Origin of the sequence: Agrococcus sp. TF02-05 (assembly GCF_017565345.1) — a bacterium.
Taxonomy (GTDB): Bacteria; Actinomycetota; Actinomycetes; order Actinomycetales; family Microbacteriaceae; genus Agrococcus; species Agrococcus pavilionensis.
The window spans coordinates 1-113,846 of sequence record NZ_JAGEKO010000005.1; the positions used below are offsets into that span (position 1 = coordinate 1).

The window sequence follows — 113,846 nt, forward strand, 5'->3', positions numbered from 1 at the left end:
CCGCGCCCCGGCGGCGGTCGCGCCGGCGGTCCGGGTCGTCCCGGCGGCTTCCAGCGCCCCGGCGCTCCCGCTCCCGGTGCTCCGGGCCGCGGCGGCCCCGCGTTCGCGGGCCGTCCCGGCGGCGGTGGCCGCGGTCGCGGCGGCACGGCCGGCGCGTTCGGCAAGGGCGGCGCCAAGGGCAAGTCGCGCAAGTCGAAGCGCACGAAGCGGCTCGAGTTCGAGATGCGCGAGGCGCCGTCGATCGGCGGCGTCAAGGTCCGGCGCGGCGAGGGCGAGACGGTGCGCATGCGCCGCGGCGCATCCATCGCCGACTTCGCCGAGAAGATCGACGCGATGCCCGGCGACCTCGTCACCGTGCTGTTCCACCTCGGCGAGATGGCGACGGCGACGGAGTCGCTCGACGAGACGACCTTCGAGCTGCTGGGCGCCGAGCTGGGCTACAAGATCCAGATCGTCAGCCCCGAGGACGAGGACAAGGAGCTCCTCGAGTCGTTCGACATCGACATCGAGCAGGAGCTCGAGGACGAGACCGATGAGGACCTCGAGTACCGCTCGCCCGTCGTGACCGTCATGGGCCACGTCGACCACGGCAAGACGCGACTGCTCGACGCGATCCGCGGCGCCAACGTCATCGACGGCGAGGCCGGCGGCATCACGCAGCACATCGGCGCCTACCAGGTCTGGCAGGAGCACGAGGGCGAGGACCGCGCGCTCACCTTCATCGACACCCCGGGCCACGAGGCGTTCACCGCCATGCGCGCCCGCGGTGCGCAGGTGACCGACATCGCGATCCTCGTGGTCGCGGCGGACGACGGCATCATGCCGCAGACGATCGAGGCGCTGAACCACGCCCAGGCGGCGAACGTGCCGATCGTGGTCGCGGTCAACAAGGTCGACAAGCCCGAGGCGAACCCGGCGAAGGTGCGCCAGCAGCTCACCGAGTACGGCCTCGTCACCGAGGAGTACGGCGGCGACACGATGTTCGTCGACGTCTCGGCGCTCGCGCGCACCGGCATCGAGGACCTCCTCGAGGCCGTGCTGCTCACGGCGGATGCGGGCCTCGACCTGCGCGCGAACCCCAACAAGGAGGCGCGCGGCGTCGCCATCGAGGCGAAGCTCGACAAGGGCCGCGGCTCGGTCGCGACCGTGCTCATCCAGTCGGGGACGCTCCGCGTCGGCGACGCGATCGTCGCGGGCACCGCCTACGGCCGCGTGCGTGCCATGGTCGACGACCGCGGCGAGCTCGTGCAGGAGGCCGGTCCCTCGATGCCCGTGCAGGTGCAGGGCCTCTCGAGCGTCCCGCGCGCCGGCGACACCTTCATCGTCACCGAGGAGGACCGCACGGCTCGGCAGATCGCCGAGAAGCGCGAGGCCGTCGAGCGCAACGCGCAGCTGGCGAAGGCCCGCAAGCGCCTCTCGCTCGAGGACTTCAAGCTCGCGATGGAGCAGGGCAAGGTCGAGACGCTCAACCTCATCATCAAGGGCGACGTGTCGGGTGCCGTGGAGGCGCTCGAGGAGTCGCTCATGAAGATCGAGATCGACGACACGGTCGACCTGCGCATCATCCACCGCGGTGTCGGCGCGATCACCGAGTCGGACGTCAACCTCGCGACCGTCGACTCGGCCGTCATCATCGGCTTCAACGTCCGCCCGGACACGAAGGCCCGCGAGCGCGCCGCCCGAGAGGGTGTCGACGTGCGGTTCTACAACGTGATCTACGCGGCGATCGAGGACGTCGAGAACTCGCTCAAGGGCATGCTCAAGCCCGAGTTCGAGGAGGTCCAGTCGGGTGTCGCCGAGATCCGCGAGGTGTTCCGCTCCTCGAAGTTCGGCAACATCGCGGGCTGCATCGTCCGCTCCGGCACGATCACCCGCAACGCCAAGGCCCGCGTCATCCGCGACGGCGTCGTGCTCGCCGATGGCCTCGCCATCGAGTCGCTGCGCCGCTTCAAGGACGACGTGACCGAGGTCCGCACCGACTTCGAGTGCGGCATCGGGCTCGGCCGGTTCAACGACATCCAGATCGGCGACGAGATCGAGACGATCGAGATGGTCGAGAAGCCGCGCGTCTGACGCGCAGTACGGTGTGGGGCGGCGGCTGGCCGCCCCACACTCGTCTCAACAGGAGGAACCCATGGCAGAGAACCCCCGGGCGAGGAAGATCGCCGACCGCATCCGCGAGATCACCGTGCGCGCCCTCGAGCGCGAGGTGCGCGACCCGCGGCTCGGCTTCGTCACGATCACGGATGTGCGGGTGACGGGCGACCTGCAGCACGCGTCGATCTTCTACACGGTGTACGGCACCGACGAGGAGCGCGACGAGACGGCCAAGGCGCTCTCGAGCGCGAAGGGCGTCGTGCGGCGCGAGATCGGCAAGGGCCTCTCGCTGCGCCTCACGCCGTCGATCGAGTTCCACCTCGACGCGCTGCCCGAGAGCGCGGCGTCGATCGAGCATCTGCTCGACGAGGCGCGCCAGCGCGACCTCGCCGCGCACCGGGCGGCGGAGGCGGCGCAGTACGCCGGCGACGCCGACCCGTACCGCAAGCCGAAGGACGCGGACGACGACGAGACGGCCGCGAGCTGAGCTCCGCCGCCGGTTGAGCCACGACAGGCTCAGCCGGCGGAGGCCTCGGCGAAGCGCAGGCTGCGCGTCGCGAGGTCTGCCTCCGTCAGGCGCGCGCGGATGCGCTCGCCGGGCGACGCATCCGTCTCGCACATCGCCTCGGTGGGCGGATCGATGAGCTGGATCGTCGCGCCCTCCTTGCGCGCCTGGACGACCACGGCGTCGAACTCCTCGCCGATGCGGTGTCTGAGCACCGCGATCTCGACCGCGTCGACCGACGCCCGCTCGAGCGCTCCCGCGATCCGGCTCGACTCCTGCATGATCTCGGGGAGCCCCTCGAGGCCCCGGGTCGCCCACGCGGGCACTTCGCGCCCGTTCGCGATCGCCTCGCAGTGCGCGAGCACGAACCGATCGACGAGCCGCCGCAGCGGCGCCGTCGCGTGCGCGTACGGGGCGCCGATCGCCGCCTGCACCCACTCCGACGCATCCGACGCATCCGCCGCCTCGTCGACGACGCGGTACGACGCGCCGCGGAACAGCCGCCGCGCGGCCTGCAGGATCGCGAGCGTCGACGGCTCCGAGCGGTCGAGCCGCCGCAGGAAGTCGCCGTAGTGCTCGTCCTCGCGCCATGGCTCGCCGATCGCGGCGACCTCCGCCCGGAAGGCGCGCACGTCCGCCTCGGGCGGGCGCGGCATCGTGCGGAGGATCCCCGCGCCCGCGCCGAGCATGAGGCGCGCGGCCTCCATGCCGGTCATGAGCGAGAGCTGCGCGTTCCAGCGCTCGACGGGCAGCAGCTCGCGGCGCACGAGGCGGTAGTCGTCGCCGTCGCGCTCGATCTCCTCCTCGGGCATGTCGAGGCTCGCGCCGCCCCGCTCGGCCTCGAGCGCGATCCGCAGCTCGCCGACCTCGCGCAGCAGCGCGAGCATCGCGTCGCCCTCCTCGAGCAGCCGCTGCGCCTCGGCGTAGCTGCGCTGCGCGCGCGAGCGCACCCGCGCGCGCTCGAGACCGACGCGCACGGCGCGACCCGCCGCATCCAGCCCGAACGACCACACGTACGCGCCGCGCACCTCGCCCGCGAGCAGGCTCGCGGCACCCTCGCTCACGACCGCGGGGTGCAGCGGCACGCGGCCGTCGGGCGCGTACATCGTCTGGCCGCGGCGGCGCGCCTCGGCGTCGATCGCGCCGCCCGGCTCGGCGAACGCGGCGACGTCGGCGATCGCGTAGTGCACGCGGTAGCCGTCGCCGTCGCGCTCGAGGTGCAGCGCCTGGTCGAGATCGGTCGAGCCCTCGGGGTCGATCGTGATGAAGGGGATGCCGGTGCGGTCGGCGTCCGGCAGCCGCGGAGCGGCCGCGAATGCCTCGGCCTCGGCGATCGCGGCGGGCGGGAAGGCCGCGTCGAGCCCGAGCTCGACGCGGATCGCCTCGAGGGCGGCGGCGAGGTCGTCGCTCGGAGCGGTGACGCGCTGGTGTCGAGCCGGCATGCCGCTCAACCTACCGAGCGCACCCGAGCGTCAGTCGGGCAGCCGCACGGCATCGGCCTCGCGCACGATGAGGCCGTCGGCGGCGAGCGAGGCGAGCGCGCGCTCGAGCTGCTCGGCGTCGTGCCAGCGCTCGTGCAGCTCGGCGGGGGAGAGCGGCACGTCGACCGCCCGCAGCGCGCGCAGCACCGTGCCGCGCGCCTGCCGGTCGCTGCCCTCGAACCGCGCTTGCCGCGGCGCGCGCTTGCCCTCGAACGGCGGGTAGTCCGCGGCCCGCCACGCGCACGCGTCGGCGATCGGGCACTCGTCGCAGCGCGGGGCGCGGGCGGTGCAGACGAGGGCGCCGAGCTCCATGAGCGCGATGGAGACGACGGATGCGTCGGCGCGGCCCTCGGGCAGCAGCGCTTCGACGTCGGCGAGGTCGCGCTTCGCGGCCGGTCCCGCCTCGCCCCGGCCGTGCACGGCGCGCGCGACGACGCGGCGCACGTTCGTGTCGACCACGGGATGCCGGTCGCCGAAGTGGAAGACGGCGACCGCGCGCGCCGTGTAGTCGCCGACGCCCGGCAGGGCCAGGAGCGACGGGACGTCGCGCGGCACCTCGCCGCCGTGCCGCTCGACGATCGCGCGCGCGGTGTCCTGCAGCCGCAGCGCGCGGCGCGGGTAGCCGAGCGTGCCCCACTGCCGGAGCACCTCGTGGGTCGGCGCGTCGGCGAGGTCGGCGGGCGTCGGCCAGCGCGCGAGCCAGCGGTCGATCTCGACCGCGACGCGCGCCGCTTGCGTCTGCTGCAGCATGACCTCGCTCACGAGCGTGCCCCACGCGTCGAAGTCGGGGCGCCGCCACGGCAGGTCGCGCGCGCTCGAGCGGTACCAGTCCGCGAGCGCGGTCGTGGAGCGGTCGCCGAGCATCCCGCCAGCGTAGACGCGCGAGCGGACCCCGGCCCGGCAGACCGCCTCGATAGCGTCGAGGCATGACCCACGCCGAGCAGATGCCGCCCGCCCGACCGCCGCTGCCGCATCCGTCGCACCCGGCTCCCGCCGGCGGGCCGATCCCCACGGCCGCCTGGCCCGCGCCGCCGACGTGGCACGAGCCTGCCGTCGACGTCGCGGCCGCCGCGACGGCCGCCCGGGGCCGCAGCCTCGCGCCCGACCTCGCGCGCGGGCTCATGCTGCTGCTCATCGGCCTCGCGAACGTGCCGTGGCTGCTGCACGGCCGCGAGCAGGGGCTCTCGAGCGCGCACCAGCTCGGCCACGACGGTGCCGACCTCGGCTACCAGCTCCTCTCGCTCGTCGTGATCGACGGGCGTGCCTACCCGCTGTTCGCGTTCCTGTTCGGCTACGGCATCTGGCAGCTCTACAGCCGACAGTCGGCGGCCGGCACGCCGTGGCGCGAGGCGCGGCGCATCCTGCAGCGGCGGCACGCGTGGATGGTCGCGATCGGCGCGGTGCACGCGCTGCTGCTGTGGTTCGGCGACATCGTCGGCGCCTACGGGCTCACGGGGCTCGTCGTCGTCGCGCTGCTGCTGCGCCGCTCCGACCGCGTGCTGCGCATCGTCGCGTGGGTGCTCGCGGGCCTGCTCGCGCTCTTCGCGGCGATGAGCTTCGCGGGCGGGCTGCTGCTCGGCACGGGCATCGCCGGCGACCTCTCCTCCCTGGCGGGCGGCGGTCTCGCGACGCCCGCGGGCGAGCCGAGCTACCCGTGGTTCGCGCTCCAGAGCCTGGGGCTGTGGCTCCTCGCGACGCCCGGGCAGCTGCTCGCGCTCACCGTGCCGCTCGCGGTCGTGCTCGGGATGCTCGCCGCTCGCCGCGGCCTGCTCGACCGACCGCGCGACCACCGGCGGACGCTCGTGGGCATCGCGGTGGTCGGCATCGCGATCGGCTGGGCCGGCGGCGCGCTCGCCGCGGCGCAGTTCGCCGGACTCGTGCTCGACCCCGCGCTCTCGTGGGGCACGATGGGCGTCTCGAGCCTCGCGGGCGTCGCGGGCGGCATCGGCTACGCGGCGCTCTTCGCGCTCGCCGCGGCGGCGATCGGCGAGCGGCGCGGCATCGTCGTGCGCGCGCTCGCGGCGGTCGGCAAGCGCTCGCTCTCGAGCTACCTGCTGCAGTCGGTGCTGCTCGTGCCGACGCTCGCGGCGTGGGGATTCGGGCTCGGCTCGACGCTCACGCCGCTCGCCGCGGCCGGCGTCGCGGTGGCCGCGTGGCTCGTGAGCGTCGCCGTCGCGCTCGTGCTCGACGCGCGCGGCACGCGCGGACCGGCCGAGGCGCTGCTGCGGCGCCTCGCCTACGGCTCGCGGCCCGTCGCCCCGCCGACGCCCGTCGCGTGAGCGCCTAGGCTGACGCCATGATCGACCGCTCGCTGCTCATGCAGGCCGCCTCCTGGACGCCCGAGCAGAAGGCGCTCTACACCGACCTCGTCGACCAGCTGCTGCGCCGCAACCCCCGCGGTCGCAGGCTCTTCGCCGTCGAGGGGCGCGACGGGGTCGGCAAGACGCGCTTCGCGGATGCGCTCCAGGTCGCGTTCGCACGCGCGGGCGTCGAGGCGTTCCGCGCGAGCGCCGACGACTTCCACCGGCCGCAGGCGTTCCGCTACCGGCAGGGGCGCGACTCGCCGAAGGGCTACTACGAGGACGCGTTCGACGTCGAGCTGCTCGACCGCGTGCTGCTGCACCCGTTCCGGATGGGCGGGTCGACGGGCTTCGTGACGCGCGCCTTCGACCTCCACGCCGACCGCAGCGTCGAGATGGAGTGGGAGACCGCCGGGCCCGACGTCGTGCTCGTCGTCGACGGCGTCTTCCTGCAGCGGCCGGCGCTCGCGGGCAAGTGGCACGCGGTCGTCTACCTCGACGCCGACGAGCGCACGAGGGGAGAGCGGATGCGCGCTCGGGACGGCGTGCACCCCGACCTGCGCCACGAGTCGCACCGCCGCTACCGCGAGGCCCACGACCTCTACGAGCGGGCCGTGGACCCGCGCCGGAAGGCGGCGTTCATCGTCGAGAACAGCGACTGGCGCCGCCCCGTGCAGGTGTTCGCCGACTCCTGCTGACTAGGCGAGCTGCCGCACGACCGACGCCGGCAGGAAGCGGCCGGAGCGCTCGACCTCGTGCACGAGCTCGACGAGCGCCGCGTTGACCGGCGCCTCGCGACCGGCGCGCGCCGCCGCTTCGACGACCGCGCCGTTGATCATGTCGACCTCGGTCGGCTGCCCGCGCCGGATCGACTGCTGCGTCGAGCCGAGGTTCGGCACCTCGCCCATCCGTGCCCGGATGCGCAGCGGCACCTGCTGCGCGACGCGGTGCGGTGCCCATGCGAGCAGCCGCACGAGCAGGGGCGAGAGCCCCTGCATCGGCTGGAAGCGCACGCCGCTCGCGAGGCCGACGCGCGCGCACTCGCGCATCGAGGCGACCATCACGCGCCGCAGCCCCGGGTCGCCGATCACGTCCTGCACCGGGTGTCCGACGATCGCGGGGATCGCGTTGACCATGTTGATGAGCAGCTTCGTCCACTGCGAGCCCTCGAGGTCGGCCGTCCGCTCGATCGGCATCACTTCGCCGAGCAGCGCCGCGAAGCGCTCGCCCTCGGCACCGCCGACGATCGTCGGGTTCGCGGCCGTGATCGTCACGACGCCCGGCTCGAGCGAGTTCGCGGCGATGAGCGAGAGCGCGCCGGCGACGCGCTCGTGCCCGAGCAGCCGCCCGGCCGCGCGCTCGCCGTAGAGGCCGTTCTGCGCCACGAGCAGCGGCACGCCGGCCAGCTGCCCGCGGTTCGCCTCGAGCGCGTCCGCGGTGCCGGTCGCCTTGACGGCGAGGATCGCGACGTCGGGCACCTCCTCGAGCCGCTCGAGCGCCGTCACGGCGGCGGTGTGCGTGCCGAAGCCGCCGCGGAGCCGCAGCCCGTGCTCGCGCATCGCCTCGAGGTTCGCGCCCCGCGCCGTGACGGTGACGTCGTGCCCCGCGGCCTGCAGCAGCGCCGCCATGGTGCCGCCGATCGCGCCGGCGCCGATGACGGCGACGCGCTGCCGGGGCGCCCGCTCCGCTTCGCTCGCCATGCTGGGAGGCTACCGGCCGATCCGGCCGCGACCGGCGGCCAGGAGCTGACCGGGACGAGCGTCTACACTCGCCTGGTGCCCTCCGACACCGACGCCCCCGACGGCATCCTGCTCGTCGACAAGCCGCAGGGCATCACGAGCCACACCGCCGTGAGCCGCGCGCGGCGGGCCCTCGGCACCCGCAAGGTCGGCCACGCGGGCACGCTCGACCCGATGGCGACGGGCCTGCTCATCCTCGGCGTCGGCCCCTCGACACGGCTGCTGACGCACATCGTCGGGCTCGACAAGACCTACACCGCCACGATCGCGCTCGGCGCGACGACGACGACCGACGACGCCGAGGGCGACGAGACGACGACGGCGGATGCGTCCCACCTGACGCGCGACGACCTCACGGCACCGATGGCGGCCCTCACGGGCGAGATCGAGCAGGTGCCCTCCTCGGTGAGCGCGATCAAGGTCGACGGCGAGCGCGCCTACGCGCGCGTCCGCGCGGGGGAGGAGGTCGAGCTCGCCGCCCGGCCCGTGACGGTCTCACGCTTCGAGGTGCTCGGATTCCGGCCCGGCGTGCGCGCCGAGGTCGACGTGGTCGTCGACTGCTCGAGCGGCACCTACATCCGCGCGCTCGCGCGCGACCTCGGCGCGGCGCTCGGCGTCGGCGGGCACCTCACCGCGCTCCGCCGCTCGCGCATCGGCCCGTTCGAGGTCGAGGGCGCGCCGCTCGCCGACGCGCTGCCCGAGGGCGCTCGCGCGCTGCTCGAGCCGCCCGCCCGCGCCGCCTCCCGCATCCTGCCCGTCGCCCTGCTCGACGACGAGCGCGCGGCGAACCTCGCCCACGGCCGCCGCACGATCGCCCTCGAGGGGGAGCGCGGCCTCGTCGCGGCCGTGCACGGCGACCGGCTCGTCGGCATCGCCCGCGCCGAGGGGCGGCGGCTGCTGCCCGTGACGAACTTCCCGACCGGGGGCGCCTCGTGATCAGCTGGCTCATGCTCGCGCAGGCGATCGCCTTCGGCGTCATCGGCGCGATCGTCGCGGTCGTGGGGCTCATGAAGCGCCCGTTCAACGACTTCGTGCTCGGCGCCGCGGCGTTCACGCTGCTCGCGCTCGTCGTGCAGGCGATCGCGTCGATCATCGCGCCGTTCACGGGCGCGGGCCCGACGGGCGACCTGCTCGAGTACTGGACGTACCTGCTCACCGCGCTCGTCATCCCGCCCGGCGCGGTGCTGTGGGCGCTCGTCGACAAGAAGGGGCAGTGGTCGACGCTCATCGTGGGCATCGGCATCCTCGCGTGCGCGGTGATGGTCTACCGCATGCACCAGATCTGGTTCGTGCAGATCGCCTGACCGCCGCCGCGGCGGGGCGGCCACCGCGGGATCGCTAGACTCGACCGAGTGAATGAGCGCAAGCACGCCGGCATCGGCCGAGTCCTGATCGCGGTGTACGCGGTGCTCGCGATGGCCGCGACGGGCCGCTCCTTCGTGCAGATCGTGCAGCGCTTCGACGAGGCCCCGCTCGCGTACTCGCTGAGCGCCGTCGCCGCCGTCGTCTACATCGTCGCGACCGTCGCGCTCGCGAGCCCGAGGGATGCGTGGCGTCGCGTCGCGCTCGCGGCCGTCTGCTTCGAGCTCGTCGGCGTGCTCGTCGTCGGCACGCTCTCGCTCGTCGCGCCGGAGCTCTTCGCGCACGACTCCGTCTGGAGCTACTTCGGCATGGGCTACCTCTTCATCCCCGCCGTGCTGCCGTTCCTCGGCCTGTGGTGGCTGCGCGCGAGCAGCGAGCGGGTGGCCGCGTGAGCGACCTCGCCGAGCGCGGGCTCGGTTGGGTCGAGCAGCTCGAGGCGGCGCCGAGCGCCATCACGATCGGCAAGTTCGACGGCGTGCACATCGGCCACCGGCGCATCCTGCAGCAGCTGCGCGCGATCGCCGACGCCGAGGGCCTCGTGACGACCGTCGTCACCTTCGACCGCAACCCGCTCGAGGTCGTGCGGCCCGACCGCGCGCCCTTGCCGCTCGTCTCGCTACGGCACAAGGTCGAGCTGCTGCGCGACGCCGGCGCCGACCGCGTGGTCGTCATCCCGTTCACGGCCGAGACCGCCGCGCAGCCGGCGGAGGAGTTCTCGCAGCGCGTGCTCTTCGAGGGGCTCGGCGCCCGCGTGCTGCTCGTCGGCGACGACTTCCGCTTCGGGCACCGGGGCGCGGGCGACGCGGCGATGCTGCGCGCGCACGCCGAGCCGCGCGGCGCGCGCGTCGAGTCGATCGACGACATCTGCTTCGCCGACGGCCGCCGCGTCTCGTCGACCTGGATCCGCGAGGCGCTCGGCCTCGGCCGCATCCAGGAGGCGAACGCGATGCTCGGCCGCCGGCACCTGCTGCGCGGCGACGTCGTGCGCGGCTTCCAGCGCGGCCGCGCGCTCGGCTACCCGACGGCCAACCTCGGCTCGCCCGTCGAGGGCTTCGTGCCCGCCGACGGCGTCTACGCGGCGATCGCGCGCGTCGACGCGGGCGCCTTCCCCGCGGCGGTCTCGATCGGCGACAACCCGACGTTCGACGGCGTCGCCGCGAAGACCGTCGAGGCGTACCTCCTCGACGTCGACCTCGACCTCTACGACCGGCCGATCGAGCTCGAGCTCATCGACTTCGTGCGCCCGATGCACCGCTTCGAGAGCCTCGACGAGCTCGTCGCGCAGATGGGCCGCGACGTCGAGCGCACGCGCGAGCTCGTCGCGGCCGCGTCCGCCTGACCGACGGGTCCGCCGCGCCGCACCGAGGCGGGGCACCGGTCGGTAGACTGCCGTGACCCATCCGCCGCCCCGATCCGCGGGAGCGGCCCGGCCAGGGCAAGAAGGAACAGCGTGACATCGACCAGCGCAGCGCTCGCGCCCGCAGAGCGCGCCGTCCAGCTGCTCGGCAGCGACCTCTCCGAGGTCGCCCTCCGGCGGCACCTCGAGGGGCTGCCCGCGGTCGACGCGGTCGGCCTCGAGGCCCGCGCGGCGCGCTTCGGCACCCGCTCGATCAAGACGTCGTCGAAGGCCCAGGCCCTCGACCTCGCGATCCGCATGATCGACCTCACGACCCTGCAGGGCGCCGACACGCGCGGCAAGGTCCGCTCGCTCGTCGCGAAGGCGCTCGTGCCCGACGCGAACGACCCCTCGACGCCCCGGCCCGCCGCCGTCTGCGTCTACGGCGACATGGTCGGCCACGCCGTCGAGGCGCTCGGCTCGGCGTGGAGCGCCGGCAAGGACGACGGCATCAACGTCGCCGCCGTCGCGACCGCGTTCCCCGCGGGCCGCGCGAGCATCGAGGTCAAGCTGCAGGACACCCGCGACGCCGTCGCCGCGGGCGCCGACGAGATCGACATGGTCATCGACCGGGGCGCGTTCCTCGAGGGCAACTACGGCAAGGTCTTCGACGAGATCGTGCTGACGAAGGAGGCGTGCCGCCGCGCGGACGGCTCGTACGCGCACCTCAAGGTCATCCTCGAGACCGGCGAGCTCCACACCTACGACAACGTGCGCCGCGCCTCGTGGCTCTCGATCCTCGCGGGCGGCGACTTCATCAAGACCTCGACCGGCAAGGTGCAGCCCGCGGCGACGCTGCCCGTCACGCTCCTCATGCTGCAGGTCGTGCGCGACTGGGAGCGGCTCACGGGGGAGCGCATCGGCGTGAAGCCCGCGGGCGGCATCTCGACCGCGAAGGATGCGATCAAGCACCTCGTCGCGGTCGCCGAGACGTGCGGCGAGGCGTGGCTCGACCCGAAGCTCTACCGCTTCGGCGCCTCGAGCCTGCTCAACGACGTGCTGCTGCAGCGCCAGAAGCTCACCACCGGCCGCTACTCCGGCCCCGACTACGTCACGATCGACTGAAGGCACCATGGCATTCCTCGACTACGCGCCGGCTCCCGAGTCGACGTCCATCCTCTCGCTGCGGGAGGACTACCGCCTCTGGATCGGCGGCGAGTGGGTGACGGGCGGCGGCGAGCCGTTCGCCTCCGTCTCCCCGAGCACCGAGCAGCAGATCGCGACCTTCGCGTACGCCGACGAGGGCGATGTGGATGCGGCGGTGCGCGCCGCGCGCGCGGCCTTCCGCGACGTGTGGGGCCCGATGTCGGGCCGCGACCGCGGCAAGTTCCTCTTCCGCATCGCGCGCATCCTGCAGGAGCGCGCCCGCGAGCTCGCGGTCGCCGAGTCGCTCGACAACGGCAAGCCGATCCGCGAGACGCGCGACGCCGACATCCCGCTCGTGGCCCAGTGGTTCTTCCACTGCGCCGGCTGGGCCGACAAGCTCGACCACCTCGGGCTCGGCGCCGCGCCGCGGCCGCACGGCGTCGCCGCGCAGGTCATCCCGTGGAACTTCCCGCTGCTCATGCTCGCGTGGAAGGTCGCGCCGGCGCTCGCGGCGGGCAACACCGTCGTGCTGAAGCCCGCCGAGACGACCCCGCTCACGGCGATGCTCTTCGCCGAGGTCTGCGAGCAGGCCGGGCTCCCGGCGGGCGTCGTCAACCTCGTGACGGGCGACGGCGCGACCGGCGCGGCGCTCGTGCGCCACCCCGACGTCGACAAGGTCGCCTTCACGGGCTCGACCGCGGTGGGCCGCGAGATCGCGAAGGCGCTCGCGGGCACCGACAAGAAGCTCACGCTCGAGCTCGGCGGCAAGGGCGCGAACATCGTCTTCGACGACGCCCCGCTCGACCAGGCGATCGAGGGCATCGTCGACGGCATCTTCTTCAACCAGGGGCAGGTGTGCTGCGCCGGCAGCCGGCTGCTCGTGCAGGAGAACGTGCACGACGCGGTGATGGACCGCCTCAAGGAGCGCATGGCGACGCTCCGGGTCGGCGACCCGCTCGACAAGAACACCGACGTCGGCGCGATCAACTCGAGCGAGCAGCTCGAGCGCATCACGCGGCTCGTCGACCGCGGCGTCGCCGAAGGCGGCGAGGCCTGGAGCCCCGCGTGCGAGCTGCCGCAGGAGGGCTACTGGTTCGCGCCCACCGTCATCACGGGCGTCGAGGCCTCGTCGACGATCGCGCGCGAGGAGATCTTCGGCCCGGTGCTCTCGGTGCTCACGTTCCGCACGCCCGACGAGGCGATCGCGAAGGCCAACAACACGCCCTACGGCCTCTCGGCCGGCATCTGGAGCGACAAGGGCTCGCGCGTGCTCGCGATCGCCGACAAGCTCCGCGCGGGCGTCGTGTGGACCAACACGTTCAACAAGTTCGACCCGGCGAGCCCCTTCGGAGGCTACAAGGAGTCGGGCTACGGCCGCGAGGGCGGCGTGCAGGGCATGCAGGCGTACCTGAAGGCAGGCGAGCGATGACCACGACCACGAAGACCACCACGCGCCTCGACGTCCCGAAGACCTACAAGCTCTTCATCGGCGGTGCCTTCCCGCGCAGCGAGTCCGGCCGCGTGACCGAGGTGCGCGACGGCGAGGGCCGCTTCGTCGCGAACGTCGCGAAGGCGTCCCGCAAGGATGCGCGCGAGGCCGTGCGCGCGGCCCGCAAGGCCCAGCCGGGCTGGGCGGGCGCGACCGCGTACAACCGCGGCCAGGTGCTCTACCGCGTCGCCGAGGTGCTCGAGGGCCGCAAGGCGCAGTTCGTCGACGAGCTGCAGCGCACCGAGGGCCTCTCGGCCGCGCGCGCTCGCGCGCAGGTCGAGGAGGCGATCGACCTGTGGGTGTGGCACGCCGGCTGGACCGACAAGATCGCCCAGGTCGCGGGCTCCGCGAACCCCGTCGCCGGCCCGTACTTCAACATCTCGGTGCCCGAGCCGACCGGCGTCGTCGCGATCGTCGCGCCGCAGTCGCAGGGGCTGCTCGGCCTCACGTCGGTCGTCGCGCCCGCGCTCGTGATGGGCAACGCGGTCGTCGTCATCCCCGCCGCGTCGTCGCCGCTCGTGGCGATCTCGCTCGCCGAGGTGCTCGCGACGAGCGACCTGCCGGGCGGCGTCGTCAACGTGCTCACGGGTGACCCGGCCGAGCTCGCGCCGTGGCTCGCGAGCCACGCCGACGTCAACGCGCTCGACCTCACGGGCGCGGGTGACCTCGACTGGGTCTCGCTCGAGGTCGCCGCGGCCGACACGCTCAAGCGCGTCATCCGCCCCGAGCCGGGCATCGCGCCCGAGACGCCGCAGCGCATCCTCGCCCTGACGGAGACGAAGACCGTCTGGCACACCAAGTCGCGCATGTAGCGGCGGGCATGTCGGGGTCCCACGGGCACAGCCCCGGTGTCGGCGGCAGTGCCGATGGCAGTGCCGCGGCCGGTTCGCGCCGGCTCGCGGTCGCGTTCGGCATCACGGCGGTGCTCTTCGCCGCGCAGGTCGTGGGCTCGATCGTCACGGGCTCGCTCGCGCTGCTCGTCGACACGGTGCACATGCTCACCGACGTCGCGGGGCTCGGCGTCGCGCTGGGCGCGCAGCGGCTCGTGCAAGCCGCCCCGAGCGGGCGCCGCACGTGGGGGCTCGTGCGCGTCGAGGTGCTCGCCGCGGCGGCGCAAGCGGCGGCGCTGCTCATCGTCGCGCTCGTCGTGGTCGTCGAGGGCGTGCGCCGCATCGCCGAGCCGACCGAGGTGCCGGGGCCGCTGCTGCTCGCCTTCGGCGCAATCGGCCTCGCGGGCAACCTCGTCGCGCTCGCGGTGCTCGCGGGCGGCCGCGGCTCGAGCCTCAACCTGCGAGCGGCGTTCCTCGAGGTCGTGAACGACGCGATCGGCTCGGTCGCGGTCATCGCGGCGGCGGTCGCGATCTGGCTGTGGGGCTTCCAGCAGGCCGACCTCATCGCGAGCGCGCTCGTCGCGGTGCTCATCGTGCCGCGCTCGCTCGCCCTCCTGCGCGACAGCGGCCGGATCCTGCTCGAGTCGACGCCGCAGGAGCTCGACCTCGACGACGTGCGCGCGCACCTCATGGAGGTCGAGCACGTCATCTCGGTGCACGACCTGCACGCGTCGACGCTTGGCACGGGACTGCACCAGCTCACGGCGCACGTCGTGGTCGAGGAGTCGTGCTTCGCCGACGGCCACGCGCCGCGAGTGCTCGATGCGCTGCAGGAGTGCGCGGCCGAGCACTTCCCGCTCTCGCTCGAGCACGCCACCTTCCAGCTCGAGCCGCCCGGCCACGCCGACCACGAGCCGCACCTCCACGCCTGAGCGCCGTCGCGGCTGGGTGGTACCGATGTGCCGCTCGGCGAGGGCGCGAGCGACCATCGAGTACCGCCGTCGCGGCTGGGTGGTACCGATGTGCCGCTCGGCGAGGCTGCGAGCGACCAATCGGTACTACCCTCGCACGTGGCGCAGCGGCGCGGAGAGCCTGCCGAGCGTCAGCGGATGGCGCTCGCGAAGTCGACCCACCGCATCCGCGGGGCGACGCCCTCGGCTGCCGCCGCGAGCCGCTCGTCGTCCGTGACGAGCGCGTCGGCCTGGAGCGAGGCGACCGCGAGCAGCTCGGCGGCACCGATCTCCGCCCAGTCGAGCCGCGCGGCGATGCGCCACGCGACCGAGCGCGAGACGCGGTCGGCGAGCAGCCGCACCTTGAGCGCCGCGACCGCCTCGAGCTGCGCACGCCCCTCAGCCTCGTCGAGCGTGCCCGCGCGCACCTCGTCGTAGAGCAGCTGCATCGCCTGCGAGCGCAGCGCCCCGGTGCTGACGAGGGAGTGCTCGCCGACGTCGACGCGCTCGCGCACGCTCCGCAGGGCCGTCGGCGCGTCGATCGCGAAGCGGGTCATCAGCAGCTCGACTCGATGAGATCGGCGTACCAGCGGCAGCCGGCGAGCCACGTGTCGACGCGGATGCGCTCGTCGCGCGCGTGCAGCGTCAGCCGCTCCTCGCGCGTCATCTCGAACGGCGCGAAGCGGTAGACGCGGTCGGTGATGCGGTGCGCGTGGCGGCCGTCGGTGCCGCCGAGCATGACGTACGGCACGGTCTGCACGTCGGGCCGCGCTCGCGCGATCGCCGCCTCGATCGCGTCCCAGCCGCGGCCGGCGGAGGGGCTCTCGGGGCTCGGCCCGTGCCCGTGCAGCACGTCGAGCTCGACTCGCGGGTCGGCGATCGCGCGCCGCACGTGCTCGAGCGTCTCGTCGACCGAGGAGCCGAGCGCGATGCGCGCGTTCACGACCGCGGTCGCCTCCTCCGCGAGCGCGTTCGGCGCCGCCGCGCCCTGCAGCTGCGTCACGACCGCCGTCGTCGCGAGCATCGCCCGCGTCTCGTCGCCGCGCGCGAGGATCCGCTCGACGAGCGGCCGAGCACGCCGCACGCGCCGCAGCACCGCGCCCTGCGCGCCCGGCGCATCCGCCCCGAGCAGCTCGAGCATGCGCAGCGCCGGCTCGGGCAGCGAGCGGGGGAAGGGGGAGCGGTCGAGCCGCCGGATCGCCCGCGCGAGCCGCGACGTCGCCGGCAGCCGCGGCGGCGTCGACGCGTGCCCGCCCACCTGGGCCACGCGCACCCGGATGTTCGCGAAGCCCTTCTCGGCCACCCCGACGACCGCGACGTCGCGCGAGAGCCCCGCGATCGGCGGCTCGATGATCGCGCCGCCCTCGTCGAGCGCCCACGCGGGCCGCACGCCGCGCGCGTCGAGCTCCGCGATCGCGGAGGCCGCGCCCGAGCCCATCGTCTCCTCGTCGTGCCCGAAGACGAGCCACACGTCGCGCTCGGGCGCGAAGCCGGCCGCGAGCAGCGCCTCGACGCCCACGCAGATGGCGACGAGCGAGCCCTTGTCGTCGAGGGTGCCGCGCCCCCACACGTGCGTGCCGTCGCGGTGGCCGGAGTAGGGCGGATGCGTCCAGCCGGCCTCGGGGGCGGGAACGACGTCCTGGTGGGCCATGAGGAGCGCCGGGCGGCCCTCGCCGCGGCCCGGCCAGCGCGCGAGGATCGTGTCGCCGACGAGCTCGACCTCGAGCGCGGCGAAGAGCCGCGGGAATCGCTCCTCGAGCGCGGCCCGGAACGCTGGCAGCTGCTCGGGCCGCTCGGTCGGCACGCGCACGAGCGCGATGAGGTGGTCGACGGCGTCCTCGGCGATCAGCACGTCGGCAGGCTATCGTCACGAGCGATGGAGCTGCGGGAGCCGGACGAGCTGCTGGCGGCGCTGCGCGACTCGGGGAGCGTCTTCCCCGAGCGCGAGCTCGCCGAGCTCCAGCGCGCCGCGAGGATCGACGACCCGTGGATGATCGAGATGATGGTCGAGCGCCGCACGCTCGGCGAGCCGATCGAGCACATCGTCGGCAGCGCGCGCTTCGCCGAGCTGCGCATCGCCGTGCACCAGGGGGTCTTCGTGCCGCGCCGGCGCACCGAGCTGCTCGCGACGCTCGCCGCCGACCTGCTGCGCGAGGCCGCCGAGCGCGAGCCGCGAGCGCCGCGGCTGCTCGACCTCGGCTGCGGCTCGGGCGCGATCGCGGCGCTCGCGATGCACCGGGTGCCGGGCGTCGAGGTCGTCGCGATCGACGCCGACGCGGGTGCGGTCGCGTGCGCTCGAGAGAACCTGCCGGGCGCGCTCGTCCTCCGTGCCGACTCGCTCGACGGCCTCGACGCATCCGCGCCCTTCGACGTCATCGCCGCGAACCTGCCCTACGTGCCCACCGCCCACCTCGTGCACCTGCCGCGCGAGGCGGCGGAGTTCGAGCCGCTGATCGCGCTCGACGGCGGCGTCGACGGCCTCGACCCGCTCGCCGAGCACGCGCCCGCGATGGTGCGGCTCCTCGCGCCCGGCGGCATCGCGCTCGTCGAGCTCGCGCCGCTCCAGGTCGAGGCGGCCGCCGACCTCGTCGCGGCGGCGGGCTTCCGCGACTCGGCCGTGCGCGCCGAAGACGAGCTCGGCGCGACCGTGCTCGTCGCGACCCGCTGACCGCGCCGCCTGGCACTACCGTGGAGGCCGAGCCGAAGGAGGCCTGCAGTGTCCGTCGAGCACAACACCCGCGAGATCGAGGACGGGGTCGTCACCGACCTGCGCGAGCGGATGACCTACGGCTCCTACCTGGGGCTCGACTCGCTGCTCGCGTCGCAGCACCCGCGAAGCCGCCCGGAGCACCACGACGAGATGCTCTTCATCATCCAGCACCAGACGACCGAGCTCTGGCTCAAGCTCGTCATCCACGAGCTCGACGACGCGAGGAGGCTGCTCGCCGCCGACGACCTCGGCGCGGCGCTCAAGCGCATCGCGCGCGTCAAGCACATCCAGGAGGTGCTGACGCAGCAGTGGTCGGTGCTCGCGACCCTCACGCCCACCGAGTACGCGCAGTTCCGCGGCGCGCTCGAGGGCGCATCCGGCTTCCAGAGCGCCCAGTACCGCATGGTCGAGTTCGCGCTCGGCAACAAGCACGAGCGCATGCTGCAGGTCTTCGAGTCGAGCCCCGACGAGCACGCGGCGCTCGCGGCCGAGCTGGAGCGCCCGAGCCTCTACGACGAGTTCCTGCGCTTCCTCGCCCGGCACGGCCACGACGTGCCCGCCGAGGTGCTCGAGCGCGACGTCACGAAGGCGCACGTCTACACCGAGTCGCTCGTGCCGGTCCTCCAGCGCATCTACGAGGGTGCGGCCGAGCCCGGCGCGGCCGACTGGCGCGCCTACGAGACGTGCGAGGAGCTCGTCGACCTCGAGGACAACTTCCAGTTCTGGCGCTTCCGGCACCTCCGCACCGTGACCCGAACGATCGGTCGCAAGACCGGCACGGGCGGCTCGAGCGGCGTCGACTTCCTCGCCCGCGCGCTCGACCTGACGTTCTTCCCCGAGCTCTACGCCGTCCGCACGCGGATCGGCACGTGACGGCACCGGTCGTCGCCCGAGTCGCGCACGCGCGCATCGGCGGTCGGTGGGTGACGGATGCGGTGGTCGGGCTGAGCGCGACGGGCATGCGGCTCATGCCGGAAGACAGGGCGCCGCGGCGCATCGCGCGCATCGAGGGTGCGCTGCTGCCGCCGCTCACCGACGCGCACGTGCACCTCGGGCTCTGCGACGCGGCGCGCGACCAGCCGACCGCGCTCGGCCGCGTGCTCGACCTCGGCTGGGCGCCGAGCGAGCTGCCGGGGCTCGTCGCCGCCGTCGAAGCCGCGCATCGCGGGGTCGAGGCGCGCTTCGCCGGGCCGTTCCACGCGGCCGTCGGCGGTTATCCGTCCGACCGCGCGTGGGCGCCGCCGGGATCCGTCGTCGAGCTCGCGACCCCGAGCGAGGCCGTGCGCGCGGTGCGCGCACAGCTGCAGGCTGGCGCAGCGGCGATCAAGATCACGCTCAGCGGCGACGACGGGCCCGTCCTCGACGACGAGGCGCTGGCCGTGATCGTCGCCGAGGCGCGCGCGGCGGGGCTGCCGGTCGTCGCCCACGCGCGCGGCGCGGGGCAGGTCGAGCGAGCGATCGCGGCCGGTGTCGACGTGCTCGCGCACGCGCCGTGGACCGAGCGGCTCGACGACGCCGTGATCCGCGAGGCCGCGGCCCGGCAGACGTGGATCTCGACGCTCGCGATGCACGAGCGCGACGGCGATGAGGGCGCGCTCGCCCGCGCGACCGACAACCTCGGCCGCTTCGCCGCCGCGGGCGGGGCGGTCGCGTACGGCACCGACCTCGGCAACGGGCTCGACCGCTTCGACCTCGACCCGGCCGAGGTCGCCGCGCTCCGCCGGGCCGGCATCGACGGCAGCGCGCTCGTCGACGCGCTGCTCGCGGAGCGGCTGCTCCCGCCCGGCCCGATGATCGGCATCGTCGCGGCCGACGTCGTCGACGACGAGTCGCTGCTGGCCAACCTGCACCGCGCACGATCGCTGCCCTACACCTGGTTCGACCTGGAGGCATCCGCATGACCGATCTCGCCCGACGCGCCGCCGAGCTCGACGCCGCCGACCCGCTCGCCGAGCACGCCGACCGCTTCGTCCGCGGCGGCGACGTCGTCGCGTACCTCGACGGCAACTCTCTCGGCCGGCCGCTCGCGTCGCTCCCCGAGCGCTTCGGCGACTTCATCGCCCGCGACTGGGGCGAGCGGCTCATCCGCTCGTGGGACGAGCAGTGGATGCGTCGGCCGTACGAGCTCGGGGACCGCATCGGCGCGCTCGTGGGCGCGGGCCCCGGGCAGGCGTTCGTCGGCGACTCGACGACCGTGCTGCTCTACAAGCTCGCGCGCGCGGCCGTCGACGCGCAAGCCGAGCACGGGCGCACCGAGATCGTCATCGACGACGACAACTTCCCGAGCGACCGCTTCATCGTCGAGGGGATCGCCGCCGAGCGCGGCTGCACGATCCGCTGGATCGAGGCGGACCCCGCCGCCGGCGTCTCGCTCGAGCAGGTCGAGGCGGCGGTGGGTGAGCGAACGGCGCTCGTGCTGCTGAGCCACGTCGCCTACCGCTCGGGCTTCGTCGCCGACGTCGCCGGCATCACGCGCGCCGCGCACGACGCGGGCGCGCTCGTGCTGTGGGACCTGTGCCACTCGGCAGGCGTCATCCCCGTCGGCCTCGACGAGCACGGCGTCGACCTCGCGGTCGGCTGCACCTACAAGTACCTGAACGGCGGGCCCGGTGCGCCCGCCTTCGGCTACGTGCGCGCCGACCTGCACGAGCGGCTCGAGCAGCCGATCCAGGGCTGGATGGGCGCCGCCGACGTGTTCGCGATGGGGCCCCGCTTCGAGCCCGCCGCCGGGCTCGGCCGCTTCCTGAGCGGCACGCCGCCGGTGCTCGCGACCGTCGCGCTCGAGGCGATGGTCGAGCTCGTCGAGGCGGTCGGCATCGACGCCGTCCGGGCGAAGTCCGTCGCGCTCACCGACTTCGCCGAGGCCGCGCTCGCCGAGCACGTGCTGCCGCTCGGCGCGCGGCTCGCGAGCCCGCCCGCCGGGCCGCACCGCGGCAGCCACCTGACGGTGACGCATCCGTCGTTCCGGGAGGTCAACGCGAGGCTGTGGGAGCGGGGCGTGATCGGCGACTTCCGCGCGCCCGACGGCATCCGCATCGGGCTCTCGCCGCTCTCGACGACGTTCGCGGAGGTCGAGGTCGGCGTCGCCGCCCTCGGGGAGGAGCTGCGCCGGGCGCTGCAGCGGTCGGGGGAGGGCCGCTAGCCGCGGATGACCTCGTGCACCGCGACGGCGGCGTCGACGGCCTGCTGGCCCGTGAACGCCGCGTCGCCGCCGTCCCAGCCGACCGAGACGGTCTCGAACTGGTCGAACAGGTTGACGGTGCCCGAGAACGGCTCGCTCAGCACGGGCGGCTCGCCGACGCCCATCACGAACAGGCCGCGCTCGTTCGCACCCGCGTCGGGCACCATGAGGCGCGAGCCCGAGAGCGCGACGAGCTCGTCGGGGGAGAAGGTGATGCCGCTCAGCGTGAGCCGGAGCGTGTCGTCGCCCGCCGTCCAGGCGCACTGCCGCTCGACCGCGACGTCCTCCTGATCCTGCGCGTCGCTCGCCGCCTGGTCGAACGAGAGGCCGCTCGTGAGCTCGGCGACCGCGGGTTCGATCTCGGCGCACTCGGGGAACTCGGTCGGCGGCGCGATGGGGTAGCCCTCGGGCGCGTCGGGATCGCCCTCGGCCGTGACCGGCGACTCGCTCGCTCCCGGGAGCGGCCCGAGCGCGGTCGGTGCCGGCGTGGGCTCGGCGCTCGGCTCCGGCGCGGTCGAGGAGCAGCCGACGAGCGCGAGCGCGGCGAGGGCGGCGATGGGGAGGGTCAGGCGATGCACCCCAGCACGATACCCGCGTCGCCCATGCGCGCGGGCTAGGCTCGGGGTCGGGAGAACCCCGCCCCCACGCACGCCACCGCGCCCGATCGGCGCGCCGCCACGGCAAAGGAGCCACCGTGACCGACACGCCCCTGTACAAGCTCGATCCCGCTCCGCAGGGCGAGCGCCACTACGCCGGCCCGACCCGCCTCGAGCGCGACTCGCTCGGCGAGCTGCCGGTGCCCGCCGAGGCGTACTGGGGCATCCACACCGAGCGCGCGCTCATCAACTTCCCGATCACGGGCCGCTCCATCTCGGTCTACTCCGACCTCGTGAACGCACTCGCGGTCGTCAAGCAGGCGTGCGCGCGCGCCAACCGCGAGATCGGCGTGCTCGACCCCGACAAGGCCGACCTCATCGACCGCGTCTGCATCCGCATCCGCGGCGGAGAGCTGCACGACCAGTTCAAGGTCGGTGTCATCCAGGGCGGCGCGGGCACCTCGACGAACATGAACACGAACGAGGTGATCGCGAACGCGTGCCTCGTCGAGCTCGGCCGCAAGAAGGGCGAGTACGAGCACTTCCACCCGATCGACGACGTCAACCGCTCGCAGTCGACGAACGACACCTACCCGACGTCGATCAAGGTCGCGATGGCGTTCACGCTCCGGCGCCTGCTCGACGAGCTCGCGAGGCTCGCGGATGCGTTCGACCGGAAGGCGGTCGAGTTCCGGGACGTGCTCAAGGTGGGCCGCACGCAGCTGCAGGACGCCGTGCCGATGACGCTCGGGCAGGAGTTCCGCGGCTTCGCGGTGACGCTGCGCGAGGACCACGACCGCCTCGAGGAGACGATCAAGTGGCTCGGCGAGGTCAACCTCGGCGCGACCGCGATCGGCACCGGCATCACCGCCGACCCGCGCTACGCCGAGGCGGCCTCCCGCCACCTCGCCGAGCTCACTGGGCTCCCGATCGTGCCCGCCGCCGACCTCATCGAGGCGACGAGCGACACGGGCGTGTTCATGCTCGTCTCCGGCACGCTCAAGCGCGCCGCGGTCAAGCTCTCGAAGATCTGCAACGACCTGCGCCTGCTCTCCTCGGGCCCGCAGGCCGGCTTCGGCGAGATCTTCCTGCCCGCCAAGCAGGCCGGCTCGTCGATCATGCCCGGCAAGGTCAACCCGGTCATCCCGGAGGTCGTCAACCAGGTGGCGTTCGCCGTCATCGGCTCCGACGCGACGGTGACGGCGGCATCCGAGGCGGGCCAGCTGCAGCTCAACGCGTTCGAGCCGGTCATCGCGCACTCGATCCTGCAGAGCCTGCACTGGATGACGCAGGCGTGCCTCACGCTGCGCGTCAACTGCGTCGACGGCATCGAGGCGAACCACGAGCGGCTCGACCTCATGGTCGGCAGCTCCGTCGGCGTCGTCACGGCGCTCACGCCCTACCTCGGCTACGCGGCGTCCGCGCAGCTCGCCAAGGAGGCGCTCACGGGCCACAAGTCGATCGCCGACCTCGTCGTCGAGGCGGGCCTCATGGAGCGCGAGCGCGTCGAGAAGCTGCTCGAGCCCGCGCGGCTGTCGGGACTGCACCCCGCGACCGCGTCGATCCCGGTGATCCTGCCCGACGACGAGGGCTGAGGGGCACCGCCGCTCGGTACGCTCGCGGGGTGAACGCCACCACGTCGTCGCTCTCGCCCCTGCGGCGCCAGCAGGGCCCGAGCGCCGGGCTCGTGCTCGGCCTCGTCGGCATCGGCGTGCTCGCGCTCGCCTCCTTCCTCGTCATCTGGTTCCTCGGCGGCGCGATCGGCAGCCCGCTGCTCGTCGCGGTCTCCGGCGTCATGGCGCTCGTGCCGCTCGGCTTCGTGCTCTGGGCGGTGCTCGCGATCGACCGCTGGGAGCCCGAGCCGCGCGTGGCGCTGTGGTTCGCGGCGCTGTGGGGCGGCATCGCGGCCGTGCTGCTGACGCTCGCGCTCAACGGCTTCGTGCTCGAGCCCCTCGTCGCGCCCTTCCTGCGGACGGCCGAGCAGTACGAGCTCTACGCGACGGTCATCCAGGCGCCGGTGACGGAGGAGCTGTGGAAGGGCGTGCCGGTCGCGATCATGTTCCTCTGCTTCCGGCGCAGCTTCGACGGCCCCGTCGACGGCGTCGTGATCGCGGCGCTGTCGGCGGCGGGCTTCGCCTTCACCGAGAACATCCTCTACTTCGGCACCTCGCTCGCCGAGAGCGGCGGCGGCTCGTTCATCTTCTTCCTGCGCGGCATCATGAGCCCGCTCACGCACGCGATCTTCACCGCGGTCGGCATCGGGCTCGCGCTCGGCTTCGCGGCGAGGCTGCGCTCGCGCTGGTGGATCCTGCTCGCCGGCCCCGTCGGCTGGTTCGTGTCGGCGGCGCTCCACGCGCTCTGGAACTCCGCGAGCTGGTGGGTCCCGGGCGGCACCGTCGGCTTCTTCGTCTACTACCTCGTCGTGCAGGTGCCGCTGTGCGTGCTCGCGGCGGTCGCGGTGTGGCTGCTGCTGCGCCAGGAGATCAAGCTCACGAGGCTTCGGCTCGACGAGTACGGTCGCGCCGGCTGGTTCTCGAGCGAGGAGGTCGACCGGCTCGCCTCGAGCGAGGGTCGCGCCGCGCTCATGGAGTGGGCGCGCTCGCGCGGCCTGCGCAGGTCGATGCGCGAGTACATCCTCACGGCGACGCGGCTCGCGAACCACCGCCAGCACGCGCTGCTCGGCCGGGAGCGCGCCCGCTCGCGGCTCGTCGCCGACGAGGCGACCCTGCTCGCCGACCTCATGCACCACCGGCGGACGATGGCGAGCGCCGCGATCGGCCAGCCCGTCCCGGTCACCGCGGGAGCCCAGGTGCCGGCGGGGCAGGGGCCCGTGCAGCGCTACGGCGCCATGCCGCCTCGACCTCCGCGCGCCTGACCTGGTAGCATCGTGAGGTTGCCGTTGACCGGCCGCGGATCCAGAGCGCTCATGCATCGGGCATGGGCACCGCGCTGCGAGGAGAGAGGGGTTCCGCATGGGCCTGAATGCAGAGATCAAGAAGTCCATCATCGAGGAGTTCGCCACCCACGAGGGTGACACCGGGAGCCCCGAGGTGCAGGTCGCGATGCTGTCGCGCCGCATCAAGGACCTCACCGAGCACCTGAAGACGCACAAGCACGACCACCACTCGCGTCGTGGCCTGCTGCTGCTCGTGGGTCAGCGCCGTCGCCTGCTCGGCTACCTCCAGGACGTCGACATCGAGCGCTACCGCTCGCTGATCGAGCGCCTGGGGCTCCGCCGCTAGACCGGCTCGAGCGCTTCACGACTGGGCCGTCCCCGCGAGGGGGCGGCCCTTCGTCATGCTTCCTGCCGATTCGGGGATGCGTGCGGTAGCCTTGCCGAGACCGCGAGTCGCGGTCGTCGTGCGCCCATTCGCACCCGCTCAGAGCTGGTCGTTGGTGGAGGGCGGCGAAGCATCCTTCGACGCTCTCCACTGATGACCACTCCGCGCAGGCGAAGCGCACGACTGACATGTCGTGCCCCCGCTGGGCACAGGAGAGGAGAGGCCCTTCATGGAAGGTCCTGAGATCACATTCGCCGAGGCCGTCATCGACAACGGCCGCTTCGGCACCCGCACCGTCCGCTTCGAGACCGGTCGCCTCGCGCAGCAGGCGCAGGGCTCGGCCGTCGCGTACATCGACGAGGAGACGATGCTGCTGAGCGCCACGAGCGTCTCGAAGCACCCCAAGGACTCGTTCGACTTCTTCCCCCTCACGGTGGACGTCGAGGAGCGCATGTACGCCGCGGGCCGCATCCCCGGCTCGTTCTTCCGCCGCGAGGGCCGTCCGTCGACCGACGCGATCCTCACGTGCCGCCTCATCGACCGGCCGCTGCGCCCCTCGTTCGTCGAGGGCCTCCGCAACGAGGTGCAGGTCGTCATCACCGTGCTCTCGATCGAGCCCGACGAGCTCTACGACGTGCTCGCCATCAACGCCGCGTCCATGTCGACGCAGCTCTCGGGCCTGCCGTTCGACGGCCCGATCGGCGGCGTGCGCGTCGCGCTCATCGACGGCCAGTGGGTCGCGTTCCCGAAGCACTCGCAGCTCGAGCAGGCCGTGTTCAACATGGTCGTCGCGGGCAGGGTCGTCACGGCTGCCGACGGCAGCCAGGACGTCGCGATCATGATGGTCGAGGCCGAGGCGACCGACGGCGCGTGGAACCTCATCGAAGGCGGCGCGCAGAAGCCGACCGAGGAGGTCGTGGCCGAGGGCCTCGAGGCCTCGAAGCCGTTCATCAAGCAGCTCGTCGCCGCGCAGGAGGAGGTCGCCAAGACCGCCGCGAAGGAGACGCAGCAGTACCCGCTCTTCCCGCCGTACTCCGAGGAGGCCTTCGCGGCCGTCCGCGAGCTCGCGGCCGAGCGCCTCGCCGAGGTGTACCGCATCGCCGACAAGCTCGAGCGCCAGTCGGCCGACGACCAGCTCAAGGAGCAGGTCAAGCAGCAGATCAACGAGCGCATCGAGCGCGGCGAGCTCGAGGCCGTCATCGCGACGCAGGTCTCGGGCGCCTACAAGGCGGTCACGAAGGAGGTCGTCCGCGGACGCATCCTCACCGAGGGCATCCGCATCGACGGGCGCGGCCCGGCCGACATCCGCCCGCTCGACGCCGAGGTCGCGGTCGTGCCGCGCGTGCACGGCTCCGCGATCTTCCAGCGCGGCGAGACGCAGATCATGGGCATCACGACGCTCAACATGCTCAAGCTCGAGCAGCAGATCGACTCGCTGAGCCCCGTGACGAGCAAGCGCTACATGCACAACTACAACTTCCCGCCGTACTCGACGGGCGAGACGGGCCGCGTCGGCAGCCCGAAGCGCCGCGAGATCGGCCACGGCGCGCTCGCCGAGCGGGCGATCGTGCCCGTGCTGCCGAGCCGCGAGGAGTTCCCGTACGCGATCCGCCAGGTCTCGGAGGCGCTCGGCTCGAACGGCTCGACGTCGATGGGCTCCGTGTGCGCCTCGACGCTCGCGCTGCTCAACGCCGGCGTGCCGCTCAAGGCGCCCGTCGCGGGCATCGCGATGGGCCTCGTGACCGACGAGGTCGACGGCGAGACCCGCTACGCGGCGCTCACCGACATCCTCGGCGCCGAGGACGCGCTCGGCGACATGGACTTCAAGGTCGCCGGCACGCCCGACTTCATCACGGCCATCCAGCTCGACACGAAGCTCTCGGGCATCCCCGCCTCGGTGCTCGCCGGTGCGCTCACGCAGGCGAAGGAGGCGCGCACGAAGATCCTCGAGGTCCTCAACGCCGCCATCGACGCCCCGGACGAGATGGCGCCCACGGCGCCGCGCGTCATCAGCGTGCAGATCCCGGTCGACAAGATCGGCGAGCTCATCGGCCCCAAGGGCAAGACGATCAACCAGATCCAGGACGACACGGGCGCCCAGATCTCGATCGAGGACACGGGCATCGTCTACATCGGCGCCGTCGACGGTCCCTCGGCGGAGGCCGCGCGCGCCGCGGTCAACGCGATCGCGAACCCGCTCAACCCCGAGCTCGGCGAGCGCTACCTCGGCACGGTCGTCAAGACCGCGTCGTTCGGTGCCTTCGTCTCGCTGCTGCCGGGCCGCGACGGCCTGCTGCACGTGACCGCCATGCGGGCGCTCAACGGCGGCAAGCGCATCGAGAACGTCGACGACGTGGTCTCGATCGGCCAGAAGATCCAGGTGGAGATCACCAAGATCGACGACCGCGGCAAGCTCTCGCTCGAGATCGTCGACGACTCGGAGCCCGTGGCGCCGGTCGCGGCGAAGGGCGACGACGCCGACTCGTCCGTCTCGTCGGTCTCCTCGGTCTCGGCCGAGTAGTCACCGCACCCGAGCAGCCCTCGCCCCCTCTTGGGGCGGGGGCTGCTCGCATGTCGCGGCCGTAGACTGGTCGGATGCCTGCTGTCCCCCTCCCGCTCGACGTCCCCGAGATCGCCGTCGCCGCGGCCGGCGGCGCGGTCGTGCGCCGCAGCGTGCTGCCGAGCGGCGTGCGCGTGCTCACCGAGCAGATGCCGGGCGCGCTGAGCGCGACCGTCGGCTACTGGGTGCCGGTGGGCTCGCGCGACGAGACGGGCGATGCGCGCGGCTCGACCCACTTCCTCGAGCACCTGCTCTTCAAGGGCACCCGCTCGCGCTCCGCCTTCGACATCGCGGTCGCGTTCGACGAGGTCGGCGGCGAGCACAACGCGCTCACCGCCAAGGAGCACACGTGCTACTACGCGAAGGTGCGCGACGTCGACCTGCCGATGGCGATCGACGTGCTCGCCGACATGCTCACGTCGTCGCTGCTCGACGCCGACGAGTTCGAGCACGAGCGCGAGGTCATCCTCGAGGAGCTCGCGATGGCCGACGACGACCCCGCGGACGTCGCGGGGGAGCGGCTGAGCGAGCTCGTCCACGGCGCCGAGACGCCGCTCGGCCGCCCGATCGGCGGCACGCCCGACTCGATCCGCGCCGTCTCGCGCGACCGGGTCGCCGAGCACTACGCCGAGCACTACGCCCCGCGCGACCTCGTCGTCACGATCGCCGGCGCCGTCGACCACGACACGGCCGTCGAGCAGCTGCAGGAGGCGCTCTCCCGCTACGGCTGGTCGCTCGACGCAGCCGCGCCGCGCGAGCGCCGCAGCCGCGAGCTCGCCGCGCCCGGCACCGGCGGGCTCACGGTCGTCGCCCGGCCGCTCGAGCAGGTCAACCTCATGATCGGCATGCCCGGGCTCACCGCATCCGACCCCCGCCGCAGCACGATGGCCGTGCTCAACGCGGTGCTCGGTGCGGGGATGTCGTCGCGACTGTTCCAGGAGATCCGCGAGAAGCGCGGCCTCGCCTACTCCGTCTACTCGTTCGCCTCGGGCTACGCCGACGCTGGGCTCGTCGGCCTCGCCGCGGCGTGCGCGCCCCGGAAGACGCTCGAGGTCGCCTCGCTCATGGTGGGCGAGCTCGAGCGGCTCGCCGACGGCGCGAGCGACGACGAGCTGCGCCGCGCGAAGGGCCAGCTCGCCGGCGGCTCGGCGCTCGCGCTCGAGGACACCGACACGCGGATGTCGCGGCTCGGCCGCGCGGAGCTCACGCTCGGCGAGTTCCTCGACATCGACGCGACGCTCGAGCGCATCGAGCGCGTGACCGACGCCGACGTGCGTGCGCTCGCCGCCGAGCTCGCCGGCGGACCGCGCTCGATCTCGGCGGTCGGACAGGCTCCGGAAGGGCTCGAGCGGCTCGTCGTGTCCCCCGATGGCGCTACGGTGGGAGTGGCGGACCCCACCGCCCGCTGATCACGAAGGGCGCTCCAGCGCGCCCGCGCACGACCTGGGCGCGACGCTGCGCCCGCGGAAGGACCCCATGGCGCACCTGCTCTACCTCGTCCGGCACGGAGAGCAGCTCGACGCGGAGCACGGCGTCGAGGACGGCCGGCTCTCGGGCCGGGGGGTGCGGCAGGCGCACGCGATCGCGCAGCGGCTGTCGGGCGTCGTCTTCGACCAGGCGTGGACGTCGCCGCTGCAACGCGCGACCGAGACGGCCGCGATCATGCAGGAGCGGCTGCCCGCCGTGGAGTTCCAGAAGTCGGCGTTGCTGCTCGACTGCATCCCCTCGGGGCTCGAGGAGGACACGCCCGTGGGCTTCCATGGGTTCCTGAAGGCCGTGCGGCCCGCGGAGGTCGAAGCGGGGTCGGCGCAGATGCAGGATGCGGTGGCGCAGTGGCTGCGCCCGTCGCGCGGCGACGTCAACGAGCTCATCGTCACCCACAACTTCGTCATCGGCTGGTTCGTGCGCGAGGTGATGCAGTCGCCGAACTGGCAGTGGATGGCGCTCAACCAGGCGAACTGCGGGCTCACGATCATCCGGCGCCGCACGGGCAAGCCGCCGCAGCTGCTCGTGCACAACGACCTCGGCCACCTGCCGCCCGAGGACCGCACGGGCCTCCCGCTGCCGCAGCCCTTCTAGGCCTGGCGCCGGGTCAGCCTGCGGAGTCGGCGGAGGAGACCGGCTTGCGGAACCAGGTCGTCGCGTTCGGGTTGTCGTTGTAGGCGGGGATCGACTCGTAGCCGCGCGTCGCGTAGAGGCGGTTCGCCGGCCCGAGGGCCGCGTTCGTGTCGAGCACGACCTCGGACGCGCCGAGCTCGACCGCGCGCGCCTCGAGCGCCTCGAGCAGCGCGGCCCCGGTGCCGCGGCCGCGGCCGGCCGGGGCGACGTAGAGGTGCTTGACCTCGAAGCGCGACGGGCTCAGTCGACGCAGCGCACCGCATCCGATCGCCTCGTCGCCGTCCCACGCGACGAGGAACGCGCCCTCGGGCGCGCGGAGCGTCGCGGGATCGGCGGGCTTGGGCGTGTAGGCGCCGCCGACGAACGTGATCGCGCGATCGGCGAAGTAGGCCTGCAGGAGCGACTGGGCGAGCTCGGACGCGGGGTCCTCGAGGCGGATGTCGGCGTGCACCGGTCCACTGTACGGGCGCGCGGCGAGCGCGCTGCGGCCATCGCCCGAGCCGTAGGCTGGAGGGCATGGCATCGACGAGGCGCATCGGGATCGCGGGCGCGACCGGCAGGCTCGGATCGCTCGCGCTGCGGCTCGTGCGCGACGCCGGCGACCTCGAGCCGGTCGAGCTCGACGTGCGCGAAGGGCTCGAGCTCGACGGGATCGACGTCGTCTTCGACGCGACCGTGCTGGGCGCGAGCCAGCAGCTCGTCGACGCCGCGCTCGACGCGAGCGTGCCCGTCGTCGTCGCGACGAGCGGCTGGACGGAGGAGCGCATCGAGGCCCTCCGCGCCCGAGGCGCCGAGCGCATCCGCATCGTCCCCAACTTCTCGCTCGGGAGCGTGCTCGAGACGCACCTCGCGACGATCGCCGCGCGCCACTTCACCGCCGTCGAGGTCGTCGAGGCGCACCACGACCGCAAGCGCGACGCGCCGAGCGGCACCGCGACGCGCACCGCAGAGGCGATCGGCGCCGTGCGCGGCTTCGCGCCCGCGACCCCCGACGAGCCGGGCCGCGGCACCGTGATCGCGGGCGTGCCGGTGCACGCGCTGCGGCTGCCCGGTGTCGTCGCGCGCCAGGAGGTCATCTTCGGCGGCACGGGGGAGACGCTGACGATCCGCCACGACACGACGTCGAGCGACTCGTACGCCGCCGGCATCCTGCTCGCGCTCCGCGCCGAGGCGCAGCCGGGCGTGACGGTCGGCATCGGCGACCTGCTGGGGCTCTCGTGACCGACCGGCCCGCGGCGCGCTCGAGCGCGCGGAAGGGCTTCGCCCTCGCGATGGCGGCCGTGCTCGCGCTCTACGTCGTGCTCGCCGGCAGCCGCGCCGTGCAGTTCATCGCGACCGGGCAGCCGCTCGCGATCGCCGTCGGCGTCGCGCTCATCGTCTTCTTCCTCATCGGCGCGTGGGCGCTCGCGCGCGAGGTCGTCTTCGGCGTCCAGCTCGACCGTGCCGTGCGCGAGCTCGCGGCCGCGGGCGGCATGCCGCAGCCCCTGCCCGGCACGCCCTCGGGCCGCGCCGACCGGGAGGCCGCCGAGGACGCGTTCCCGGTCGCGAAGGCCGACGTCGAGGCGCACCCCGAGTCGTGGCAGTCGTGGCTGCGGCTGTCGATGGCCTACGACGCGGCGCGCGACCGCCGGCGCGCGCGCATGGCGGCGCGCACGGCGCTCTCGCTCCGCAGGACGGCACCCCAGGAGGCACCATGAGTGGAGGCACCGTGACCGCGCACCCCTACGAGGAGCTGCTCGCCGACGTGATGGCGAACGGGCGGCACAAGGGCGATCGCACCGGCACCGGCACCCGGTCGGTGTTCGGCCGGCAGCTGCGCTTCGACCTCGCCGAGGGCTTCCCGCTCATCACCACGAAGCGCGTGCACTTCAAGTCGCTCGCGCTCGAGCTGCTGTGGTTCCTGCGCGGCGAGTCGAACGTGCGCTGGCTGCAGGAGCGCGGCGTCACGATCTGGGACGAGTGGGCGGACGCGGATGGGGAGCTCGGCCCGGTCTACGGGGTGCAGTGGCGCTCGTGGCCGGCGCGCGACGGCGGCACGATCGACCAGATCGCGCAGGTCGTCGAGTCGATCCGCTCGAACCCCGACTCGCGCCGGCACATCGTGTCGGCGTGGAACCCCGCCGACATCCCCGACATGGCGCTCGCCCCGTGCCACGCGCTCTTCCAGTTCGACGTCACCGGCGGCCGGCTCTCGTGCCAGCTGTACCAGCGCTCGGCCGACATGTTCCTCGGGGTGCCGTTCAACATCGCGAGCTACGCGCTCCTGACGCACATGATCGCGCAGCAGACGGGTCTCGAGGTGGGCGACTTCATCTGGACCGGCGGCGACTGCCACGTCTACGACAACCACGTCGAGCAGGTCGAGCGGCAGCTCTCCCGCGAGCCGTACCCGCTCCCGACGCTGCGCATCCGCCGACGGCCCGAGAGCATCCTCGACTACGAGCTCGACGACTTCGAGGTCGTCGACTACCGGCACCACCCGGGCATCAAGGCGCCGGTCGCGGTCTAGATGATCGGCATGATCTGGGCGCAGGCTCGCGGCGGCGTGATCGGCGACGCGGGCGACATGCCGTGGTCGCTCCCCGAGGACATGGCGCGCTTCAAGGCGATCACGATGGGCCACCCCGTCGTCATGGGTCGGCGCACCTGGGAGTCGTTCCCGCCGCGCTACCGGCCCCTGCCGGGGCGCGAGAACATCGTCATCACCTCCAGCGACGACTTCGTCGCACCCGGCGCCCGCGTCGTCTCGAGCCTCGACGAGGCGCTCGCCACGGCGCTCGCGATCGACGACGAGGTGTGGATCGTCGGCGGCGGTCGCGTCTACCGCGACGCGATGGCGCGCGCCGACCGGCTCGAGATCACCGACATCGAGCTCGACGCGACCGGCGACACGACGGCGCCCGTGCCGGATGCGTCGTGGCGCGTGGTGATGCGCGACCCGGCCGAGGGATGGCACGCGAGCCGCACCGGGCTGCGATTCGCGTATCGCACCCTCGAGCGACGGGCGGAGAGGCCGCGCGAGCGGCACGGTAGCCTGGTCGAGTGAACCCCAATCCCTTCGGCCAGGTGCTCGTCGCGCTCGTGACGCCGTTCTCGGCCGACGGCGAGGTCGCCTGGGACGACGTCGAGCGGCTCATCGACGACGTCGTGACCCACGGCGCCGACGGCATCGTCGTCTCCGGCACGACCGGCGAGACGTCGACGCTCACCGACCCCGAGAAGATCCGGCTCGTCGAGGTCGCGAAGGCGGTCGCGGGCGACCGCGCGAAGGTCATCCAGGGCGGCGGCTCGAACGAGACCGCGCACGCGATCGACCTCTACCGCCAGGCGGAGCGGGCCGGCGCCGACGGCGTCATGATCGTCACGCCGTACTACAACAAGCCGACGCAGGCTGGCGTGCTGACGCACTTCCGGCTCATCGCCGACGCGACCGACCTGCCGGTGATCCTCTACGACATCCCGGGCCGCTCGGGCATCCCGATCCGCTACGAGACGCTCCTGCGCGCCGCGAAGCACCCGAACATCCTCGCCGTGAAGGACGCCAAGGGCGACTTCGCCGAGGTGAGCCGCGTGCTCAACCAGACCGACCTGCTCTACTTCTCCGGCGACGACGCGAACGTGCTCCCGCACCTCGCGATCGGCGCCGCCGGCCTCATCGGCGTCACGGCGAACATCGCACCGAAGCCCTACCGGACGATGGTCGACGCGGTGAACGCGGGCGACCTGCGCACCGCGATGGCGCAGCACCAGGCGCTCGAGCCGCTCGTCCGCGCGACGATGACGCACGTGCCGGGCACCGTCTCGACGAAGTACATCCTGCACGGCCTCGGCCGCATCGGCAGCCCGCGCGTGCGCCTGCCGCTCGTGGGTCCCGAGGACGCCGAGGCGGCCCTCATCGAGGACGAGCTCGCGCTCGTCTCGGGCGTCGACGGGCTCGACCTGAGCCGCTTCCGCCCCGACCGCAACGCCGCCGCGGGCGGCGCCCTGCCGAAGGTGCACGGCACGACGCGCTGAGCGCGAGAGCCCGTGGTCGCATCCACCCCAGATCTTCCCGCGCGCGAGGAGCGCGCACCCCACATCCGCTCGCCCCGTGCGAGCCGCATATGAAGGAGGCCCATTGACGGCCATCACCCAGCCCCCCGCGCTCGCGGCGGGCACCCTCCGCTTCTTCCCGCTCGGCGGCCTCGGCGAGGTCGGCCGCAACATGACGGTGTACGAGCAGGACGGCAAGCTGCTCATCGTCGACTGCGGCGTGCTCTTCCCCGAGGAGCACCAGCCCGGCGTCGACCTCGTGCTGCCCGACTTCGGTCCGATCCGCGACCGCCTCGACGACGTCGTCGCCGTCGTGCTCACGCACGGCCACGAGGACCACATCGGCGCCGTGCCCTACCTCCTGCGGCTCAAGGCCGACATCCCCCTGCTCGGCTCGCAGCTCACGCTCGCGCTCGTCGAGGCGAAGCTCAAGGAGCACCGCATCCGCCCCTTCACCCACACGGTGAAGGAGGGCCAGGTCGAGCAGCTCGGCCCGTTCGAGACCGAGTTCGTCGCGGTCAACCACTCGATCCCCGACGCGCTCGCCGTCGCGATCCGCACGAGCGCGGGCCTCGTGCTCCACACGGGCGACTTCAAGATGGACCAGCTGCCGCTCGACGACCGCATCACCGACCTCCGCGCGTTCGCGCGGCTCGGCGAGGAGGGCGTGGATGCGTTCCTGGTCGACTCCACGAACGCCGACGTCCCCGGGTTCACGGCTCCCGAGCGCGAGATCGGCCCCGTCATCTCGCAGGTGATCGCGAAGACCTCCGGGCTCGTCGTCGTCGCCTCCTTCTCGAGCCACGTGCACCGCGTGCAGCAAGTGCTCGACGCGGCGCACGAGAACGGCCGCAAGGTCGCCTTCGTCGGCCGCTCGATGGTGCGCAACATGGGCATCGCGGCCGAGCTCGGCTACCTCAAGGTGCCCGACGGCGTCGTGGTGAGCCAGAAGGAGGCCGAGAACATGCCGCGCGAGCAGGTCGTCTTCATGTCGACCGGCTCGCAGGGCGAGCCGATGGCGGTGCTCAGCCGCATCGTCAACGGCGAGCACCGCATCGAGGTCGGCGAGGGCGACACCGTCATCCTCGCCTCGAGCCTCATCCCCGGCAACGAGAACGCCGTCTTCCGCGTCATCAACGGACTCATGCAGCTCGGCGCGAAGGTCGTGCACAAGGGCTCGGCGAAGGTGCACGTCTCGGGCCACGCCTCGGCGGGCGAGCTGCTCTACTGCTACAACATCCTCAAGCCGCGGAACGTCGTGCCGGTGCACGGCGAGTACCGCCACCTGCACGCCGCGGCCTCGCTCGCGATCGACACGGGCGTGCCGCGCGAGCGCGCGTTCGTCGGCGAGAACGGCACCGTGTGGGACCTCGCGGACGGCGAGGTGACCGTCGCGGGCCAGCTCGAGATCGGCTTCGTCTACGTCGACGGCTCGTCCGTCGGCCGCATCGACGAGGCCGACCTCAAGGACCGCCGCATCCTCGCCGAGGAGGGCTTCATCTCGATCTTCGTCGCGGTCGAGCCGCAGACCGGCAAGGTGATCGTCGGCCCCGAGATCCACGCGCGCGGCTTCGCCGAGGACGACAAGGTCTTCGACGACATCCGCCCGAAGATCGTGAAGGCGCTCGCCGAGGCGGGCGAGCAGGGCGTGCGCGACCAGCACCAGTACCAGCAGGTCGTCCGCCGCACGGTGGGTCGCTGGGTCGGCACGCGCATCCGCCGCCGCCCGATGATCGTGCCGGTCGTCATCGAGGCGTAGCCGACACGTCGAGATCATCCTCCGGGGGGAGGGCGAGCGCGCTCGCGTGCCCTAGCGTGACGAGCGAGGGCACGCAACGGATGCGCGCCGCCCCGCCCGAGAGGACGCCGCCGTGCCCCAGCAGGACCACACCGCCCCCGTCGAGCCGCCCGTCGTCGAGGGAGGGGGAGCGGCCGCCGTCCCGCCGCCGCTGCACGCCGAGCAGTCGGCGCACCGCCAGGCCTCGCCGCGCGAGGCTCGCGCGGCCGCGAAGCGGCAGGCGAAGCTCGAGCAGCTCGAGCGCTCGCGGCTGCGGAAGGCCGAGCGCGCCGCGCGCGGGCCCGGCGCGTGGCGCACGTGGGTGCTGCCGGTGCTCAAGCTCGCCGTGGGCGCGGCGATCGCGATCGCGCTCGTGAAGCTCGCGTTCTTCCCGGACGTCGAGGCGGTGAGCGCCGATGACGGCTTCGCGCCCGGCGCCGCGTTCGAGGAGCCGCTCGCGACCGTCGAGCGCGGCTCGGTCGAGAACGCCGTCTCGATCGAGGGCATGATCGTGCCGGTCGAGGCGGTGCCGGTGCGCTCGACCCACGCGGGCACCGTCGCACGCGTGAGCGCCGCCGACGGCGCGCAGGTCGCCGAGGGCGACGTGCTCTACACCGTGCGCGTCGAGACGCAGGGCGCGCCCGCGGCGGACGGCACCGTGCCGCCGCCCACCGCGCGCGTGCACAGCATCGTCGCGCCCGCCGCCGGCACCCTCACGGGCTTCGCCGTGCTCGTCGGCCAGAGCGTCGACGTCGCGGGCGAGACCGGCGCGGTGCAGCCGCCCGAGCACGTCGTGCGCGCGAGCCTCGGCGCTGCCGAGCAGTACCGGCTGACGACGCAGCCCGAGTCGGCGACCGTCACGATCGACGGCGGTCCGGCGCCCTTCGAGTGCGGTGCGGTCGCGATCGCCCAGCCGGTGGGCGAGCAGATCACGACGGGCGCGAGCGCGACCCTCACGTGCGCGGTGCCGGGCGACGTGCGCGTCTTCGTCGGCCTCGCCGCGAAGGTCGAGCTGAGCGCCGGCTCGGCGAGCGACGTGCTGCTGGTGCCGACGACCGCCGTGCTCGGCAGCGCCGAGACCGGCATCGCCTATCGGCCGGGGGCCGACGGCGCGCCGGAGGAGGTGCCGGTCGAGCTCGGGCTGAGCGACGGCCGCATGGTCGAGGTGCGCGCGGGGCTCTCGGAGGGGGATGCCGTGCTGCAGTTCGTGCCGGGCGCCGCCGACCCGTGCGCCGACCCGATGACGGCCGATCCCATGCTGTGCGGGTTCTGATGGTGCCGCTCCTGCGCCTGCGCGGCGTGACCCGCCAGTTCGCGACGATCGACGGCCCGGCCCTGCAGATCCTGCGCGGCATCGACCTCGACGTCGCGCCGGGGGACCGCGTCTCGATCGTCGGCCGCTCGGGCTCGGGGAAGTCGACGCTGCTCAACATCCTCGGACTGGTCGACCAGCCGACGACCGGGGCCGTCGAGCTCGACGGCGAGCCGGTCGCGCTCATGGGGGCCCGCGCGCGCGATCGGCTGCGGGGCGCGAGCGTCGGCTTCGTCTTCCAGCAGTTCAACCTCATCGAGGGGCTCACGGCGGCCGAGAACGTCGCCGTGCCGCTCCACTACGGCGCGGGCCGCCGCTACTGGCAGCGCGCCCACCTCGCGCGCGAGATGCTGCACCGCGTGGGGCTCGGGCACCGGCTCGACACGAGGGCGACGAACCTCTCGGGCGGCGAGCAGCAGCGCGTCGCGATCGCCAGGGCGCTCGTGCGCCGGCCGCGGCTCATCCTCGCCGACGAGCCGACGGGCGCGCTCGACATCGACACGGGCTCGCGCACGATGGACCTGCTGGACGAGGTCGCGACCGAGGCCGGCGCCGCGCTCGTCACCATCACGCACGACCTCGCCGTCGCGGCCCGCGCGCGGCGCGTGCTGCGGCTCGCCGACGGGCGGCTCCGCGCGCTCGAGCCGAGCGCGGCGGGAGCGCTCTCGTGACCGACGTCGTCGCCGCGATCCAGGACGCCTGGACCGAGCTGCGCATCCACCGCGGCCGCGTGCTCATGAGCCTCATCGGCGTGACGGTCGCGATCGCCGCGCTCACCGCATCCGTCGCCGTCGGCGACCTCGCCCGGTCGACGCTCGTCTCGTCGATGGAGGCCAACGGCGGCCGGACCGCGACGATCAGCCTGTGGGTCGAGACGTCGTCGGCCGACGGCACGCCGGGCGACCCGGTCGCCGCGCTCGACGCGATCGAGACGGCCGTCGACCGCTACCGCATCGACTACGCGAGCGCGCGCATGAGCACGGGTCTCACGCTCGGCGGCGCGGGCGCATCGGTGCAGATCGAGGCGGTCGACCCCGACTTCGCCGTCATGCGGCACCTCGGCGTCGCCGATGGGCGCTTCCTCAACGAGAGCGACCGCGCGCGGCTCGCGCCCGCAGTCGTCGTGAACCGCGGCACGCTCGAGCTGCTCGGCGGCGGAGGGCTCGACGCGCACCGCGCGATCGAGCTCGGCGGCACGACGGCCGTCGTCGTCGGCCTCGTCGACCGCGGCCTCGGCGATGAGTGGCCGCAGGCGTGGATGCTGCCGCGCGACGTGCTGCGCATCGCCGGGGACGATCCGTCCGCGATGCACTCCTCCCTCTCCCTCGAGGCGTGGGTGCCCGCGGAGGCGGCTGACGAGGGGCTGCGGATGCTGCGGCAGGACCTGCGCGGCGCGCTCCCGGGCGCGATGGTCGACGGGAACCGCAGCGACTGGCAGGCGTTCGAGGGCTACGACCCGCTGCTGCCGCTGCAGCTCACGCTCGTCGGCACGGCGGTGGTCATCCTGCTGCTCGGCGCCCTCGGCCTCGTGACCGTCGCGGTCGTCTCCATCCGGCAGCGCGTGCGCGAGCTCGGCATCCGCCGCGCGTTCGGCGCCTCGCGCACGCGCATCTTCGTCGCCGTCATGCTCGAGTCGGTCGTCGGCACGGTCGTCGCGGGCACGATCGGCATCGCGCTGTGCATCTTCGCCTACCGGCTCCCCGTCGTGCAGGACGCGCTCACGCAGGGCATCGGCGGCATGGTGCTGCCCGGGTTCCCGATGTCGGCCGCGGTGACCGGGCTCATCGTCGCGGCGGCCGTCGGCGCGCTCGCCGGCAGCGTGCCCGCGACGATCGCCGTCCGCTCGAAGGTGATCGAGGCCATCCGCTTCTGACTCCGCACCGCCGCGGAGCGCCTCCGGGCCGCGGTGGGCGCGGGCATCTAGGGTGTCGGCCATGGCCACGAGCACCAAGTCGACCAAGCCGACCCCGCGCGGGCGCTCGACCGGCACGTCGACCTCCGCGACCACGAAGGTGCAGCGGGCGGCCCGGTCGACGAAGGCGCAGCCCGTGTTCGAGGACGACGGCCCCGGCCTCGCGCAGCGCGCGTGGATGGGCCTCGCGCACGCGACGGGCGGGGCTGCGCGGGTCTTCGGCCGCGAGTCGCTCGCGAAGGAGGAGCGCCGCGACGGCGTGCCCTTCCTGCTCACGATCCTCGCGGTGCTCGGCGCGGTCGTCGAGTGGATCCTGCCGGCCAACCAGGTCGCGCAGGCCATCTCCGCCTACACGTGGGGCGGCCTCTTCGGGCAGGTCGCGATCGCGCTCCCGGTCGTCTTCGTGCTGCTCGCGCTGTGGATGTTCCGCCACCCGGCATCGGTGAGCGACAACGGCCGCGTCGGCGTCGGCATCGCGCTGCTGCTCATCTTCGTCGCGGGACTGTGCCACGTCGTGCTCGGCATGCCGGATGCGTCGCTCGGCATGCCCGCGCTCGCCGACGCGGGCGGGATCCTCGGCTGGGTCGCCGCCGCGCCGCTCGCGGCGCTCCTCACCCCGATCGGGGCGGGCATCGTCTGCGGCCTCGTCGCCGCGCTCGCGGTGCTCATCATCACCCGCACGCCGCCGACCCGCATCCCCGAGCGGCTCGCCGACCTCTACGGCTACCTCTTCGGCATTGAGACCGGCACGCCCCAGGAGCGCGAGGAGGCCCGCCGCGCCCGCCGCGAGGCGAAGGAGCTCGCGAAGGCCGAGGCCGCCGAGGCGGCCGAGGAGGAGCCGATCGAGGGCGACACCGGTTCGCTGCCGTTCTGGCGCCGCAACGCGACCGGCCGCGAGGTCGATCCCGCCTACGACACCCCCGTCATGATCGACCGCGAGCAGCCGACGACGCGCGTCGACGCCGCGGCGGTCGCCGTGCCCGCCACGACCCCCGAGCCGCTGCCCGAGGTCGGCGACGACGAGCACGAGGAGTACGCGACCGCGGTGCTCGAGTCGCTCGAGCAGGCCGAGGCGGCCATGCGGAAGCACACGGGCGAGGTCGCGCTCGACGCGCCGGACGAGCCCGCCCCCGCGGCTCCCGCCGTCGCGCAGCGCCCCTACCGGCTCCCGTCGATCGCCTCGCTCGCGCAGGGCGATCCGCCCAAGGCCCGCTCGGCCGCGAACGACGAGATCGTCGCCGCGATCACCCAGGTGCTCGGCTCGTTCAACGTCGACGCGAAGGTCACCGGCTTCTCGCGCGGCCCGACCGTCACGCGCTACGAGATCGAGGTCGCACCGGGCGTCAAGGTCGAGCGCGTGACGGCGCTGTCGAAGAACATCTCGTACGCCGTCGCCTCGAACGAGGTGCGCATCCTCTCGCCCATCCCCGGCAAGTCGGCGATCGGCATCGAGATTCCCAACCCCGACCGCGAGACGGTGAAGCTCGGCGACGTGCTGCGCTCGCGCGCGGCGGCCGACTCGAAGCACCCGATGACGATCGGCATCGGCAAGGACGTCGAGGGCGGCTACGTCGTCGCGAACCTCGCGAAGATGCCGCACCTGCTCGTCGCCGGCTCGACCGGCTCGGGCAAGTCGTCGTTCGTGAACTCGATGATCACGAGCCTGCTCATGCGCGCGACGCCCGCCGAGGTGCGCATGGTGCTCGTCGACCCGAAGCGCGTCGAGCTCACCGCCTACCAGGGCGTGCCGCACCTCATCACGCCCATCATCACGAACCCGAAGAAGGCAGCGGAGGCGCTGCAGTGGGTCGTGAAGGAGATGGACATGCGGTACGACGACCTCGCGTCGTTCGGCTACAAGCACATCGACGACTTCAACAAGGCCGTGCGCGCCGACGAGATCGTGCTGCCCGCCGGCAGCCAGCGCACGCTCAAGCCCTACCCGTACCTGCTCGTCGTCGTCGACGAGCTCGCCGACCTCATGATGGTCGCCCCGCGCGACGTCGAGGACTCGATCGTGCGCATCACCCAGCTCGCGCGCGCGGCGGGCATCCACCTCGTGCTCGCGACCCAGCGGCCCTCGGTCGACGTCGTCACGGGCCTCATCAAGGCCAACGTGCCGAGCCGCTTCGCGTTCGCCGTCTCGAGCGTCACCGACTCGCGCGTCATCCTCGACCAGCCGGGCGCCGACAAGCTCATCGGCCAGGGCGACGGCCTCTTCCTGCCCATGGGCGCGAACAAGGCGATGCGCGTGCAGGGCGCGTGGGTCGACGAGGCCGAGATCCAGCGCGTCGTGCAGCACGTCACGGGCCAGGCCCGCCCGGAGTACCGCGACGACGTCGAGGAGACCGCGCAGAAGCGCGAGATCGACGCCGACATCGGCGACGACCTCGAAGACCTGTGCGCCGCGGCCGAGCTCGTCATCTCGACGCAGTTCGGCTCGACCTCGATGCTGCAGCGCAAGCTCCGCGTCGGCTTCGCGAAGGCCGGCCGGCTCATGGACCTCATGGAGTCGCGCGAGATCGTCGGGCCCTCGGAGGGGTCGAAGGCGCGCGACGTGCTCGTGCCGCCGGAGGGCCTCGCGGCCGTGCTCGCGTCGCTGCGCGGCGAGGGCCCCGCGCCGTCGCCCGCCGGCGCCGCGGCGCCCGCGGCCGCGCCACCCGCTGGCGCCGAGCGGCCCGCGCCGAGCGCGCTCGACGCGCCCGACGCATCCGATGACGCCGACGACGACGAGGGCGCGTGGGTCGAGACCGACGACCGCTACAGCGACCCCTTCGACGAGGCGAACCGCGACGGGCTCGAGGTCGTCGAGGCCGAGGGCGGCGACGACGACGCGTGGTCGCTCACGGGCCGCGACTGAGCCGCGGGCCGGGGCGCGCCTCCAGGCGCGCCGGGTAGCCTCGCAGCATGCCGATCCTGAGCCCGTGGCGCGGGCGCGTCTGGCGCAGGGGCGATGAGCCCGCGAGCGTCGCGAGCGTGCCGAACCTCATCTCGGCCGTGCGCATCCTGCTGACCCCCGTCTTCGTCGTCGTCGCGCTCTCGCACCCCGAGCCGGGCCTCGTGCGCACGCTCGCGGCGGTGCTCTTCACGGTGCTCATCGCGACCGACTTCGTCGACGGGCGCATCGCTCGCGGCCGCGGGCTCGTGACCGACCTCGGCAAGCTCATCGACCCGATCGCCGACAAGGCGATCACCTCGAGCGCCTTCGTCGTGCTCTCGGTGCTCGGCGAGCTGCCGTGGTGGATCACGATCGTCGTGCTCGTGCGCGAGTGGGGCATCACGCTCTACCGGCTCGTCGTCTCGAGCCGCACCGTGATCGCCGCCGACTGGGCGGGCAAGGCCAAGACCATGGCGCAGGGGATCGCGCTGCCGCTCGCGCTGCTGCCGCTGCAGGCGTGGGTCGGCGACTGGGGCGTGTGGGCGTGCGTCGTCACGATGACGATCGCGGTCGCGCTCACCATCTACTCGGGACTGGAGTTCGTGTGGCAGACGTGGAGGAGCCGGTGATGGATGCGATGGAGCTGTCGGGCAGGATCGTCGCGCGAGCCGCGGCGAGGGGGATCTCGATCGCGGTCGCGGAGTCGCTCACCGGCGGCCTCGTCGCCGAGACGCTCGTGCGCACGCCCGGCGCGTCCGTCGTCCTGCGGCTCGGCGTCGTCGCGTACGCGACCGAGATGAAGGAGCAGGTGCTGCACGTGCCGAGCGACCTGCTCGAGGAGCGCGGACCGGTCGACCCCGACGTCGCGATCTGGATGGCGCGCGGCGTGCGCCACCTCGCCGCGCTCGATCGCAGCGCGTGCACGATCGGCGTCGCGACGACCGGCGTCGCCGGCCCCGGCGCGCAGGACGACCACGCGCCGGGGGAGTTCCACATCGGGATCGAGCTCGAGACGGTCGACGGGCTGCGCTCGCACGCCTCGTCGCACTTCGAGCCGGGCGACCGCGAGCAGGTGCGCGAGGCGGCGCTGCTCGCGGCGCTCCGCGAGCTCGACGCCGCGCTCGAGCGCACCGACCTCGTGATGCACAGCGAATCCAAGGGATGAGGAGTGCTGGCTCGGAATGCGCGGTGCGAGCCTTGCGTTGTCACAGGTCGTAGGGCATCGAGCGGTTCGCAGGCAAGCTGCGGCTAGCATGATGCATCCACGGTGAAGGGGGAGACCATGGTGCTGGTTCGACAGGAGATCGGCGACGTGCTGCGCGATGTGCGCCTGCGCCAGGGCCGCACCCTGCGCCAGGTCGCCTCCCGCGCCTCCGTCGCCCTCGGATACCTCAGCGAGGTCGAGCGGGGCCAGAAGGAGGCCTCGAGCGAGATCCTCGCGTCGGTCGCCGAAGCGCTCGACGTGCCGCTCTCGAGCGTGCTGCACGAGGTGGGCGACCGCCTCGCGGTGCTCGAGGGCCTCGGCTACCACGAGCTCGATCGCATCGGCGCGAGCGTGCCCGACACGCTGCCCGACGACCTCGTCGCGGAGTTCGACTCCGCGGTGCGCTGAGAGACCCCGGATGCGGGCGAGCGAGCTGCAGCTCGCGCTCGAGGAGGAGTTCGGCTCGCTCGGGGCCGTGCTGATGGAGGACACGACGCTCTCGAGCCTCGGCGGGCGCACCGGTGCGGCCGCGCTCGCCGACGGCGTGCCGCCGCGGCAGGTGTGGCAGGCGATCTGCGACGCGAAGGACGTGCCGGTCGCTCGGCGCCACGGCCGCGGCGTGCGCGAGGCGCGGCGCTGAGGCGTCGCGACACGCCGCCGCATTGTTCGAAGATGCGTTCGATCCGGCTCTAGGCTGGAGCTGCTCGACGGGACTGTCCACAGGCCGGGCCCGGGGCCGCACGCATGTCAGCGGCCCGACGTAGCGTGAGCGCCATCACCGAAACGGAAGGCAAGCACATGCCCACACCCGCAGACCGCGATAAGTCGCTCGAGGCGGCGCTCGCGCAGATCGACCGGCAGTTCGGCAAGGGATCCGTCATGCGCCTCGGCAGCGAGGAGCGCGCGCCTGTCGAGGTCATCCCGACCGGCTCGATCGCGCTCGACGCCGCGCTCGGCATCGGCGGGCTGCCCCGCGGCCGCATCATCGAGATCTACGGCCCCGAGTCGTCGGGCAAGACCACGCTCACGCTCCACGCGATCGCCAACGCCCAGCGCAACGGCGGCATCGCGGCGTTCATCGACGCCGAGCACGCGCTCGACCCCGAGTACGCCAAGAAGCTCGGCGTCGACATCGACTCGCTGCTCGTCTCGCAGCCCGACACGGGCGAGCAGGCGCTCGAGATCGCCGACATGCTCATCCGCTCCGGCTCGATCGACATCATCGTCATCGACTCCGTCGCGGCGCTCGTGCCGCGCGCCGAGATCGAGGGCGAGATGGGCGACAGCCACGTCGGCCTCCAGGCGCGCCTCATGTCGCAAGCGCTCCGCAAGCTCACCGGCGGTCTCAACCAGACCGGCACGACGATGATCTTCATCAACCAGCTGCGCGAGAAGATCGGTGTCTTCTTCGGCAGCCCCGAGACGACCGCGGGCGGCAAGGCGCTCAAGTTCTACGCCTCGGTGCGCCTCGACATCCGCCGCATCGAGACGCTCAAGGACGGCGCCGACGCGGTCGGCAACCGCACGCGCGTCAAGGTCGTGAAGAACAAGATGGCGCCGCCGTTCAAGCAGGCCGAGTTCGACATCCTCTACGGCGTCGGCATCTCCCGCGAGGGCAGCCTCATCGACTTCGGCGTCGAGCACGGCATCGTCCGCAAGTCCGGGGCCTGGTACACCTACGACGGCGACCAGCTCGGTCAGGGCAAGGAGAAGGCGCGCCAGTTCCTGCTCGACAACCCCGACATCGCGGGCTCGATCGAGCGCCAGATCCTCGGCAAGCTCGGCATCGGCGCCGCGGCTCCCGAAGCGGGCGTCGAGTCGCTCGACGCGCGCCGGCAGGAGCGCCAGGGCGCGTGAGCGATCCCGGCCGGCTCGCCGGGGTCACCGAGCTCTCGAGCTGGATCGCCGGGCGCGATGAGCGCGCCGACGACCAGCCCGAGGCCGAGGCGCCCGTGGAGCCCGGCGCTCCGCGGCGCGGCTCGCGAGGCCGCTCCGGCGCCGGCTCGCGAGGGCGTGCCGTCGAGCGCGACGACGACGGCGCGCCGCTCGAGCCCATCGACGAGGAGGCGGCGCGGTCGATCGCGCTGCGTGCGCTCGGCCGACGGGGCGCGAGCAGGCTCGAGCTCGACCGCGCGCTCGCGAAGCGAGACGTCGAGCCCGCCGTGCGCGCCGCGGTGCTCGACCGGCTCGTCGAGGAGCGCTACCTCGACGACGAGCAGCTCGCGCGCGACGAGGCTGAGCGGCTCCGCGAGCGCAAGCAGCTCGGCGAGCGCGGCATCGCCGCGGCCCTGCGCCAGCGCGGGCTCGACCCCGCCGTGCTCGACGAGCCCGATCGCGACGACGAGCTGCAGCGCGCGATCGATGCCGCTGCCGAGCGGCGCCGGCGCATGGGCTCGCTCGACGACGAGACCGCCGAGCGGCGGCTCGCCGGCTGGCTCCAGCGGCGCGGGTTCAGCGGCGGCGCGATCCGCATCGCCATCGAGCGGTCGCGCCCGCGGGGGCCGCGGTTCCGCTGACGCCCAGCACGGGAATCGCTCCGGGTCAAGGCTCAGGATCTGGCTCATGGCCAAGCGATAGATTGAGCGCATGAAGACCACCAAGCTCATCGCCGTCCCGGCGCTCGCCGCCGCCTCCCTCCTCGCCCTCACCGGCTGCATCCAGATGCCGCCCGCTGCGCCGGGCAACGACACCGACACCGACACCGGCAACGGCTCGGGCAGCTCGGCGGCGGAGAGCCTCGACGACACGTCGTGGACGGGTGCCATCGACGGCGTCGTCGCGCCGTTCGGCTTCACCCTCAACGCCGACGGCACCGTCGACATCACCACGTGGGGAGACTCGGACGAGACGTACGACTTCCCGCAGGACGTGTGGGAGGGCGACTCGTCCGACCTCACGGTCACGATCACGGGCCTCGAGGAGGGTGAGTTCGACCTCACCGTGACGGGCACCGCCGAGAACGGCCAGATGGACCTCTCGGGCGAGGGCACGAACGGCAGCAGCTACACGCTCACCGCAACCCAGGACTGACGCTCCGGGGCGGTCGCCGCTCGGTACGCTGGAGGGCATGCCCACGACCTCCGCGCTGCGCACCTACGAGGTGAAGACCTTCGGGTGCCAGATGAACGTGCACGACTCCGAGCGCCTCCGCGGCTCGCTCGAGGAGGCCGGCTACGCCGAGGCCGTCGACGGCCGCCCCGACGTCATCGTCATCAACACGTGCGCGGTGCGCGAGAACGCCGACCAGAAGCTCTACGGCCACCTCGGGCACCTCGCCAAGACGAAGCGCGAGCGGCCCGGGTTCCAGATCGCCGTCGGCGGCTGCCTCGCGCAGAAGGACCGCGCGTCGATCGTCGATCGCGCGCCGTGGGTCGACGTCGTCTTCGGCACCCACAACATCGGCTCGCTGCCGACCCTGCTCGAACGCAGCCGCCACAACGGCGAGGCCGAGGTCGAGATCCTCGAGGCGCTCGAGGTCTTCCCCTCGACGCTCCCGACCAAGCGCGAGTCGACCTACGCCGGCTGGGTGTCGATCTCGGTCGGCTGCAACAACACGTGCACCTTCTGCATCGTGCCGTCGCTGCGCGGCAAGGAGCGCGACCGGCGCCCGGGCGAGATCCTCGCCGAGGTGCAGGCGCTCGTCGACGACGGCGCCCTCGAGGTGACGCTGCTCGGCCAGAACGTCAACTCCTACGGCGTGGAGTTCGGCGACCGGCTTGCGTTCGGCAAGCTGCTGCGCGCGGCGGGCGAGATCGACGGGCTCGAGCGCATCCGCTTCACGAGCCCGCACCCGGCCGCGTTCACCGACGACGTCATCGAGGCGATGGCCGAGACCGAGGCCGTCATGCCGCAGCTGCACATGCCGCTGCAGTCCGGCTCCGACCGGGTGCTGCGCGCCATGCGGCGCTCCTACCGCTCCGCGCGCTTCCTCGGCATCCTCGACCGCGTACGCGAGCGCATCCCGCACGCCGCGATCACGACCGACATCATCGTCGGCTTCCCGGGCGAGACCGACGAGGACTTCGAGGAGACCATGCGCGTCGTCGAGGCGTCGCGGTTCGCCTCGGCGTTCACGTTCCAGTACTCCATCCGGCCGGGGACGCCCGCGGCGACGATGCCCGACCAGGTGCCGAAGGAGGTCGTGCAGGAGCGCTTCGAGCGGCTCGTCGCGCTGCAGGACCGCATCTCGTTCGAGGAGAACCGCGCGCAGGTCGGCCGCACGGTCGACGTGCTCGTCTCGGTCGGGGAGGGCAAGAAGGACGCGGAGACGCATCGCCTTTCGGGCCGCGCCGAGGACAACCGGCTCGTGCACTTCGCGCCGGGCGCCGAGTCGCCCCGCCCGGGCGACATCGCGACGGTGCGCGTGACGCACGCCGCGCCGTTCCACCTGCTCGCCGACGAGGGCCCCATCGCCGTGCGCCGCACGCGCGCGGGCGACGCGTGGGACCGCAGCCAGGCCGACTCGTGCGGCGTGCCCGCGCCCGTCGGCGGCGGCGCAGCCGCGGGAGCGGGTGCCGGGCGGCCCGTCTCGCTCGGGCTGCCGACGCTGCGCATCGGCACGTGACGCTCATCGCCGTCGTCGGCGCCACCGGCACCGGCAAGACGGCGAGGTCGCTCGCGATCGCCGATGCGGTGGTCGCGCTCGGCGCCCGCGCCGAGATCGTCAACTGCGACGCGATGCAGCTCTACCGCGGCATGGACGTCGGCACGGCGAAGGCGAGCGTCGAGGAGCGCCGCGGCCACGCGCACCACCTGCTCGACGTGCTCGAGCCGTGGCAGGACGCCGCGGTCGCCGCCTACCGCGACGAGGCGGCGCGCGTCGTCGCGGGCATCGAGGCGCGAGGCGCGGTGCCGATCCTCGTGGGCGGCAGCGGGCTCTACGCCTCGAGCGTGCTCTACGCCTTCGAGTTCCCCGCGACCGACGCCGAGCTCCGCGCCCGCCTCGAGGCGGAGCTCGACGCGACGGGCGCAGCCGCGATGCACGCGCGGCTGCGCGCGCTCGACCGGGCCGCCGCCGACGCGATCGGGCCGCACAACGGGCGCCGGCTCGTGCGCGCGCTCGAGGCGGTCACGCTCACCGGCGAGCCGTTCCGCGTCGGCCTGCCCGACGAGCGCTCGCTCGCGCGCCCCACGATCATCCAGCACGAGCGCGTCGACCGCGCCGAGCTCGTCGCTCGGCTCGACGAGCGCGTGCTCGGCATGTGGCGGCGCGGCATCGTCGACGAGGCGCGAGCGCTCCGCGAGGCGGGCATCGAGCGCGGCACGACGGCGCAGCAGGCGATCGGCTACCGCCAGGCGCTCGATCAGCTCGACGGCAGGATCACGGAGGCGGAGGCGATCGAGCGCACACAGGCCCTCACCCGGCGCTACGCGCGACGGCAGGTGTCGTGGTTCCAGCGCTACCCGGCCGAGCCGCCTGCCGACGCGGCCGAGCTCGCCCGGCGCGCGGTCGCTAGCCTGGGGGGATGACGATGCACGCCACCGGATTCGCCAAGGGCCACGGCACGGGGAACGACTTCGTGCTCGTCGCCGACCCGACCGGCGATCGGCCGCTGCTGCCGGGGGAGGTGCGCGCGCTCGCCGATCGGCGCTTCGGCGTCGGCGGCGACGGCGTGATCCGAGCTGTGCCCGCCGGTCGCGCGGGCGACGCGGCGCTCGACGACGCCCCCGCGGGCACGTGGGCGATGGACTACTGGAACGCCGACGGCAGCGCGAGCGAGATGTGCGGCAACGGGGTGCGCGTGTTCGTGCGGTTCCTGCTCGAGCAGGGGCTCGCCGAGCTCCCCGATGGCGGCTCGATCGACGTGGCCACGCGCGCCGGCGTCAAGCGCGTCGTGCGGCACGGCGACCTGCTCGCGGTCGACCTCGGGCCCTTCGCGCTCGGCGGCACCCGGCTCGTCGCCGCCGACGGCCTCGACGTCGCCCGGCCCGGCCTCGACGTGTCGACCGGCAACCCGCACGTCGTCGTCGCGCTCGCCGACGAGGCCGAGCTCGAGGCGCTCGACCTCCACCGGGCCCCCTCGCTCGACCCCGTCGCGGAGCACGGGGCGAACGTCGAGTTCGTCGTCCCGGGCGTGATCGCCGACGGCATCGGATCCATCCGGATGCGCGTGCACGAGCGGGGCGTCGGCGAGACGCTCTCGTGCGGCACGGGCGCGGTCGCCGCCGCGCTCGCGACCCGCCACTGGTCGGGCGAGGCGGCGGACCGCTGGATCGTCGACGTGCCTGGCGGCCGGCTCGAGGTCGACGTCGACGCCCGCGGCCACGCGTGGCTCACCGGGCCCGCCGAGATCGTCTTCCGCGGAGAGGCGCTCAGTCCGGCGCCGTGACGGCGATGATGCGATACGTCTTCCTGGAGGCCGCGCGCTCGACGTCGAAGCCGTCGAAGCGCTCCTGCAGCCAGCGCAGCAGCGAGTCGGCGCCGAGGTGCTTCTGCACCACGAGCCACGCGGTCGCGCCCGGCGCGAGCCGCGGCAGCCACGACTCGAGCAGCTCGTGCAGCTGCTGCTTGCCGATGCGGATCGGCGGGTTCGACCAGATGGCGTCGAAGCGGATGTCGGCCGGCACTCGCTCTGGCGCTGACGGGACGACGTTCGATAGGCTGAGCAGCTCGGCATTCCGCTCCACGAGCGAGAGCGCTCGGGCGTTGACGTCGACCGCCCACACGCGGGCATCGGGGGAGCGGAGCGCGAGCGACGCGGCGATCGGCCCCCAGCCGCAGCCGAGGTCGAGCAGCTCGCCCGTCGCGGGCGGCGCGGGGACGGCATCGAGCAGCACCGCGGTGCCGACGTCGAGGCGGTCGCCGGAGAACACCCCGGCGGCGGTCACCATCTCCCGCTCGCGGCCCGCGATCGGCACCCTGAGCGTCCGGACCGACTCGGGCGCGGCAGGATCGGGCGAGAAGTAGTGGTCCGACACGGATCCGACAGTACAGAAGGAAGCAACGCATGGCAGAAGCCCAGGACGGCACCGACAGCGGGCGCGCGATGGAGCGCATCCTCGCGTGGGCCGAGCCCGGCGAGGGCGAGCTGCTCGCCGCTCGCGCGCAGGCGCTGCAGGACGACGACGCGCCGAGCGACCTCGACGGCGACCAGCTCGACCGCGAGGAGCGCGCGGCGCTCCGGCGCGTCGACGGCCTCCGCACCGAGCTCGAGGACGTCACCGAGGTCGAGTACCGGCAGCTGCGGCTCGAGAACGTCGTGCTCGTCGGCGTTTACAGCGGCAGCGCGGAGGACGCCGAGAACTCGCTGCGCGAGCTCGCGGCGCTCGCCGAGACCGCGGGCGCGCGCGTGCTCGACGGCGTGCTCCAGCGCCGCCCGAACCCCGACCCGGCGACCTACGTCGGCCGCGGCAAGGCCGAGGAGCTCGCCGCGATGGTGAAGGAGCTCGGCGCCGACACGGTCGTCGCCGACAGCGAGCTCTCGCCGAGCCAGCGGCGCGCGCTCGAGGACCGCGTGAAGGTCAAGGTCATCGACCGCACGGCCGTCATCCTCGACATCTTCAGCCAGCACGCGAAGAGCCGCGAGGGCAAGGCGCAGGTCGAGCTCGCGCAGCTCGAGTACCTGCTGCCGCGCCTGCGCGGCTGGGGCGAGTCGATGTCGCGCCAGGCCGGTGGCCAGGTCGGCGGGCAGGGCGCGGGCATGGGCTCGCGCGGTCCCGGCGAGACGAAGATCGAGCTCGACCGGCGGCGCATCCACTCGCGCATGGCGCGGCTCCGCAAGCAGATCAAGGGCTTCGCGCCCGCGCGCCAGGCGAAGCGCGCCAATCGCGACCGCCACGAGGTGCCGGGCGTCGCGATCGCCGGCTACACGAACGCCGGCAAGTCGAGCCTGCTCAACCGGATCACCGGTGCGGGCGTGCTCGTCGAGAACGCCCTGTTCGCGACGCTCGACGCGACCGTGCGCCGAGCGCAGACCCCCGACGGGCGCGAGTTCACGATCGCCGACACGGTCGGCTTCGTGCGCGACCTGCCCCACCAGCTCGTCGAGGCGTTCCGCTCGACGCTCGAGGAGGTCGCGGAGTCGGACGTCATCGTGCACGTCGTCGACGCGAGCCACCCGGACCCGGCGTCGCAGATCGCGACCGTGCGCGACGTGCTGGGGGAGACGGGCGCGCGCTCGATCCCCGAGATCGTCGTGTTCAACAAGGCCGACCTCGTGAGCGACGACGAGCGGCTCGTGCTGCGCGGGCTGCAGCCCGACGCCGTCTTCGCCTCCGCCCGCACGGGCGAGGGCGTCGACGAGCTGCTCGAGCGCATCGCCGAGCTGCTGCCGCGGCCCGAGGTCGCGGTCTCGCTCCTCGTGCCGTTCGACCGCGGTGACATCATCGCGATGCTGCACGACCGCTTCGAGGTGCTCCGCGAGGACTACGAGGCCGACGGCACGCGTGTCGAGGCGAAGGTGACGGAGGCCGCGGCGGGGCAGCTCGCGGAGTTCGTGGTCGGCTAGACTGCGCGGAGCACCGCGACGACGCGGCCGAGCACCTCGGCCTCGTCGCCGAGGATGGGCTCGAACGCGGAGTTGCGCGGCAGCAGCCACGTGTGGCCGTCGCGCTGCTTGAAGACCTTGACCGTCGCCTCGCCGTCGAGCATGGCCGCGACGATGTCGCCGTTCACCGCGTCGCGCTGCTGGCGCACGACGACCCAGTCGCCGTCGCAGATCGCCGCATCCACCATGGAGTCGCCGACGACCTGGAGCATGAAGAGGTCGCCGGAGCCGACGAGCTGCTTCGGCAGCGGGAACACGTCGTCGACCTGCTCCTCGGCCGTGATCGGGATGCCCGCGGCGATGCGGCCGACGAGCGGCACGAACGCCGCCTGCTGGATCGAGCCGACCGACTCGTCGATCTCGTCGTCGACGAGGACCTCGATCGTGCGCGGCCGCGCGGGATCGCGCCGGATGCACCCAGCGAGCTCGAGCTGGCCGAGCTGGTGCGTGACACTCGAGAGCGACGAGAGTCCCACGGCGTCGCCGATCTCGCGGTAGCTCGGCGGATAGCCGCGCTGCTTCACCGCGCGCTGGATGACCTGCAGGATCGCCTGCTGCTTCTCGGTGAGCTGCCTCGTCATGCCGTGCCCCGATCCCCGCGTGTCAGTGGTGCCTGATGGACTCCTCGTGGTTCGAAAGCGTATCCGAGAGGGCGCCCGGATCAAACGCACGTTCGAGCGAGTCGTGGAGAAAGTCCCGCGACAGGGTTGACGCGTGCGGCAGTTCGAAAGTAGATTCGAAACAGAGATTCGCAGCCGGTGCTCCCGGCCGAGCACCGGCTGCGGATCCCAGTCCTCGGACTGGGACCGAGAGGAGGCACTCATGACCGCCATCGCCACCGCCACCGCCACCACCGTCGCCGGCGCCGCGCCGATGCCGCGCCTGCGCATGACCGCTCGCGGCCGCCGCGCCCTCGCGTTGCTCGTCGCCGCGCCCGTGCTCGCCGTCGGCGCGCTCACCGGCGCGGGCCTCGTCGGCGACGCCGTCGCCGGCGCCGTCGCCTCCTCGTCGACCGCGACCGCCGAGTTCGACCACATCACCGTCGTGCCGGGCCAGTCGCTGTGGCAGATCGCCCAGGCCGTCGCCCCCGAGGCCGACCCGCGCGACGTCATCGCCGAGATCGAGCTGCTCAACGGCATCGCGGGCGCGATCCAGCCCGGCGAGCGGCTCGCGATCCCCGCGCAGTACGCCGACTGAGCGGCGCGGCCGACCGCGCCGCGCGCGGTCGACGGCATCCGCCGAAGTCCTAGGCTGGATCGGTGACGAGCCTCGACGACCTCCCGATCCGCGACGACCTGCGCGGGCTGACGCCCTACGGCGCACCGCAGCTCGAGGTGCCCGTGCGGCTCAACGTCAACGAGAACGCCTACCGGGTGCCCGAGGAGGTCGCGCTCGACATCGTGCAGGAGGTCGCGCGCGCGCTGCCCGACGCCAACCGCTACCCCGACCGCGAGTTCGACGAGCTGCGCCGCTCCTTCGCGCACTACCTCGGCCACGGCGTGACGCCCGAGCAGATCTGGGCGGGCAACGGCTCGAACGAGGTGCTCCAGCACGTGCTGCAGGCCTTCGGCGGGCCCGGCCGCACGCTGCTGTCGTTCACGCCCACCTACTCGATGTACCCGCTGCTCGCGCAGGGCGTGGGGATGCGGTGGGTGCCGGTCCCGAGGGACGAGGGCTTCACCGTCGGCCCCGACACCGTCCGCGCAGCGATCGCCGAGCACGACCCCGACGTCGTCTTCCTGTGCTCGCCGAACAACCCGACCGGGACGGCGATCGACCTCGAGACGATCGAGGCGGCGGCCGACGCGGCGCGCGGCATCGTGCTCGTCGACGAGGCCTACGCCGAGTTCGCGCGCGACCGCGAGCAGACGGCCCTCACCCTGCTCGATCGGCACCCGCGGCTGCTCGTCTCGCGCACCATGAGCAAGGCGTTCGCGTTCGCCGGCATGCGCGTCGGCTACCTCGCCGCGCACCCGGCGGTCATCGACGCCCTCCGGCTCGTGCGGCTGCCGTACCACCTCTCGGCCATCACGCAAGCGGCGGCCGTCGCGGCGCTGCGCCACAGCGACGTCATGCTCTCGCGCGTCGACGACCTCCGCGCGCAGCGCGACCGCATGGTCGAGGAGCTCTCCCGGCTCGGCTACCGCCCGTACCCCTCGGACGCGAACTTCGTGCTCGTCGCAGGGGTCGACGACCCGCAGGCGACCTTCCGCGCGCTGCTCGATCGAGGCATCCTCGTGCGCGACGTCGGGCTGCCCGGCACGCTCCGCATCACCGCCGGCACGAGGGCCGAGACGAGCGCGCTGCTCGCCGCGATGGCCGAGCTGCGGCCCGAGTAGGATCGAGGGATGCCCCGCACCGCAACCATCGAGCGCACGACGAGCGAGTCGAGCATCCGCCTGAGCGTCGACCTCGACGGCACGGGCGCCTCCTCGATCTCGACGACGGTGCCCTTCTACGACCACATGCTGACGGCGTTCTCGAAGCACTCGCTCATCGACCTGACGGTCGAGGCGAGCGGCGACACCGAGATCGACGCGCACCACACGGTCGAGGACACCGCGATCGCGCTCGGCCTCGCGCTCGGCGAGGCGCTCGGCGACAAGCGGGGCGTGCGCCGCTACGGCGACGCGACCGTGCCGCTCGACGAGGCGCTCGCCCGCGCGGTCGTCGACCTCTCGGGCCGGCCGTTCCTCGTGCACTCCGGCGAGCCCGCGGGCTTCGAGCTGCACCGCATCGGCGGCCACTTCACGGGATCGCTCGTGCGCCACGCGTTCGAGGCCATCGCGCTCAACGCTCGCCTCACCGCGCACGTCGAGGTGCTCGCGGGCCGTGACCCGCACCACATCGCCGAGGCGGAGTTCAAGGCCTTCGCGCGCGCGATGCGCGTCGCGGTCGAGCCCGACCCGCGCGTGACCGGTGTGCCGTCGACGAAGGGTGCCCTGTGACCGCCCAGCGCAAGCGCGTCGCGCTGCTCGACTACGGGCTCGGCAACGTCCACTCGGCCGCGAAGGCGCTCGAGGCGGCCGGCGCCGACGTGTGCCTGACGGCCGACCGCACCGCGATCATGGAGGCCGACGGCCTCGTCGTGCCCGGCGTCGGCTCGATGGCCGCGTGCATGGAGGGCATCCAGGCGATCCACGGCGGCGAGCTCATCGGCCGGCGGCTCGCGGGCAGCCGGCCCGTGCTCGGCATCTGCGTCGGCATGCAGGTGCTCTTCTCCTCGGGCGAGGAGGGCGGCGGCGACACGCGCGGGCTCGACGAGTGGCCCGGCACGGTGCGCCGCCTGCAGGCGGACGTGCTGCCACACATGGGCTGGGCGCAGGTCGAGGCGCCGGAGCACTCGCAGCTCTTCGCGGGCCTCGCCGACGAGCGCTTCTACTTCGTCCACTCCTACGGCGTGACCGAGTGGGGCCTCGACCCCGACCCGCGCATGCGCCAGCCCGCCGTTACGTGGGCCGAGCACGGCGAGCGGTTCATCGCCGCCGTCGAGAACGGCCCGCTCGCGGCGACGCAGTTCCACCCCGAGAAGTCGGGCGAGGCGGGCGTGCGCCTGCTCGAGAACTGGGTCCGCGGGCTCTGACCCATCCCGGCCGCGCGCGCGACCGCGCCGTGGCCACCGTCCGGAAGGCAACGCATCCCATGACCGACTTCAACCAGTCGCCCAAGCTGCAGCTGCTGCCCGCGATCGATGTCGCCGGCGGCAAGGCGGTGCGGCTCACGCAGGGCAAGGCGGGCACCGAGACCTCGTTCGGGAGCCCCGTCGACGCCGCGGAGGACTGGATCCGGCAGGGTGCGGAGTGGCTGCACCTCGTCGACCTCGACGCGGCGTTCGGTCGCGGCGACAACCGCGCCGTGATCCGCAAGGTCATCAAGGCCGCGAAGGGCCGCGTCAACGTCGAGCTCTCGGGCGGCATCCGCGACGAAGCCTCGCTCGAGGCCGCTCTCGCGACCGGCGTCAAGCGCATCAACCTCGGCACCGCGGCGCTCGAGAACCCCGAGTGGACCGCATCCGTCATCGCCGAGTACGGCGACCAGATCGCCGTCGGGCTCGACGTGCGCGGCACGACGCTCGCCGCGCGCGGCTGGACCAAGGACGGCGGCGACCTGTGGCACGTGCTCGACCGGCTCGAGGCCGCCGGCTGCAGCCGCTACGTCGTGACCGACGTCACGAAGGACGGCACGCTCAAGGGGCCGAACCTCGAGCTGCTGCGGCAGGTCGGCGAGCGCACGCAGAAGCCGATCGTCGCCTCGGGCGGCGTCGCGAGCCTCGACGACATCGCGGCGCTGCGCGAGCTCGTGCCGCACGGCGTCGAGGGCGCGATCGTCGGCAAGGCGCTCTACGCCGGCGCGTTCACGCTCGCCGCAGCGCTCGACGTCGCGGGGCAGTAGGCGATGCCGGGCCCGACGCCCGGCCGCGACGCCGACTCGGCCGGCCGGCCCTGGGCGGGGCGCTCGTTCCACCACCACGACTCGACGTACGCGGGCGACGACGGCTCGGCTCCGGTCGGCTACCTTGAGGCGGTGCGCGCGCTCGCCGAGCGCGGCGCGGGCCGCGGCGCGGTCGTCGAGGCGCTGCGCGGCGAGCGGGTGCTCGTGCCGCTGCTCGCGGCGGCGGGGGAGACCGGCGTCGACGAGCGCGGTCGCACGATCGACAAGACGCAGGAGCTCTCGATCGTGACGGTGCAGGGCCCGGACGGCGCGCCGATCCTGCCGATGTTCTCGCACGTGCAGGCGATGCAGGCGTGGAACGCGGCCGCGCGGCCGGTGCCCTCGAGCGTGCAGCGCGCCGCGGCGGCCGCGCTCGACGGGCCGGCCCGCATCGTGCTCGACCCGGGCTCGGCGAGCGAGTTCGTGCTCGGCCGCACGATGCTCGAGGCGATGCTCGCGGATGCGCCGTGGTCGTGGGGCGCGGAGGACCCGCACGTGCACGAGGCCGTCCTCGACGCGCTCTTCGCGCAGCCTGCGGTGCAGGGCGTCGTGCTCGCGACCGGAGATCCGCTCTGCCGGCTCGCGGGCGCCGATCTCGAGGTGCACGCGCTCGTCGACGGCTCGCCGGATGCCGCCGAGCAGGTGGGTCGCGCGGCGCGCGCGCTCGGCGAGGCCGAGGTGCTGCGCGCGCGCGTCGAGAGCCTCGCGCTGCGCGTGCACCGCTGGGACGGCGGAGCCTCGCGGCTGCCGCTCTCGGCGCCGCCGCTCGCGGCCGTCACCCGAGCCGAGCGGCGCTGAGGCGAGTCGCTAGACGACCGAGCCGGTGTACTTCTCTCCGGGGCCCTTGCCGGGCGCGTCGGGGATCGCGCTCGCCTCGCGGAACGCGAGCTGCACCGAGCGCAGCCCGTCGCGCAGCGGCGCAGCGTGCACGCTCCCGACCTCCGGCGCGGCGGCCGTGACGAGGCCCGCGAGCGCGTTGATGAGCTTCCGCGCCTCGTCGAGGTCGATCTGCTGCTCGGGGTCGTCGGCGAGGCCGACCTTGACCGCCGCGGCGCTCAGCAGGTGGATGGCGACGGTGTTGATGAGCTCCACCGCCGGGACGTCGGCGATGTCGCGCACCTCGGCGAGGCTGTCGTCGTCGTGGTCGTGCTCGATCGCGTCGGTCATCGCGCTCTTCTCCTGAAGGCTGGTCTCTGGTAGAGTTCTGCAGGTTTCGGGCTCTCGCCCGGAGGTGAAAGAGGAGCAATCCCACCCGCAGCCGTTCAAGGCTAACGGGTCAGCGGCACGGCGGCGCGCGTCACTCGATGCGCAGCGGCTCGTGCTGAGCCACGCGGCACATCGCGCGTAGTCGGCTCCTCGTTCGCCGTGCACCAGCACACAGCAGCAACGAGAAGGAGCCCGCGATCAGCGATCCCCGCATCAACGAGCGCATCCGCGTCCCAGAAGTCCGACTGGTCGGCCCCGCCGGCGAGCAGGTCGGCGTCGTGAGGGTCGAGGATGCCCTTCGCCTCGCCCGCGAGGCAGAGCTCGACCTCGTCGAGGTCGCTCCCGCAGCGCGGCCGCCCGTGGTCAAGATCATGGACTACGGCAAGTTCAAGTACGAGCAGGCGCAGAAGGCGAAGGATGCTCGTCGCAACCAGGCGAACACGGTCCTCAAGGAGGTCCGGTTCCGCCTCAAGATCGACGAGCACGACTACGAGACGAAGCGCAAGCGCGCGCAGGGGTTCCTCGAGGGCGGCGACAAGGTCAAGGCCATGATCCTCTTCCGCGGTCGCGAGCAGTCGCGCCCGGAGATGGGCGCCAAGCTGCTGCAGCGCTTCGCCGAGGACATCCGCGAGTACGGCGTCGTCGAGTCGTCGCCGACGCTCGACGGCCGCAACATGACGATGGTCGTGGGCCCGCTGCGCTCGAAGGCCGACGCGAAGACCGAGCAGAACGCCGCGCGCTCCGAGCAGCGCAAGGCCGCGCAGGAGAAGCGTCGCCAGGAGTCGGAGCGCAAGGCCGCCCGCCAGGCCGAGCTCGAGGCCTCGCGCCCCGCGCCGCGCCCCGCGCCGGCGCGCACGCCCGCGCCGCCGAGCGGCGAGCCGATGCGCGTGCCGCGCACCGAGTCGGACCGCTCCTCGCGCCCCGACCGCTCCTCGCGCCCGTCGAGCGACCGGCCCTCGAACGACCGCCCGTCGCGCCCGTCGTCGGAGCGCAGCTCCGAGCGCTCGAGCGACTCGCGGCCCCGCCAGGCGCCCCGCACCATCGCGCCCACGCCGGCGAACGCGCCGCGCCCGGCGTCGATGCCGAAGCCCGCTGCCGCACCCGCGGCAGGTACCCCCGCTGCAGCCGCAGCGCCCAAGCCCGCTGCGACGCCCGCGGCCCCGAAGCCCGGGGCCAAGCCCGCGGCGCCCTCGGCGGCCAAGCCCGCGGCACCCAAGGCCAAGCCCGCAGGCAAGCCCGCGGACAAGCCAGCATCCGAGTAGGAGAGAAGAATGCCCAAGCAGAAGACGCACTCCGGTGCCAAGAAGCGCTTCAAGGTGACGGGGACCGGCAAGATCCGCAAGCAGCAGGCCGGCATGCGCCACAACCTCGAGGTCAAGTCGTCGGTCCAGACGCGCCGCCTCAACAAGGACAAGGTGCTCGCGCCCGCCGACGCCAAGACCATCAAGAAGCTGCTCGCCCGCTGACGCGCGCGACGAAGTAGAGACGAAGAGAGAGAACCACTCATGGCACGTGTCAAGAGGGCCGTCAACGCCGCCAAGAAGCGCCGCGTCATCCTCGAGCAGGCCGAGGGCTACCGCGGGCAGCGCTCGCGGCTGTACCGCAAGGCCAAGGAGCAGCTGCTCCACTCGCACGTCTACGCGTTCCGCGACCGCAAGGCGAAGAAGGGCGACTTCCGCCGCCTGTGGATCCAGCGCATCAACGCCGCGTCGCGCGCGAACGGCCTGACGTACAACCGCCTCATCCAGGGCCTCGGCCTCGCGGGCATCGAGGTCGACCGCCGCATGCTCGCCGAGCTCGCGGTCAACGAGCCGGCGACCTTCGCCGCGCTCGTCGAGTCGGCCAAGGCCGCCCTGCCCGCCGACACGTCGGCTCCGCAGAACGCGGCCTGACGTGCTCGACAGCCCCCGCGCGCCTCGCGTGCGAGCGGCTGCCAAGCTCCAGCAGCGAACAGCCCGGTCCGAGACCGGGCTGTTCCTGTTGGAGGGACCGGCCGCGCTCGACGAGGCGCTGCGCTTCGCGCCGGCGTCGCTCGTCGAGGTCTTCGCGACCGATGCGGCGCGCGAGCGCCACGCCGAGCTGCTCGACCGCGTCGACGCGCGGCAGCTCACCGCGGTCTCCGACCGCGCGCTCAAGGCGATGACCGACACCGTGCGGCCGCAGGGCATCGTCGCGGTCGCGAAGCAGTCGCCCGTCTCCCTCGAGGCCGCGATCGAGCGAGCCGCGGCCGGGGAGCACCCGCTCGTCGCGATCCTCCACGAGGTGCGGGACCCCGGCAACCTCGGCACGATCCTCCGCGCCGCCGACGCCGCAGGCGCATCCGCCGTCGTCGTCACGGCGAACTCCGTCGACCCCTTCTCGCCCAAGGTCGTGCGCTCGACGACCGGCTCGCTCTTCCACCTCGACGTCTCGGTCGGCGCATCGACTGAGGATGCCGTCGCAGCCGCGCAGGCCGCGGGTCTCACGGTGCTCGCCGCCGACGTCTCGGGCGACGACCTCGTCGCGCTTCGGGGCGAGGGGATGCTGTCGGGCCCGACCGCGTGGCTGTTCGGCAACGAGGCGCGCGGCCTCGACGAGGCGACGCTCGCGCTCGCCGATCGCGCCGCCCGGCTGCCGATCTACGGCCGCGCGGAGTCGCTCAACCTCGCGACCGCGGCCTCGGTGTGCCTCTACCAGAGCGCCTTCGCCCAGCGCGGCGTGTAACCATTCCATTGCGATCCGGCGCCGCCGGACCGATCGACGTCGCGCGCCGTGCTTTGATGAGCGCATGCAGCCCCTCGTCGAGCTCGACCACGTCAACAAGCACTACGGCGACCTCCACGTCCTGAACGACATCGACGTCTCCATCCCCAAGGGCCAGGTCGTCGTCGTCATCGGCCCCTCGGGCTCCGGCAAGTCGACCTTCTGCCGCGCGATCAACCGGCTCGAGACGATCGACTCCGGCGAGATCCGCATCGACGGCGTGCCGCTGCCCTCCGAGGGCAAGGCGCTCGCGCAGCTGCGCGCCGACGTCGGCATGGTGTTCCAGTCGTTCAACCTCTTCTCGCACAAGTCGATCCTCGAGAACGTCACGCTCGGCCCCATCAAGGTGCGCGGCCTGAAGCGCAAGGACGCCGAGGAGCGCGCGATGCACCTGCTCGAGCGCGTCGGCATCGCCAACCAGGCGCACAAGATGCCCGCCCAGCTCTCGGGCGGCCAGCAGCAGCGCGTCGCGATCGCCCGATCGCTCGCGATGGAGCCCAAGCTCATGCTCTTCGACGAGCCCACGAGCGCGCTCGACCCCGAGATGATCAACGAGGTGCTCGACGTCATGGTCGAGCTCGCCCACGGCGGCATGACGATGATCACGGTCACGCACGAGATGGGCTTCGCCCGCAAGGCCGCCGATCGCGTGCTCTTCATGGCCGACGGGAAGGTCGTCGAGGACTCGACGCCCGAGTCGTTCTTCTCGAACCCCCAGTCGGCGCGCGCGAAGGACTTCCTCTCGAAGATCCTCACGCACTGACCCGCAAGTCCCAGAACCCGAAGAAGGAGAAGCACCATGCGCAGCAAGCTCACGCTCGGCGTGGCCGCGTTCGCGGTCCTCGCGCTCACCGCGTGCGGCGGCCCCGCCGGCACGACCTCGTCCGAGGCGCCGGAGGAGCCGACCGACACGGGCTCGGCCACCTCGAGCGACCACCCCTACGGCCTCGAGGTCGCGGAGTCGCCCGAGTTCGAGGCGGGCACGACCATGGCCGAGTTCGCCGAGGCCGGCACGATCACGATCGGCACGAAGTTCGACCAGCCGCTGTTCGGCCTCGTCGGCCCCGACGGTGCTCCCGAGGGCTTCGACGTCGCGGTCGGCTCGCTCATCGCAGCCGAGCTCGGCATCGCGTTCGAGGACATCCAGTGGGAGGAGACGGTCTCCGCCAACCGCGAGACGTTCATCGAGAACGGCACCGTCGACCTCGTCGTCGCGACCTACACGATCAACGACGCGCGCAAGGAGAAGGTCGACTTCGCCGGGCCGTACTACGAGGCCGGCCAGGCGCTCATGGTGCAGGCGGGCAACCCCGAGGGCATCACGGGCCCCGACGACGTCGCGGGCCTGTCGGTCTGCTCGGTCGAGGGCTCGACGCCCGCGGCCCGCATCGTCGACGAGTACGGCGCCAATCTGCAGGCGACCGACACCTACTCGAACTGCCTCGACCCGCTCCGCAACGGCCAGGTCGTCGCGGTGACGACCGACAACGTCATCCTCGCGGGCTTCGTCGACCAGAACGCGGGTGAGTTCGAGCTCGTGAACGAGGGCGAGACCTTCACGTCCGAGCCCTACGGCATCGGCCTCACCAAGGGCGACGACGCGTTCCGCGACTGGATCAACGACGTCCTCGAGGAGGCCCAGGCCGACGGCACGATGGACTCGCTGTGGGAGCAGACGGCTGGTGCAGTCCTGCCCACGCCCGAGTTCCCGGCAGTCGACCGCTACTGATCGATCCACGGCGCCGGGTGCGGGAGGTCCTCCTCCCGCACCCGGCGATCGGATGAGGGACTGATGCAAGCACTACTCGAGAACTGGCCGCTGTGGCTGCAGGGCATGTGGATGACCCTGCTGCTCACCGGCGCCACCACGCTGTTCGGGCTGCCGATCGGCATCCTGCTCGCCGGCATGCGCGTCTCGCCCGTCGCGGCGCTGCGCGTGGTCGCGACGGTGTGGACGGAGGTCGCGCGGAACACGCCGCTCACGCTCGTGTTCTTCTTCACGGCCTTCGTGCTCCCGAAGCTCGGCATCATCCTCGACTTCCAGCTCGGCGCGATCATCGCGCTGACGTACTACACGAGCGCGTTCTTCGCCGAAGCGGTGCGCTCGGGCATCAACTCGGTGCCGATCGGCCAGGCCGAGGCCTCGCGCTCGATCGGCCTCACCTTCAGCCAGACGATGGGCCTCGTCGTGCTGCCGCAAGCGTTCCGCAGCGTGCTGCCGCCGCTCATCAACGTCGTGATCGCCCTCATCAAGAACTCGTCCGTCGCGATGGGCTTCTTCGTCTTCGTGCTCGTCTCGGTCGCGCACCGCCTCTCGAACACGTACGGCGACCAGGCGCTGCAGATCTTCCTCGGCATCGCCCTCAGCTACCTGATCCTCACGGTGCCGCTCGGCCAGCTGGTCGACCACCTCGAGCGCAAGTGGAGCGTGCAGCGATGAGCGGCTCCGTCCTCTTCGACGCCCCGGGGCCGAACGCCATCCGGCGCTCGCGCATCCTCTCGATCGTCTTCGCCGTAGTCGCGGTCGCGGCACTGGCGCTCGCCGCCTACCAGCTCTGGCTCGGCGGCGCCTTCTACCAGGACCGCTGGGACATCTTCCAGTCGCCCGACCTGTGGTTCGGTGCGCGCGGCCTCATGGTCGGCCTCCGCACGACCCTCACGATCGCCGCGATCGCCGCAGTCGGCGCGCTCATCCTGGGTGTCGTCTTCTCGATCCTGCGCAGCGCGCCCTCGAAGTGGGTGCGGGTGCCGGTCACGATCGTGCTCGAGTTCTTCCGCGGCATGCCCGTGCTGCTGATGATGCTCTTCATCCTCATCGTCTTCTCGACCGGCGCCTACTGGGCCGTCGTGTGGGCGCTCGTCGTATACAACGGGGCGATCATCGGCGAGGCGCTCCGCGCCGGCATGAAGTCGCTCCCGAAGGGGCAGCGGGAGAGCGGCCTGGCGATCGGCCTCACGCCGCTGCGCACGACGCTCGAGATCGAGCTGCCGCAGGCCTTCCGCATCATGCTGCCGATCATCCTCGCGCAGCTCATCGTGCTGCTGAAGGACACCTCGCTCGGCTACATCGTCGGCTCGCCCGAGATCATCCGCATCGGACGGCAGCTCGTCGACTTCTACGACCGCCAGGGCGGCCCGTACGCGCTCTCGATGTTCTTCGTCATGCTCGCGATCTTCCTCGCGATCAACATCACGCTCTCGTGGCTCGTCCGCGTGCTCGCGCGACGGATGGCGCAGCCGCGCCGCGGCGGTCCCAACCTCGACGGCTCGAAGACCGAGGCGATCCCGCTCTCGACGCAGGCGATGCGCGAGGTCAAGGATCCGCAGGCCGAGATCACGCGGCTTCCCGGAGCGGGTATCGGCGGGCAGGGCTAGAGCGCGGCCCGGCGCGCCCCGAGCGCGCCGGTAGGATCGTCCGGTGCCCCAACCCGACGCATCCCCTGAACTGAGCGCGCGCGTCGACGCGGCCGTGCAGGCCGCGCTCGCCGCGATCGACGCCGCCTCGACGACGGCCGAGCTGCAGGCCGCGAAGTCCGCCCACAACGGGCAGGGCTCCGAGCTCGCCGGCCTCAACGCATCCCTCCGCGACATCGCGCCGGAGGAGCGCAAGGCCGCAGGCCAGACGATCGGCGCCGGCCGCGCCCGCGTCGCCGAGGCGATCGCCGCGCGCCAGGGCGAGCTCGCCGCGGCCGAGGAGGCCGCGCAGCTCGAGGCCGAGCGCGTCGACGTCACCGCGCTCCCGCGCCTGCGCGCGCCGGGCGGCCGGCACCCGCTCTCGATGCTCGCGGACGAGATGACGGATGTCTTCGTCGGAATGGGCTGGGAGGTCGCGGAGGGCCCCGAGCTCGAGCACGAGTGGTACAACTTCGACGCCCTCAACGTCGACCCCGACCACCCCGCGCGCGGCGAGTCCGACACCTTCTACGTCGCGCCCGCCGAGCGGCACCTCGTGCTGCGCACGCAGACGAGCCCCGTGCAGGCGCGCTCGATGCTGACGCGCGAGCTGCCGATCTACATCGTCGCGCCGGGCCGGGTCTACCGCACCGACGACATCGACGCGACCCACCTGCCGGTCTTCACGCAGATGGAGGGGCTCGCGATCGACAAGGGCCTCACGATGGCCCACCTCCGCGGCACGCTCGAGCACCTCGCCCGCATCATGTTCGGCGAGGAGGCGAAGATCCGCCTGCGCCCCAACTACTTCCCCTTCACCGAGCCGAGCGCCGAGATGGACGTCTGGCACCCCGGCATGCGCGGCGGACCGCGCTGGGTCGAGTGGGGCGGCTGCGGCATGGTCAACCCCAACGTGCTGCGCGCGACGGGCGTCGACCCGGAGGTCTACTCGGGCTTCGCGTTCGGCATGGGCGTCGAGCGCACCCTCCAGTTCCGGTACCAGCTCGACGACATGCGCGACATGATCGAGGGCGACGTGCGCTTCACCGAGCAGTTCGGGATGGTGATCTGATGCGGATTCCGCTGTCATGGCTCGCGGAGCACGTCGAGCTGCCCGCCGAGGGCGCTGCCGAGTGGCTGCACGCGACGCTCGTGCGCGTCGGCTTCGAGGAGGAGGCGGTGCACGGCGGCGAGCTGCGCGGCCCGATCGTCGTCGGCCGCGTGCTCTCGATCGAGGAGGAGCCGCAGAAGAACGGCAAGACCATCCGCTGGTGCCAGGTCGACGTCGGCGAGGCGCACGGCGGCGTGCGCGGCATCGTCTGCGGCGCGCTCAACTTCGTCGAGGGCGACCGGGTCGTCGTGACCCTGCCGGGCTCGGCGCTGCCGGGCGGCTTCGAGATCGCCGCGCGCAAGACCTACGGCCACGTCTCCGACGGCATGATCGCCTCCGAGCGCGAGCTCGGGCTCGGCGACGACCACGACGGCATCATGCGCCTCGATCAGCTCGGCATCGAGGGCGAGGTCGGGGCGGATGCGCTGGCGATCCTCGGCCTGGACGACCAGGCGGTCGAGATCAACGTCACGCCCGACCGCGGCTACGCGCTCTCGCTGCGCGGCATCGCGCGCGAGGTCGCCGCCGCGACCGGCCAGGCGTTCACCGACCCCGCCGAGACCGCGCGCGCCCGCGACGCCGGGCCGAAGGCATCCGGCTTCTCCGTCTCGCTCGACGACGACGCGCCCATCCGCGGCCGCGCCGGCTGCTCGCGCTTCGTCGTGCGGGTCGTGCGCGGCATCGACCCGTCGCGCCCGAGCCCCGCGTGGCTCGCCTCGCGGCTGCGGCTCGCGGGCATCCGCTCGATCTCGCTGCCCGTCGACATCACGAACTACGTCATGCTCGAGCTCGGCCAGCCGATCCACGGCTACGACCTCGCGAAGCTGCGCGGCGGCATCGTCGTGCGCCGCGCTGAGTCGGGGGAGACGCTCGTCACCCTCGACGACGTCGAGCGGAAGCTCGACCCCGAGGACCTGCTCATCACCGACGACCGCGGCGCGATCGGCCTCGCGGGCGTCATGGGCGGCGCGGAGACCGAGATGGATGCGTCGACGACCGACGTGCTCATCGAGGCCGCGACGTTCGACCCCGTCTCGATCAGCCGCACCGCCCGCCGGCACAAGCTCTTCTCGGAGGCGTCGAAGCGCTACGAGCGGGGCGTCGACCCCGCCGTCGCCGACGCCGCGGCGGCGCGCGTCGCCCAGCTGCTCGTCGAGCTCGCGGGCGGCACGCTCGACGAGCTCGGCACCGAGGTCGGCGAGGTCGCCGCGATGCAGCCGATCTCGATCCCGGTCGGCTACTGGAGCGCGCTGCTCGGCGGCGACTACGCCGACGACGAGGCGCGCGCCGCGCTCGAGAGCGTGGGCGCGACGATCGACGAGGGCCCGGTCGCGTGGACGGTCACCCCGCCGACGTGGCGTCGCGACCTGACCGATCGCGAGGGCCTCGTCGAGGAGATCGCCCGCATCGTCGGCTTCGACCGCATCCCCTCGGTGCTGCCGGTCGCTCCGCCGGGGCGCGGCTACTCGCGCGCGCAGCGGCTGCGCCGCAAGGTCGCCGACGCGCTCGCCGCGAGCGGCCACACCGAGGTGCTCGTCGCGCCGTTCGTCACCGAGCGCCAGGCGCGGCTGACCGGGCACGCGCCCGTGCGGCTCGAGAACCCGCTCGACGGCGAGCGCCCGTGCCTGCGCACCGCGCTCGTGCCGGGCCTCGTCGACACCGCGCACCGCAACCTCGGCCGTGGGCTCACCGACCTCGCGCTCTTCGAGCTCGGCCGTGTCTTCCGCGCCGTCGACGGGCAGGGCACCGACGAGCTGCCGGGCGCCGAGTCGCGGCCCGCCGACGACGTGCTCGCCGATCTCGACCGCCTGCCCGAGCAGCCGCTGCACGCCGCGGTGCTGCTCGTGGGGGAGCGGGTGCGCAAGCAGCCCGGTCGCGCCGCCGAGCGCTTCGGCCTCGCCGACGCGATCGAGGCGGCCGAGCGCATCGCTCGCACCGTCGGGCTCGAGCTCGAGCTTCGGCAGGCCGAGCGGTCGTGGCTGCACCCCGGCCGCACCGCCGAGCTGCTGCTCGGCGAGACGGTCGTGGGCGTCGCGGGCGAGCTGCTGCCGCAGGTCGCGGCGGACGCCGACCTGCCGCGCGGCGTCGCGGTCGCCGAGCTCGACCTCGACGCGCTCATCGAGCGCGCGCGCGTGCGGCTCGACACCCGGGTGATCGCACCGGTGCCCGCCGCGACGCAGGACCTCTCGGTCGTCGTGCCCGTCGCGGTGCCGGCAGGCGACGTGCAGCACGCCGTCCGCGACGGCGCGGGAGCGCTGCTCGAGCACATCGCGCTCGTCGACGACTACCGCGGCACCGGCCTCGGCGACTGCGAGAAGTCGCTCACGTTCGCGCTCCGCTTCCGTGCGCCCGATCGCACGCTCACGGCGGCCGAGGCGAGCGAGGCGAAGCTCGCGGGCCTCCGCGTCGCGACCGAGCGGCACGGCGCGCGGCTGCGGGAGTAGCATCCGGTCGTGGTCGAGATCCTGGTGCGCGGCGAGGCCGCGCTGCGCGCCGCCGCCGAGCGCGCGACCGTGACGGTGCACTCCCGCTGGCAGGCCGATGCGCCCGACGCGGCGATGACCGCGGTGACGACGGCGCACGCGGCCGCGGTCGAGCGAGCGCGAGCGCTCGCCGCCGCGGGCGCGATCGAGTCGTGGCACGCCGACCGCGCGTGGGTCTCGCACCACCGCGAGTGGGTCGGCGAGGGGCTGCCGCAGCGCCTCGTCTTCACCGCATCCGCCGCCCTCACCGCGACGTTCGTCGACGTCGACGCGCTCGGCGCCTGGATCGGCGAGCTGGGCAGCGCGCCCGAGCACGAGGTCGGCGGCGTGACGTGGTCGCTCGCCGAGGAGACCGAGCGACGGCTCTCGAGCCGCGCGCGCGAGCTCGCGGTCGAGGACGCCCGCGCTCGAGCCGCCGACTACGCGCGCGCCGCGGCGCTCGGCGAGCCCGCGATCACGGCCATCCGGGAGCCGGACCCCGCGCCGGCGCGACCCTTCGGCAAGGCGCGCGGCGGCGCCGAGGCGGCGATGCTCGCGAGCGCCGACGGCAGCGCGCCCGTCGCGCTCTCGGCCGGCGAGATCGAGGTCGAGGCCGCCGTCGAGGTCGCCTTCCGGGCGTAGCGGCATCCGAGGGGCCGATAGCCTGGGAGCATGAGCCTCTCCGTCGCCGTCGCAGGCGCGAGCGGATACGCGGGCGGCGAGCTGCTGCGGCTGCTCGCGCAGCACCCCGAGCTGGAGGTGCGCACCGTCACCGCGCACGCCAACGCCGGGCAGCCCCTCGTGTCCGTGCACCCGAACCTGCGCTCCCTCGCCACGCTGACCTTCCAGGAGACCACCCGCGAGGTGCTCGCCGGCCACGACGTCGTCTTCCTCGCGCTGCCGCACGGGCACTCCGCCGGGATCGCCGCCGAGCTCCCCGACGAGACGCTCGTCGTCGACGCCGGCGCCGACCACCGGCTGCTCGACGCGGCCGAGTGGACGCGCTACTACGGCACCGAGCACGCCGGCACCTGGCCCTACGGCATGCCCGAGCTCATGCTCGCCGACGGCGGCCGCCAGCGGCGCGAGCTGCGCGCCGCCCGCCGCATCGCCGTGCCGGGCTGCAACGCGACCGCCGTGACGCTCGCGGCCGCACCCGGCATCGCGGCCGGGCTCATCGACCCGACGGGGCTCACGTCCGCGCTCGCCGTCGGCTCCTCCGGCGCGGGCCGTGGCGCGAAGACCCACCTGCTCGCGAGCGAGCTCACGGGCAGCGCGACGCCCTACGGCGTCGGCGGCACGCACCGCCACCTGCCGGAGATCGCGCAGAACCTCCGGATGGTGGGCGCGACCGAGGTGCGGCACTCCTTCACGCCGGTGCTCGTGCCGATGTCGCGCGGCATCCTCGCGACCGTGACGGCGCCGCTCGTGGGCGACGCGAGCGCCGACGAGCTGCGCGGCGCGTGGCTCTCGGCCTACGCCGACGAGCGCTTCGTGCACGTGCTCCCCGCAGGGCACTACCCGCGCACCGCCGACGTCATCGGCTCGAACTCGGTGCACATCGGCGTCGGCCTCGACCAGGACGCCGGTCGCGTCGTGATGATCGCCGCGCTCGACAACCTCGGCAAGGGCACCGCGGGCGCCGCGATCCAGTCGGCGAACATCGCGCTCGGCCTCGACGAGCAGCTCGGGCTGCCGATCGACGGGGTGGCGCCGTGAGCGTGACCGCGGCCGCGGGCTTCCGGGCAGCGGGCGTCGCCGCGGGCGTGAAGTCGAGCGGGGGCGCCGACGTCGCGCTCGTCGTCAACGACGGCCCGATCGATGCGGCAGCCGGTGTCTTCACCGCCAACCGCGCGAAGGCCAACCCGGTGCTGTGGAGCCAGCAGGCGCTCGCCGACGGCACCGCTCGCGCGGTGATCCTCAACTCCGGCGGCGCGAACTGCTTCACGGGCGCCTTCGGCTTCCAGACCACGCACCAGACGGCCGAGCGGGTCGCCGAGCGACTCGGCATCGGCGCCGTCGAGGTGCAGGTGTGCTCGACGGGGCTCATCGGCGTCGGCGACGAGGCCTTCCGCCAGGCGGTGCTCCGCGGCGTCGACCTCGCGGTCGACGCGCTCGGCGACGACGAGGCGGCCGGGCTCGCGGCGGCGCGGGCGATCATGACGACCGACTCGGTGCCGAAGCAGGCGATCGACAGCCGGGGCGGCTACACGGTCGGCGGCATGGCGAAGGGCGCGGGCATGCTCGCGCCGGGGCTCGCCACGATGCTCGTCGTGCTCACGACCGATGCGGTCGCCGACGCCGCCATGCTCGACCGCGCGCTCCGCGCCGCGACGCGCGTGACCTTCGACCGGCTCGACTCCGACGGCTGCATGTCGACGAACGACACCGTGCTGCTGCTCGCGTCCGGCGCCTCGGGGCAGCGCGCCGGCGAGGCGGAGCTCACCGCGGCCGTCACCGCGGTGTGCGACGACCTCGCGCGGCAGCTGCAGGCCGACGCCGAGGGCGCGAGCCACGACATCGCGATCGAGGTGCTCGGCGCCGCGAGCGAGGACGACGCGGTCGTCGTCGGCCGCTCGGTCGCGCGCTCCAACCTCTTCAAGGCCGCGATCTTCGGCAACGACCCGAACTGGGGCCGCGTGCTCGCGGCGATCGGCACGACGGATGCGTCGTTCGACCCCTTCGAGGTCGACGTCGCCTTCAACGGCGTGCGGGTGTGCCACGCCGGCGAGCCCGACCGCCCGCGCGAGGAGGTCGACCTCACCCCGCGCGAGACGCGCATTCGCATCGACCTGCACGCGGGCGAGCACGCGGCGACGATCCGCACGAACGACCTCACCCACGAGTACGTCCACGAGAACTCCGCGTATGCCAGCTAGGGACGAGGCGCAGCTCGCGCAGAAGGCCGCGACGCTCATCGAGTCGCTCCCGTGGCTCGAGCGCTACCGCGGCGCGACGATGGTCGTGAAGTACGGCGGCAACGCCATGGTGTCGGCCGAGCTCCAGCGCGCCTTCGCCGAGGACATGGTCTACCTCCGCCACGTCGGCATCGCGCCCGTCGTCGTGCACGGCGGCGGACCGCAGATCAGCGAGGCGCTCCGCATCCACGGCATCGAGAGCGAGTTCCGCGGCGGCTACCGCGTCACGAGCCGCGAGGCGATGGACGTCGTGCGCATGGTGCTCACGGGCCAGGTCGCGCGCACCCTCGTGTCGCTCATCAACGCGCACGGCCCCCTCGCCGCGAGCATGTCGGGGGAGGACGCCGGGCTCTTCACGGGCCGTCGGCGCGGCACGGTCGTCGACGGCGAGGAGGTCGACCTCGGCCAGGTCGGCGACGTCGTCGACGTCGACCCCACGCCCGTGCGGCGGCTGCTCGACGCGGGGCTCATCCCGGTCGTCTCGTCGATCGCGCCCGATGGCGACCGGCCGGGGGAGTCGCTCAACGTCAACGCCGACGCGGCCGCCGCGGCGCTCGCGGCGGCGCTCGGCGCGCAGAAGCTCGTCATCCTCACCGACGTCGAGGGCCTCTACCGCGACTGGCCCGACCGCTCGTCGCTCGTGAGCGAGATCACCGACGTCGAGCTCGAGGCGCTCCTGCCGTCGCTCGAGTCGGGCATGATCCCGAAGATGCAGGCGTGCCTCGCGGCCGTCCGCGCGGGCGTGCCGAAGGCCGCGATCATCGACGGCCGCGCGCCCCACTCGATCCTGACCGAGATCTTCACGACCGCGGGATCCGGCACGGAGGTCGTGCCCGCATCCGCCACCACCGCATCCCCCACCGAGGGCCCCGACCGAGGAGCAGCATGACCCGGCACTTCCTGCGCGACGACGACCTGAGCCCCGCCGAGCAGCGCGAGGTGCTCGAGCGCGCCGCGCGCATGAAGCGCGACCGCTTCGCCGAGCGCCCGCTCGAGGGACCGCAGTCGGTCGCCGTCATCTTCGACAAGTCGTCGACCCGCACGCGCGTCTCGTTCCACGTCGGCATCTCCGACCTCGGCGGCTCGCCGCTCATCATCTCGACGGCCTCGAGCCAGCTCGGCGGCAAGGAGACCGCCGCCGACACCGCGCGCGTGCTCGAGCGGCAGGTCGCCGCGATCGTCTGGCGCACCTACGCGCAAGCCGGGCTCGAGGAGATGGCCGCCGGCACGACGGTGCCGGTCGTCAACGCGCTCTCGGACGACTTCCACCCGTGCCAGCTGCTCGCCGACCTGCTCACGATGCAGGAGCACAAGGGCGAGCTCGCCGGGCTCGAGGTCGCGTTCGTCGGCGACGGGCGATCGAACATGGCGCAGTCCTACCTCCTCGCGTGCGCGACCGCGGGCATGCACGTGCGCGTCGCCGCTCCGGCCGGCTACGCGCCCGAGCCCGCGGTGGTCGCCGACGCCGAGCGCATCGCCGGCGAGACGGGCGGCAGCGCGACGGTCGGCGACGACGCCGCGGCCGCGGTCGCAGGCGCCGACGTCGTCGTGACCGACACGTGGGTGTCGATGGGCAAGGAGGACGAGAAGGCCGAGCGAGTCGCGACCTTCGGCGGCTTCAAGGTCGACCGCGCGCTCATGGCGCTCGCGAAGCCGGATGCGGTCTTCATGCACTCCCTGCCGGCCGACCGCGGCTTCGAGGTCGCGGCGGACGTCATCGACGGGCCGCAGTCGATCATCTGGGACGAGGCGGAGAACCGCCTGCACGCGCAGAAGGCGCTGCTGGCGTGGCTGCTGGAGAAGGCGGACGCATGAGCGAGCAGCAGCACGGCACGAACGAGGGCTCGCTGTGGGGCGGCCGCTTCGCCTCGGGACCGAGCCCCGAGCTCGCGCGGCTCTCGAAGTCGACGCAGTTCGACTGGCGGCTCGCGCAGCTCGACATCCGCGGCTCGCAGGCGCACGCGAGCGCGCTGCACGCGGCGGGGCTGCTCTCCGACGACGAGCTCGCCGGCATGCGCGCGGCGCTCGACGAGCTGAGCGAGCGCGTGCGCTCCGGCGCGTTCGTCGCCGCCGACTCGGACGAGGATGTGCACGGCGCGCTCGAGCGCGGCCTCATCGAGATCGCCGGCGCCGACCTCGGCGGCCGGCTGCGCGCCGGGCGCTCGCGCAACGACCAGATCGCGACGCTCGTGCGGGTGTGGATGCTCGAGGAGACCGAGGAGGTCGAGCGCGGCATCCGCGCGGTGATCGAGGCGCTGCGGATGCAGGCCGATGCGCACCCCGACGCGGCGATGCCCGGGCGCACCCACCTGCAGCACGCGCAGCCGGTGCTGCTCGCCCACCACTTGCTCGCCCACGCGTGGCCGCTCGTGCGCGACCTCGAGCGGCTCGCCGACTGGCGGGTCCGCGCGAGCGAGTCGCCCTACGGCGCCGGCGCGCTCGCCGGCTCGACGCTCGGGCTCGACCCGGCCCTCGTCGCCCGCGAGCTCGGGCTCGCCGCCCCGAGCCCGAACTCGATCGACGCGACGAGCGCTCGCGACGTCGTCGCGGAGCTCACGTTCGTGCTCGCGATGACCGCGATCGACATCTCGCGGCTCGCCGAGGAGGTCATCCTCTGGGCGACGCGCGACCTCGGCTTCGCGCGGCTCCACGACGGCTTCTCGACCGGGTCGTCGATCATGCCGCAGAAGAAGAACCCCGACATCGCCGAGCTCGCGCGCGGCAAGGCCGGCCGCCTCATCGGCGATCACACGGGTCTGCTCGCGACGCTCAAGGCGCTGCCGCTCGCGTACAACCGCGACCTGCAGGAGGACAAGGAGCCGGTGTTCGACGCGGTCGACCAGCTGCAGGTGCTGCTGCCGGCCTTCGCCGGGATGATCGCGACGCTCGAGTTCGACGAGGCGCGGATGCGCTCGGGCGCGGCGGCGGGGTACGCGCTCGCGACCGACGTGGCGGAGTGGCTCGTCAAGCGCAGGGTGCCGTTCCGCGAGGCGCACGAGATCGCCGGCGCGCTCGTGCGGCTGTGCGAGCAGCGGGGGATCGAGCTCGACGAGGCGAGCGACGACGACTACCGCTCGGTGTCGGAGCACCTGACCCCCGACGTGCGCGAGGTGCTGACGGTCGACGGTGCGATCGCCGCTCGCGCGGGGCTCGGCGGCACCGCTCGCTCCGCGGTCGACGCGCAGCTCGCCTCGCTCGACGAGCGCTTGTCCCGGCTCTCGCGCGGCTGACGTTCGGTAGATTCGAACCGTGATCGACCTCGCCCCCATCCAGCTCGACCCCGCCTTCGACAACGTGTGGGACGAGCTGCAGTACCGCGGGAGCGTGCACGTCTCGACCGACCCGGAGGCGCTGCGCGCGCTGCTCGGCGGCGACCCGATCACGTACTACTGCGGATTCGACCCGACCGCCCCGAGCCTGCACCTCGGCAACCTCGCGCAGCTCATCATCATGCGCCGGCTGCAGCTGGCCGGCCACCGGCCGCTCGCCCTCGTCGGCGGCTCGACCGGCCTCATCGGCGACCCGAAGCCGACGGCCGAGCGGCAGCTCAACGAGCGGGAGACCGTGGCGGAGTGGGTCACGTACCTCGGCGAGCAGATGCTGCGCTTCCTCTCCGACGAGGGCGACAACGCCGTGCGGCTCGTGAACAACCTCGACTGGACCGAGCCGCTCTCGACCGTCGACTTCCTGCGCGAGGTCGGCAAGCACTTCCGGGTCGGGACGATGCTCCGCAAGGACGTGGTCGCATCCCGCATGGAGTCGGACGAGGGCATCTCCTACGCGGAGTTCAGCTACCAGGTGCTCCAGGGACTCGACTTCCGCGAGCTCTTCCTCCGCTACGGCTGCATCATGCAGCTCGGCGGCAGCGACCAGTGGGGCAACCTCACCGCAGGGACCGAGCTCATCCGCAAGGCCGAGGGCGTCCACGCCCACGCCCTCGGGTCGCCGCTCATCACCGATGCCGACGGCCGCAAGTTCGGCAAGAGCGAGGGCAACGCCGTCTGGCTCGACCCGAACCTGACGACGCCCTACGCGATGTACCAGTTCTGGCTCAACCAGGACGACGCGATCGTCGTGCAGCTGCTGAAGTCGTTCACATTCCTGCCGTCGGCTCGCATCGCCGAGCTCGAGCGCGCGACGGCCGAGGCCCCGTTCCGCCGCGAGGCGCAGCGCGAGCTCGCGCTGCAGGCGACCGCCTTCATCCACGGTCGCGCCGCGACGGAGCAGGCGATCGCCGCATCGGAGGCGCTCTTCGGTGCCGGGGATCTCGCGGCGCTCGACGCCGGCACCCTCGCCGCCGCGGTTGGCTCGCTCGACCGCCAGGCGACGGCGACGGATGACGCGCCGGTCCTGCAGCTGCTGCAGGAGACGGGACTCGTCGACTCCCTCTCCGAGGGGCGGCGCGCGATCGCGCAAGGCGGCGTCTCGGTCAACAACCAGCGCATCGACGACCCGGCGGCGACGCTCGAGGGCCGCTTGCTGCACGGCCGCTTCGCGGTGCTCCGCCGCGGCAAGAAGACGCTCGCGGGCGTCGACGCCGGCGCCTGACGCCGCCGGGGGAGCGGCGCGACACGCCCGGGATGCACGCAGTTTGCGGCCCGCGTCCCCGAGCCGTGTAACGTATCCACTCGTCACCCCAAAGACGCCGAGCCGGACAGGCCAGCGGATCAAGAGGGACCACCCCCAGCAGAACGGCCACGCTTTCGCGTGCTTGCCGAGACGCGGGTGCGGTGACAGACCACTTCAACGATGAATGTGCGGAGAGCACGGTCGGCAGCTGCCGACCGAGCGAGACACCGACTTGACAGTCGCTCCGGAGCGTGTAACCTAGACAGGTTGCCACGAGCCGGGCCGAATGCGAGCCCGGTGCAGCAGGAGCCGATTTGACAGTCGCTCCGGAGCGTGTAACCTGAACAGGTTGCCACGAGCCGGATCGATCGAGACTGGCTCTCGCAGATGCCGACTTGACAGTCGCTCTGGAGCGTGTAACCTGAACGGGTTGCCACGAGCCAGGCCGAACAGCGAGCCGGCTCCAGCCGACGCCGACTTGACAGTCGCTCCGGAGCGTGTAGCCTGAACGGGCTGCCACGAGCCGGTCGATGTCCGGCGCCAGCGAAGCTCCGCACGGCGTGTCGATTTGACACGGACCGGGAAGTGGCTAACATAGAGAAGTTGCCTCGGCGCAGACCCCCATGGGGAATGCACGAGAGCGTCTGATCCTTGAGAACTCAACAGCGTGCACAATGTCAAATGCCAAAAATTACTCGTAGTGCCTTCGGGCACACGATTCCTTTGGATGAGACGGATTGTCAGTAGACAGTCCATTTTGTCAGCATCAAACTCGCTGCCGCCCGGTTTTCCCCGAGCGGTACGCAACATTTCTTTACGGAGAGTTTGATCCTGGCTCAGGACGAACGCTGGCGGCGTGCTTAACACATGCAAGTCGAACGATGAAGGAGGAGCTTGCTCCTCCGGATTAGTGGCGAACGGGTGAGTAATACGTGAGCAATGTGCCCTTGACTCTGGGATAAGCGCTGGAAACGGCGTCTAATACCGGATACGACCCTCGGAGGCATCTCCTGAGGGTGGAAAGAACTTCGGTCAAGGATCAGCTCACGGCCTATCAGCTTGTTGGTGAGGTAACGGCTCACCAAGGCGACGACGGGTAGCCGGCCTGAGAGGGTGACCGGCCACACTGGGACTGAGACACGGCCCAGACTCCTACGGGAGGCAGCAGTGGGGAATATTGCACAATGGGCGCAAGCCTGATGCAGCAACGCCGCGTGAGGGACGACGGCCTTCGGGTTGTAAACCTCTTTTAGCAGGGAAGAAGCGAAAGTGACGGTACCTGCAGAAAAAGCACCGGCTAACTACGTGCCAGCAGCCGCGGTAATACGTAGGGTGCAAGCGTTGTCCGGAATTATTGGGCGTAAAGAGCTCGTAGGCGGTCTGTCACGTCTGCTGTGAAAACCCGAGGCTCAACCTCGGGCTTGCAGTGGGTACGGGCAGACTAGAGTGCGGTAGGGGAGATTGGAATTCCTGGTGTAGCGGTGGAATGCGCAGATATCAGGAGGAACACCGATGGCGAAGGCAGATCTCTGGGCCGTAACTGACGCTGAGGAGCGAAAGCATGGGGAGCAAACAGGCTTAGATACCCTGGTAGTCCATGCCGTAAACGTTGGGAACTAGATGTGGGGACCATTCCACGGTCTCCGTGTCGTAGCTAACGCATTAAGTTCCCCGCCTGGGGAGTACGGCCGCAAGGCTAAAACTCAAAGGAATTGACGGGGGCCCGCACAAGCGGCGGAGCATGCGGATTAATTCGATGCAACGCGAAGAACCTTACCAAGGCTTGACATATACCGGAAACGGCCAGAGATGGTCGCCCCGCAAGGTCGGTATACAGGTGGTGCATGGTTGTCGTCAGCTCGTGTCGTGAGATGTTGGGTTAAGTCCCGCAACGAGCGCAACCCTCGTCCTATGTTGCCAGCACGTTATGGTGGGAACTCATGGGATACTGCCGGGGTCAACTCGGAGGAAGGTGGGGATGAGGTCAAATCATCATGCCCCTTATGTCTTGGGCTTCACGCATGCTACAATGGCCGGTACAATGGGCTGCGATACCGCAAGGTGGAGCGAATCCCAAAAAGCCGGTCTCAGTTCGGATTGGGGTCTGCAACTCGACCCCATGAAGTCGGAGTCGCTAGTAATCGTAGATCAGCAACGCTACGGTGAATACGTTCCCGGGCCTTGTACACACCGCCCGTCAAGTCATGAAAGTCGGTAACACCCGAAGCCAGTGGCCTAACCTTTTGGAGGGAGCTGTCGAAGGTGGGATCGGTGATTAGGACTAAGTCGTAACAAGGTAGCCGTACCGGAAGGTGCGGCTGGATCACCTCCTTTCTAAGGAGCATCTCGCCGGCACAGCCGGCGCAGAGCCACTACGGTCGCACACGTCGACCGGTGGAAGCTCAAGGGTGGAACATTGACATTGGCGCTCGAAGGATCGAGCCCAGCGAAGTACAGCTGCCTAGGCAGCTCGGAACCGCGGGGCGAGTGAGGTCGGGCGCATGCACGCTGTTGGGTCCTGAGGGACCAGACGGCGCCTTTCGGCGTCTCTTCCCTCGGACCGGCCGGCTGACGCGCAGCGCGCGGAGGTCGACGGTACCGACCGTAAGTTGAGAACTACACAGTGGACGCGAGCATCTTAGATTCGAGCTTCGGCTCGAGTCTTGATGATCTATATAGATCATTGGTCGCCATCGCCTCGGCGGTGGTGTCCTAACCAAAATACTCATGTATGTGGTCAAGTTTCTAAGAGCAAACGGTGGATGCCTTGGCATCTGGAGCCGATGAAGGACGTAGTAATCTGCGATAAGCCTCGGGGAGCTGATAAACGAGCTTTGATCCGAGGATCTCCGAATGGGGAAACCCCGCTGGGCGGCGTGCCGACCCAGTGACTCCCGCCTGAATATATAGGGCGGGTAGAGGGAACGTGGGGAAGTGAAACATCTCAGTACCCACAGGAAGAGAAAACAACAGTGATTCCGTCAGTAGTGGCGAGCGAACGCGGAAGAGGCTAAACCGATCGTGTGTGATAGCCGGCAGGCGTTGCACGATCGGGGTTGTGGGACATCTCAGCTGCTCTGCCGAGCAGCAAGCGTTACAGACCGCGGTAGGCGAAGAACTTGGAAAGGTTCATCGAAGAGGGTGACAATCCCGTAGCCGAAACCGCGCGATGGCGCGAGGTCCATCCCAAGTAGCACGGGGCCCGAGAAATCCCGTGTGAATCTGCCAGGACCACCTGGTAAGCCTAAATACTCCCAGATGACCGATAGCGGACAAGTACCGTGAGGGAAAGGTGAAAAGTACCCCGGGAGGGGAGTGAAATAGTACCTGAAACCGTTTGCTTACAAACCGTTGGAGCAGCCCTAGCAGCTGTGACAGCGTGCCTTTTGAAGAATGAGCCTGCGAGTTAGCGATATGTGGCGAGGTTAACCCGTGTGGGGTAGCCGTAGCGAAAGCGAGTCTGAATAGGGCGATTCAGTCGCATGTCCTAGACCCGAAGCGAAGTGATCTATCCATGGCCAGGTTGAAGCGAGGGTAAGACCTCGTGGAGGACCGAACCCACTTAGGTTGAAAACTGAGGGGATGAGCTGTGGATAGGGGTGAAAGGCCAATCAAACTTCGTGATAGCTGGTTCTCTCCGAAATGCATTTAGGTGCAGCGTTGCGTGTTTCTTGCCGGAGGTAGAGCTACTGGATGGCCGATGGGCCCCAAAAGGTTACTGACGTCAGCCAAACTCCGAATGCCGGTAAGTGAGAGCGCAGCAGTGAGACGGTGGGGGATAAGCTTCATCGTCGAGAGGGAAACAACCCAGACCACCGACTAAGGTCCCCAAGCGTGTGCTAAGTGGAAAAGGATGTGGAGTTGCTTAGACAACCAGGAGGTTGGCTTAGAAGCAGCCACCCTTGAAAGAGTGCGTAATAGCTCACTGGTCAAGTGATTCTGCGCCGACAATGTAACGGGGCTCAAGCACACCACCGAAGTCGTGGAATTCGCGCAACAGCTCGGCAGCTTCGGCTGTCCAGGCGTGCGGATTGGTAGGAGAGCGTCGTGTGGCGAGTGAAGCGGCGGAGGAATCCAGCCGTGGACGCCACACGAGTGAGAATGCAGGCATGAGTAGCGAAAGACTGGCGAGAAACCAGTCCTCCGAAAGACCAAGGGTTCCAGGGTCAAGCTAATCTTCCCTGGGTAAGCCGGGACCTAAGGCGAGGCCGACAGGCGTAGTCGATGGACATCAGGTTGATAATCCTGAGCTGGCGAAGAACCGCCCAAGTCAATCCAGTAATGCTAAGAGTCCGAATCCTTGGACTGAACCCTTCGGGGGATGTCCTTGGGCTAGCACTCGACCCTTCGCTGGTGCGGCTAGCGTATTAACAGGTGTGACGCAGGAAGGTAGCAGAACCGGGCCGATGGTTGAGTCCGGGTAAGCCGTAGGGCGTGCGATAGGCAAATCCGTCGCACACATAGCCTGAGAGCTTTGCCGAACCCTAGAGGGAAGTCTGTGATCCTATGCTGCCTAGAAAAGCATCGACGCGAGGTTCAAGTCACCCGTACCCCAAACCGACTCAGGTGGTCAGGTAGAGAATACCAAGGAGATCGAGAGAATCGTGGTTAAGGAACTCGGCAAAATGCCCCCGTAACTTCGGGAGAAGGGGGGCCTGAGGCGTGACGGCACTAGCTGCCGAAAGCGTTTGAAGGCCGCAGAGACCAGTGGGAAGCGACTGTTTACTAAAAACACAGGTCCGTGCGAAGACGCAAGTCGATGTATACGGACTGACGCCTGCCCGGTGCTGGAAGGTTAAGAGGAAGGGTTAGCGCAAGCGAAGCTCAGAATTTAAGCCCCAGTAAACGGCGGTGGTAACTATAACCATCCTAAGGTAGCGAAATTCCTTGTCGGGTAAGTTCCGACCTGCACGAATGGCGTAACGACTTCCCAGCTGTCTCAACCGCGAACTCGGCGAAATTGCACTACGAGTAAAGATGCTCGTTACGCGCAGCAGGACGGAAAGACCCCGTGACCTTTACTACAGCTTGGTATTGGTGTTCGGTGTGGCTTGTGTAGGATAGGTGGGAGACTGTGAAGCCCGGACGCTAGTTCGGGTGGAGTCAATGTTGAAATACCACTCTGGTCACTCTGGATATCTAACTTCGAACCGTAATCCGGTTCAGGGACAGTGCCTGGTGGGTAGTTTAACTGGGGCGGTTGCCTCCCAAAAAGTAACGGAGGCGCCCAAAGGTTCCCTCAACCTGGTTGGCAATCAGGTGTCGAGTGTAAGTGCACAAGGGAGCTTGACTGTGACAGTGACAACTGGAGCAGGGACGAAAGTCGGGACTAGTGATCCGGCAGTGGCTTGTGGAAGCGCTGTCGCTCAACGGATAAAAGGTACCTCGGGGATAACAGGCTGATCTTGCCCAAGAGTCCATATCGACGGCATGGTTTGGCACCTCGATGTCGGCTCGTCGCATCCTGGGGCTGGAGTAGGTCCCAAGGGTTGGGCTGTTCGCCCATTAAAGCGGCACGCGAGCTGGGTTTAGAACGTCGTGAGACAGTTCGGTCCCTATCCGCTGCGCGCGTTGGAAGTTTGAGAGGATCTGACCCTAGTACGAGAGGACCGGGTTGGACGAACCTCTGGTGTGTCAGTTGTTCCGCCAGGAGCACCGCTGATTAGCTACGTTCGGGATGGATAACCGCTGAAAGCATCTAAGCGGGAAGCCGGCCTCAAGATGAGACTTCCGTGCCTTCGGGCGAGAGGCTCCCAGCCAGACTACTGGGTTGATAGGCCGGATGTGGAAGTGGGGACTAACGACCCATGAAGCTGACCGGTACTAATAAGCCGATGACTTGATAACATATACATGAGCTTGCTGCTCGCGTCCACTTTGTGGTTCTCGATGTACGGTCGAGGACTGCAGCCCTTCGCTTCATGCGAAGAGCTGTGCGAACTGAAACATCAATAGTGTTTCGGCGGCCATAGCGAGAGGGAAACGCCCGGTCACATTCCGAACCCGGAAGCTAAGGCTCTCAGCGCCGATGGTACTGCAGGGGGGACCCTGTGGGAGAGTAGGACACCGCCGGACTTCTTTTGGAAAGGGGCCCCAGATTCGTCTGGGGCCCCTTTCTCCGTTTCTGGACCCGGATGGAATGGTGCCGTGAACGACAAGGCAGATCGCAGCTCGCGCGACGGCGACCGCCGGCGCGACGCAGGAGACCGTCGACCCCAGCGTGACGGTGACCGTCGCTACGGCGATGGCCGGCCCGCGCGGGACGGATCGCGTTCGAGCGACCGCGGGCAGTCGCGCGACGCAGACCGCAAGCCGCTGCGCCCCGGCGACACCGGTTACCGCGCCGGGGGCGACTCGCGTCCCCAGCGGGAGAACGACCGTCGTCCGCAGCGCGATGGCGAGCGCCGGTTCGGCGACGCCCGTCCGCAGCGCGACGGGGATCGTCGTCCCCAGCGCGACGGTGGGCGCCGGTTCGATCGCGACTCGCGTCCGCAGCGTGATGGCGACCGTCGTCCCCAGCGCGATGGTGAGCGCCGCTTCGACCGGGACTCGCGTCCGCAGCGTGACGGTGACCGTCGGCCGCAGCGCGGCGGTGAGCGCCGCTTCGACCGGGACTCGCGTCCGCAGCGCGATGGGGACCGCCGTCCGCAGCGCGATGGCGACCGCTTCGGTCGCAAGGACCAGCAGCGGCGCGACGATCAGCGCTCGAGGAACTCCGGCCCGCAGCGGGATGCCGCGCGGCCGGGCCGCGACTTCGAGCGTCGCGGCGACGGCACGGGCGAGAGCTTCAAGCAGGTGCGCGACGACGGCTTCGTGCCGCCGCACCTGCCCGATGATGTCGCACCGGAGGATCTCGACATCGGCGCTCGCGCGCAGCTCAAGACGCTGACGAAGGAGAACGCCGAGCTCGTCGCGAAGCACATGGCGATGGCGTCGCGGCTCATCGACGAGGACCCTGAGCTCGCGCACAAGCACGCGCTCGCGGCGTCGCGGCGCGCGGGCCGCATCGGCGTCGTCCGGGAGACGCTCGCGATCACCGCCTACCAGCTCGGCGACTTCGCCCTCGCGCTCCGCGAGCTGCGCACCTACCGCCGCATCACCGGGCGCGATGACCAGCTGCCGCTCATGGCCGATTGCGAGCGCGGACTCGGACGCCCCGAGAAGGCGCTCGAGCTCGCCCGCTCGGTCGACGCATCCACGCTCGAGACGCCCGTGCGCGTCGAGCTCGCGATCGTGAAGTCCGGAGCGCGCCTCGACCTCGGGCAGAAGGAGGCAGCGCTCGAGGAGCTCCGCATCCCGGAGCTCCGGAAGGACAAGGCGTTCGAGTACAGCCCCGCGCTGTTCGCGAGCTTCGGAGCCGTGCTCGAGGAGCTCGGCCGCGACGAGGAGGCGGCCGAGTGGTTCGAGCTCGCCGATCGCGCGATCGACGCGCTCGAGGACGCGCTGCGACCGGGGGAGCTCGAGGAGATCGTGATCACCACGGAGCGGCTCGAGTCGCCGATCGCCGAGGACGCCGACGAGGTGCAGGACGCCGACCAGGTGCACGGCGTCGGCGAGGCGCCTGCCGCCGGCTCGGTCGACGTCCCGCTCGATGGCGAGGCCGAGGAGTCCGCAGCGGAGGAGGCGTCGAGCGAGGTCGCCGCGGACGTCGAGACCGATGCGCCGGTGGTTCAGGAACCGATCGACGAGGGCGAGCCGCAGGGCGAGGCCGTCGGATCGGAGGGAGTGGAGTCGGAGGCGGGCATGTCGGTCGCGGGCGACGACGCGCTCTTCGGTGACGCGCTCTTCGGCGACGACCTCATCGAGGGCGAGGAGCGCCCCGAGGGCACGCGCTGATGGGCCTGTTCCGGAAGGCGCAGCCGGCGCCGGAGCCGACCCCGATCGACGGAGCCGACTTCCTCTACCTCGACCTCGACGGCGTCGTCTACAAGGGCCCGCACGCGATCCCGCACGCCGTCGAGAGCATCGTCGCGACCGGTCTGCCGACCGCGTTCCTCACGAACAACGCATCCCGCACCGACGCCGAGGTGGCGGAGCACCTGCGCTCGTTCGGCCTGCCGGTCGAGCCCGGCGACGTCGTGACGAGCCCGCAGGCTGCGATGCTGCTGCTCGAGCGGCACCTGCAGCCGGGAGACCCCGTGCTCGTCGTCGGCGGCGCCGGCATCGTGGTCGAGATCGAGGCCCGCGGGTGGCGCGTCGTGCGCACCGCGGCAGAGCAGCCGAAGGCGGTCGTGCAGGGCTTCCACCCGACCGTCGGCTGGAACGACCTCGCCGAGGCGTCGTTCGCGCTCGCGCGGAAGCCCGAGCACGGCGGCATCCCGTGGATCGCGACGAACGGCGACTGGACGATCCCCGTGGCCGGCGGCATCGCGCCGGGCAACGGCACCCTCGTCTCCGCCGTGCACACGGCCGTCGGCAGGCTCGCGGAGTTCGCGGGCAAGCCCGAGACACCGATGTTCGACGTCGCGGCGGCGCGCTTCGGCGCTCGGTCGCCCGTCATGATCGGCGACCGCCTCGACACCGACATCCTCGGCGCGAGGCGGGCGGGCATCCGCTCGATCGCGGTGCTCACGGGCATCGACCGGGGCGCGAGCCTCATCGGCGCCGATCCGTCGATGCGGCCAGACCACGTGATCGAGGACCTGCGCGACCTCCAGCAGCCGATCCTCCCGGTGCGCGAGACGCTCGAGACGTCGACGCGCGCGATGTACTTCGAGGTCGGTCGCGCAGCGGTGCGGCGCTCGGGGATCGACATCACGCTCGTGCGCGCCGGCGATCGACCCGTCGACACGATCCGCGCCGCGTGCGCTGCGGTGTGGAGCGCCGATCGCCCGGTGCTGGGCCTGCGCGTCGCCGACGAGCTGCTCGCCCTCTGAGGCTGGACGTTCGCCCGGTGCGCCGTCCAGGTCGGCGCGCTGGAATGGGGGCATGCTTCCCTCCACGACCGAGTCCGACAGCGGGTGCCGCACGGGCGCCGTCCGCCGACGCCGTCAGGCGGTGCTCGAGCGCGACGTCGCCCCGGGCATCCACCGCCTCCAGCACGCGTCGACGAACGCCTACCTGATCGAGGACGGGGGAGCGGTCACGCTCGTCGACTCACTCTTCCCGCGCAGCCGGCCGCACCTCGACACGGCCCTGGCGACGATCGGGCGCTCGATCGCCGACGTGCGGGCGCTCGTGCTCACGCACGCGCACTTCGACCACCTCGGCATGGCGGAGGGGCTGCAGCGCGAGGGCGTGCCGCTGTGGCTGCACCAGGGCGACGCGCGCATCGCGCGGCACCCCTACCGCTACCGCACCGCGAACTCGCGGCTCTGGTACCCCTTCCGCTATCCCGGCTCGCTGCCGATCTTCGCCGCGATGGCCTCCGTCGGCGCGCTCAGCGTCGACGGCGTGCGCGGCACGGTGCCGATCGAGGCCGACGCGGTGCTCGACCTGCCGGGCAGCCCGCGCGTCGTCGCGACACCGGGCCACACCGACGGGCACGTGGCGCTGCACCTGCCCGACCGCGGCGCGGTCATCAGCGGCGACGCCCTCGTGACGCTCGACCCCTACACGACCCGCACCGGTCCGCGGGTCGTCGCGGGCGCCGCGACCGTCAAGCCCGAGCTCGCGCTCCGCTCGCTCGACGCGCTCGAGGAGACCGACGCGACGATCGTGCTGCCGGGGCACGGCGAGGTGTGGCGCGAGGGCGTGCGCGCAGCCGCGCGGGCGGCGCGCGCCGCCGGCATCGACTGAGCCGAGCCGCTCACGCGGGCGGCGGCTCCCACAGCGCGCGCCACCGCGCCATGCGCGACTCGTCGCGAGCCCGCCCGTAGGCGCGCCAGAAGGCGGGCTCGGCCGCCGCGAGGCCGTTCCACTCAAGCGACCACGACGCGATCGACAGGTCCGCCCAGCGATCCGACACCCCCACGCGCCCGAGGTCGACGAGCCCGGCGAACGCGCCGCTCGCGATGAGCGTGTTCGGCGCGCACGGGTCGCCGTGGCAGACGACCGGATCGTCGACCGGCTCGCGCGCCGTCCAGTCCGGCGCCGGGAAGGGGCACGACGCCACGTCGATCGCGTGCAGCGCTCGCAGCCCCGCGCCGAGCGCGGCCGCGGCCGCCGCCGGGGAGCGGCGCCCGGCCGGCGAGACGATCGAGACGGCCGGGACCGCGGCGGTCACGAGCAGCTCGCCCGCAGCGACCGAGCGCTCGGCGAGCACGCGCGGCACCGGCACCGACCCCACGCCGCCGAGCCAGCGCATCCGCTCGGCCTCGGCACGCAGCGACTCGATGCTGCCGGCCGGGTTCCACTTCGCGAAGACCGCGCCGCCGGGCCGCTCGATGCGCGCGGTCACGCCGCCCTGCTCGTTGCGCCAGACGAGCTCGAGCGGGTCGTCGCCGGCGACCGCGGCGATCGCGGGCGGCACTCGCGTGCCGGGCGGCGGCACGTCGGCGGCTCCGGTGGTCACGCCGTGACGCTAGCGTGGCGCCATGGGTGAGACGACAGCGCCGCGGCGCGTGCTCGTGCTGGGCGGCACGCAGTGGCTCGGTCGCGCGATCGCGCGGGGTCACGTCGAGCGCGGTGCCGAGGTCACGTGCCTCGCGCGCGGCGAGGCCGGCGCGGTGCCGGACGGCGCTCGGCTCGAGCGGGCCGACCGGGACGATGCGGATGCGTACGACGCGCTCTCGGGGGAGTGGGACGAGGTCGTCGACGTCACCCGCATCCCGCGCCACGCGTGCGGCGCGCTCGACGCGCTCGCCGACCGTGCCGGGCACTGGACCTTCGTCTCGTCGGTCTCGGCGCAGCGCCTCGAGGCGCCCGTCGGCGCCGACGAGGACGACGAGCTCGTGCCCGAGTCCGAGTCGGAGGAGGACTACGGCGGCGCGAAGGCGTGGATCGAGCGCGCCCTGCGCGAGCGGCTCGGCGCGCGGCTCCTCGTCGTGCGCCCCGGGCTCATCGGCGGCCCGGGCGACGGCAGCGACCGCTTCGGCCACTGGGTCGCGCGGCTCGCGCTCGCGGCCGACGGCCCCGTGCTCGTGCCCGCGCGAGACCAGGCGACCCAGACGATCGACGTGCGCGACCTCGCGACCTTCCTCGTCGACCGGGCACCCGCGATCGACGGCGTCGTGAACGCCGTCGGCGCCGAGCGGCGGCTGCACGCGCTCATCGAGACCGCCCGCGGCATCGCGGGCCACACGGGCGAGCTCGTGCTCGCGACCGACGCGCAGCTCGAGGCGGCCGACGTCGGCCACTGGGCAGGGCCGCGGGCGCTGCCGCTCACGCTGCCCGCCGCACTCGAGCCGCACGCGCAGCGCTCGAGCGCGCGCTACCGCGCCGCGGGCGGCGAGCACCGCCCGCTCGAGGGCATGCTCGTCGACGTACTGGCCGACGAGCAGGGGCGCGGCCTCGACCGGCCGAGCGCCAACAGGCTCTCGCGCGCCGACGAGCTCCGCGTCATCGATTCGCTAGCCTCGACGTCATGACGGAAGAGCACCTCCTCGACGAGCTCGAGCTGCTCGAGCAGCAGCCGCTCGAGGAGCGCGCCGACCAGCTGGCCCGCATCCACGACCGGCTGCAGGCCGAGCTCGGGGCAGTCCGTGGTTGATCCGCGTGGCTGACGCCATCCGGCTCGATCACGCGCTCGTCGAGCGCGGCCTCGCGCGCAGCCGCAGCCATGCGCAGCAGCGCATCGCCGCCGGCCTCGTCTCGGTCGACGGGCGCGGCGTCGTGAAGGCGAGCCAGAAGGTGCCCGCGGATGCCGAGATCGCGGTGTCCGAGACCGACGCGTGGGTCTCGCGCGCGGCGCACAAGCTCATCGCCGCGCTCGACGCCTTCGAGGTGGATGCGTCGGGTCGCGACGCGCTCGACGCGGGCGCGTCGACGGGCGGCTTCACCCAGGTGCTGCTCGCGCGCGGCGCGCGCCACGTCACAGCCCTCGACGTCGGGCACGGCCAGTTCCAGCTCGACGTGTCGACGCATCCCATCACCCTGCTCGAGGGGCGCAACGTGCGCGACCTCGAGCCCGGCTCGATCGAGCCCGCGCCGACGCTCGTCACGGCCGACCTCTCGTTCATCTCGCTCGCGCTCGCGATCGGGCCGCTCGTCGGCGTCGCCGCGCCCGGCGCCGATCTCGTCGTGCTCATCAAGCCGCAGTTCGAGGTGGGCCGCACGGGGGTGCGCGAGGGCATCGTCACCGACCCGGCGCTCCGCGCGCAGGCGATCGAGCGCGTGCTGTGGGCGGCGTGGGACGCGGGGCTCGGCACCGCCGGCCTCATCGGCAGCCCGATCGTCGGCGCGCGCGGCAACCTCGAGTACCTCGCCCACCTCTCGGCGACCGCAGGGTCGAATCCGACAGAATGGCTGGACGAGTGCGAGCGGCTGTCGAAGGAGGCGCGGTGAACGAGGCGGGAGACGTCGCGGAGCGCCGCTTCCTGCTCGCGTTCCACCCCGGCCGCGCCGAGGCGGTCGAGAGCGCGGTCACGATCGCGCGGCGGCTGCTCGCTGCGGGCGTGACGCCCGTCGTGCTCACCGACGACCGGCCCGTGCTGCTCGAGGCCGAGCCCGCCCTCACCGCCGTCGAGGGCTGGGACCGCTCCGGGCCCATCGAGGTCGAGCTCATCATGACGCTCGGCGGCGACGGCACGATCCTGCGCGCGGCCGAGCTGCAGCGCGAGCTCGACGCGCCGCTGCTCGGCATCAACCTCGGCCACGTCGGCTTCCTCGCCGAGGCGGAGGTCGCCGAGTCGGCCGAGGTCGTCGAGCGCGCGCTCCTGCGCGACTACGAGGTCGAGCAGCGGCTGACGCTGTGCGTGCGGGTGTTCCGCGGCGACGAGCTCGTGCACGAGACGTGGGCGGTCAACGAGGCCGCGATCGAGAAGTCGGGCTCGGGCCGCATGATCACGACCCTGCTCGAGATCGACAGCCGCGCGGTCTCGTCGTTCGGCACCGACGCCGTGCTGCTGTCGACGCCCACCGGCTCGACCGCCTACTCCTTCTCCGCCGGCGGCCCGATCGTCTGGCCGACCGCCGAGGTGCTGCTGCTCGTGCCGCTCGGCGCGCACGCGCTTTTCACGCGCCCGCTCGTCGTCGCGCCGACCTCGACCATGGCGGTCACGATCGCCGAGGACTCGACGCACCCCGCGGTGCTGTGGTGCGACTCCCGCCGCTCGTTCGACCTGCCGCAGGGCTCGCGCGTCGAGGCGACGCGCGACGCGAAGCCGCTGCGCCTCGCTCGGCTGTCGAAGGCGCCGTTCGCCGACCGGCTCGTCGCGAAGTTCCACCTGCCGGTGGAGGGATTCCGGCGGAAGCGGCTGTGACGCGCCTCGACGAGCTGACGATCCGCTCGCTCGGCGTCATCGACGACGCGCGCGTGCCGATCGGACCGGGCTTCACCGCGATCACCGGCGAGACGGGCGCGGGCAAGACGATGGTCGTGCAGGCGCTCGCGCTCCTGCGCGGCGAGCGCGCCGACGCGGGCGTCATCCGCTCGGGCGAGGAGCGCGCCGCGGTGCAGGGCGTGTGGATCGTCGACGACGCGGATGCGGTGGGTCTCGTCGAGGACGCGGGCGGCACGGTCGACGACGGCGAGCTCATCCTCGGCCGGGCGCTCACGCGCACGCCCGAGGCGACCGCCCGCTCGCGCGCCCAGGCCGGGGGCGCAGCCGTGCCCGCCGGGCTGCTGCGCGAGCTCGCCGACCGGCTCGTCGCCGTGCACGGGCAGTCCGACCAGCAGCGGCTGCGCTCGGCGGAAGCGCAGGCCGCGGCGCTCGACCGCGCGGCCGGCGCGGCGCTGCAGGAGCTGCTCGCCGAGTACCGCGCCGCGCACGCGGCCTGGACCGACGCGCGCGAGACGGCCGAGCGCATCCGCGCCGAGCACGACGCCCGCGCAGCCGAGGCCGCGCGCATCCGCGAGGAGCTCGAGGAGCTCGAGGCCCTCGACCCGCAGCCGGGCGAGCAGGACGAGCTCGCGGCGCTCGCGCACCGGCTCGAGCACTCGGAGTCGCTGCGCGCCGACCTCGGCGAGGCCCACCAGGCGCTCTCGAACGACGACGACGCGCCCGACGCGGTGACGCTCGCCGGTCAGGCGCGCCGGCTCGTCGAGCGCGCCGCGGGCGACGACGCGGCGCTCGCGGAGGCGCTCGAGCTGCTCGTGCAGGCCGATGCGCTGCTGCAGGAGGCGTCGGCCTCGATCGTGACGGCGCTCGACGACCTCGAGCGGCCCGAGCGCAGCCTCGACGAGGTGCAGCAGCGGCGCGCCGAGCTCTCCGCGCTCGAGCGGCGGCTCGGCCGGCCGCTCGACGAGGCGCTCGACGCGGCGCCGGCCGCGGCGCTGCGGCTCGCCGAGCTCGAGGGCGACGAGGCGGAGCTCGAGCGGCTCGAGGCCGAGCAGGAGCGGCACCTCGAGGCGGCTGCCGCGCTCGCCGACCGGCTGAGCGTGCTCCGGCGCGAGGCGGCGACGCGGCTCGAGGCCGCGGTCGGGGAGGAGCTCCGGGCGCTCGCGATGCCGAACGCGCGGCTCGTCGTCGAGGTCGCGCAGGCCGAGGCGCTCGGCGCGACCGGCCGCGACCGCGTGACGATGCTGCTCGCGCCGCACCCGGGCGCCGAGCCGCGCCCCATCCAGCGGGGCGCGTCGGGCGGCGAGCTCAGTCGCATCATGCTCGCGATCGAGGTCGCGCTCGCCGACGAGAGCGTGCCGACGATGGTCTTCGACGAGGTCGACGCGGGCGTCGGCGGCGCCGCCGCGACCGAGATCGGGCGGCGGCTCGCGCGGCTCGCGCAGCACTGCCAGGTGATCGTCGTCACCCACCTCGCGCAGGTCGCGGCGTTCGCCGAGCACCACGTGCGGGTCGAGAAGGGCACCGACGGCCGCATCACGGCCTCTCAGGTCGCCGCGGTCGAGGGGGAGGAGCGCCTGGCCGAGCTCGCCCGCATGCTCTCGGGCACCGCATCCGAGACCGCGCTCGCCCACGCCCGCGAGTTGCTCGAAGACTCGGGCGCGGTGGGTTAGGCTCGAAGCCCGTGGACCTCAGTGCGAACGGGACCGACACGTCGGCCAAGGTGACCAAGCAGATCTTCGTCACGGGCGGTGTCGTCTCCTCGCTCGGCAAGGGACTCACCGCCGCGTCGCTCGGCAACCTGCTGACCGCGCGCGGCCTGCACGTCGTGATGCAGAAGCTCGACCCCTACCTCAACGTCGACCCTGGCACGATGAACCCGTTCCAGCACGGCGAGGTCTTCGTCACCGACGACGGCGCCGAGACCGACCTCGACATCGGCCACTACGAGCGCTTCCTCGACGTCGACCTCTCGCAGGCGGCGAACGTCACGACCGGCCAGATCTACTCGCGCGTCATCGAGCGCGAGCGCCGCGGCGAGTACCTCGGCGACACGGTGCAGGTCATCCCGCACATCTCCGACGAGATCAAGCGCCGCATGCGCCTGCAGTCCGAGCAGGACCCGCAGCCCGACGTCATCATCACCGAGATCGGCGGCACCGTCGGCGACATCGAGTCGCAGCCGTTCATCGAGTCGGCGCGCCAGATCCGCCACGAGCTCGGTCGCCAGAACGTCTTCTTCGTGCACGTCTCGCTCGTGCCGTTCCTCGGCGCCTCCGGCGAGCAGAAGACGAAGCCGACGCAGCACTCGGTCGCGACCCTCCGCTCGATCGGCATCCAGCCCGACGCGCTCGTGCTGCGCAGCGACCGGCCGGTGAGCGAGTCGAACCGCAAGAAGATCGCGCTCATGTGCGACGTCGAGGAGCGCGCGGTCGTCAACGCGATCGACAAGCCCTCGATCTACGACATCCCGAGCATGCTCACCGAGCAGGGCCTCGACGCGTACATCATCGAGCAGCTCGGCCTCACGGCGGGCGAGATCGACTGGTCGCGCTGGCAGCCCGTGCTCGACGGCGTGCACAACCCCAAGCACGAGGTCACGATCGGCCTCGTCGGCAAGTACATCGACCTCCCGGATGCGTACCTGTCGGTGACCGAGGCGGTCAAGGCCGGCGGCTTCGCGAACCAGACGAAGGTCAACCTCCGCTGGATCCGCTCCGACGACTGCGAGACGCCCGAGGGCGCGGCCGCCCAGCTCGGCGAGCTCGACGGCATCGTCGTGCCCGGCGGCTTCGGCATCCGCGGCATCGAGGGCAAGCTCGGCGCGCTGCGGTTCACGCGCGAGAACGAGATCCCCACGCTCGGCATCTGCCTCGGCCTGCAGTGCATGGTGATCGAGGCCGCGCGGAACCTCGCGGGCATCGAGGGCGCCTCCTCGACCGAGTTCGACGTCGACACCCCGGCGCCCGTCATCGCGACGATGGCCGAGCAGGAGCAGCACATCCACGGCGGTGACCTCGGCGGCACGATGCGGCTCGGCATCTACGAGGCGAAGCTCGCCGAGGGCTCGCTCGCCGCGCAGCTCTACGGCGCCGACTCCGCCGAGGAGCGCCACCGCCACCGCTACGAGGTCAACAACGCCTACCGCGAGCAGATCGCCGAGGCGGGGCTGTGGTTCAGCGGCACCTCGCCCGACGGCCACCTCGTCGAGTACGTCGAGCTGCCCGGCCACCCGTTCTACATCGCCACCCAGGCGCACCCCGAGCTGCGCAGCCGGCCCAACCGCGCGCATCCGCTCTTCCGCGGCCTCGTCGCGGCCGCCCTCGACCGGCAGCGCGCCTCGAAGCTCTTCGACGAGACCGACGAGCCGATCGAGACCGCCTGATGCTCGCCGATGCGCTCGGGCGGCAGCCGGTGCTCGAGAGCGAGCGGCTGTTCTCGGGGCGCATCTGGGACGTCGAGCGGCACGAGCTCGAGCTCGACGGCGAGCGGATCGTGCGCGAGGTCATCGTGCACCCCGGTGCCGTCGCGGTGGTCGCGATGAACGAGCGGGACGAGGTCATGCTCGTGCACCAGTACCGCCACCCCGCCGGCGGCACGCTGTGGGAGCTGCCCGCCGGCCTGCTCGACGTCGACGGCGAGGACCCGCTCGCCGCCGCCCAGCGCGAGCTCGCCGAGGAGACCGACCTCGAGGCCGGCTCGTGGCGCACGCTCCTCGACCTCTCGCCGACCGGCGGCGGCTCGACCGAGATCATCCGCGTCTACCTCGCGACCGACGTGCGCGAGCTCCCGGATGCGTTCGCGCGCGTCCACGAGGAGGCCGCGATGGAGCGCCGCTGGGTGCCGCTCGAGGCGGTCGTCGAGGCGGCGCTCGCGATGCGCCTGCACAACGCGACGCTGCTGTCGGCCGTGCTCGCGCTGCACGCGATGCGCGCGCGCGGCATCGCCGCCCACCCGGCCGACGCGCCGTTCGACTGGCACCCCGCGCACCGGCCGTGACGCCGTGACCACGTCGCCGGCGGTCGCGGTCGAGCGGCTGCTGCGCCAGCTCGCGGTCGAGCGAGGGCTCTCGGCGCACACGATCGCCGCCTACCGGCGCGACCTCGCCGGCTACGTCGCCGTGCTCGAGGCGCGCGGGGTGACGGATGCGTCGGCGATCGCGCGCGAGGACGTCGCGGCCTTCCGCGCGGCGCTCGCGGACCGCGGGCTCGCCGCCTCCTCCGTCGCCCGCCACCTCTCGGCGGTCAAGGCGCTGCACCGCTGGCTCGTCGACGAGCGGGTCGCGAGCGAGGACGTCACGCGCGATGAGCGGCCGCCGAAGCTGCCGCAGCGGCTGCCGAAGGGTATCTCGGTCTCGCAGATGCAGCGGCTGCTCGAGACCCCGAGCGGCGACGACCCCGCGGGCCTCCGCGACCGGGCGCTGCTCGAGCTGCTCTACGCGACCGGCGCGCGCATCTCGGAGGTGCTCGGGCTCGACGTCGACGACCTCGAGAGCGAGCACGGGCTCGTGCGCGTGACGGGCAAGGGCGCGAAGCAGCGGCTCGTGCCGGTCGGCTCGTTCGCGCGCGCGGCGGTCGACGCGTGGCTCGTGCGCGGCAGGCCCGCGCTCGCGGCGAAGGGCCGCGGGGGACCGGCCCTGCTGCTCGGCGCGCGCGGCGGGCGGCTCAGCCGCCAGGCGGCGTGGGAGATCATCCAGCGCGTCGCCGAGGAGGCGGGGGTCGAGCACGTCTCGCCGCACACGTTCCGCCACTCGTTCGCGACCCACTTGCTCGAGGGCGGCGCCGACGTGCGCGTCGTGCAGGAGCTGCTCGGCCACGCCTCGGTCGCGACGACGCAGATCTACACGCACGTGACCGCCGACACGCTCCGCGACATGTACACGACCGCGCATCCGCGCGCCCGCTGAGCGGCTACCGCTCGGGGATCGCGCCGTCGGCGTAGAGCGACCGCGGGTTGGCGCGGAAGCCAGCCCGCTCGTAGACGGGGATCGCCTCGACGCTCGAGTGCACCGTCACGTGCTCGAGGCCGCGCCGCCGAGCCTCGTCGAGCACGCCCTCGGCGAGCCGGCGGCCGAGGCCCGCGCCGCGGTGCTCGGGCACGACGTAGCAGCTCTGCAGGTCGCCCGAGCGGCGCTCGAGCGCGCGCGGCGAGGGCACGCGCGACTGGATCGCGAGCCACGCCATGCCGACGACCTCGCCGTCCGCGACGGCGACGAGCGGCACGTGCGAGTCGCCGTGCGCGCGAGCCCACGCGGCCGCCTCCGCGGCGTACGCGCTCCGCTCGGGCAGCGGCTCGTCGCTCGCCTCCCGCACCCACCGCCACCGCAGGTCCGCGACCGCCTCGAGCTCCGCATCCGCCGCCTGCCGCACCACCACGTCCATGCCTGCATCGTCCCACCCGCGGCGCGTGCCGCCCTCGGCATCCGCCGCCGGGTGCGCCTCCGCCCGACAGGGGCCGGCACACCCGCCCCTGTCGGGCGGAATCGCACCTGTCGAGGGGGCGTCTGTGCATGGCTGCCATTCGATCCGGCGCGCTGAGCCTCAACCAGAGGTTGAGATACACGCCGTCCGCGCCTGCGGGGCGGAGGCGCGCCGCGTTCCTAGACTCGAAGCCATGAGCACGAGCAGCGAGACCCTGACCGGCCTGGAGGCGCCCGCGCTCGGGCCGACCGGGCGTCCCGCGCGCGACTTCGCGGTGCCGGCGCCGTTGCCGAGCCACGGCCCGGCGCGCATCATCACGATGTGCAACCAGAAGGGCGGCGTCGGCAAGACGACGACCTCGATCAACCTCGGTGCCGCGGTCGCCGAGTACGGCCGCCGCGTGCTCGCGGTCGACTTCGACCCGCAGGGCGCGCTCTCGGCGGGCCTCGGCGTCGACAACCACGACGCGACGACGATCTACGACCTGCTGCTGAACCCCAGGCTCGACCCGCGCGAGGCGATCCAGCAGACGAGCACGCCCGGGCTCGACGTCATCCCCGCGAACATCGACCTCTCGGCCGCCGAGGTGCACCTCGTCAACGAGGTCGCGCGCGAGCAGATCCTCGCGCGCGTGCTGCGCAAGGTCGCCGACGACTACGACCTCATCCTCATCGACTGCCAGCCCTCGCTCGGCCTGCTGACCGTCAACGCGCTCACCGCCGCGCACGGCGTGCTCATCCCGCTCGAGAGCGAGTTCTTCGCGCTCCGCGGCGTCGCGCTCCTCAAGGAGACGATCGACAAGGTGCAGGACCGCCTCAACCCCGCCCTGCAGCTCGACGGCATCCTCGTCACGATGTACGACGCCCGCACGCTGCACGCGCGCGAGGTCATGGAGCGGGTCGTGGATGCGTTCGGCGAGACCGTGCTCGAGACCGTCGTGCGCCGCACGGTGAAGTTCCCCGACGCATCCGTCGCCGGCGTGCCGGTGACGCAGTTCGCGCCCGACCACAGCGCCGCGGAGGTCTACCGACAGCTCGCCCGCGAGCTGATCCACCGTGGCGCCATCGCCTGAGCCCGTCGCGCCCGAGGCGGGGGAGTCGGCCGCCGAGGAGGAGCGCCGGGGCTTCCGCCTCGCGCTCGACAACTTCGACGGCCCCTTCGACCTGCTGCTGACGCTCATCGGCAACCGCTCGATGGACGTCACCGAGATCGCGCTCTCGCGCGTGACGGATGAGTTCATCGCCTACGTGCGCACGCTCGACACGCACGAGGAGCTCGAGCAGGCGAGCGAGTTCATCGTCGTCGCCGCGACGCTGCTCGACCTCAAGATCGCCTCGCTGCTGCCGGCGGGCGACGTCGTCGACAGCGAGGATGTCGCGCTGCTCGAGGCGCGCGACCTGCTCTTCGCGCGGCTGCTGCAGTACCGCGCCTTCAAGCAGGCCGCGGCGTGGATGGCGGAGCGCATCGCCGCCGAGAGCGGCCGCCACGCGCGCTCGGTGCGGCTCGAGGAGCGCTTCCGGCAGCGCGTGCCCGAGCTCAAGTGGACGCTCTCGCCCGACGACTTCGCGGCGCTCGCGCTCCTCGCGCTCACGCCGAAGGAGATCCCGACCGTCGGGCTCGGGCACCTGCACGCGCCGCTCGTGTCGATCCGCGAGCAGGCCGCGCACATCGTCGCGACGCTCCGCACCGCGGGCACGACCACCTTCCGCGAGCTCATCGCGGGGGAGGCGACGCGCGGCGTCATCGTCGCGCGCTTCCTCGCGGTGCTCGAGCTCTACCGCCACGCGGCGATCACCTTCGAGCAGGTGGAGCCGCTCGGCGAGCTCTCGATCAGCTGGACCGGCCACGACTTCCGCGACGAGGACCTCGTCGCACTGGGGGCAGACTATGACCATGCCTGAGACGGATGCGGTGGTGGACGACGCGCGCGCAGCCGACCGCTCGCACCTCCCGCTCGAGCGCCGCATCGAGGCGATCCTCATGGTCGCCGACGAGCCGCAGGGCGCGGTGCACCTCGCGACCGCGCTGCAGGCGCCCGTGAAGGCGGTCAAGGCGGCGATCGAGGCGCTCCGCGCGGACTACGACGGCGAGCCTGTCGGGGATCGTCCGGCCGGCCCCGAGCGCGGCTTCGAGCTGCGCGAGGTCGGCGGCGGCTGGCGCATCTACGTGCGCGAGGCGTACGACGCCGACGCGGCCGACTTCGTGCTCACCCAGACGCCCACGCGGCTCTCGCAAGCGGCGCTCGAGACGCTCGCGGTCATCGCCTACAAGCAGCCGATCACGCGCGGCGCCGTCGCCGCGATCCGCGCCGTCAACGTCGACTCGGTCGTGCGCACGCTGCTCGGCCGCGGCCTCATCCGCGAGGCGTTCGCCGACTCCGAGACCGGCGCGATCCACTACGAGACGACCGAGCTGCTGCTCACCCAGCTCGGCCTCAACTCGCTCGACGAGCTGCCCCCGATCAGCCCGCTGCTGCCCGACGGCGAGGAGGACGTGCTCGCATGACCGATCCCACCACGCAGCCCGAGGGCGAGCGCCTGCAGAAGGTGCTCGCCGCCGCGGGCGTCGCGAGCCGCCGCGTCGTCGAGGAGATGATCGTCGCCGGCCGCATCGAGGTCGACGGGAGCGTCGTCACCGAGCTCGGCACGCGCATCCGCCCCGACGCCCGGGTGACGGTCGACGGCACCGCCGTGCAGCTCGACGTCACGAAGCGCTACCTCATGCTCAACAAGCCCACGGGCGTCGTCTCGACGATGCGCGACGAGCAGGGCCGGCGCGACCTGCGCGAGTTCACCGACGAGGTGGGGGAGCGCGTCTACAACGTCGGCCGGCTCGACGCCGACACGTCGGGCCTGCTGCTGCTCACGAACGACGGCGAGCTCGCGCACGTGCTCGCGCACCCCTCCTTCGGGGTCGAGAAGACGTACGTCGCGAAGGTGCGCGGCGCGGTCGACCAGCGCGTCATCCGCCGGCTGCTCGACGGCTTCGAGCTCGACGACGGCGAGATCCACGCCGACGCCGCGCGGCTCGTCGGCCGCCCTTCGCAGGGCCACTCGATGGTCGAGCTCACCCTCCACTCGGGCCGCAACCGCATCGTGCGGCGCATGCTCGACCACGTCGGCCACCCGGTCGTCGAGCTCGTGCGGCGCTCCTTCGGGCCGCTCCACCTCGGCACCCTCCGGTCGGGCCGCGTGCGCGAACTCACTAGCATGGAGCGAGGCGCCATCCTCACCCTCGCGAGGTCCGAGCGCTGAACCGCCGCCCAGCGCGGCCCCTGACACCATCCCTGGAGGAGCGTCCGTGACCCACCGACTGCGCGGTCCCGTGCGCATCGTCGGCACCGGGCTCCTCGGCACCTCGATCGGCCTGGGCCTCTCGGCGCGTGGCGTCGAGGTGCAGCTGCGCGACGCGAGCCCCACCGCCGAGCGGCTCGCCGCCGACTTCGGCGCCGGGCGGCTCGCGCGGCCGGGCGACCGGCCCGAGCTCATCGTGGTCGCCGTGCCGCCGGACGTCACGGCGCGCGTCGTCGCGGCCGAGCTCGAGGCGTTCCCGGATGCGGTGGTCACCGACGTCGCGTCGGTCAAGGCCGTGCCGCTCGCCGAGCTCCGCGAGCTCGGCGCCGACGTCAGCCGCTACCTCGGCTCCCACCCGATGGCGGGCCGAGAGCGCTCGGGCGCGCTCGCCGGCTCGGGCGACCTCTTCGTCGGCCGGCCGTGGGTCATCGCGGGCCACGACGACATCTCCTACGAGCGCGGCAGCCTCGTCGACGACCTCATCCTCGACCTCGGCGCCGTGCCGATCGAGTCGACGCCCGAGGAGCACGACCGCGCCGTCGCGATCGTGAGCCACGTGCCGCAGCTCGTCTCGTCGCTCATGGCCGCCCGGCTCGCCGACGCGCCCGACGAGGCGCTGCGGCTCGCGGGCGGCGGCGTGCGCGACGTCACGCGCGTCGCGGCGTCCGACCCCGCGCTGTGGATCCAGATCCTGGGCGCGAACGCCCCCGCCGTCGTCGAGCAGCTGCGCGCGATGCAGGCCGACCTCGCGAACCTCGTCGACGCGCTCGACGCGCTCGACGCATCCGGGAGCCGGAGGACGGTGGCGGATGCGCTGCGCGCGGGCAACGAGGGCGTCGCGCGCCTGCCGGGCAAGCACGGCACGCACGCGCGCTTCACGCGCGTGCAGGTGCGCATCGACGACCGCCCGGGGCAGCTCGCGCGGCTGCTCGCCGACATCGGCGACGCCGACGTCAACCTCGAGGACGTGCGCATCGAGCACGCCGAGGGCGCGCAGTTCGGCGTCGTCGAGATCACCGTGCTGCCCGACGCGCTGCAGCCGCTGCACGAGGCGCTCGAGCAGCTCGGCTGGCAGGTGGTCGCATGACCGCCGGCGCACAGGCGGCGACCGTCGTCGCGATCGACGGACCCGCGGGCAGCGGCAAGTCGTCGGTCGCGCGCGCGGTCGCGCGCGAGCTCGGCTTCCAGTTCCTCGACACCGGCGCCGCCTACCGCGCGCTCGCGTGGCTCATCCTCGAGCGGGGCGGCGACACCGACGACCCCGCGACCGTCATCGGCGCGCTCGACGCGCTCGACTCGCTCGAGCTCACGGTCGACGCGAGCGGTCAGCGCGTCGCGATCGCCGGCCACGATGTGACCGAGGCGATCCGCAGCGAGCGCATCTCGGGCGCCGTGTCGGGCGTCGCGCGAACGCTGCCGGCGCGCGAGGCGGTCAACGTGCGCTTCCGGGCCATCATCGCCGAGGCTCGGCCCGGCATCGTGGCCGAGGGTCGCGACATCACGACCGTCGTCGCGCCCGACGCCGACGTGCGCGTGCTGCTGACCGCCGACGAGGCCGTGCGCATCCGCCGCCGCTTCGGCGACGTGGGCGGTGACGAGCGGCAGGTGGGTGCCCGCCTGGCCGCGCGCGACGCATCCGACGCCAAGGTCGTCGACTTCCTGAGCGCCGCCGAGGGCGTGACGGTCGTCGACTCGACCGACCTGACATTCGACGAGACCGTGGAGGCCATCGTGCGCCTCGTGACCGAGGAGAGCCATGACTGACGAGACGCGGGGCGACGAGCGGGAGCTCGAGCCCGACTTCGAGGCCGAGGTCGAGACCGACGAGGCGCGGGTCTCCGCGCTGCGCGCGGGCCTCGCCGAGTACGAGCTCGACGAGGAGGACGCCGCGCTGCTCGAGGCGGGCGAGGAGGACGAGGACGCCTACCGGCTCGAGCCGGCGCTGCCCGTGCTCGCGATCGTCGGCCGCCCGAACGTCGGCAAGTCGGCGCTCGTGAACCGCATCCTCGGCCGCCGCGAGGCCGTTGTCGAGGACACGCCGGGCGTCACGCGCGACCGGGTCTCGTACAAGGCGGAGTGGAACGGGCGCCGCTTCACGCTCGTCGACACGGGCGGCTGGGAGCCCGACGCGCGCGGCATCGACCGCTCGGTCGCGCAGCAGGCCGAGATCGCCGTCGAGCTCGCCGACGCCGTGCTGTTCGTCGTCGACGTCAACGTCGGCCCCACCTCGACCGACGAGCACGTCGTGCGCATGCTGCGGCAGTCGCAGCGGCCCGTGCTGCTCGTCGCCAACAAGTCGGACGACTCGCGACGCGACCTCGAGGCCGCGTCGCTGTGGAGCCTCGGGCTCGGCGAGCCCTACCCCGTCTCGGCGCTGCACGGCCGCGGCGTCGCCGACCTGCTCGACCTCGCGATCAAGGCGCTGCCGGAGGTCTCGGCGGTCGCGAAGGAGGAGTTCGGCGGGCCGCGGCGCGTCGCGCTGCTCGGCCGCCCGAACGTCGGCAAGTCGAGCCTGCTCAACAAGGCCGCCGGCGAGGAGCGCGTCGTCGTCAACGAGATGGCGGGCACGACGCGCGACCCGGTCGACGAGCAGATCGAGCTCGGCGGCCGCGTGTGGCGCTTCGTCGACACGGCCGGCATCCGCCGCCGCGTGCACCTGCAGCAGGGCGCCGACTTCTACGCGACGCTGCGCACGCAGGCCGCGCTCGAGAAGGCGGAGGTCGCGGTCGTGCTGCTCGACGTCACCGAGGCGCTCTCGGAGCAGGACGTGCGCATCATCGACCTCGTGCTCGAGTCGGGGCGCGCGCTCGTGCTCGCGTTCAACAAGTGGGACCAGCTCGACGACGAGCGCCGCCGCTACCTCGAGCGCGAGATCGAGCAGGACCTCGCGCACGTCGCGTGGGCGCCGCGCGTCAACATCTCGGCCCGCACGGGCCGCCACCTCGAGAAGCTCGTGCCGGCGCTCGAGACGGCGCTCGAGTCGTGGGACAAGCGCATCCCCACCGGCAAGCTCAACGCCTTCATCGCCGACCTCGTCGCCGCGCATCCGCACCCGCTGCGGGGCGGCAAGCAGCCGCGCATCCTGTTCGCGACGCAGGCGGGCACGCGGCCGCCGACCTTCGTGCTGTTCACGACCGGCTTCCTCGACCCGCAGTACCGGCGCTTCATCGAGCGCCGCCTGCGCGAGGACTACGGCTTCGAGGGCACCCCCATCGTCGTCAATATGCGCGTCCGGGAGAAGAGGGAGCGCCGATAGGCGCCCGCACCCTCTCGTCGGTCGAGTAGCCCGCGCAGCGGGCGTATCGAGACCGTGGGTGGATGCGTCTCGATACGGCCCTGCGGGCCTACTCGACGAGCGGGGACGCCCGCACCCCCTCGACGGTCGAGTAGCCCGCGCAGCGGGCGTATCGAGACCGTGGGTGGATGCGTCTCGATACGGCCCTGCGGGCCTACTCGACGAGCGGGGTGACCTGCCGAGCGGGTGGCGCTCAGCGCACCTGGCGCGCCTCGAACTGCATGCGCGGGTGCGCGAACGCATCCTGCGCCTGCACGATCCGCAGCTCGCGCTCGCCCGAGTCGAGCGTCACCTGCAGCAGGTCGAAGACGCTCGAGGCCGTGCGCTCGAGCGCGACCTTCGCCGAGCCGCTCTCGCGGTAGTGCGCGGTGAAGATCGCGCTCGTGACGTCGCCCGAGCCGTTGGCCTTGAACGGAAGGTGCGGGGTCTGGAGGATCCACGCGCCCTCGCCGTCGACCGCGAGCATCTCGATCGTGTCGGGCTCGCGGTCGGGGCGCAGCACGCTCGTGACGAGCACCGTGTCAGGGCCGAGGTCGCGCGCGCGGTCGACCGACTCGAGCGTCGACTCGATCGTGTCGGGCTCGGTGCCGGTCATGAAGCCGAGCTCGAACTGGTTGGGGGTGATGATGTCGGCGACCGGCAGCGCTCGCTCGCGGATGAGCGGCGGGATCGTGGGCGCGACGAAGCAGCCCGACTTCGCGTTGCCCATCACGGGATCGCACGTGTAGGTCGCCTGCGGGTTCGCGGCCTTCACGCGCGCCACCGCGTCGAGCACGACCTCGACGATCGCCTCCCCGCCGAGGTAGCCCGAGAGCACGCCGTCGACCGTGCCGAGCACGCCGCGGTCCTCGATGCCCGCCACCACGGCGCGCACGTCGTCGGCGGGGATGAGCGGCCCGCCCCACGCGCCGTAGCCGGTGTGGTTCGAGAAGTTGACGGTGAGCACCGGCCACACCTCGTGCCCCGCGCGCTGCAGGGGGAAGACGGCCGCGGAGTTGCCGACGTGCCCGTAGGCGACGTGCGACTGGATCGACAGGAACCTCATCCGTCGATTCTCGCACTGCCCGCCGGGCGCGCCGAACGTCAGCGGTCGACGACCTCGATGCCCGCAGTGGTGGGCCCGAGCACGGTCGCGACGACGTGGTGCGTGGCGGTGTCGGGCTGGCGGTCGACCGCGAGGCTCCAGATCGCGATGAGGAAGCCGGCGCCGGCGAGCGCGACGCCGATCCAGGCGGGTGCGAGGTAGCCGAGCCCGGCCGCGATGACGGCGCCGCCGAGCGCCGCCCCGATCGCGTTGCCGACGTTGAAGGCGGCGTGGTTCGTCGCGGCCCCGAGCAGCTCGGCGTCGCCCGCGATGCCCATGATGCGCGCCTGGATCGCCGGGTTGAGCACCGAGCCAGCACCGCCGACCATGAACGCGAGCGCGAAGAGCGCGACCGGCTGCCACCCGAGCAGCCCGAAGAGCGCGAGCGACGCGATGAGCACCGGGAAGCCGATCAGGATCGTGCGGCGGATGCTGCGGTCGCTCGCCCAGCCGCCGATCGCGTTGCCGATCGTCATGCCCACGCCGACCGTCGCGAGCAGCCACGCGATCGCCGGTTCCGGCAGGCCCGCGACGCGGGTGACGATCTCGGCCGCGTACGAGTAGACGGCGAAGAAGCCGCCGAAGCCGATGCAGCCGACCGCGATCATGAGCCACAGCCTGGGGTTGCGGAACGCCGAGATCTCGCGCTTCGCGCTCCGCGTCGGATCACCCGGCTGCCGGGGGAGCAGGATCGCGGCGAGCACGAGCGTGACGAGGAAGATGGCGGCGACGGCGACGTAGGTCCAGCGCCAGCCCGCCGCCTGCCCGAGCCACGTGCCGAGCGGCACGCCGATGATGTTCGCGATCGTGAGGCCCGAGAGCGCGAGCGCGACGCCGGCGCCCTGCCGGCCCGGCCCCATGATGCGCGCGGCGAGCAGTGCCGCGACGCCGAAGTACGCGCCGTGGGGGAGGCCGGCGACGAAGCGCGCGACGACCGTGAGCTCGAACGTCGGCATGAGGCCGCTCGCGAGGTTCGCGACCGCGAACGCGGCGGCGAGCAGCAGCACGAGGGTCTTCTGCGACATCCGTGCCGCCCACACCGACACGAGCGGCGCGCCGACGACGACGCCGAGCGCGTACGCGGTGATGAGCCAGCCGGCGTGGGCGATGCCGCCCGCCGGGTCGGCGTCGAAGGCGGGCACGAGGTCGCTCGCGGCGAGGGGGAGGATGCCCATCGTCGCGAACTCGGTCGTGCCGATCCCGAATCCGCCGAGCGCGAGGGTGAAGAGCGCGAGGGACCGTCGCGCGGGAGTCAGCTGCATGCTGCTGTCGATGCTACGCGCCGGGCTCCAGGCGGATGCGCTCCGGCACCCTCGCTTGCTACATTGGTAAGGCTCGCCTCACTTGAGGCGCCCATCCCCAGGAGGCTTCGCATGGCGGGACCCGAGCGCGTCGCTGCGGTCGCACCCAGGTTCATCGAGCTCGAGGTGCTCGACAACCAGCAGGTGTCGCCGCACATCCGCCGCGTCACGCTCGGCGGCGACGAGGTCTCGGCGATGACGCCGCAGGGCTTCGACCAGTGGTTCCGCTTCTTCATGCGCCGCGAGGGCCAGGAGGCGCTGCGGGTGCCGAAGAGCCCCTCGACGTGGTTCCCGCAGTACCTCGCGATGCGCGAGCAGCACCGCCCCTGGATCCGCAACTACACCGTGCGCGACTTCCGGCTCGACGCCGGCGAGCTCGACATCGACTTCGTCTGCCACGAGGACCCGGGCCCGGGCGCGGCGTGGGCGATGGCCGCCGAGCGCGGCGAGCGCGCGGTGCTGCTCGACGAGGGCCTGCTCTACAACGACGACGGGCTCGCGGGCGAGATCCTCATGGTCGGCGACGAGTCGGTGCTGCCGGCCGTCGCGGGCGTGTGCGGCTCGCTCGAGGACGACGCGCGCGGCACGGTCGTGCTCGAGGTCGGCCACCGCGACGACATCCAGGAGTTCCGTCGCCCGGCCGGCGTCGACATCCGCTGGGTCGAGCGCGGGAGCCTGCGCGAGGGCCAGGCGGCGCTCGAGGAGCTGCGCGGGATGCGCATGCCCGAGCAGTTCGGCTACGCCTACGCCGCGGGGGAGCAGCAGCTCGCCACCGGCGCCCGCCGGCACCTCGTGCGCGATCGCGGCATCGACAAGCGGCGCATCACCTTCACCGGCTACTGGAAGCTCGGCAAGGCGTACGTCTCCTGACCCGAGCGGCGGAAAGTTCGCCCGAACTTTCGCCACGGTGACGTTGTCGCCATCCTGGCCCTCCGTTTCGACGGAGGAGACGCATCCGCTTGCCTAACGTGTAAGCCGTGGCATCCGCAACCGTTCCCGCCGTCGACAGCGCCCACCAGGCGTGGCTCGACCGCGTCGCCCTCGCCGAGTCCGCCGTCCCCATCATCGGGCGGCTCTACCGCGAGCGCGACGTCGTCACGCACGTGCACGGCAAGCAGCTCGTGAACCAGTCGCCCATCGAGATCCTCAAGGCGCACAAGTGGGCGCGCCGCGTGGGCGAGCGCGTGCTGAGCATCGAGGACTCGATGGCGGTGCTGCGACTCGTCGACGAGCTCGGCATCCGCGGCGTCTCGCTCGACCTCGGCCTGCTGCTGGGCGACGCCCCCGAGAGCGGACTCGAGGACTGGGCGCGCGAGCGCGTCGCCGAGCTGCCGTCGTGGGAGCAGGACCAGCCGACCGACGTCGTGCTCTACGGCTTCGGCCGCATCGGCCGGCTGCTCGCGCGCATCCTCATCGGCCACGCGGGCCGCGGTCTCGGGCTGCGCCTGCGCGCGATCGTCGTGCGCCGCGGCGGCGAGAACGACCTCGAGAAGCGCGCGAGCCTGCTGCGCCGCGACTCCGTGCACGGTGCCTTCCAGGGCACGATCGAGATCGACCGCGAGGCCAACACGATCCTCGCGAACGGCACGCTCATTCAGGTCATCTACTCCGACGACCCGTCGAGCGTCGACTACACGCAGCACGGCATCGAGCACGCGATCGTGGTCGACAACACCGGCAAGTGGCGCGACGAGGCGGGCCTCGCGCAGCACCTCGAGTGCCCCGGCGTCGACCGCGTCGTGCTCACCGCGCCGGGCAAGAGCCCGCTCAAGAACGTCGTCTTCGGCGTCAACCACGAGACCATCGGCGCCGACGACCGCATCGTCACCGCCGCATCCTGCACGACGAACGCCATCACGCCGGTGCTCAAGGTCATCAACGACGCGTACGGCATCGAGCACGGCCACGTCGAGACGGTGCACTCGTACACGAACGACCAGAACCTCATCGACAACTTCCACAAGGGCGCCCGCCGCGGCCGCTCGGCGGCGCTCAACATGGTGCTGACCGAGACCGGCGCCGCGAAGGCCGTCTCGAAGGCGCTGCCCGAGCTCGAGGGCAAGCTGACCGGCAACGCCATCCGCGTGCCGACGCCCAACGTGTCGATGGCGATCCTCAACCTCTCGCTCGAGCAGGCCGTCGAGCGCGACGCCGTCAACGAGCTGCTGCGCCGCACCTCGCTCACCGGCGAGCTGCGCGCGCAGATCGACTTCACCGACTCGGCCGAGGTCGTCTCCTCCGACTTCGTCGGCAACAACCGCGCCGGCATCGTCGACGGGCTCGCGACCATCGCGAGCGGTCGGCACCTCGTGCTCTACGTCTGGTACGACAACGAGTTCGGCTACTCGTCGCAGGTCATCCGCGTCATCGAGCACATGGCCGACCAGATGGCCAAGGCCCGGCAGCTCGCCCCGGCCTGACACGACTTGCCCCCGTCGGGACTCTCCTGGGTGGAGGCCCGACGGGGGCAAACCCCTCGACGTCCAGCGCGCATCCGATAGCGTCGTCGGCATGCGCGAGGTGACGGAGGAGCAGCTCCGCGCGTGCTTCGTGAACGCGACGCGGCGCGAGCTCGAGCAGCTGCCCATGCCGGGGCTGCACGAGACCATCTGGGACGAGCGGGAGTACCTCGGCTGGCGAGGCGAGCGCTCGAGCCGGATCGGCTACATCGTCCACTGGCGCGGCGACGAGCTCGTCGGCGTCGTCGTGCGCGCTGCGCCCGGGGGACTGCGGCCCGGCATCGCCGCGATGTGCTCGATGTGCCACTCGACGCAGCCCGCGACGCAGGTGCGGATGTTCAGCGCGCGGCTCGCGAGCCTCGACGGCGACACCGGCAGCTCGATCGGCACCTACCTGTGCGAGGACCTCGCGTGCTCGCACATCATCCGCAGCGGCCCGCCGCACCTGACGAGCCCCGCGCGCATCGCCGCGCGCGGCGCCGCGCTGCTCGAGCGGCTCGAGCGCTTCACCGCTCGCGTCGAGCGCGCGACGCGCGAGGCGCGCGGCGGCTGAGCGCTCCGGGTTCGATAGCGTCGGCGCGTGAACGACACGCAGCGCAGCGACGACTCCAAGCCCGCTCCCGACACCGGCATCACGCAGCTCGACGACGAGCTCATCACCACGCGCCACACGCTCGCGACCGACGAGGGCGAGCTCGCCTACACGGCGCGATCGGGGCGCGTGGTGCTGTGGCAGGAGAAGACCGAGGACGACGTCTTCCGCGGCCGCCGCGCCCGCGCGCAAGTGGCGATCACCGCCTACACGCTCGACGGCGCCGACCCGACGCAGCGGCCGGTCACCTTCGCGTTCAACGGCGGCCCCGGCTCGGCGAGCGTGTGGCTGCACATGGGCGTGCTCGGGCCGCGCCGCGTCGTGATGGGTGACGCCGGCTCGCTCGCGGCGCCGCCCTACGGCATCGCCGACAACCCCGAGTCGCTGCTGCGCGTCTCGGACCTCGTCTTCATCGACCCGGTCTCGACCGGCCGCTCGCGGCCCGCGGAGGGCGAGAAGGCGAAGGACTTCCATGGCTTCACCGCCGACATCGAGTCGGTCGCCGAGATCATCCGCCAGTGGGTCACCGCCGAGGGCCGCTGGCTGAGCCCGAAGTTCCTCGCGGGGGAGTCGTACGGCACGACGCGCGCCGCGGGCCTCGCGCAGCACCTGCAGGGCGAGCTCGGCATGTACCTCAACGGTCTGCTGCTCATCTCGAGCGTGCTCGACTTCTCGACGGCCAACTTCGAGCGCGGCGGCGACCGCGCGCACGCGATGTACCTGCCCTTCTACGCCGCGACCGCGTGGCAGCACGGCTTCCACGAGGGCCGCTCGCTCGAGGAGGTCGTCGCCGAGGCGCACGAGTACGCCGCGCGCGACTACCCGTACGTGCTGGGTCGAGGCGCGCGCCTGACGACGGAGGAGCGGGCGGATGCAGTGGCTCGCGTCGCGCGCCTCACCGGCCTGAGCGAGACCTACGTCGACCGCGCCGACCTGCGCATCGAGCACTGGCGCTACTTCGGCGAGCTGCTGCGCGACCGCGGCCTCACCGTCGGCCGGCTCGACTCGCGCTTCACCGGCCCCGCGGCGAGCGGCATCGCCGAGCACATGGACGCCGACCCTTCGATGGACGCCATCCTGGGGCCCTACGCCGCCGCCTACCAGCACTACCTCCACCACGAGCTCGGCGTGCGCGACACCGGGCCGTACCACGTGTTCGGCAAGGACGTCATCGAGCACTGGAGCTACAAGGAGTTCGAGAACGCGCCCGTCTACGTCATCGACCGGCTCTCGCGCGCGATGCGCCAGAACCCGCACCTCGCGGTGCACTTCGCCTACGGGTGGTTCGACGGTGCGACCCCGTTCTCGGCGGCGGAGGACTCGGTCGCGCACCTGCAGATCCCGGCGGCGCTGCGCGACAACCTCGAGCACCGCTACTACGAGGCGGGCCACATGATGTACGTGCACGAGCCGTCGCGGCTCGCGCAGGCGGCCGATCTCGCCGACTTCGTGCGCCGCCGCTCCGGCCGCTCCGCTTCCTGAGCCGCTCTGCGATCGACCCGCTCCCTGAGCCGCTCCGCGCCGAAGGCGCAGAGCGTGTCGAAGGGGGAAGCGACCCCTCCCGCATGCGGTAGTCTGTCTTGGTTGCCTCCGGGCGACTCGATCGCGAGAGCGACGGGCTGTGGCGCAGCTTGGTAGCGCACTTGACTGGGGGTCAAGGGGTCGCAGGTTCAAATCCTGTCAGCCCGACAGCAAGCCCCGGTGAGAGCATCTCTCACCGGGGCTTCGTCGTCGATGGGCCCTGCTACTCCATACATCGGGAAGGGCTCGGAGGGCTCCGGCCGCCACGGTCCTTGAGGGTTCGGGTGGCGAGCATCGGAGACCGTCTGTGGCCCCGTATGCCCCGGAGCGCGAGCGCGTGGGTTCGTGAGATCACAGCCGCGCGTGTTGCCTCCGATCTGCGGATTCGCGCCCGGATTCGCGCTGGCATAGTGTGGCCGTATGTCTGCGCACGACGTCGTGAGCTTTATCAACGGCTTGAGTGAGAAACTCGCCTCTCGTTCTCGTCACGTGTGCATGTTCCTTGGGGCGGGCGCCTCTAAGGCCTGTGGGCTGCCCGACGTTGCAGGGCTCACCGAGCATGTCCGGGGCTCCCTGACTGGGAGCCAGTTGGACACGTTCGAGCGACTCGCCTCCGGGCGCAACCTCGAGCAGGTGCTTGGCCGTCTACGCCGGATCGCTGCGCTGCTCGAGTCGGTTGGCGACACCGTGGATGGGATGACTGGGGAGGCAGCGCGAGCGCTCGATCTGGAAGTGTGTCGGCTCATCATCGAAAGACTCACCGCACACTCGGATACGCCCGGCCCGATGCTGCGGTTGGCGTCGTGGGCAGCAAGGGCTGACTACCACCGGCCTGTCGAGTTGTTCACAGTCAATTACGACCTACTTGTTGAAACTGCGCTGGAAGCGCTCGGCGTTCCCTACTTCGACGGCTTCGTAGGCACGTTTGGCGCGCGCTTCCGCGCGGATCTCGTAGAAGCGGACGGGGACTCGGGTCGCGCCGCTCAACTTGCAAGTTCCTCGCTCCCGCCGTTTCTGATCCGGCTATGGAAGCTCCACGGATCTGTGCACTGGTCGTGGACCGACGGCGATCACCCCAGCGTGTTGCGTCTGGGCACAGCAGCGCCGAGTGGACAGCCTGCGGCGATCTACCCGTCGGATGCCAAGTACGACGAATCCCGGCGCGTACCGTTCCTCGTGCTCCAAGACCGACTGCGGCAAGCGCTGAATGAGCCGGAAACTCTGACGCTAGTTGCTGGATACGCGTTCGGTGACCAGCATCTGAATGAGATGATTTTCGATGCTGCCCGTCGTCGGCAGAGATCAGAGATCGTTGCCTTTTGCTACTCGTCGATTCCCGATGAGGTCGCAAATGTCGCCTCCACCGTACCGAATCTCCAGGTCGTCACGCGACACGAGGCGATCCTGGGCGGGCTACGGCAGGGATGGCGGTCGGCTGAAACGGTCCCAACGGACGTGTGGAACGACGGAGAGTTCCTACTCGGTGACTTTAACTTCTTGACACGATTCATGGCCCGCAGCGCGCCGCCACGCGGAGAGCTGGAATCGCGGCTTGCGGAGCTCCTTGCGAAAGCGGCAGCGACGAATGAATGAGAGTGATCCAACTCGCATCGGATGGGTTAGGCACATCCTTGGAGCACAGGTTACCGTGGCGCTCGACCCCGAGCTTGCTGGTGTTGCTCCGATCTACCGTGGGCGTCTTCAGCGAATCGGCCAGGTTGGCTCGATCGTCCGAATTCCTCAAGGGTTGGTAGACCTCGTCGGACAAGTGAGCCTGCTAGGCATCTCCGAACTCAGCGGTGCGGCTCGGCCAGCCGAAACTATCCAGGTGGGAGAGCGCTGGCTCCAGGTCGAGTTGCTTGGCGAGATCGATAGAGGCACTGGAGCGTTTCAGCGAGGCGTCGGATCGTATCCGGGTCTGGATGATCCGGTTCACTTCGCAACGCCTCGCGACTTGCAGGCGCTCTTCCCAACGGCGAGTGACCGCACGTTGCGCTTCGGGAGGCTTGCGGCTGCTGAGGAGGTGCCAGTATGCCTCGACGCCAGCCGTTTCGTTACCCGTCACGCGGCGGTCGTGGGCTCTACGGGCTCGGGAAAGACGAGTTGCGTAGCATCGCTCCTTCAGGGTTTCGCGCGCGGCGGGTGGGACGCAGCCAACATCGTGGTTATCGATCCGCATGGCGAGTACGCCGAAGCACTCGAGCAGCACGCATCAATACGGTCGGTGCTGGACACCGGCGACCGAGGACTTCGTGTTCCGTACTGGGCGCTCCCCGCTGTCGACATTCTGCACGCGTTCGCTGGCGCGCATGGAGGCGCTACAGTGCAGAGTCGCTTCCGAGACCTGGTCACTGAGGAACGGCGCGCGTTCGCGGCGGCCGCCGACTGGCTTGAGCTGGACCCCGCTGCGGTGACGGCGGACTCACCAATCCCGTTCAACCTCCGCAAGGTTTGGCACCGGCTAGACGCAGAGAATAACGAGGTTCGTGAGAGCAAACCCGACCCTAGCTCGGCGCTCGTCATCAACGCGGGCGACGCGGATGCATTAGTGCCGACTGAGTTTGAGCCATACGGTCCTGGCGGGGCGGCACCCTTCAAGAGTCCCACACACGGCGTTTACGGCGCAGTTCCGGAATTGCTTCGTCTTGGCCTGCTCGATCCGCGACGCTCTTTCCTCCAGGAGCCGGTTGGCGAGCCAACAGGCTCCGATCCGCTGGTGCAAGAGGTCGCGAACTGGCTAGGGAGGGAGAAGCCCGTATCCATACTCGACTTCAGCGGCGTCCCGGACGAGGCGAGCGAACTCGCAATCGGAGTTATCCTCAGCCTGATCTTCGAGACAGCCGTGCGTGCTCCGGCCGACGGAACGGGCGTCGGTCGTTCTAGGCCGGTGCTGATTGTCCTCGAGGAAGCTCATCGATACCTTGGTGCCGACGCTGCACATATGGCGAGCGCCGCAGCGAATCGGATTGCCCGAGAGGGTCGAAAGTATGGCGTGGGGTTGTTGCTCGTGACTCAGCGGCCCTCCGAACTGCCAGATACAGCACTCGCTCAGGCCGGAACCCTGATAGCGCTTCGGCTTAGTAACTCTGCAGATCAAGCGAAGATTCGGGCAGCGCTACCAGATAGCGTCACGGGGCTGGCCAGCGTGCTGCCTGCACTGCGTACGGGCGAAGCGATAGTAACCGGCGAGGCCATTGGGCTGCCGGCGCGCGCGCTTGTGGACGCTCCGACACCTTTCCCTAACGCCCACGATCCCGGGCTCGAATCTTGGCGTCAACGCGGCGGAGCGCCAGACGTGTCGGCGTCGATCGCGTCGTGGCGAGGAACCTACAGTTAGGAGAAATCGTGATCGATTGGATACCGGTGGAGGGGTCTTCGCGGATAGTCGCGGAGGCGTATCTGCCTGAGAGTGAAACTATCCTGGTTCGCTTCCCGAACGGAATCGAATGGTTCTACTCAGCTTGCCCTCCCGCGACGTGGGAGGAGTTCACTGCAGACGGACAGTCGAGAGGGCGATATATTTCCGCGGTGCTGAACTTGAAGCCGCACGGCCGGTGGACCAACTAGGACCTTGATGCCTGGAGGCCAACCACTGCACTCTGGCTCAGTCATAGCGGTTGTCAGGCGCATCGCTGCTCTCTGAGCGACAGAGTGCCAAGGCGGATGGGCTCGAGGTAACAATCCGCCCCCATTCGGATCGGCGAGGCAGTGAGCCCTGAAAAGGGCTTGCCTGGCTGGACGCATCGTCAGCGACCGCTCTCCGGAGAGCGGCTCCGCTGCGTAGATAGTCGCATTTCCGTCCAATAATCTGACGATGGCCGTCGAGGGCGCCGCGCTATGCGGGCGGTCCCTCCGTCTTGTGGCTCGGTGCCGTTTGGCTCCGCGCGGGTGACGGCTTGGGAAGTGATCGTGCAGCGGCTCGTGAGCGTCGATCTGGACTACAGGCGTTGGCGTGCCTGTTGAGCGGCTCCCCGTGACACCGATCGTCGAAATCGTCACTGCGGTTGCGACGCGCGGCTAGCAATCGCCGTCGGCACGGTGCCCCGGGAACTCGCCCTTACGCATCCGCTAGTCAGCGTTACTATGTAGTGGTACTCAGTGTCGTTGAGTACTGCAGGAAGCAAGAACGAGCGGGGGACACCGTGCCGAGGCAGATCACCGAGATGCTCAAGGGCACGCTCGAGGGCATCGTCCTCGGCGTGCTCGCCCGGCGCTCCGCGCACGGGTACGAGATCACGGCGTGGCTGCGCGAGCAGGGCTTCACCGAGATCGCGGAGGGCACGATCTACGCCCTCCTGCTCCGCATGGAGCAGCGCGAGCTCGTCGACGTCGAGAAGGTCCCCTCTGAGAAGGGGCCGCCTCGCAAGGTCTACTCGCTCAACGCGGCCGGTCGAGCCCACCTCGACGAGTTCTGGACCAACTGGCACTTCCTGGTCGAACGGCTGGAGCACCTCCAGCAGGACGGAGAGCACTGATGTCACTGTCGGACTTCGCCGCCAAGGTCGTCGGCGAGAAGAAGCGCTGGCGTGCCTACAAGGCGCGCGTCAAGCAGCTGCCCGATCCCTACCGCGCGACGGTCGAGGCGATCGAGCGCTACCTCTTGCACTCGGGAGCCACGCCCGTCGACGGCGACCGCGCCGCCGACATGTTCGAGGATCTCGCCGACCTCTTCGAGCGCGCAGCAGCCGATGGCAAACCCATCCGCGACATCGTCGGCGAGCAGCCGATCGAGTTCGTCGACGACTTCGTGCGCACCTACGCCGACTCCAGCTGGATCGCCAAGGAGCGCGCCCGGCTGACGGAGGCGATCGAGCGCGCCGCGGGGGAGTCGTGAGCGCCGCGGTCATCGAGGTGCGCGGCCTCGAGAAGTCGTTCAAGGAGCTGCCGGTCCTCCGCGGCGTCGACCTCGCCGTCGAGCGCGGCGAGATCGTCGCGCTCCTCGGCTCGAACGGCGCCGGCAAGACGACACTCGTGCGCATCCTCTCGACCCTGCTGGGGGCGGATGCGGGGGTCGCCCGGGTGGGCGGCCACGACGTCGCGCGCGAGGCGGCCGCGGTGCGCGAGGCCATCAGTCTCACGGGCCAGTTCGCCGCCGTCGACGAGCGGCTCACGGGCCGCGAGAACCTCGTGCTGGTCGCCCGGCTCCGGCACCTGCGGGAGCCGGGCGCGATCGCCGACCAGCTGCTCGAGCGCTTCTCGCTCGTCGAGGCCGGCGGCCGACCGGCCGCGACCTACTCGGGCGGCATGCGCCGCAGGCTCGACATCGCGATGAGCCTCATCAGCGATCCGGCGGTCGTCTTCCTCGACGAGCCGACGACGGGCCTCGACCCCGAGGCGCGACGCGAGGTGTGGGCGACGATCGAGGCGCTCGCGGCGAGTGGCACGACCGTGCTGCTCACGACCCAGCAGCTCGACGAGGCGGAGCGGCTCGCCGACCGCATCGCGATCCTGCACGAGGGCCGCATCATCGTCGATGGCACGCTCGCGGAGGTCAAGCAGCTGCTGCCCGCCGCGAAGGTCGAGCTCGTCGAGCGGCAGCCCTCGCTCGAGGGCGTCTTCCTCGCCATCACGAGCCGCGCGGACACCGCCGGAGGGAACCCATCATGACCGCCTACGCCATCGGCGACACCGCCGTGCTCACCCGCCGCTCGCTCACGCACATCCTGCGGAGCCACGACACCATCATCACGACCGCGGTCATGCCGATCGCGATCATGCTGCTGTTCGTCTTCGTGCTCGGCGGTGCCGTCGACACCGGCGGCGGCGCGGGCGCCGGCGGCTACGTCGACTACCTGCTGCCGGGCATCCTCGTCATCACGATCGCCTCCGGCATCTCCTACACGGCGTACCGGCTCTTCCTCGACCTGCAGCGTGGCATCCTCGAGCGCTTCCGATCGATGCCGATCGCGCGCTCGGCCGTGCTGTGGGCGCACGTGCTCACGTCGCTCGTCGCCAACGCCGTCGCGCTCGTGCTCGTCGTCGGCGTTGCGCTGCTCATGGGATTCCGCTCGAGCGCGACCGTGCTCGACTGGCTCGCGGTCGCGGGGATCCTGCTGCTGCTGACGCTCGCGCTCACGTGGCTCGCCGTCATCCCGGGGCTCACCGCGAAGTCGGTCGACGGCGCGGCCGCCTTCTCGTACCCGCTCATCTTCCTGCCGTTCCTGACCTCGGCGTTCGTGCCGACGGGATCGATGCCCGGCCCGGTGCGCTGGTTCGCGGAGCACCAGCCGGTGACGGCGATCGTCGACGCGCTCCGCGCCCTGCTGCAGCACGAGCCGGTCGGCGCGGAGCTCTGGATCGCGCTCGCCTGGTGCGTCGGGATCCTCGCCGTCGCCTACGGCGCGGCGATGATCGTCTACCGGCGCCAGGCGCGCTGACGCGGCCGGCTCGCGGGCCGAGCCGTCGGCACTCGTCAGAGCTCCCCGGTGACTCGCACGACGCCCGCATAGGCTGTCGTCCCACCGACCGAAGGACCGTTATGAGCACGACTGACGACCACGACGCCGCGCCGCACGTCCCCGGCGCCGACGAGCACAGCATCCCTGAGCTCGAGGTCGACCAGGCCGTGCCGCCGCGGCCCGAGGAGGAGATCGCCGACGTGCTCCGCGCGGAGCCGGACGAGGCGGATCACCGGCCGACCACCTGAGCGTCGTGGATGAGCGGCTGCTGCAGCCGCACGGCTCGCTTCGACGGTGCCGCGAGTGCGTGCGTGCAGCCGCCTGCATGCATCAGCTCTCCTCGCGGCCTGGGGCATGACCGCCGTCCGCCAGGCGGCGGATCAGCGCGGCAACCTCCTTCGGGCGCTCGTATGCACCGACCTTCAGCACGATGTCCTTGCCCTGGCGCAGACGCACCCGCAGTCGTCCGCCGAGCAATCGAGGCTCGACCTCCGCGCTGAGGACCTCGGCAGACGGCGCCTCCCGCAGGATCCGCCAGCGCCGCCACGGCTGGTCGATGGTGAGGAGGATCCGGCGATCGGTGACCAGCACGAGCGGGAACGTGTCCGAGGACAGCGAGCCCACCGCCACGTCGAGCACCGTCTCGTCGGGTTGCAGCACCCTCTCGGGCAGGATCGCGTCGTTCACCGAGAAGCGCTGGCTGCTGTTGCGTGCCATCGCCGCTCGGTAGGTCTGCTCCGCCCGGGTGGCCGAGCCCGTGAGGGGGAGCTGCGCCATCGCCGCTTCGACGTCGTCGCCGTACCGCTCCCGCATCTCGCGCTGCAGCTGGAGCGCGGCCCGCAGCTTCTCCCGTCGTGACGACACCATGCTTCGACCCTACGTGCAAGGGGCATCGCGCTCTCAGCGGTGCCGCCTAGCCTCGGAGCCGTGCTGGAACCGCCGGTCTACCGCGCCCCGATGCGCTGGCGAGTGCCCGCCGTCCCGGTCGGCGCCGCGGTGGAGCGGGCGCTCGCCGAGGGCGTCGTCGGCATGGGCGGCGCGCTCGACCCG

General features: G+C 72.1%; 111 protein-coding genes, 1 tRNA gene and 3 rRNA genes (1 of these 115 running past the window's edge). 100 read left to right on the top strand and 15 right to left on the bottom strand.

All coding sequences use genetic code 11. The features are described 5' to 3' along the window. Positions 1-2,073 (top strand): translation initiation factor IF-2 (gene infB / locus JQT67_RS06345; RefSeq protein WP_208063977.1); only part of this gene is annotated, 2,073 nt, incomplete at its 5' end. 61 nt (positions 2,074-2,134) lie between these two features. Continuing rightward, positions 2,135-2,584: a 30S ribosome-binding factor RbfA gene (gene rbfA, locus JQT67_RS06350; protein WP_021011199.1), complete on the top strand. Its 450-nt coding sequence runs from the start codon at positions 2,135-2,137 to the stop codon at positions 2,582-2,584. A gap of 29 nt (positions 2,585-2,613) precedes the next feature. On the opposite strand, the gene JQT67_RS06355 is transcribed toward rbfA, so the two are convergent. After that, complete coding sequence (locus tag JQT67_RS06355) at positions 2,614-4,044, bottom strand: RNB domain-containing ribonuclease (RefSeq protein WP_208063978.1); 1,431 nt, start codon at positions 4,042-4,044, stop codon at positions 2,614-2,616. Between the two features lie 30 nt (positions 4,045-4,074). After that, positions 4,075-4,947 carry an A/G-specific adenine glycosylase gene (locus tag JQT67_RS06360; RefSeq protein WP_208063979.1) on the bottom strand — a complete coding sequence of 291 codons (873 nt, stop codon included), beginning with the start codon at positions 4,945-4,947 and terminating at the stop codon, positions 4,075-4,077. A 62-nt stretch (positions 4,948-5,009) separates the two neighbouring features. Between JQT67_RS06360 and JQT67_RS06365 the strand changes: the two genes are divergently transcribed. Further along, positions 5,010-6,362, top strand: coding sequence for a DUF418 domain-containing protein (locus JQT67_RS06365; RefSeq protein ID WP_243755755.1), 1,353 nt, complete (start codon positions 5,010-5,012; stop codon positions 6,360-6,362). Between the two features lie 17 nt (positions 6,363-6,379). Further along, a complete protein-coding gene (locus JQT67_RS06370) occupies positions 6,380-7,081 on the top strand; it encodes a uridine kinase (RefSeq protein WP_208063980.1) in 702 nt (233 codons plus the stop codon). Here JQT67_RS06370 and JQT67_RS06375 read toward each other — a convergent pair whose 3' ends face one another. Next, on the bottom strand, positions 7,082-8,083 hold the full coding sequence (locus JQT67_RS06375; RefSeq protein ID WP_208063981.1) for a ketopantoate reductase family protein: 1,002 nt from the start codon (positions 8,081-8,083) through the stop codon (positions 7,082-7,084). It lies immediately after the preceding gene. 75 nt (positions 8,084-8,158) lie between these two features. On the opposite strand from JQT67_RS06375, the gene truB reads away from it, so the two are divergent. From truB to JQT67_RS06415, 8 genes are all read left to right on the top strand, one after another. Next, on the top strand, positions 8,159-9,058 hold the full coding sequence (gene truB, locus JQT67_RS06380; RefSeq protein WP_208063982.1) for a tRNA pseudouridine(55) synthase TruB: 900 nt from the start codon (positions 8,159-8,161) through the stop codon (positions 9,056-9,058). Next, positions 9,055-9,426 (top strand): hypothetical protein, encoded by a 372-nt coding sequence (locus JQT67_RS06385; RefSeq protein ID WP_021011206.1) that lies wholly within the window; start codon positions 9,055-9,057, stop codon positions 9,424-9,426. Before truB ends, JQT67_RS06385 begins: the two co-directional genes overlap by 4 nt. Before the next feature lie 111 nt (positions 9,427-9,537). Beyond that, positions 9,538-9,876 (top strand): hypothetical protein, encoded by a 339-nt coding sequence (locus tag JQT67_RS06390; RefSeq protein ID WP_235045094.1) that lies wholly within the window; start codon positions 9,538-9,540, stop codon positions 9,874-9,876. Continuing rightward, entirely contained in the window at positions 9,873-10,823 is a 951-nt protein-coding gene (locus tag JQT67_RS06395) for a bifunctional riboflavin kinase/FAD synthetase (protein WP_021011208.1), read from the top strand. The genes JQT67_RS06390 and JQT67_RS06395 overlap by 4 nt, the downstream gene beginning before the upstream one ends. 111 nt (positions 10,824-10,934) lie before the next feature. Further along, on the top strand, positions 10,935-11,945 hold the full coding sequence (gene deoC, locus JQT67_RS06400; protein WP_021011209.1) for a deoxyribose-phosphate aldolase: 1,011 nt from the start codon (positions 10,935-10,937) through the stop codon (positions 11,943-11,945). A gap of 7 nt (positions 11,946-11,952) precedes the next feature. Then, a complete protein-coding gene (locus tag JQT67_RS06405; RefSeq protein WP_021011210.1) occupies positions 11,953-13,395 on the top strand; it encodes an aldehyde dehydrogenase family protein in 1,443 nt (480 codons plus the stop codon). Continuing rightward, on the top strand, positions 13,392-14,267 hold the full coding sequence (locus JQT67_RS06410) for an aldehyde dehydrogenase (protein ID WP_208063983.1): 876 nt from the start codon (positions 13,392-13,394) through the stop codon (positions 14,265-14,267). Before JQT67_RS06405 ends, JQT67_RS06410 begins: the two co-directional genes overlap by 4 nt. An 8-nt stretch (positions 14,268-14,275) precedes the next feature. Further along, the gene (locus JQT67_RS06415) at positions 14,276-15,217 is read left to right on the top strand and encodes a cation diffusion facilitator family transporter (RefSeq protein ID WP_208063984.1); all 942 of its coding nucleotides are present in this window, start codon (positions 14,276-14,278) and stop codon (positions 15,215-15,217) included. 170 nt (positions 15,218-15,387) lie between these two features. On the opposite strand, the gene JQT67_RS06420 is transcribed toward JQT67_RS06415, so the two are convergent. Both JQT67_RS06420 and JQT67_RS06425 read right to left on the bottom strand, forming a co-directional pair. Beyond that, positions 15,388-15,792, bottom strand: coding sequence for a hypothetical protein (locus JQT67_RS06420; protein WP_208063985.1), 405 nt, complete (start codon positions 15,790-15,792; stop codon positions 15,388-15,390). Further along, complete coding sequence (locus tag JQT67_RS06425; RefSeq protein ID WP_307864240.1) at positions 15,792-17,087, bottom strand: M20/M25/M40 family metallo-hydrolase; 1,296 nt, start codon at positions 17,085-17,087, stop codon at positions 15,792-15,794. Before JQT67_RS06425 ends, JQT67_RS06420 begins: the two co-directional genes overlap by 1 nt. Before the next feature lie 24 nt (positions 17,088-17,111). Between JQT67_RS06425 and JQT67_RS06430 the strand changes: the two genes are divergently transcribed. The 4 genes from JQT67_RS06430 to JQT67_RS06445 are packed head-to-tail and all read left to right on the top strand — an operon-like array spanning position 17,112 to position 21,087. Then, positions 17,112-17,903, top strand: a complete 792-nt coding sequence (locus JQT67_RS06430; RefSeq protein WP_208063986.1) for a HemK/PrmC family methyltransferase — start codon at positions 17,112-17,114, stop codon at positions 17,901-17,903. A gap of 48 nt (positions 17,904-17,951) precedes the next feature. Then, positions 17,952-18,818 carry a tryptophan 2,3-dioxygenase gene (locus JQT67_RS06435; RefSeq protein WP_208063987.1) on the top strand — a complete coding sequence of 289 codons (867 nt, stop codon included), beginning with the start codon at positions 17,952-17,954 and terminating at the stop codon, positions 18,816-18,818. After that, positions 18,815-19,846, top strand: a complete 1,032-nt coding sequence (locus JQT67_RS06440; protein ID WP_208063988.1) for a hydrolase — start codon at positions 18,815-18,817, stop codon at positions 19,844-19,846. Before JQT67_RS06435 ends, JQT67_RS06440 begins: the two co-directional genes overlap by 4 nt. Continuing rightward, entirely contained in the window at positions 19,843-21,087 is a 1,245-nt protein-coding gene (locus tag JQT67_RS06445) for a kynureninase (RefSeq protein ID WP_208063989.1), read from the top strand. Before JQT67_RS06440 ends, JQT67_RS06445 begins: the two co-directional genes overlap by 4 nt. Here the strand turns inward: JQT67_RS06445 and JQT67_RS06450 are convergent. Continuing rightward, the gene (locus JQT67_RS06450; RefSeq protein WP_208063990.1) at positions 21,084-21,704 is read right to left on the bottom strand and encodes a hypothetical protein; all 621 of its coding nucleotides are present in this window, start codon (positions 21,702-21,704) and stop codon (positions 21,084-21,086) included. The two genes, JQT67_RS06445 and JQT67_RS06450, sit on opposite strands and share 4 nt — an antisense overlap. A gap of 131 nt (positions 21,705-21,835) precedes the next feature. Between JQT67_RS06450 and JQT67_RS06455 the strand changes: the two genes are divergently transcribed. From JQT67_RS06455 to JQT67_RS06480, 6 genes are all read left to right on the top strand, one after another. After that, positions 21,836-23,317, top strand: coding sequence for an aspartate ammonia-lyase (locus tag JQT67_RS06455; RefSeq protein WP_208064063.1), 1,482 nt, complete (start codon positions 21,836-21,838; stop codon positions 23,315-23,317). A gap of 29 nt (positions 23,318-23,346) precedes the next feature. After that, entirely contained in the window at positions 23,347-24,597 is a 1,251-nt protein-coding gene (locus JQT67_RS06460) for a PrsW family intramembrane metalloprotease (protein ID WP_208063991.1), read from the top strand. A gap of 97 nt (positions 24,598-24,694) precedes the next feature. After that, entirely contained in the window at positions 24,695-24,964 is a 270-nt protein-coding gene (gene rpsO, locus JQT67_RS06465) for a 30S ribosomal protein S15 (protein ID WP_021011779.1), read from the top strand. A gap of 268 nt (positions 24,965-25,232) precedes the next feature. Continuing rightward, entirely contained in the window at positions 25,233-27,524 is a 2,292-nt protein-coding gene (locus tag JQT67_RS06470; RefSeq protein WP_021011780.1) for a polyribonucleotide nucleotidyltransferase, read from the top strand. A 74-nt stretch (positions 27,525-27,598) separates the two neighbouring features. After that, the gene (locus JQT67_RS06475; protein WP_021011781.1) at positions 27,599-28,972 is read left to right on the top strand and encodes a pitrilysin family protein; all 1,374 of its coding nucleotides are present in this window, start codon (positions 27,599-27,601) and stop codon (positions 28,970-28,972) included. A gap of 67 nt (positions 28,973-29,039) precedes the next feature. Then, positions 29,040-29,642, top strand: coding sequence for a histidine phosphatase family protein (locus tag JQT67_RS06480; RefSeq protein WP_021011782.1), 603 nt, complete (start codon positions 29,040-29,042; stop codon positions 29,640-29,642). Positions 29,643-29,655: 13 nt separating this feature from the next. Here the strand turns inward: JQT67_RS06480 and JQT67_RS06485 are convergent, their stop codons facing one another. Next, the gene (locus JQT67_RS06485) at positions 29,656-30,132 is read right to left on the bottom strand and encodes a GNAT family N-acetyltransferase (RefSeq protein WP_307864241.1); all 477 of its coding nucleotides are present in this window, start codon (positions 30,130-30,132) and stop codon (positions 29,656-29,658) included. A gap of 65 nt (positions 30,133-30,197) precedes the next feature. On the opposite strand from JQT67_RS06485, the gene dapB reads away from it, so the two are divergent. From dapB to dapF, 20 genes are all read left to right on the top strand, one after another. Continuing rightward, positions 30,198-30,902 (top strand): 4-hydroxy-tetrahydrodipicolinate reductase, encoded by a 705-nt coding sequence (gene dapB, locus JQT67_RS06490; RefSeq protein WP_026374070.1) that lies wholly within the window; start codon positions 30,198-30,200, stop codon positions 30,900-30,902. Then, positions 30,899-31,378 (top strand): hypothetical protein, encoded by a 480-nt coding sequence (locus JQT67_RS06495; protein ID WP_307864242.1) that lies wholly within the window; start codon positions 30,899-30,901, stop codon positions 31,376-31,378. Before dapB ends, JQT67_RS06495 begins: the two co-directional genes overlap by 4 nt. Then, positions 31,375-32,190: a thymidylate synthase gene (locus tag JQT67_RS06500; RefSeq protein WP_031224423.1), complete on the top strand. Its 816-nt coding sequence runs from the start codon at positions 31,375-31,377 to the stop codon at positions 32,188-32,190. The genes JQT67_RS06495 and JQT67_RS06500 overlap by 4 nt, the downstream gene beginning before the upstream one ends. A gap of 9 nt (positions 32,191-32,199) precedes the next feature. Next, positions 32,200-32,727, top strand: coding sequence for a dihydrofolate reductase (locus tag JQT67_RS06505; protein WP_279537666.1), 528 nt, complete (start codon positions 32,200-32,202; stop codon positions 32,725-32,727). After that, complete coding sequence (gene dapA / locus JQT67_RS06510) at positions 32,724-33,695, top strand: 4-hydroxy-tetrahydrodipicolinate synthase (protein WP_208063994.1); 972 nt, start codon at positions 32,724-32,726, stop codon at positions 33,693-33,695. Before JQT67_RS06505 ends, dapA begins: the two co-directional genes overlap by 4 nt. 103 nt (positions 33,696-33,798) lie before the next feature. Next, positions 33,799-35,472: a ribonuclease J gene (locus tag JQT67_RS06515; protein ID WP_021011789.1), complete on the top strand. Its 1,674-nt coding sequence runs from the start codon at positions 33,799-33,801 to the stop codon at positions 35,470-35,472. A gap of 112 nt (positions 35,473-35,584) precedes the next feature. Next, complete coding sequence (locus JQT67_RS06520; RefSeq protein WP_208063995.1) at positions 35,585-36,763, top strand: efflux RND transporter periplasmic adaptor subunit; 1,179 nt, start codon at positions 35,585-35,587, stop codon at positions 36,761-36,763. A 2-nt stretch (positions 36,764-36,765) separates the two neighbouring features. Further along, positions 36,766-37,473, top strand: coding sequence for an ABC transporter ATP-binding protein (locus JQT67_RS06525; RefSeq protein WP_374222120.1), 708 nt, complete (start codon positions 36,766-36,768; stop codon positions 37,471-37,473). Continuing rightward, positions 37,470-38,675, top strand: a complete 1,206-nt coding sequence (locus JQT67_RS06530; RefSeq protein ID WP_208063997.1) for an ABC transporter permease — start codon at positions 37,470-37,472, stop codon at positions 38,673-38,675. The genes JQT67_RS06525 and JQT67_RS06530 overlap by 4 nt, the downstream gene beginning before the upstream one ends. A gap of 61 nt (positions 38,676-38,736) precedes the next feature. Beyond that, entirely contained in the window at positions 38,737-41,574 is a 2,838-nt protein-coding gene (locus tag JQT67_RS06535) for a DNA translocase FtsK (RefSeq protein WP_208063998.1), read from the top strand. Positions 41,575-41,621: 47 nt separating this feature from the next. Next, positions 41,622-42,221 (top strand): CDP-diacylglycerol--glycerol-3-phosphate 3-phosphatidyltransferase, encoded by a 600-nt coding sequence (gene pgsA / locus JQT67_RS06540; RefSeq protein ID WP_208063999.1) that lies wholly within the window; start codon positions 41,622-41,624, stop codon positions 42,219-42,221. Further along, positions 42,221-42,757, top strand: coding sequence for a CinA family protein (locus tag JQT67_RS06545; RefSeq protein ID WP_021011795.1), 537 nt, complete (start codon positions 42,221-42,223; stop codon positions 42,755-42,757). Before pgsA ends, JQT67_RS06545 begins: the two co-directional genes overlap by 1 nt. Positions 42,758-42,874: 117 nt before the next feature. Further along, the gene (locus tag JQT67_RS06550) at positions 42,875-43,204 is read left to right on the top strand and encodes a helix-turn-helix domain-containing protein (RefSeq protein WP_021011796.1); all 330 of its coding nucleotides are present in this window, start codon (positions 42,875-42,877) and stop codon (positions 43,202-43,204) included. A 10-nt stretch (positions 43,205-43,214) separates the two neighbouring features. Continuing rightward, positions 43,215-43,436: a DUF3046 domain-containing protein gene (locus JQT67_RS06555; protein ID WP_021011797.1), complete on the top strand. Its 222-nt coding sequence runs from the start codon at positions 43,215-43,217 to the stop codon at positions 43,434-43,436. A gap of 158 nt (positions 43,437-43,594) precedes the next feature. Beyond that, entirely contained in the window at positions 43,595-44,653 is a 1,059-nt protein-coding gene (gene recA, locus JQT67_RS06560) for a recombinase RecA (protein WP_208064000.1), read from the top strand. Beyond that, a complete protein-coding gene (locus JQT67_RS06565) occupies positions 44,650-45,312 on the top strand; it encodes a regulatory protein RecX (RefSeq protein ID WP_208064001.1) in 663 nt (220 codons plus the stop codon). Before recA ends, JQT67_RS06565 begins: the two co-directional genes overlap by 4 nt. A 70-nt stretch (positions 45,313-45,382) precedes the next feature. Next, positions 45,383-45,826 carry a hypothetical protein gene (locus tag JQT67_RS06570; RefSeq protein ID WP_208064002.1) on the top strand — a complete coding sequence of 148 codons (444 nt, stop codon included), beginning with the start codon at positions 45,383-45,385 and terminating at the stop codon, positions 45,824-45,826. Positions 45,827-45,863: 37 nt separating this feature from the next. Then, complete coding sequence (gene miaB / locus JQT67_RS06575; protein WP_208064003.1) at positions 45,864-47,360, top strand: tRNA (N6-isopentenyl adenosine(37)-C2)-methylthiotransferase MiaB; 1,497 nt, start codon at positions 45,864-45,866, stop codon at positions 47,358-47,360. Next, positions 47,357-48,265 carry a tRNA (adenosine(37)-N6)-dimethylallyltransferase MiaA gene (miaA, locus tag JQT67_RS06580; protein WP_208064004.1) on the top strand — a complete coding sequence of 303 codons (909 nt, stop codon included), beginning with the start codon at positions 47,357-47,359 and terminating at the stop codon, positions 48,263-48,265. Before miaB ends, miaA begins: the two co-directional genes overlap by 4 nt. Before the next feature lie 2 nt (positions 48,266-48,267). Next, positions 48,268-49,125: a diaminopimelate epimerase gene (gene dapF, locus JQT67_RS06585; protein ID WP_243755768.1), complete on the top strand. Its 858-nt coding sequence runs from the start codon at positions 48,268-48,270 to the stop codon at positions 49,123-49,125. Here dapF and JQT67_RS06590 read toward each other — a convergent pair. After that, positions 49,109-49,714: a class I SAM-dependent methyltransferase gene (locus JQT67_RS06590; protein WP_021011804.1), complete on the bottom strand. Its 606-nt coding sequence runs from the start codon at positions 49,712-49,714 to the stop codon at positions 49,109-49,111. The two genes, dapF and JQT67_RS06590, sit on opposite strands and share 17 nt — an antisense overlap. Positions 49,715-49,782: 68 nt before the next feature. On the opposite strand from JQT67_RS06590, the gene hflX reads away from it, so the two are divergent. Then, entirely contained in the window at positions 49,783-51,243 is a 1,461-nt protein-coding gene (hflX, locus tag JQT67_RS06595; RefSeq protein WP_243755769.1) for a GTPase HflX, read from the top strand. Here hflX and lexA read toward each other — a convergent pair. Beyond that, positions 51,240-51,863, bottom strand: coding sequence for a transcriptional repressor LexA (gene lexA / locus JQT67_RS06600; protein WP_021011806.1), 624 nt, complete (start codon positions 51,861-51,863; stop codon positions 51,240-51,242). The two genes, hflX and lexA, sit on opposite strands and share 4 nt — an antisense overlap. 241 nt (positions 51,864-52,104) lie before the next feature. Between lexA and JQT67_RS06605 the strand changes: the two genes are divergently transcribed. The 6 genes from JQT67_RS06605 to JQT67_RS06630 all read left to right on the top strand — a co-directional run bounded on the left by JQT67_RS06605 (position 52,105) and on the right by JQT67_RS06630 (position 56,511). After that, on the top strand, positions 52,105-52,479 hold the full coding sequence (locus JQT67_RS06605) for a LysM peptidoglycan-binding domain-containing protein (protein WP_208064007.1): 375 nt from the start codon (positions 52,105-52,107) through the stop codon (positions 52,477-52,479). 62 nt (positions 52,480-52,541) lie between these two features. Next, positions 52,542-53,621: a histidinol-phosphate transaminase gene (locus tag JQT67_RS06610; protein WP_208064008.1), complete on the top strand. Its 1,080-nt coding sequence runs from the start codon at positions 52,542-52,544 to the stop codon at positions 53,619-53,621. 9 nt (positions 53,622-53,630) lie between these two features. Beyond that, on the top strand, positions 53,631-54,230 hold the full coding sequence (hisB, locus tag JQT67_RS06615) for an imidazoleglycerol-phosphate dehydratase HisB (protein ID WP_021065147.1): 600 nt from the start codon (positions 53,631-53,633) through the stop codon (positions 54,228-54,230). Then, on the top strand, positions 54,227-54,865 hold the full coding sequence (gene hisH, locus JQT67_RS06620) for an imidazole glycerol phosphate synthase subunit HisH (protein WP_208064009.1): 639 nt from the start codon (positions 54,227-54,229) through the stop codon (positions 54,863-54,865). Before hisB ends, hisH begins: the two co-directional genes overlap by 4 nt. 59 nt (positions 54,866-54,924) lie before the next feature. Further along, positions 54,925-55,674, top strand: coding sequence for a bifunctional 1-(5-phosphoribosyl)-5-((5-phosphoribosylamino)methylideneamino)imidazole-4-carboxamide isomerase/phosphoribosylanthranilate isomerase PriA (gene priA, locus JQT67_RS06625; RefSeq protein ID WP_208064010.1), 750 nt, complete (start codon positions 54,925-54,927; stop codon positions 55,672-55,674). A gap of 3 nt (positions 55,675-55,677) precedes the next feature. Then, positions 55,678-56,511 carry an SseB family protein gene (locus JQT67_RS06630; RefSeq protein ID WP_021065148.1) on the top strand — a complete coding sequence of 278 codons (834 nt, stop codon included), beginning with the start codon at positions 55,678-55,680 and terminating at the stop codon, positions 56,509-56,511. Positions 56,512-56,520: 9 nt separating this feature from the next. On the opposite strand, the gene JQT67_RS06635 is transcribed toward JQT67_RS06630, so the two are convergent. Then, positions 56,521-56,880 carry a DUF1844 domain-containing protein gene (locus JQT67_RS06635; RefSeq protein WP_021011811.1) on the bottom strand — a complete coding sequence of 120 codons (360 nt, stop codon included), beginning with the start codon at positions 56,878-56,880 and terminating at the stop codon, positions 56,521-56,523. A 284-nt stretch (positions 56,881-57,164) separates the two neighbouring features. Here JQT67_RS06635 and infC point away from each other — a divergent pair, with 284 nt between their 5' ends. From infC to JQT67_RS06750, 23 genes are all read left to right on the top strand, one after another. Further along, complete coding sequence (gene infC, locus JQT67_RS06640; protein WP_243755772.1) at positions 57,165-58,181, top strand: translation initiation factor IF-3; 1,017 nt, start codon at positions 57,165-57,167, stop codon at positions 58,179-58,181. Between the two features lie 9 nt (positions 58,182-58,190). Further along, positions 58,191-58,385: a 50S ribosomal protein L35 gene (gene rpmI, locus JQT67_RS06645; protein WP_021011813.1), complete on the top strand. Its 195-nt coding sequence runs from the start codon at positions 58,191-58,193 to the stop codon at positions 58,383-58,385. Between the two features lie 39 nt (positions 58,386-58,424). Beyond that, the gene (gene rplT / locus JQT67_RS06650; RefSeq protein WP_021011814.1) at positions 58,425-58,811 is read left to right on the top strand and encodes a 50S ribosomal protein L20; all 387 of its coding nucleotides are present in this window, start codon (positions 58,425-58,427) and stop codon (positions 58,809-58,811) included. 1 nt (position 58,812) lies between these two features. Further along, positions 58,813-59,622, top strand: coding sequence for an RNA methyltransferase (locus tag JQT67_RS06655; RefSeq protein WP_208064011.1), 810 nt, complete (start codon positions 58,813-58,815; stop codon positions 59,620-59,622). A gap of 64 nt (positions 59,623-59,686) precedes the next feature. Then, positions 59,687-60,424, top strand: a complete 738-nt coding sequence (locus JQT67_RS06660) for an amino acid ABC transporter ATP-binding protein (RefSeq protein ID WP_208064012.1) — start codon at positions 59,687-59,689, stop codon at positions 60,422-60,424. Positions 60,425-60,460: 36 nt separating this feature from the next. Next, positions 60,461-61,390 (top strand): glutamate ABC transporter substrate-binding protein, encoded by a 930-nt coding sequence (locus tag JQT67_RS06665; protein WP_208064013.1) that lies wholly within the window; start codon positions 60,461-60,463, stop codon positions 61,388-61,390. Between the two features lie 63 nt (positions 61,391-61,453). Next, positions 61,454-62,101, top strand: a complete 648-nt coding sequence (locus JQT67_RS06670; protein WP_021011818.1) for an amino acid ABC transporter permease — start codon at positions 61,454-61,456, stop codon at positions 62,099-62,101. Beyond that, entirely contained in the window at positions 62,098-63,036 is a 939-nt protein-coding gene (locus tag JQT67_RS06675) for an amino acid ABC transporter permease (RefSeq protein WP_208064014.1), read from the top strand. The genes JQT67_RS06670 and JQT67_RS06675 overlap by 4 nt, the downstream gene beginning before the upstream one ends. 43 nt (positions 63,037-63,079) lie before the next feature. Further along, positions 63,080-64,126, top strand: coding sequence for a phenylalanine--tRNA ligase subunit alpha (gene pheS, locus JQT67_RS06680; RefSeq protein ID WP_208064015.1), 1,047 nt, complete (start codon positions 63,080-63,082; stop codon positions 64,124-64,126). Beyond that, positions 64,126-66,609 (top strand): phenylalanine--tRNA ligase subunit beta, encoded by a 2,484-nt coding sequence (pheT, locus tag JQT67_RS06685; protein ID WP_208064016.1) that lies wholly within the window; start codon positions 64,126-64,128, stop codon positions 66,607-66,609. The genes pheS and pheT overlap by 1 nt, the downstream gene beginning before the upstream one ends. Before the next feature lie 9 nt (positions 66,610-66,618). Beyond that, positions 66,619-67,269: an SIMPL domain-containing protein gene (locus JQT67_RS06690; RefSeq protein WP_208064017.1), complete on the top strand. Its 651-nt coding sequence runs from the start codon at positions 66,619-66,621 to the stop codon at positions 67,267-67,269. A gap of 30 nt (positions 67,270-67,299) precedes the next feature. Then, complete coding sequence (argC, locus tag JQT67_RS06695; RefSeq protein ID WP_208064018.1) at positions 67,300-68,346, top strand: N-acetyl-gamma-glutamyl-phosphate reductase; 1,047 nt, start codon at positions 67,300-67,302, stop codon at positions 68,344-68,346. Further along, entirely contained in the window at positions 68,343-69,506 is a 1,164-nt protein-coding gene (gene argJ, locus JQT67_RS06700) for a bifunctional glutamate N-acetyltransferase/amino-acid acetyltransferase ArgJ (protein ID WP_208064019.1), read from the top strand. The genes argC and argJ overlap by 4 nt, the downstream gene beginning before the upstream one ends. Beyond that, positions 69,496-70,434, top strand: coding sequence for an acetylglutamate kinase (argB, locus tag JQT67_RS06705; protein ID WP_208064020.1), 939 nt, complete (start codon positions 69,496-69,498; stop codon positions 70,432-70,434). The genes argJ and argB overlap by 11 nt, the downstream gene beginning before the upstream one ends. Beyond that, the gene (gene argF / locus JQT67_RS06710) at positions 70,431-71,360 is read left to right on the top strand and encodes an ornithine carbamoyltransferase (RefSeq protein ID WP_208064021.1); all 930 of its coding nucleotides are present in this window, start codon (positions 70,431-70,433) and stop codon (positions 71,358-71,360) included. Before argB ends, argF begins: the two co-directional genes overlap by 4 nt. Continuing rightward, positions 71,357-72,775, top strand: a complete 1,419-nt coding sequence (gene argH, locus JQT67_RS06715; RefSeq protein WP_021011827.1) for an argininosuccinate lyase — start codon at positions 71,357-71,359, stop codon at positions 72,773-72,775. Before argF ends, argH begins: the two co-directional genes overlap by 4 nt. Positions 72,776-72,785: 10 nt before the next feature. After that, positions 72,786-74,093 carry a tyrosine--tRNA ligase gene (tyrS, locus tag JQT67_RS06720; protein ID WP_208064066.1) on the top strand — a complete coding sequence of 436 codons (1,308 nt, stop codon included), beginning with the start codon at positions 72,786-72,788 and terminating at the stop codon, positions 74,091-74,093. A gap of 834 nt (positions 74,094-74,927) precedes the next feature. After that, positions 74,928-76,448, top strand: a 16S ribosomal RNA gene (locus JQT67_RS06725). A 401-nt stretch (positions 76,449-76,849) separates the two neighbouring features. Further along, positions 76,850-79,961 (top strand): 23S ribosomal RNA (locus tag JQT67_RS06730). A gap of 111 nt (positions 79,962-80,072) precedes the next feature. After that, positions 80,073-80,189: ribosomal RNA gene (gene rrf, locus JQT67_RS06735) — 5S ribosomal RNA — on the top strand. Together the 16S, 23S and 5S rRNA genes form the textbook arrangement of a ribosomal RNA operon. Positions 80,190-80,909: 720 nt before the next feature. Continuing rightward, the gene (locus tag JQT67_RS13455; protein ID WP_307864245.1) at positions 80,910-81,950 is read left to right on the top strand and encodes a hypothetical protein; all 1,041 of its coding nucleotides are present in this window, start codon (positions 80,910-80,912) and stop codon (positions 81,948-81,950) included. Further along, on the top strand, positions 81,950-82,990 hold the full coding sequence (locus tag JQT67_RS06745; protein WP_208064022.1) for an HAD-IIA family hydrolase: 1,041 nt from the start codon (positions 81,950-81,952) through the stop codon (positions 82,988-82,990). Before JQT67_RS13455 ends, JQT67_RS06745 begins: the two co-directional genes overlap by 1 nt. 52 nt (positions 82,991-83,042) lie before the next feature. Then, a complete protein-coding gene (locus tag JQT67_RS06750; protein WP_243755757.1) occupies positions 83,043-83,852 on the top strand; it encodes an MBL fold metallo-hydrolase in 810 nt (269 codons plus the stop codon). Positions 83,853-83,862: 10 nt separating this feature from the next. Here JQT67_RS06750 and JQT67_RS06755 read toward each other — a convergent pair whose 3' ends face one another. Further along, complete coding sequence (locus JQT67_RS06755) at positions 83,863-84,567, bottom strand: phosphotransferase (protein WP_307864246.1); 705 nt, start codon at positions 84,565-84,567, stop codon at positions 83,863-83,865. Positions 84,568-84,589: 22 nt separating this feature from the next. Here JQT67_RS06755 and JQT67_RS06760 point away from each other — a divergent pair, with 22 nt between their 5' ends. Genes JQT67_RS06760 through xerD form a run of 8 tightly spaced genes read left to right on the top strand, consistent with a single transcriptional unit; the run spans position 84,590 to position 92,339 of the window. Then, entirely contained in the window at positions 84,590-85,582 is a 993-nt protein-coding gene (locus JQT67_RS06760; protein ID WP_208064023.1) for an NAD-dependent epimerase/dehydratase family protein, read from the top strand. Then, on the top strand, positions 85,579-85,704 hold the full coding sequence (locus JQT67_RS13635) for a hypothetical protein (protein ID WP_021011834.1): 126 nt from the start codon (positions 85,579-85,581) through the stop codon (positions 85,702-85,704). The genes JQT67_RS06760 and JQT67_RS13635 overlap by 4 nt, the downstream gene beginning before the upstream one ends. A 5-nt stretch (positions 85,705-85,709) precedes the next feature. Further along, positions 85,710-86,498 (top strand): TlyA family RNA methyltransferase, encoded by a 789-nt coding sequence (locus tag JQT67_RS06765; RefSeq protein ID WP_307864247.1) that lies wholly within the window; start codon positions 85,710-85,712, stop codon positions 86,496-86,498. Continuing rightward, positions 86,495-87,415, top strand: a complete 921-nt coding sequence (locus JQT67_RS06770) for an NAD kinase (protein WP_307864248.1) — start codon at positions 86,495-86,497, stop codon at positions 87,413-87,415. Before JQT67_RS06765 ends, JQT67_RS06770 begins: the two co-directional genes overlap by 4 nt. Continuing rightward, positions 87,412-89,106 carry a DNA repair protein RecN gene (gene recN, locus JQT67_RS06775; protein WP_208064025.1) on the top strand — a complete coding sequence of 565 codons (1,695 nt, stop codon included), beginning with the start codon at positions 87,412-87,414 and terminating at the stop codon, positions 89,104-89,106. The genes JQT67_RS06770 and recN overlap by 4 nt, the downstream gene beginning before the upstream one ends. An 11-nt stretch (positions 89,107-89,117) precedes the next feature. Then, on the top strand, positions 89,118-90,818 hold the full coding sequence (locus JQT67_RS06780; protein WP_021011838.1) for a CTP synthase: 1,701 nt from the start codon (positions 89,118-89,120) through the stop codon (positions 90,816-90,818). After that, a complete protein-coding gene (locus tag JQT67_RS06785; protein ID WP_208064026.1) occupies positions 90,818-91,432 on the top strand; it encodes an NUDIX hydrolase in 615 nt (204 codons plus the stop codon). Before JQT67_RS06780 ends, JQT67_RS06785 begins: the two co-directional genes overlap by 1 nt. Before the next feature lie 4 nt (positions 91,433-91,436). Then, complete coding sequence (gene xerD, locus JQT67_RS06790; protein WP_021011840.1) at positions 91,437-92,339, top strand: site-specific tyrosine recombinase XerD; 903 nt, start codon at positions 91,437-91,439, stop codon at positions 92,337-92,339. A 4-nt stretch (positions 92,340-92,343) separates the two neighbouring features. Here the strand turns inward: xerD and JQT67_RS06795 are convergent, their stop codons facing one another. Continuing rightward, on the bottom strand, positions 92,344-92,814 hold the full coding sequence (locus JQT67_RS06795) for a GNAT family N-acetyltransferase (RefSeq protein ID WP_208064027.1): 471 nt from the start codon (positions 92,812-92,814) through the stop codon (positions 92,344-92,346). 232 nt (positions 92,815-93,046) lie between these two features. On the opposite strand from JQT67_RS06795, the gene JQT67_RS06800 reads away from it, so the two are divergent. Genes JQT67_RS06800 through der form a run of 7 tightly spaced genes read left to right on the top strand, consistent with a single transcriptional unit; the run spans position 93,047 to position 99,402 of the window. Continuing rightward, positions 93,047-93,925: a ParA family protein gene (locus tag JQT67_RS06800; protein WP_208064028.1), complete on the top strand. Its 879-nt coding sequence runs from the start codon at positions 93,047-93,049 to the stop codon at positions 93,923-93,925. Continuing rightward, positions 93,909-94,754, top strand: coding sequence for a ScpA family protein (locus JQT67_RS06805; RefSeq protein WP_021011843.1), 846 nt, complete (start codon positions 93,909-93,911; stop codon positions 94,752-94,754). Before JQT67_RS06800 ends, JQT67_RS06805 begins: the two co-directional genes overlap by 17 nt. Further along, positions 94,741-95,358, top strand: coding sequence for an SMC-Scp complex subunit ScpB (gene scpB / locus JQT67_RS06810; protein WP_374222119.1), 618 nt, complete (start codon positions 94,741-94,743; stop codon positions 95,356-95,358). The genes JQT67_RS06805 and scpB overlap by 14 nt, the downstream gene beginning before the upstream one ends. Beyond that, complete coding sequence (locus JQT67_RS06815; RefSeq protein ID WP_208064030.1) at positions 95,355-96,107, top strand: pseudouridine synthase; 753 nt, start codon at positions 95,355-95,357, stop codon at positions 96,105-96,107. The genes scpB and JQT67_RS06815 overlap by 4 nt, the downstream gene beginning before the upstream one ends. Before the next feature lie 46 nt (positions 96,108-96,153). After that, positions 96,154-97,233: a prephenate dehydrogenase gene (locus JQT67_RS06820; RefSeq protein ID WP_307864249.1), complete on the top strand. Its 1,080-nt coding sequence runs from the start codon at positions 96,154-96,156 to the stop codon at positions 97,231-97,233. Continuing rightward, positions 97,230-97,910 carry a (d)CMP kinase gene (gene cmk, locus JQT67_RS06825; RefSeq protein ID WP_208064031.1) on the top strand — a complete coding sequence of 227 codons (681 nt, stop codon included), beginning with the start codon at positions 97,230-97,232 and terminating at the stop codon, positions 97,908-97,910. The genes JQT67_RS06820 and cmk overlap by 4 nt, the downstream gene beginning before the upstream one ends. Further along, entirely contained in the window at positions 97,903-99,402 is a 1,500-nt protein-coding gene (der, locus tag JQT67_RS06830; RefSeq protein WP_208064032.1) for a ribosome biogenesis GTPase Der, read from the top strand. Before cmk ends, der begins: the two co-directional genes overlap by 8 nt. A 232-nt stretch (positions 99,403-99,634) precedes the next feature. Here der and pdxY read toward each other — a convergent pair whose 3' ends face one another. After that, complete coding sequence (pdxY, locus tag JQT67_RS06835) at positions 99,635-100,486, bottom strand: pyridoxal kinase PdxY (protein ID WP_208064033.1); 852 nt, start codon at positions 100,484-100,486, stop codon at positions 99,635-99,637. 38 nt (positions 100,487-100,524) lie between these two features. Then, entirely contained in the window at positions 100,525-101,787 is a 1,263-nt protein-coding gene (locus JQT67_RS06840) for an MFS transporter (protein WP_208064034.1), read from the bottom strand. 111 nt (positions 101,788-101,898) lie between these two features. On the opposite strand from JQT67_RS06840, the gene JQT67_RS06845 reads away from it, so the two are divergent. The 12 genes from JQT67_RS06845 (at position 101,899) to JQT67_RS06905 (ending at position 113,044) form a co-directional block, all read left to right on the top strand. After that, positions 101,899-102,696 (top strand): siderophore-interacting protein, encoded by a 798-nt coding sequence (locus JQT67_RS06845; RefSeq protein WP_208064035.1) that lies wholly within the window; start codon positions 101,899-101,901, stop codon positions 102,694-102,696. A gap of 107 nt (positions 102,697-102,803) precedes the next feature. Next, complete coding sequence (locus JQT67_RS06850) at positions 102,804-104,246, top strand: glyceraldehyde-3-phosphate dehydrogenase (protein ID WP_208064036.1); 1,443 nt, start codon at positions 102,804-102,806, stop codon at positions 104,244-104,246. 91 nt (positions 104,247-104,337) lie between these two features. Then, complete coding sequence (locus JQT67_RS06855; protein WP_021011596.1) at positions 104,338-104,838, top strand: FBP domain-containing protein; 501 nt, start codon at positions 104,338-104,340, stop codon at positions 104,836-104,838. 27 nt (positions 104,839-104,865) lie between these two features. Next, positions 104,866-106,359, top strand: a complete 1,494-nt coding sequence (locus JQT67_RS06860; RefSeq protein WP_208064037.1) for a S10 family peptidase — start codon at positions 104,866-104,868, stop codon at positions 106,357-106,359. A gap of 133 nt (positions 106,360-106,492) precedes the next feature. Beyond that, a tRNA-Pro gene (locus JQT67_RS06865) sits at positions 106,493-106,566 on the top strand. 252 nt (positions 106,567-106,818) lie between these two features. After that, the gene (locus JQT67_RS06870) at positions 106,819-107,991 is read left to right on the top strand and encodes an SIR2 family protein (protein WP_208064038.1); all 1,173 of its coding nucleotides are present in this window, start codon (positions 106,819-106,821) and stop codon (positions 107,989-107,991) included. 55 nt (positions 107,992-108,046) lie between these two features. Next, positions 108,047-109,735, top strand: a complete 1,689-nt coding sequence (locus tag JQT67_RS06875; RefSeq protein ID WP_208064039.1) for an ATP-binding protein — start codon at positions 108,047-108,049, stop codon at positions 109,733-109,735. 805 nt (positions 109,736-110,540) lie between these two features. Beyond that, positions 110,541-110,873, top strand: a complete 333-nt coding sequence (locus JQT67_RS06885; RefSeq protein ID WP_208064041.1) for a PadR family transcriptional regulator — start codon at positions 110,541-110,543, stop codon at positions 110,871-110,873. Continuing rightward, entirely contained in the window at positions 110,873-111,232 is a 360-nt protein-coding gene (locus tag JQT67_RS06890; protein ID WP_208064042.1) for a DUF1048 domain-containing protein, read from the top strand. Before JQT67_RS06885 ends, JQT67_RS06890 begins: the two co-directional genes overlap by 1 nt. Beyond that, entirely contained in the window at positions 111,229-112,005 is a 777-nt protein-coding gene (locus JQT67_RS06895; RefSeq protein WP_208064043.1) for an ABC transporter ATP-binding protein, read from the top strand. Before JQT67_RS06890 ends, JQT67_RS06895 begins: the two co-directional genes overlap by 4 nt. Next, positions 112,002-112,775, top strand: coding sequence for an ABC transporter permease (locus JQT67_RS06900; RefSeq protein ID WP_208064044.1), 774 nt, complete (start codon positions 112,002-112,004; stop codon positions 112,773-112,775). The genes JQT67_RS06895 and JQT67_RS06900 overlap by 4 nt, the downstream gene beginning before the upstream one ends. A gap of 101 nt (positions 112,776-112,876) precedes the next feature. After that, positions 112,877-113,044 (top strand): hypothetical protein, encoded by a 168-nt coding sequence (locus tag JQT67_RS06905; RefSeq protein WP_208064045.1) that lies wholly within the window; start codon positions 112,877-112,879, stop codon positions 113,042-113,044. A gap of 82 nt (positions 113,045-113,126) precedes the next feature. Here JQT67_RS06905 and JQT67_RS06910 read toward each other — a convergent pair whose 3' ends face one another. After that, positions 113,127-113,663 carry a PH domain-containing protein gene (locus tag JQT67_RS06910; protein WP_208064046.1) on the bottom strand — a complete coding sequence of 179 codons (537 nt, stop codon included), beginning with the start codon at positions 113,661-113,663 and terminating at the stop codon, positions 113,127-113,129. 60 nt (positions 113,664-113,723) lie between these two features. Between JQT67_RS06910 and JQT67_RS06915 the strand changes: the two genes are divergently transcribed. Then, positions 113,724-113,846 carry the beginning of a GAF domain-containing protein gene (locus tag JQT67_RS06915; protein WP_208064047.1) on the top strand. 375 nt of this gene lie beyond the right edge of the window, so 123 of the gene's 498 nt are visible here — the first part of the coding sequence; the start codon lies at positions 113,724-113,726; its stop codon lies beyond the right edge, outside the window.

Coding starts and splice junctions, on each gene's coding strand:
- JQT67_RS06410 (WP_208063983.1), top strand. CDS start 13,392: ATGACCACGACCACGAAGACCACCACGCGCCTCGACGTCCCGAAGACC.
- JQT67_RS06505 (WP_279537666.1), top strand. CDS start 32,200: ATGATCTGGGCGCAGGCTCGCGGCGGCGTGATCGGCGACGCGGGCGAC.
- JQT67_RS06470 (WP_021011780.1), top strand. CDS start 25,233: ATGGAAGGTCCTGAGATCACATTCGCCGAGGCCGTCATCGACAACGGC.
- rpsO (WP_021011779.1), top strand. CDS start 24,695: ATGGGCCTGAATGCAGAGATCAAGAAGTCCATCATCGAGGAGTTCGCC.
- priA (WP_208064010.1), top strand. CDS start 54,925: ATGACCGACTTCAACCAGTCGCCCAAGCTGCAGCTGCTGCCCGCGATC.
- JQT67_RS06785 (WP_208064026.1), top strand. CDS start 90,818: ATGCTCGCCGATGCGCTCGGGCGGCAGCCGGTGCTCGAGAGCGAGCGG.
- rpmI (WP_021011813.1), top strand. CDS start 58,191: ATGCCCAAGCAGAAGACGCACTCCGGTGCCAAGAAGCGCTTCAAGGTG.
- JQT67_RS06375 (WP_208063981.1), bottom strand. CDS start 8,083: ATGGCGAGCGAAGCGGAGCGGGCGCCCCGGCAGCGCGTCGCCGTCATC.
- JQT67_RS06365 (WP_243755755.1), top strand. CDS start 5,010: ATGACCCACGCCGAGCAGATGCCGCCCGCCCGACCGCCGCTGCCGCAT.
- JQT67_RS06855 (WP_021011596.1), top strand. CDS start 104,338: ATGCGCGAGGTGACGGAGGAGCAGCTCCGCGCGTGCTTCGTGAACGCG.
- JQT67_RS06605 (WP_208064007.1), top strand. CDS start 52,105: ATGACCGCCATCGCCACCGCCACCGCCACCACCGTCGCCGGCGCCGCG.
- rplT (WP_021011814.1), top strand. CDS start 58,425: ATGGCACGTGTCAAGAGGGCCGTCAACGCCGCCAAGAAGCGCCGCGTC.
- der (WP_208064032.1), top strand. CDS start 97,903: ATGACTGACGAGACGCGGGGCGACGAGCGGGAGCTCGAGCCCGACTTC.
- dapB (WP_026374070.1), top strand. CDS start 30,198: ATGGCATCGACGAGGCGCATCGGGATCGCGGGCGCGACCGGCAGGCTC.
- JQT67_RS06480 (WP_021011782.1), top strand. CDS start 29,040: ATGGCGCACCTGCTCTACCTCGTCCGGCACGGAGAGCAGCTCGACGCG.
- recA (WP_208064000.1), top strand. CDS start 43,595: ATGCCCACACCCGCAGACCGCGATAAGTCGCTCGAGGCGGCGCTCGCG.
- JQT67_RS06900 (WP_208064044.1), top strand. CDS start 112,002: ATGACCGCCTACGCCATCGGCGACACCGCCGTGCTCACCCGCCGCTCG.
- JQT67_RS06840 (WP_208064034.1), bottom strand. CDS start 101,787: ATGCAGCTGACTCCCGCGCGACGGTCCCTCGCGCTCTTCACCCTCGCG.
- JQT67_RS06430 (WP_208063986.1), top strand. CDS start 17,112: ATGGAGCTGCGGGAGCCGGACGAGCTGCTGGCGGCGCTGCGCGACTCG.
- cmk (WP_208064031.1), top strand. CDS start 97,230: ATGACCGCCGGCGCACAGGCGGCGACCGTCGTCGCGATCGACGGACCC.
- JQT67_RS06630 (WP_021065148.1), top strand. CDS start 55,678: ATGCCGGGCCCGACGCCCGGCCGCGACGCCGACTCGGCCGGCCGGCCC.
- JQT67_RS06675 (WP_208064014.1), top strand. CDS start 62,098: ATGAGCGGCTCCGTCCTCTTCGACGCCCCGGGGCCGAACGCCATCCGG.
- JQT67_RS06905 (WP_208064045.1), top strand. CDS start 112,877: ATGAGCACGACTGACGACCACGACGCCGCGCCGCACGTCCCCGGCGCC.
- JQT67_RS06750 (WP_243755757.1), top strand. CDS start 83,043: ATGCTTCCCTCCACGACCGAGTCCGACAGCGGGTGCCGCACGGGCGCC.
- JQT67_RS06415 (WP_208063984.1), top strand. CDS start 14,276: ATGTCGGGGTCCCACGGGCACAGCCCCGGTGTCGGCGGCAGTGCCGAT.
- miaB (WP_208064003.1), top strand. CDS start 45,864: ATGCCCACGACCTCCGCGCTGCGCACCTACGAGGTGAAGACCTTCGGG.
- hflX (WP_243755769.1), top strand. CDS start 49,783: ATGGAGCGCATCCTCGCGTGGGCCGAGCCCGGCGAGGGCGAGCTGCTC.
- JQT67_RS06420 (WP_208063985.1), bottom strand. CDS start 15,792: ATGACCCGCTTCGCGATCGACGCGCCGACGGCCCTGCGGAGCGTGCGC.
- lexA (WP_021011806.1), bottom strand. CDS start 51,863: ATGACGAGGCAGCTCACCGAGAAGCAGCAGGCGATCCTGCAGGTCATC.
- JQT67_RS06845 (WP_208064035.1), top strand. CDS start 101,899: ATGGCGGGACCCGAGCGCGTCGCTGCGGTCGCACCCAGGTTCATCGAG.
- pheT (WP_208064016.1), top strand. CDS start 64,126: ATGCGGATTCCGCTGTCATGGCTCGCGGAGCACGTCGAGCTGCCCGCC.
- JQT67_RS06570 (WP_208064002.1), top strand. CDS start 45,383: ATGAAGACCACCAAGCTCATCGCCGTCCCGGCGCTCGCCGCCGCCTCC.
- JQT67_RS06665 (WP_208064013.1), top strand. CDS start 60,461: ATGCGCAGCAAGCTCACGCTCGGCGTGGCCGCGTTCGCGGTCCTCGCG.
- JQT67_RS13635 (WP_021011834.1), top strand. CDS start 85,579: ATGACGGAAGAGCACCTCCTCGACGAGCTCGAGCTGCTCGAGCAGCAG.
- JQT67_RS06370 (WP_208063980.1), top strand. CDS start 6,380: ATGATCGACCGCTCGCTGCTCATGCAGGCCGCCTCCTGGACGCCCGAG.
- JQT67_RS06390 (WP_235045094.1), top strand. CDS start 9,538: ATGGCCGCGACGGGCCGCTCCTTCGTGCAGATCGTGCAGCGCTTCGAC.
- JQT67_RS06635 (WP_021011811.1), bottom strand. CDS start 56,880: ATGACCGACGCGATCGAGCACGACCACGACGACGACAGCCTCGCCGAG.
- JQT67_RS06355 (WP_208063978.1), bottom strand. CDS start 4,044: ATGCCGGCTCGACACCAGCGCGTCACCGCTCCGAGCGACGACCTCGCC.
- argH (WP_021011827.1), top strand. CDS start 71,357: ATGAGCGAGCAGCAGCACGGCACGAACGAGGGCTCGCTGTGGGGCGGC.
- JQT67_RS06555 (WP_021011797.1), top strand. CDS start 43,215: ATGCGGGCGAGCGAGCTGCAGCTCGCGCTCGAGGAGGAGTTCGGCTCG.
- JQT67_RS06360 (WP_208063979.1), bottom strand. CDS start 4,947: ATGCTCGGCGACCGCTCCACGACCGCGCTCGCGGACTGGTACCGCTCG.
- JQT67_RS06660 (WP_208064012.1), top strand. CDS start 59,687: ATGCAGCCCCTCGTCGAGCTCGACCACGTCAACAAGCACTACGGCGAC.
- JQT67_RS06795 (WP_208064027.1), bottom strand. CDS start 92,814: ATGGACGTGGTGGTGCGGCAGGCGGCGGATGCGGAGCTCGAGGCGGTC.
- argB (WP_208064020.1), top strand. CDS start 69,496: ATGCCAGCTAGGGACGAGGCGCAGCTCGCGCAGAAGGCCGCGACGCTC.
- JQT67_RS06500 (WP_031224423.1), top strand. CDS start 31,375: ATGAGTGGAGGCACCGTGACCGCGCACCCCTACGAGGAGCTGCTCGCC.
- rbfA (WP_021011199.1), top strand. CDS start 2,135: ATGGCAGAGAACCCCCGGGCGAGGAAGATCGCCGACCGCATCCGCGAG.
- JQT67_RS06405 (WP_021011210.1), top strand. CDS start 11,953: ATGGCATTCCTCGACTACGCGCCGGCTCCCGAGTCGACGTCCATCCTC.
- pgsA (WP_208063999.1), top strand. CDS start 41,622: ATGCCGATCCTGAGCCCGTGGCGCGGGCGCGTCTGGCGCAGGGGCGAT.
- JQT67_RS06535 (WP_208063998.1), top strand. CDS start 38,737: ATGGCCACGAGCACCAAGTCGACCAAGCCGACCCCGCGCGGGCGCTCG.
- JQT67_RS06800 (WP_208064028.1), top strand. CDS start 93,047: ATGAGCACGAGCAGCGAGACCCTGACCGGCCTGGAGGCGCCCGCGCTC.
- JQT67_RS06760 (WP_208064023.1), top strand. CDS start 84,590: ATGGGTGAGACGACAGCGCCGCGGCGCGTGCTCGTGCTGGGCGGCACG.
- JQT67_RS06815 (WP_208064030.1), top strand. CDS start 95,355: ATGACCGATCCCACCACGCAGCCCGAGGGCGAGCGCCTGCAGAAGGTG.
- pdxY (WP_208064033.1), bottom strand. CDS start 100,486: ATGAGGTTCCTGTCGATCCAGTCGCACGTCGCCTACGGGCACGTCGGC.
- JQT67_RS06890 (WP_208064042.1), top strand. CDS start 110,873: ATGTCACTGTCGGACTTCGCCGCCAAGGTCGTCGGCGAGAAGAAGCGC.
- hisB (WP_021065147.1), top strand. CDS start 53,631: ATGCCCCGCACCGCAACCATCGAGCGCACGACGAGCGAGTCGAGCATC.
- JQT67_RS06550 (WP_021011796.1), top strand. CDS start 42,875: ATGGTGCTGGTTCGACAGGAGATCGGCGACGTGCTGCGCGATGTGCGC.
- argC (WP_208064018.1), top strand. CDS start 67,300: ATGAGCCTCTCCGTCGCCGTCGCAGGCGCGAGCGGATACGCGGGCGGC.
- JQT67_RS06545 (WP_021011795.1), top strand. CDS start 42,221: ATGGATGCGATGGAGCTGTCGGGCAGGATCGTCGCGCGAGCCGCGGCG.
- JQT67_RS06475 (WP_021011781.1), top strand. CDS start 27,599: ATGCCTGCTGTCCCCCTCCCGCTCGACGTCCCCGAGATCGCCGTCGCC.
- dapF (WP_243755768.1), top strand. CDS start 48,268: ATGCACGCCACCGGATTCGCCAAGGGCCACGGCACGGGGAACGACTTC.
- JQT67_RS06445 (WP_208063989.1), top strand. CDS start 19,843: ATGACCGATCTCGCCCGACGCGCCGCCGAGCTCGACGCCGCCGACCCG.
- JQT67_RS06745 (WP_208064022.1), top strand. CDS start 81,950: ATGGGCCTGTTCCGGAAGGCGCAGCCGGCGCCGGAGCCGACCCCGATC.
- JQT67_RS06910 (WP_208064046.1), bottom strand. CDS start 113,663: ATGGTGTCGTCACGACGGGAGAAGCTGCGGGCCGCGCTCCAGCTGCAG.
- argF (WP_208064021.1), top strand. CDS start 70,431: ATGACCCGGCACTTCCTGCGCGACGACGACCTGAGCCCCGCCGAGCAG.
- JQT67_RS06670 (WP_021011818.1), top strand. CDS start 61,454: ATGCAAGCACTACTCGAGAACTGGCCGCTGTGGCTGCAGGGCATGTGG.
- JQT67_RS06870 (WP_208064038.1), top strand. CDS start 106,819: ATGTCTGCGCACGACGTCGTGAGCTTTATCAACGGCTTGAGTGAGAAA.
- scpB (WP_374222119.1), top strand. CDS start 94,741: ATGACCATGCCTGAGACGGATGCGGTGGTGGACGACGCGCGCGCAGCC.